Source organism: Streptomyces yaizuensis, from assembly GCF_034961445.1.
GTDB classification, from domain to species: domain Bacteria; phylum Actinomycetota; class Actinomycetes; order Streptomycetales; family Streptomycetaceae; genus Streptomyces; species Streptomyces yaizuensis.
On sequence record NZ_BSBI01000017.1, the window covers coordinates 1 to 115343 of the forward strand.

The 115343-nt window shown below is 72.4% G+C and carries 103 protein-coding genes, 5 tRNA genes and 4 pseudogenes (1 of these 112 running past the window's edge); 84 read left to right on the plus strand and 28 right to left on the minus strand.

Annotated elements, in window-relative coordinates:
* Positions 1-126: pseudogene (locus tag SYYSPA8_RS31790) on the plus strand (IS630 family transposase); the annotation flags it as partial.
* Between the two features lie 186 nt (positions 127-312).
* Positions 313-1098 (plus strand): annotated as a pseudogene (locus SYYSPA8_RS31795) (RNA-guided endonuclease InsQ/TnpB family protein); the annotation flags it as partial.
* A gap of 29 nt (positions 1099-1127) precedes the next feature.
* On the opposite strand, the gene SYYSPA8_RS31800 reads toward SYYSPA8_RS31795, so the two are convergent.
* The 3 genes from SYYSPA8_RS31800 to SYYSPA8_RS31810 form a co-directional block, all read right to left on the minus strand.
* A complete protein-coding gene (locus SYYSPA8_RS31800; protein ID WP_323450882.1) occupies positions 1128-1655 on the minus strand; it encodes a DUF6879 family protein in 528 nt (175 codons plus the stop codon).
* Between the two features lie 200 nt (positions 1656-1855).
* Positions 1856-2263 carry a VOC family protein gene (locus SYYSPA8_RS31805; RefSeq protein WP_323450883.1) on the minus strand — a complete coding sequence of 136 codons (408 nt, stop codon included), beginning with the start codon at positions 2261-2263 and terminating at the stop codon, positions 1856-1858.
* 10 nt (positions 2264-2273) lie between these two features.
* A complete protein-coding gene (locus SYYSPA8_RS31810; RefSeq protein ID WP_323450884.1) occupies positions 2274-2693 on the minus strand; it encodes a helix-turn-helix transcriptional regulator in 420 nt (139 codons plus the stop codon).
* A 78-nt stretch (positions 2694-2771) separates the two neighbouring features.
* Between SYYSPA8_RS31810 and SYYSPA8_RS31815 the strand changes: the two genes are divergently transcribed.
* Positions 2772-3302: a GNAT family N-acetyltransferase gene (locus SYYSPA8_RS31815; RefSeq protein ID WP_323450885.1), complete on the plus strand. Its 531-nt coding sequence runs from the start codon at positions 2772-2774 to the stop codon at positions 3300-3302.
* A 277-nt stretch (positions 3303-3579) separates the two neighbouring features.
* Complete coding sequence (locus SYYSPA8_RS31820) at positions 3580-3717, plus strand: hypothetical protein (protein WP_323450886.1); 138 nt, start codon at positions 3580-3582, stop codon at positions 3715-3717.
* Positions 3718-3730: 13 nt separating this feature from the next.
* Here the strand turns inward: SYYSPA8_RS31820 and SYYSPA8_RS31825 are convergent, their stop codons facing one another.
* From SYYSPA8_RS31825 to SYYSPA8_RS31840, 4 genes are all read right to left on the minus strand, one after another.
* A complete protein-coding gene (locus SYYSPA8_RS31825) occupies positions 3731-4627 on the minus strand; it encodes a hypothetical protein (RefSeq protein WP_323450887.1) in 897 nt (298 codons plus the stop codon).
* Positions 4628-4750: 123 nt separating this feature from the next.
* Entirely contained in the window at positions 4751-5821 is a 1071-nt protein-coding gene (locus tag SYYSPA8_RS31830; protein WP_323450888.1) for an alkene reductase, read from the minus strand.
* A 27-nt stretch (positions 5822-5848) separates the two neighbouring features.
* Complete coding sequence (locus SYYSPA8_RS31835; RefSeq protein WP_323450889.1) at positions 5849-6844, minus strand: LLM class flavin-dependent oxidoreductase; 996 nt, start codon at positions 6842-6844, stop codon at positions 5849-5851.
* A gap of 151 nt (positions 6845-6995) precedes the next feature.
* Positions 6996-7922, minus strand: coding sequence for a zinc-binding dehydrogenase (locus SYYSPA8_RS31840; RefSeq protein WP_323450890.1), 927 nt, complete (start codon positions 7920-7922; stop codon positions 6996-6998).
* A gap of 156 nt (positions 7923-8078) precedes the next feature.
* On the opposite strand from SYYSPA8_RS31840, the gene SYYSPA8_RS31845 reads away from it, so the two are divergent.
* On the plus strand, positions 8079-8774 hold the full coding sequence (locus SYYSPA8_RS31845; RefSeq protein WP_323450891.1) for a TetR family transcriptional regulator: 696 nt from the start codon (positions 8079-8081) through the stop codon (positions 8772-8774).
* 141 nt (positions 8775-8915) lie between these two features.
* On the opposite strand, the gene SYYSPA8_RS31850 is transcribed toward SYYSPA8_RS31845, so the two are convergent.
* Complete coding sequence (locus SYYSPA8_RS31850; protein WP_323450892.1) at positions 8916-9680, minus strand: hypothetical protein; 765 nt, start codon at positions 9678-9680, stop codon at positions 8916-8918.
* A 283-nt stretch (positions 9681-9963) separates the two neighbouring features.
* Here SYYSPA8_RS31850 and SYYSPA8_RS31855 point away from each other — a divergent pair, with 283 nt between their 5' ends.
* The 10 genes from SYYSPA8_RS31855 (at position 9964) to cimA (ending at position 21585) form a co-directional block, all read left to right on the plus strand.
* The gene (locus SYYSPA8_RS31855) at positions 9964-10566 is read left to right on the plus strand and encodes a TetR/AcrR family transcriptional regulator (protein WP_323450893.1); all 603 of its coding nucleotides are present in this window, start codon (positions 9964-9966) and stop codon (positions 10564-10566) included.
* A gap of 184 nt (positions 10567-10750) precedes the next feature.
* On the plus strand, positions 10751-11791 hold the full coding sequence (locus SYYSPA8_RS31860) for a 3-isopropylmalate dehydrogenase (RefSeq protein ID WP_323450894.1): 1041 nt from the start codon (positions 10751-10753) through the stop codon (positions 11789-11791).
* A gap of 243 nt (positions 11792-12034) precedes the next feature.
* Positions 12035-13123 (plus strand): branched-chain amino acid aminotransferase, encoded by a 1089-nt coding sequence (locus SYYSPA8_RS31865; protein WP_323450895.1) that lies wholly within the window; start codon positions 12035-12037, stop codon positions 13121-13123.
* Positions 13124-13323: 200 nt separating this feature from the next.
* Positions 13324-14031, plus strand: a complete 708-nt coding sequence (gene ureA, locus SYYSPA8_RS31870) for an urease subunit gamma (RefSeq protein ID WP_323450896.1) — start codon at positions 13324-13326, stop codon at positions 14029-14031.
* Positions 14028-14267, plus strand: a complete 240-nt coding sequence (locus SYYSPA8_RS31875; RefSeq protein WP_323450897.1) for a hypothetical protein — start codon at positions 14028-14030, stop codon at positions 14265-14267. The genes ureA and SYYSPA8_RS31875 overlap by 4 nt, the downstream gene beginning before the upstream one ends.
* Positions 14264-15955: an urease subunit alpha gene (locus SYYSPA8_RS31880; RefSeq protein WP_323450898.1), complete on the plus strand. Its 1692-nt coding sequence runs from the start codon at positions 14264-14266 to the stop codon at positions 15953-15955. The genes SYYSPA8_RS31875 and SYYSPA8_RS31880 overlap by 4 nt, the downstream gene beginning before the upstream one ends.
* A 20-nt stretch (positions 15956-15975) precedes the next feature.
* Positions 15976-16977, plus strand: coding sequence for an agmatine deiminase family protein (locus SYYSPA8_RS31885; RefSeq protein WP_323450899.1), 1002 nt, complete (start codon positions 15976-15978; stop codon positions 16975-16977).
* An 88-nt stretch (positions 16978-17065) separates the two neighbouring features.
* Positions 17066-17677, plus strand: coding sequence for a TetR/AcrR family transcriptional regulator (locus tag SYYSPA8_RS31890; RefSeq protein ID WP_323450900.1), 612 nt, complete (start codon positions 17066-17068; stop codon positions 17675-17677).
* A 102-nt stretch (positions 17678-17779) separates the two neighbouring features.
* On the plus strand, positions 17780-19105 hold the full coding sequence (locus SYYSPA8_RS31895; RefSeq protein WP_323450901.1) for an MFS transporter: 1326 nt from the start codon (positions 17780-17782) through the stop codon (positions 19103-19105).
* Between the two features lie 842 nt (positions 19106-19947).
* The gene (gene cimA, locus SYYSPA8_RS31900; protein ID WP_323450902.1) at positions 19948-21585 is read left to right on the plus strand and encodes a citramalate synthase; all 1638 of its coding nucleotides are present in this window, start codon (positions 19948-19950) and stop codon (positions 21583-21585) included.
* Between the two features lie 117 nt (positions 21586-21702).
* On the opposite strand, the gene SYYSPA8_RS31905 is transcribed toward cimA, so the two are convergent.
* The gene (locus SYYSPA8_RS31905; protein ID WP_323450903.1) at positions 21703-22317 is read right to left on the minus strand and encodes a YceI family protein; all 615 of its coding nucleotides are present in this window, start codon (positions 22315-22317) and stop codon (positions 21703-21705) included.
* A 199-nt stretch (positions 22318-22516) separates the two neighbouring features.
* Here SYYSPA8_RS31905 and SYYSPA8_RS31910 point away from each other — a divergent pair, with 199 nt between their 5' ends.
* From SYYSPA8_RS31910 to SYYSPA8_RS31920, 3 genes are all read left to right on the plus strand, one after another.
* Positions 22517-23677, plus strand: a complete 1161-nt coding sequence (locus SYYSPA8_RS31910; protein WP_323450904.1) for a threonine synthase — start codon at positions 22517-22519, stop codon at positions 23675-23677.
* Positions 23674-24402, plus strand: coding sequence for a helix-turn-helix transcriptional regulator (locus SYYSPA8_RS31915; RefSeq protein WP_323450905.1), 729 nt, complete (start codon positions 23674-23676; stop codon positions 24400-24402). Before SYYSPA8_RS31910 ends, SYYSPA8_RS31915 begins: the two co-directional genes overlap by 4 nt.
* A 110-nt stretch (positions 24403-24512) precedes the next feature.
* On the plus strand, positions 24513-25064 hold the full coding sequence (locus SYYSPA8_RS31920) for an EF-hand domain-containing protein (RefSeq protein WP_323450906.1): 552 nt from the start codon (positions 24513-24515) through the stop codon (positions 25062-25064).
* Here SYYSPA8_RS31920 and SYYSPA8_RS31925 read toward each other — a convergent pair.
* Both SYYSPA8_RS31925 and SYYSPA8_RS31930 read right to left on the minus strand, forming a co-directional pair.
* Positions 25010-25978 carry a terpene synthase family protein gene (locus tag SYYSPA8_RS31925; protein WP_323450907.1) on the minus strand — a complete coding sequence of 323 codons (969 nt, stop codon included), beginning with the start codon at positions 25976-25978 and terminating at the stop codon, positions 25010-25012. The genes SYYSPA8_RS31920 and SYYSPA8_RS31925 overlap by 55 nt on opposite strands.
* On the minus strand, positions 25975-27369 hold the full coding sequence (locus SYYSPA8_RS31930; protein ID WP_323450908.1) for a cytochrome P450: 1395 nt from the start codon (positions 27367-27369) through the stop codon (positions 25975-25977). Before SYYSPA8_RS31930 ends, SYYSPA8_RS31925 begins: the two co-directional genes overlap by 4 nt.
* 306 nt (positions 27370-27675) lie before the next feature.
* Between SYYSPA8_RS31930 and SYYSPA8_RS31935 the strand changes: the two genes are divergently transcribed.
* The 3 genes from SYYSPA8_RS31935 (at position 27676) to SYYSPA8_RS31945 (ending at position 32042) form a co-directional block, all read left to right on the plus strand.
* On the plus strand, positions 27676-30048 hold the full coding sequence (locus tag SYYSPA8_RS31935; protein ID WP_323450909.1) for a polysaccharide lyase 8 family protein: 2373 nt from the start codon (positions 27676-27678) through the stop codon (positions 30046-30048).
* Between the two features lie 178 nt (positions 30049-30226).
* Positions 30227-31810: an acyl-CoA carboxylase subunit beta gene (locus SYYSPA8_RS31940; RefSeq protein ID WP_323450910.1), complete on the plus strand. Its 1584-nt coding sequence runs from the start codon at positions 30227-30229 to the stop codon at positions 31808-31810.
* 25 nt (positions 31811-31835) lie between these two features.
* Positions 31836-32042: an acyl-CoA carboxylase subunit epsilon gene (locus tag SYYSPA8_RS31945; RefSeq protein ID WP_323450911.1), complete on the plus strand. Its 207-nt coding sequence runs from the start codon at positions 31836-31838 to the stop codon at positions 32040-32042.
* 164 nt (positions 32043-32206) lie between these two features.
* Here the strand turns inward: SYYSPA8_RS31945 and SYYSPA8_RS31950 are convergent, their stop codons facing one another.
* The 8 genes from SYYSPA8_RS31950 to SYYSPA8_RS31985 all read right to left on the minus strand — a co-directional run bounded on the left by SYYSPA8_RS31950 (position 32207) and on the right by SYYSPA8_RS31985 (position 43619).
* On the minus strand, positions 32207-32788 hold the full coding sequence (locus SYYSPA8_RS31950; protein ID WP_050791473.1) for a GTP-binding protein: 582 nt from the start codon (positions 32786-32788) through the stop codon (positions 32207-32209).
* The gene (locus SYYSPA8_RS31955) at positions 32769-33344 is read right to left on the minus strand and encodes a DUF742 domain-containing protein (RefSeq protein ID WP_323450912.1); all 576 of its coding nucleotides are present in this window, start codon (positions 33342-33344) and stop codon (positions 32769-32771) included. The genes SYYSPA8_RS31950 and SYYSPA8_RS31955 overlap by 20 nt, the downstream gene beginning before the upstream one ends.
* Before the next feature lie 96 nt (positions 33345-33440).
* A complete protein-coding gene (locus SYYSPA8_RS31960) occupies positions 33441-33854 on the minus strand; it encodes a roadblock/LC7 domain-containing protein (RefSeq protein WP_323450913.1) in 414 nt (137 codons plus the stop codon).
* Positions 33855-33864: 10 nt separating this feature from the next.
* Positions 33865-37338, minus strand: coding sequence for a nitrate- and nitrite sensing domain-containing protein (locus tag SYYSPA8_RS31965; RefSeq protein ID WP_323450914.1), 3474 nt, complete (start codon positions 37336-37338; stop codon positions 33865-33867).
* A 338-nt stretch (positions 37339-37676) separates the two neighbouring features.
* Entirely contained in the window at positions 37677-38258 is a 582-nt protein-coding gene (locus SYYSPA8_RS31970; protein ID WP_159686641.1) for a GTP-binding protein, read from the minus strand.
* Positions 38239-38640 carry a DUF742 domain-containing protein gene (locus SYYSPA8_RS31975; RefSeq protein WP_323450915.1) on the minus strand — a complete coding sequence of 134 codons (402 nt, stop codon included), beginning with the start codon at positions 38638-38640 and terminating at the stop codon, positions 38239-38241. Before SYYSPA8_RS31975 ends, SYYSPA8_RS31970 begins: the two co-directional genes overlap by 20 nt.
* 188 nt (positions 38641-38828) lie before the next feature.
* Complete coding sequence (locus SYYSPA8_RS31980; protein ID WP_323451034.1) at positions 38829-39242, minus strand: roadblock/LC7 domain-containing protein; 414 nt, start codon at positions 39240-39242, stop codon at positions 38829-38831.
* A 9-nt stretch (positions 39243-39251) separates the two neighbouring features.
* Complete coding sequence (locus SYYSPA8_RS31985) at positions 39252-43619, minus strand: nitrate- and nitrite sensing domain-containing protein (RefSeq protein WP_407706127.1); 4368 nt, start codon at positions 43617-43619, stop codon at positions 39252-39254.
* Between the two features lie 583 nt (positions 43620-44202).
* Between SYYSPA8_RS31985 and SYYSPA8_RS31990 the strand changes: the two genes are divergently transcribed.
* The 9 genes from SYYSPA8_RS31990 to SYYSPA8_RS32030 all read left to right on the plus strand — a co-directional run bounded on the left by SYYSPA8_RS31990 (position 44203) and on the right by SYYSPA8_RS32030 (position 48181).
* On the plus strand, positions 44203-44403 hold the full coding sequence (locus SYYSPA8_RS31990; protein WP_323451046.1) for a hypothetical protein: 201 nt from the start codon (positions 44203-44205) through the stop codon (positions 44401-44403).
* Between the two features lie 174 nt (positions 44404-44577).
* Complete coding sequence (locus SYYSPA8_RS31995; RefSeq protein WP_323450917.1) at positions 44578-45354, plus strand: fumarylacetoacetate hydrolase family protein; 777 nt, start codon at positions 44578-44580, stop codon at positions 45352-45354.
* Positions 45347-46822, plus strand: a complete 1476-nt coding sequence (gene gltX / locus SYYSPA8_RS32000; RefSeq protein ID WP_323450918.1) for a glutamate--tRNA ligase — start codon at positions 45347-45349, stop codon at positions 46820-46822. Before SYYSPA8_RS31995 ends, gltX begins: the two co-directional genes overlap by 8 nt.
* Positions 46823-46861: 39 nt before the next feature.
* Entirely contained in the window at positions 46862-47578 is a 717-nt protein-coding gene (locus SYYSPA8_RS32005) for an HAD family hydrolase (RefSeq protein ID WP_323450919.1), read from the plus strand.
* A gap of 88 nt (positions 47579-47666) precedes the next feature.
* Positions 47667-47738, plus strand: a tRNA-Gln gene (locus SYYSPA8_RS32010).
* Positions 47739-47759: 21 nt separating this feature from the next.
* A tRNA-Glu gene (locus SYYSPA8_RS32015) sits at positions 47760-47832 on the plus strand.
* An 87-nt stretch (positions 47833-47919) separates the two neighbouring features.
* Positions 47920-47992, plus strand: a tRNA-Glu gene (locus SYYSPA8_RS32020).
* Between the two features lie 17 nt (positions 47993-48009).
* A tRNA-Gln gene (locus SYYSPA8_RS32025) sits at positions 48010-48081 on the plus strand.
* A 24-nt stretch (positions 48082-48105) separates the two neighbouring features.
* Positions 48106-48181 (plus strand) — tRNA-Glu (locus tag SYYSPA8_RS32030).
* Between the two features lie 153 nt (positions 48182-48334).
* Here the strand turns inward: SYYSPA8_RS32030 and ndgR are convergent.
* The gene (ndgR, locus tag SYYSPA8_RS32035) at positions 48335-49051 is read right to left on the minus strand and encodes an IclR family transcriptional regulator NdgR (protein ID WP_073731617.1); all 717 of its coding nucleotides are present in this window, start codon (positions 49049-49051) and stop codon (positions 48335-48337) included.
* A gap of 143 nt (positions 49052-49194) precedes the next feature.
* Here ndgR and leuC point away from each other — a divergent pair, with 143 nt between their 5' ends.
* The 4 genes from leuC (at position 49195) to SYYSPA8_RS32055 (ending at position 52375) form a co-directional block, all read left to right on the plus strand.
* Positions 49195-50625: a 3-isopropylmalate dehydratase large subunit gene (leuC, locus tag SYYSPA8_RS32040; RefSeq protein ID WP_323450920.1), complete on the plus strand. Its 1431-nt coding sequence runs from the start codon at positions 49195-49197 to the stop codon at positions 50623-50625.
* A 6-nt stretch (positions 50626-50631) separates the two neighbouring features.
* Positions 50632-51225, plus strand: a complete 594-nt coding sequence (leuD, locus tag SYYSPA8_RS32045; protein WP_323450921.1) for a 3-isopropylmalate dehydratase small subunit — start codon at positions 50632-50634, stop codon at positions 51223-51225.
* A gap of 104 nt (positions 51226-51329) precedes the next feature.
* Positions 51330-51557, plus strand: a complete 228-nt coding sequence (locus tag SYYSPA8_RS32050; protein WP_323450922.1) for an SCO5555 family protein — start codon at positions 51330-51332, stop codon at positions 51555-51557.
* A 155-nt stretch (positions 51558-51712) separates the two neighbouring features.
* On the plus strand, positions 51713-52375 hold the full coding sequence (locus tag SYYSPA8_RS32055; RefSeq protein ID WP_323450923.1) for an HU family DNA-binding protein: 663 nt from the start codon (positions 51713-51715) through the stop codon (positions 52373-52375).
* A 331-nt stretch (positions 52376-52706) separates the two neighbouring features.
* On the opposite strand, the gene SYYSPA8_RS32060 is transcribed toward SYYSPA8_RS32055, so the two are convergent.
* Both SYYSPA8_RS32060 and cofC read right to left on the minus strand, forming a co-directional pair.
* Positions 52707-52910, minus strand: a complete 204-nt coding sequence (locus tag SYYSPA8_RS32060; RefSeq protein ID WP_323450924.1) for a hypothetical protein — start codon at positions 52908-52910, stop codon at positions 52707-52709.
* 62 nt (positions 52911-52972) lie between these two features.
* Positions 52973-53710, minus strand: coding sequence for a 2-phospho-L-lactate guanylyltransferase (gene cofC, locus SYYSPA8_RS32065; RefSeq protein ID WP_407706128.1), 738 nt, complete (start codon positions 53708-53710; stop codon positions 52973-52975).
* Between the two features lie 148 nt (positions 53711-53858).
* Here cofC and SYYSPA8_RS32070 point away from each other — a divergent pair, with 148 nt between their 5' ends.
* The 3 genes from SYYSPA8_RS32070 (at position 53859) to SYYSPA8_RS32080 (ending at position 56906) form a co-directional block, all read left to right on the plus strand.
* On the plus strand, positions 53859-54611 hold the full coding sequence (locus tag SYYSPA8_RS32070; protein WP_323450925.1) for a lysophospholipid acyltransferase family protein: 753 nt from the start codon (positions 53859-53861) through the stop codon (positions 54609-54611).
* The gene (locus SYYSPA8_RS32075; protein WP_323450926.1) at positions 54608-55618 is read left to right on the plus strand and encodes an NAD(P)H-dependent glycerol-3-phosphate dehydrogenase; all 1011 of its coding nucleotides are present in this window, start codon (positions 54608-54610) and stop codon (positions 55616-55618) included. The genes SYYSPA8_RS32070 and SYYSPA8_RS32075 overlap by 4 nt, the downstream gene beginning before the upstream one ends.
* 115 nt (positions 55619-55733) lie before the next feature.
* Positions 55734-56906, plus strand: coding sequence for a D-alanine--D-alanine ligase family protein (locus tag SYYSPA8_RS32080; protein ID WP_323450927.1), 1173 nt, complete (start codon positions 55734-55736; stop codon positions 56904-56906).
* 205 nt (positions 56907-57111) lie between these two features.
* Here the strand turns inward: SYYSPA8_RS32080 and SYYSPA8_RS32085 are convergent, their stop codons facing one another.
* Positions 57112-57345 carry an Lrp/AsnC family transcriptional regulator gene (locus SYYSPA8_RS32085; protein WP_323450928.1) on the minus strand — a complete coding sequence of 78 codons (234 nt, stop codon included), beginning with the start codon at positions 57343-57345 and terminating at the stop codon, positions 57112-57114.
* A 370-nt stretch (positions 57346-57715) separates the two neighbouring features.
* On the opposite strand from SYYSPA8_RS32085, the gene SYYSPA8_RS32090 reads away from it, so the two are divergent.
* Both SYYSPA8_RS32090 and thiD read left to right on the plus strand, forming a co-directional pair.
* Positions 57716-58684 carry a thiamine-phosphate kinase gene (locus tag SYYSPA8_RS32090; RefSeq protein WP_323450929.1) on the plus strand — a complete coding sequence of 323 codons (969 nt, stop codon included), beginning with the start codon at positions 57716-57718 and terminating at the stop codon, positions 58682-58684.
* On the plus strand, positions 58681-59478 hold the full coding sequence (thiD, locus tag SYYSPA8_RS32095; RefSeq protein WP_323450930.1) for a bifunctional hydroxymethylpyrimidine kinase/phosphomethylpyrimidine kinase: 798 nt from the start codon (positions 58681-58683) through the stop codon (positions 59476-59478). Before SYYSPA8_RS32090 ends, thiD begins: the two co-directional genes overlap by 4 nt.
* Before the next feature lie 151 nt (positions 59479-59629).
* Here the strand turns inward: thiD and rpmB are convergent, their stop codons facing one another.
* Positions 59630-59815: a 50S ribosomal protein L28 gene (gene rpmB, locus SYYSPA8_RS32100; RefSeq protein ID WP_003957616.1), complete on the minus strand. Its 186-nt coding sequence runs from the start codon at positions 59813-59815 to the stop codon at positions 59630-59632.
* Between the two features lie 266 nt (positions 59816-60081).
* On the opposite strand from rpmB, the gene SYYSPA8_RS32105 reads away from it, so the two are divergent.
* The 9 genes from SYYSPA8_RS32105 (at position 60082) to mutM (ending at position 69797) form a co-directional block, all read left to right on the plus strand.
* A complete protein-coding gene (locus SYYSPA8_RS32105; protein ID WP_323451036.1) occupies positions 60082-61689 on the plus strand; it encodes a DAK2 domain-containing protein in 1608 nt (535 codons plus the stop codon).
* A gap of 80 nt (positions 61690-61769) precedes the next feature.
* Positions 61770-64052 (plus strand): ATP-dependent DNA helicase RecG, encoded by a 2283-nt coding sequence (gene recG, locus SYYSPA8_RS32110; protein WP_323450931.1) that lies wholly within the window; start codon positions 61770-61772, stop codon positions 64050-64052.
* Positions 64053-64219: 167 nt separating this feature from the next.
* On the plus strand, positions 64220-64855 hold the full coding sequence (gene rsmD / locus SYYSPA8_RS32115; RefSeq protein ID WP_323450932.1) for a 16S rRNA (guanine(966)-N(2))-methyltransferase RsmD: 636 nt from the start codon (positions 64220-64222) through the stop codon (positions 64853-64855).
* Between the two features lie 26 nt (positions 64856-64881).
* Complete coding sequence (coaD, locus tag SYYSPA8_RS32120; RefSeq protein ID WP_323451037.1) at positions 64882-65364, plus strand: pantetheine-phosphate adenylyltransferase; 483 nt, start codon at positions 64882-64884, stop codon at positions 65362-65364.
* Between the two features lie 146 nt (positions 65365-65510).
* Positions 65511-66791: a cell division initiation protein gene (locus tag SYYSPA8_RS32125; RefSeq protein ID WP_323450933.1), complete on the plus strand. Its 1281-nt coding sequence runs from the start codon at positions 65511-65513 to the stop codon at positions 66789-66791.
* 225 nt (positions 66792-67016) lie between these two features.
* Positions 67017-67649 carry a YceD family protein gene (locus SYYSPA8_RS32130; protein ID WP_407706133.1) on the plus strand — a complete coding sequence of 211 codons (633 nt, stop codon included), beginning with the start codon at positions 67017-67019 and terminating at the stop codon, positions 67647-67649.
* A 2-nt stretch (positions 67650-67651) separates the two neighbouring features.
* Positions 67652-67825 carry a 50S ribosomal protein L32 gene (gene rpmF / locus SYYSPA8_RS32135; protein WP_043229344.1) on the plus strand — a complete coding sequence of 58 codons (174 nt, stop codon included), beginning with the start codon at positions 67652-67654 and terminating at the stop codon, positions 67823-67825.
* Between the two features lie 19 nt (positions 67826-67844).
* Complete coding sequence (gene rnc, locus SYYSPA8_RS32140; protein ID WP_323450935.1) at positions 67845-68786, plus strand: ribonuclease III; 942 nt, start codon at positions 67845-67847, stop codon at positions 68784-68786.
* 150 nt (positions 68787-68936) lie between these two features.
* Entirely contained in the window at positions 68937-69797 is an 861-nt protein-coding gene (mutM, locus tag SYYSPA8_RS32145) for a bifunctional DNA-formamidopyrimidine glycosylase/DNA-(apurinic or apyrimidinic site) lyase (protein ID WP_323450936.1), read from the plus strand.
* A gap of 100 nt (positions 69798-69897) precedes the next feature.
* Here mutM and SYYSPA8_RS32150 read toward each other — a convergent pair whose 3' ends face one another.
* A complete protein-coding gene (locus tag SYYSPA8_RS32150) occupies positions 69898-70803 on the minus strand; it encodes a CAP domain-containing protein (protein WP_323450937.1) in 906 nt (301 codons plus the stop codon).
* A 194-nt stretch (positions 70804-70997) separates the two neighbouring features.
* Between SYYSPA8_RS32150 and SYYSPA8_RS32155 the strand changes: the two genes are divergently transcribed.
* From SYYSPA8_RS32155 to SYYSPA8_RS32170, 4 genes are all read left to right on the plus strand, one after another.
* Positions 70998-71279 (plus strand): acylphosphatase, encoded by a 282-nt coding sequence (locus SYYSPA8_RS32155; protein ID WP_323450938.1) that lies wholly within the window; start codon positions 70998-71000, stop codon positions 71277-71279.
* Between the two features lie 393 nt (positions 71280-71672).
* Entirely contained in the window at positions 71673-71891 is a 219-nt protein-coding gene (locus tag SYYSPA8_RS32160; RefSeq protein ID WP_323450939.1) for a hypothetical protein, read from the plus strand.
* Positions 71892-72095: 204 nt separating this feature from the next.
* A complete protein-coding gene (gene smc, locus SYYSPA8_RS32165; protein ID WP_323450940.1) occupies positions 72096-75659 on the plus strand; it encodes a chromosome segregation protein SMC in 3564 nt (1187 codons plus the stop codon).
* A gap of 136 nt (positions 75660-75795) precedes the next feature.
* Positions 75796-77223, plus strand: a complete 1428-nt coding sequence (locus SYYSPA8_RS32170; protein WP_323450941.1) for a sugar porter family MFS transporter — start codon at positions 75796-75798, stop codon at positions 77221-77223.
* An 80-nt stretch (positions 77224-77303) separates the two neighbouring features.
* On the opposite strand, the gene SYYSPA8_RS32175 is transcribed toward SYYSPA8_RS32170, so the two are convergent.
* Positions 77304-78533: a GNAT family N-acetyltransferase gene (locus SYYSPA8_RS32175; RefSeq protein ID WP_323450942.1), complete on the minus strand. Its 1230-nt coding sequence runs from the start codon at positions 78531-78533 to the stop codon at positions 77304-77306.
* 209 nt (positions 78534-78742) lie between these two features.
* Here SYYSPA8_RS32175 and ftsY point away from each other — a divergent pair, with 209 nt between their 5' ends.
* Positions 78743-79966 carry a signal recognition particle-docking protein FtsY gene (ftsY, locus tag SYYSPA8_RS32180; RefSeq protein ID WP_323450943.1) on the plus strand — a complete coding sequence of 408 codons (1224 nt, stop codon included), beginning with the start codon at positions 78743-78745 and terminating at the stop codon, positions 79964-79966.
* Positions 79967-80056: 90 nt separating this feature from the next.
* Here the strand turns inward: ftsY and SYYSPA8_RS32185 are convergent, their stop codons facing one another.
* On the minus strand, positions 80057-80719 hold the full coding sequence (locus tag SYYSPA8_RS32185; protein ID WP_323450944.1) for a bifunctional DNA primase/polymerase: 663 nt from the start codon (positions 80717-80719) through the stop codon (positions 80057-80059).
* Between the two features lie 571 nt (positions 80720-81290).
* Between SYYSPA8_RS32185 and nsdA the strand changes: the two genes are divergently transcribed.
* From nsdA to SYYSPA8_RS32305, 24 genes and pseudogenes are all read left to right on the plus strand, one after another.
* On the plus strand, positions 81291-82853 hold the full coding sequence (gene nsdA, locus SYYSPA8_RS32190; protein WP_323450945.1) for a transcriptional repressor NsdA: 1563 nt from the start codon (positions 81291-81293) through the stop codon (positions 82851-82853).
* Positions 82854-83145: 292 nt separating this feature from the next.
* Positions 83146-84570, plus strand: a complete 1425-nt coding sequence (locus SYYSPA8_RS32195; RefSeq protein WP_323450946.1) for an ammonium transporter — start codon at positions 83146-83148, stop codon at positions 84568-84570.
* Positions 84567-84905: a P-II family nitrogen regulator gene (locus tag SYYSPA8_RS32200; protein ID WP_323450947.1), complete on the plus strand. Its 339-nt coding sequence runs from the start codon at positions 84567-84569 to the stop codon at positions 84903-84905. Before SYYSPA8_RS32195 ends, SYYSPA8_RS32200 begins: the two co-directional genes overlap by 4 nt.
* A 318-nt stretch (positions 84906-85223) precedes the next feature.
* On the plus strand, positions 85224-87665 hold the full coding sequence (locus tag SYYSPA8_RS32205; RefSeq protein ID WP_407706134.1) for a [protein-PII] uridylyltransferase: 2442 nt from the start codon (positions 85224-85226) through the stop codon (positions 87663-87665).
* 124 nt (positions 87666-87789) lie between these two features.
* The gene (gene ffh / locus SYYSPA8_RS32210; RefSeq protein WP_323450949.1) at positions 87790-89340 is read left to right on the plus strand and encodes a signal recognition particle protein; all 1551 of its coding nucleotides are present in this window, start codon (positions 87790-87792) and stop codon (positions 89338-89340) included.
* 99 nt (positions 89341-89439) lie between these two features.
* Entirely contained in the window at positions 89440-91503 is a 2064-nt protein-coding gene (gene ftsH, locus SYYSPA8_RS32215) for an ATP-dependent zinc metalloprotease FtsH (RefSeq protein ID WP_323450950.1), read from the plus strand.
* A gap of 101 nt (positions 91504-91604) precedes the next feature.
* A complete protein-coding gene (gene proS / locus SYYSPA8_RS32220) occupies positions 91605-93017 on the plus strand; it encodes a proline--tRNA ligase (protein ID WP_323450951.1) in 1413 nt (470 codons plus the stop codon).
* Positions 93018-93237: 220 nt separating this feature from the next.
* The gene (locus SYYSPA8_RS32225; RefSeq protein ID WP_323450952.1) at positions 93238-93831 is read left to right on the plus strand and encodes a hypothetical protein; all 594 of its coding nucleotides are present in this window, start codon (positions 93238-93240) and stop codon (positions 93829-93831) included.
* Between the two features lie 206 nt (positions 93832-94037).
* Positions 94038-94475 (plus strand): 30S ribosomal protein S16, encoded by a 438-nt coding sequence (gene rpsP / locus SYYSPA8_RS32230; RefSeq protein ID WP_323450953.1) that lies wholly within the window; start codon positions 94038-94040, stop codon positions 94473-94475.
* 2 nt (positions 94476-94477) lie between these two features.
* The gene (locus SYYSPA8_RS32235) at positions 94478-94717 is read left to right on the plus strand and encodes an RNA-binding protein (protein ID WP_005311361.1); all 240 of its coding nucleotides are present in this window, start codon (positions 94478-94480) and stop codon (positions 94715-94717) included.
* Positions 94718-94867: 150 nt separating this feature from the next.
* Entirely contained in the window at positions 94868-95464 is a 597-nt protein-coding gene (rimM, locus tag SYYSPA8_RS32240) for a ribosome maturation factor RimM (protein ID WP_323450954.1), read from the plus strand.
* Complete coding sequence (trmD, locus tag SYYSPA8_RS32245) at positions 95464-96285, plus strand: tRNA (guanosine(37)-N1)-methyltransferase TrmD (RefSeq protein ID WP_323450955.1); 822 nt, start codon at positions 95464-95466, stop codon at positions 96283-96285. Before rimM ends, trmD begins: the two co-directional genes overlap by 1 nt.
* 130 nt (positions 96286-96415) lie before the next feature.
* Positions 96416-96766, plus strand: coding sequence for a 50S ribosomal protein L19 (gene rplS, locus SYYSPA8_RS32250; protein ID WP_323450956.1), 351 nt, complete (start codon positions 96416-96418; stop codon positions 96764-96766).
* A 190-nt stretch (positions 96767-96956) separates the two neighbouring features.
* Positions 96957-97892, plus strand: coding sequence for a signal peptidase I (lepB, locus tag SYYSPA8_RS32255; protein ID WP_323450957.1), 936 nt, complete (start codon positions 96957-96959; stop codon positions 97890-97892).
* A pseudogene (gene lepB, locus SYYSPA8_RS32260) lies at positions 97885-99037 on the plus strand (signal peptidase I). Before lepB (SYYSPA8_RS32255) ends, lepB (SYYSPA8_RS32260) begins: the two are co-directional and overlap by 8 nt.
* Positions 98949-99878 carry a signal peptidase I gene (gene lepB / locus SYYSPA8_RS32265; protein WP_323451038.1) on the plus strand — a complete coding sequence of 310 codons (930 nt, stop codon included), beginning with the start codon at positions 98949-98951 and terminating at the stop codon, positions 99876-99878. Before lepB (SYYSPA8_RS32260) ends, lepB (SYYSPA8_RS32265) begins: the two are co-directional and overlap by 89 nt.
* A 78-nt stretch (positions 99879-99956) precedes the next feature.
* A complete protein-coding gene (gene lepB / locus SYYSPA8_RS32270; RefSeq protein WP_323450958.1) occupies positions 99957-100727 on the plus strand; it encodes a signal peptidase I in 771 nt (256 codons plus the stop codon).
* Between the two features lie 73 nt (positions 100728-100800).
* Positions 100801-101328 carry an NUDIX hydrolase gene (locus SYYSPA8_RS32275; RefSeq protein WP_323451039.1) on the plus strand — a complete coding sequence of 176 codons (528 nt, stop codon included), beginning with the start codon at positions 100801-100803 and terminating at the stop codon, positions 101326-101328.
* A 30-nt stretch (positions 101329-101358) separates the two neighbouring features.
* The gene (locus SYYSPA8_RS32280) at positions 101359-101667 is read left to right on the plus strand and encodes a DUF2469 domain-containing protein (protein ID WP_003962020.1); all 309 of its coding nucleotides are present in this window, start codon (positions 101359-101361) and stop codon (positions 101665-101667) included.
* A gap of 84 nt (positions 101668-101751) precedes the next feature.
* Entirely contained in the window at positions 101752-102111 is a 360-nt protein-coding gene (locus SYYSPA8_RS32285) for a YraN family protein (protein WP_323450959.1), read from the plus strand.
* A 2-nt stretch (positions 102112-102113) separates the two neighbouring features.
* Positions 102114-103724, plus strand: coding sequence for a YifB family Mg chelatase-like AAA ATPase (locus SYYSPA8_RS32290; protein ID WP_323450960.1), 1611 nt, complete (start codon positions 102114-102116; stop codon positions 103722-103724).
* A 148-nt stretch (positions 103725-103872) separates the two neighbouring features.
* The gene (gene dprA / locus SYYSPA8_RS32295) at positions 103873-105042 is read left to right on the plus strand and encodes a DNA-processing protein DprA (RefSeq protein WP_323450961.1); all 1170 of its coding nucleotides are present in this window, start codon (positions 103873-103875) and stop codon (positions 105040-105042) included.
* Positions 105043-105306: 264 nt separating this feature from the next.
* On the plus strand, positions 105307-106143 hold the full coding sequence (whiG, locus tag SYYSPA8_RS32300) for an RNA polymerase sigma factor WhiG (RefSeq protein WP_323450962.1): 837 nt from the start codon (positions 105307-105309) through the stop codon (positions 106141-106143).
* A gap of 71 nt (positions 106144-106214) precedes the next feature.
* Positions 106215-106772: a TetR/AcrR family transcriptional regulator gene (locus SYYSPA8_RS32305; RefSeq protein ID WP_323451040.1), complete on the plus strand. Its 558-nt coding sequence runs from the start codon at positions 106215-106217 to the stop codon at positions 106770-106772.
* Positions 106773-106778: 6 nt separating this feature from the next.
* On the opposite strand, the pseudogene SYYSPA8_RS32310 reads toward SYYSPA8_RS32305, so the two are convergent.
* Positions 106779-107558, minus strand: a pseudogene (locus tag SYYSPA8_RS32310) (hypothetical protein); the annotation flags it as partial.
* A 261-nt stretch (positions 107559-107819) separates the two neighbouring features.
* Between SYYSPA8_RS32310 and rpsB the strand changes: the two are divergent.
* The 7 genes from rpsB to SYYSPA8_RS32345 all read left to right on the plus strand — a co-directional run.
* Entirely contained in the window at positions 107820-108728 is a 909-nt protein-coding gene (gene rpsB, locus SYYSPA8_RS32315; protein WP_323450963.1) for a 30S ribosomal protein S2, read from the plus strand.
* A gap of 171 nt (positions 108729-108899) precedes the next feature.
* Complete coding sequence (gene tsf, locus SYYSPA8_RS32320; protein WP_323450964.1) at positions 108900-109745, plus strand: translation elongation factor Ts; 846 nt, start codon at positions 108900-108902, stop codon at positions 109743-109745.
* Between the two features lie 194 nt (positions 109746-109939).
* A complete protein-coding gene (pyrH, locus tag SYYSPA8_RS32325; RefSeq protein WP_323450965.1) occupies positions 109940-110734 on the plus strand; it encodes a UMP kinase in 795 nt (264 codons plus the stop codon).
* A 173-nt stretch (positions 110735-110907) separates the two neighbouring features.
* Entirely contained in the window at positions 110908-111465 is a 558-nt protein-coding gene (frr, locus tag SYYSPA8_RS32330; protein ID WP_323450966.1) for a ribosome recycling factor, read from the plus strand.
* Entirely contained in the window at positions 111465-112688 is a 1224-nt protein-coding gene (locus SYYSPA8_RS32335; protein ID WP_323450967.1) for a phosphatidate cytidylyltransferase, read from the plus strand. The genes frr and SYYSPA8_RS32335 overlap by 1 nt, the downstream gene beginning before the upstream one ends.
* 178 nt (positions 112689-112866) lie before the next feature.
* Complete coding sequence (gene rlmN / locus SYYSPA8_RS32340) at positions 112867-113973, plus strand: 23S rRNA (adenine(2503)-C(2))-methyltransferase RlmN (protein WP_323450968.1); 1107 nt, start codon at positions 112867-112869, stop codon at positions 113971-113973.
* Between the two features lie 359 nt (positions 113974-114332).
* Positions 114333-115343 carry the 5' portion of a thiamine ABC transporter substrate-binding protein gene (locus SYYSPA8_RS32345; protein WP_323451041.1) on the plus strand. It continues 90 nt past the right edge of the window, so the window shows 1011 of its 1101 coding nt (coding positions 1-1011); it begins with the start codon at positions 114333-114335; its stop codon lies beyond the right edge, outside the window.

The window sequence follows — 115343 nt, forward strand, 5'->3', positions numbered from 1 at the left end:
GACATCCGCACCTGGCTCACCGACTGGAACGAACACCCCAGACCGTTCATCTGGACCAAGACCGCCGACGAGATCCTCGACAAAGTCGCCCACTACTGCCGACGAATCTCCGACTCAGGTCACTAGGTCGTTTCTTACGGATCAGGCTGGGTGAGGGAGCGGGGTCTGGTGCCGTGCATCGCAAGGCGGAGGAATGAGTCCATGCGGTGGGGGTACCTCCCGGGCCGCCAGGCCCAGGGGGCCATCGGCGATTGACGACAACGCGGCGAGGTGCGGTGCCAGGGCACGCGAGCCCCAGCAAGATCCGTAAGAGACGGCCTAGCGGGCGGGATCGTGCTGACGGTGGTGTGGTCGCGTGAGCTGCCCAAGCCGCCGTCGTCGGTGCGCGTGTACCGCGACAGCCTCGGACACTGGTACTGCTCCTTCGTCGTGGCCACAGTGACCGAGGTCCTGCCGGAGACCGGCAGGAACATCGGCATCGACTGGGGCGTCAAGGAGACCGCCACCACCACCTCAGACGCCCACGACCTGCCGCATGCCCAGCACGGGAAGACGGCTGCCGCAAAGCTGGCGAAGTACCAGCGGATGATGGCCCGGCGCCGGACCCCGAAGAACCGGCCCGACACCGCTGGCTACCGCAAGGCCCGCAGGGCAGCCGCGAAGGTGTCCAAGAAGCTCGCCCGGTAGCGGCAGGACACCGGCCGCAAGTGGGCCAAGCGAGTCGTCCGGGACTTCGACCACCTCGCGGTGGAGGACTTCCGGCCGAAGTTCCTCGCGAAGACCACCATGGCCCGCAAGGCGGCGGACGCCGCGATCGGCGCGACCAAGACGGCCCTGATCGAGATGGGCCGCAAGCACGGCCGGACCGTGCACCTGGTCCACCCCGCGCACACCACCATGGACTGCGCACAGTGCGGAGCGAGAGCCAAGCACGCGCTCCCTCTCTCTGAGAGAACGTATACGTGCACCGCGTGCGGAGCGAGGTCCCCCAGGGACAAGAACTCCGCCCGCGTGATGCTTGTCCGGGCTGGTCTCAACCCGGCTAGTGCTGATCTTGTAAGCCCTGCCCGCTGCTGGCGGCCAGGCGAAGTGAGCTAGGAATCCCCTCCCTTCAGGGAGGGGAGGAGTCAATCGCCGTACTGTGCCCACCAATCGGCGAACGGCACAGCCCGTGCCATCGCCGTGTCCCGGTACTCCAGGAACCTGGACAACTGGTCCTCCGTCAGGAAGTCGGAGCCGATGTACTTGCCTGCGCCGTCGTAGTTCATGGCGCTGATGACGCTCTCGTCGAAGAGCCAGAAGTCCGGGGCGTCCGGGATCGGATTCTCCTGGTGCGTGGTGTCCAGGATGAAGAACTCCTCGCCGGCCGTCATGTTCCGGCGGTAGCCCCAGGACAGCTCGAACCGCAGGTACGGTGTGAGCGGGCGGGCCAGGACGTGGACCCGGTACATGCGCTTCCCCGACCGGGTCGCATTGCCGACCGTGGTCACCCAGTCGGCCGTCGCGAACCCTTCGGGCTGGGGCTTGCCCGCGAGGAAAGCCTGGTAGGCGTCGACGCCCCCGGACCGGCTGTAGTCGTCCAGCGTCTCCAGCCGGAAGGCTTCCCGCGCGAAGTCGTCGAACCAGTCGCCGACTGTCTTAGAAGAGGTTGTCACGAATGGCCTTTCGAATGAGTTCGACGGGGATTTCCACCAGGGCTTCGTGAGCGGGAAGCGTCAGCCCGTGGTCGGCCACCCGGAAACCGCTCAGAGGCCCGGACCGGCCCGGACCGCCGCGGCGTCGACGTGTCCTGGAACGCGAGCCGGCTACGTCCGTCGGCGGGCCCCGACCCCCGTGCGGGACCCGCCCGCCCGCCTCAGGACTGGACGAAGCGCAGCATGTTCCCCGCCGGGTCGCGGAAGGCGCAGTCACGGACGCCGTACGGCTGGTCCACCGGCTCCTGGAGGACGTCGCCGCCCGCCGCGCGGATGCGTTCGAAGGTCGCGTCGACGTCCTGGCTGGTGAAGATGACACCGCGCAGCAGGCCCTTCGCCAGCAGCTCGGACATCGCCTGCTTGTCGGCGGGGGAGGCGTTCGGGTCGGCCAGCGGCGGTTCGAGGACCACGCTCACATCGGGCTGCGAGGGGGCGCCGAGGGTCACCCAGCGCATGCCCTCCCAGCCGACGTCGTTGCGGACCTCCAGGCCCAGGACGTCGCGGTAGAAGGGGAGCGCCTTGTCGTGGTCGTCGACGGCGATGAAGCACTGCGAGAGCTTGATGTCCATGCGTTTCACGCTACGCACCGGGCGTGGCTTTCGCTTCTCCGATCCTGACCGGTCGCGTGTAGATCTTGGCGTAGCAGGCCGGGACGGCGGCGCCCTCGTCATGGCCGCGGGCGCGGTACGCGCTCGGGCTCTCGCCGACCAGTTCCGTGAAGCGCGAGCTGAACGACCCCAGGGACGTACAGCCGACCGCGAAGCAGACATCCGTCACCGACAGGTCGCCCCGCCGCAGCAGGGCCTTGGCGCGTTCGATCCGCCGGGTCATGAGGTAGTTGTACGGGGTCTCCCCGAAGGCGGCGCGGAAGCTGCGGGAGAAGTGGCCCGCCGACATGAGGGCGAAGCGGGCCAGGGCCGGGACGTCGAGGGGTTTCGCGTAGTCGCGATCCATGAGGTCACGGGCCTGCCGCAGCCGGACGAGGTCTTCCAGGGTCACCCTGCCACCATCGCACACAGTGGTGCGGGGACCGTGAATTCGGTGGGAACGGGGAACCGGTCCTGCCAGGCTCGGAACATGACCGACGCACTCCGTACCGTCCACACCTCCCAGCTCACCCCCGAAGGGCTCGACAGAATCCGGACCTTCCTGCGCGACTCCTTCGACGGAGACTTCAGCGACGACGACTTCGAACACGGCCTCGGCGGGATGCACGCCCTCGTCCGGGACGCCGAAGGGCGGATCGCCGGCCACGGCAGTGTCGTCATGCGCCGGGTGCGGGCCGGTGGGCGGTTCCACCGGGTCGGGTACGTGGAAGCCGTGGCCGTGTCGGCGGACCGGCGGCGGCAGGGGATCGGCGGCCTGGTCATGGGCGCGCTGGAGGAGATCATCGAGCGGGCGTACGACTTCGGCGCGCTCTCCGCGTCCGACGCCGGCGCCACGCTCTACCGGGCGCGCGGATGGCGGCTGTGGGAGGGGCGGATCGAGGGCATCGGGCCGGAGGGGATCGTCCACCTCCCGGACGAGGAGGACTCCACCTTCGTCTGGGGCGCGGCCCCGGCGGGCGGGGCCCTGGCCTTCGACTGGCGGGACGGCGACGTTCTCTGAGCGGCGTGCTCCGAGCGGCACGCCCTCGCCCGATCGGCGGATCCCGGGCATCCCTTCCCACCAGGTGGTTTCATGATCTGCGTCTCAGATAGTAGGAAGTCCGACTAGTTGGGGAGACAGCGGGACCCCGCTGGCCTAGCGTGGAAGGCAGCCGAACGTCTCGCTCGATCCAGCGAATGGCGGTGCGCGGCCGTGCCATGCGGGCCACCCCCGCGGCGCGGGCCCCCGCCCAGCCCGGCGCCTTTGACATCCCCCGTGATCTCCGAGGAGTCGATCCATGTCTGCCGAGAGCCTCCGCCGGGCCCGCCGCCACGCCGCCCGCCTGCACCGCACCGCCGAGTCCGACCGCAAGAACGCCGCCGCCGCGCTCCAGCGCGCGCTGGACCGCCGGGACAACGGCGGCTCGGCCGGCTGACCGGCCGCGCGGGTCAGGAGGGCGTCGCGCCGGTATCGATCAGCAGATGGGTACGGGCCGTCGAGAACAGCCGCTGCTGCGCGGCGAGGTTCCCGGGGGTGGCGTCGGTGTCGAAGAGCAGTTGGTAGACACGGCCCGCCCGGCCTGCCACGAAGACCTCGATCCGTTTGCGGGGTTCGCCTGGTTCCGCCCAGTGATAGTCCATCTCCGGCAGAACGGCCTCCCGGCCGTTCTGCCGGGTGGTGCGGTCGGCGGCCCGGAGGCCGGCCATCGCGGACTCGGCGGTGTCGCGGTACCAGGCCGGCTGCCCCGTGGCGGCCGCGCGGGCGGTCGGCCCATACGTCGTGTCGCGCTTGACGCTCATGGTGTGGACGCCGTCCGGGGAACGCCAGGTGCTCTGGATGTCGTTGTCCACCGTCCGCGTCCAGCTCTTGGGCAGGGCGAAGGCCGCTGTGAGCCCCGGAGCCGCCACCCGGTGCCAGCCCGGGGGCGCGGGCCGGGGCGACGCCGGTGGCCGGGCGGCCGCCCCGGTGGTCGGTGAACCGGGCCCGGGAGTCCCCGGCCGAGTCGGCGTGGACGAGGCCGGAGAGGTCTTTCCCGGCGGGACCGGCAGGACCGGCAGGACCGGCGGGACCGGCAGGACCGGCGGGGCCGGCGGGGCGGACCGAGACGCTGTCGGTGTGGGCGGGGCGGGGGCGGCCGGCCCCGCCGGGTCCAGCGAGGTCTCGGCCCCCTTGGCGATGGTCCGGTTGGCCGGTGAACCCCCGACCGACGGAATCCCGAAGACCGCCAGCAGCAGACCGAGGACGGCGGTGACCGCCGAGACCAGCGCCGCCACCTCCCCGATGCGCCGGCCCCGCGACGCCGCCCCGCCCGGAGAAGGAGCCGGTTCCGCGCCCGCACCGCTCATGTCTCTCCCCCCTGCCGCACCGCGCGTGCGGCCCCCGAGTCCATTGAACGGGAGGAGCCCCCCTCCCGGCGGGGATTCACGGCAGGAGGGCCCACGCTCCCCCGGCCCATGGCGGCCGGGGCGTCAGGGCGTCAGCGTCGGATAGTCCGTGTAGCCCCGCGCGCCCCCGCCGTAGAAGCCCGTCCGCCGCGCCTCGTTGAGGGGCGCGCCGATCCGGCAGCGGGCCACCAGGTCCGGGTTGGCCAGGAAGTCCCGGCCGAAGGAGACCAGGTCCGCGCCCCGGGCGAGGGCGTGTGCGGCGGCCTGGGGCTTGTCGCGGTCCGCCGGGAGCGGGGTGACCATCAGCGCCGTCGGCCACAGCTCCCGCAGCGCCGGGTCCAGTTCCGTACCCGTCTCGCCGTGGTGCAGATACGCGATCCCCAGCGGTGCGAGCGCACGGGCCAGGGCCGTGTACGTGCCGTACGGGTCGGCCTCCGTCAGATCGCCGAACGGGTTCGACGGCGAGATGCGCAACCCCACCCGGTGCGCGCCGACGGTGTCGGCGACGGCCCGGGTGATCGCGACGGTGAGCCGGATACGGCCCTCGGTGTCGCCGCCCCAGCGGTCGGTGCGGAGGTTGGCGTTCTCCGCGAGGAACTGGTGGAGCAGATAGCCGTTGGCGGCGTGGATCTCCACCCCGTCCAGGCCGGCGGCCACCGCCCGGCACGCGGAGCGGACGAAGTCGTCGACCAGCTCCCGGATCGCGCCGTCGGTGAGGGCCCGGGGGGTGACGGCCGGCACCCGGCCGCCCGGGGTGTGGACGAGGGTGTCGGCGGCCACCGCCGAGGGGGCCACCGGCAGCGACCCCCCGGGCAGGAAGTCCGGGTGGGCGAGCCGGCCCGCGTGCATGAGCTGGAGGAAGATCCGCCCGCCCGCCGCGTGCACCCCGTCCGCGACCCGCGCCCAGCCGTCCTGGTGCGCGTCGGTGAACAGGCCCGGAGCGTCGGGGCCGATGGCGCCGGACGCGACCGGATGGGTGCCCTCGGCCACGATCAGCCCCGCCGACGCGCGCTGGGCGTAGTAGTCGGCCATCAGCGCGCCGGGCGTGCCGTCGGCTTCCGCGCGGGCACGGCTCATCGGAGCCATGACCATGCGGTTGGGCAGGGTGAGGTCACCGAGCCGGGTGGGCTCGAAGAGGGCGGCGGGCGCGTGCACGGCGGGTCCTTTCGGGAGTGTGCCGGGTCAGAGGTTCCAGGCCTTGGCGAGCAGTTCGTACGAGCGCAGCCGGGCGTCAAAGTCCCACGCCTCGCTGAGGATCATCAGCTCGTCGGCGCCCGTGCGGTCCACGAGGCCTTCGAGGCCCCGGCGGACGGTGTCCGGCGTGCCGACGAAGGACTCGGCGAGCATCCCGTTCACCATCTGCGCCTCCTGCGGAGCCCACAGCGTGTCGATGTCGTCCACCGGCGGCAGGAACTCCATGCCGCCCCGGAAGTGCGTGAGGAACTTCTGCTGGAGCGAGCTGAAGATCCGTACGGCTTCGGTGTCCGTGCCGGCGACGACCGCGTTGGCCGCGACGATCGCGTACGGCTTCGCCAGCGTCGCCGACGGGCGGAACCCGGCCCGGTACAGCTCCAGGGCGGGGATGAGCTGGTCGGGCGAGAAGTGCGACGCGAAGACGAACGGCAGTCCCTCGCGGGCGGCGAGGGCCGCGCCGAAGGTGCTGGAGCCGAGGATGTAGACGGGTACGCCGGAGCCCTCGCCGGGGATCGCGCGGACCTTGCGCTGGGCGCTGCCCGGTGCGAGGTAGCCGCGCAACTCCGCGACCTGCTCGGGGAAGTCGGCGCCGCTGGCGTGCTCGCGGCGCAGGGCGCGCGTGGTCCACGGGTCGGTGCCGGGCGCGCGGCCGAGGCCGAGGTCGATCCGGTCCGGGTGGTACGCGGCCAGGGTGCCGAACTGCTCGGCGACCACGTACGGGGCGTGGTTGGGGAGCATGATGCCGCCCGCGCCGACCTTGATCCGCTCGGTGGCGGCGGCCACCTGCCCGATGATGATCGACGTCGCGGAGCTGGCCATCGCCGGGGTGTTGTGGTGCTCGGAGATCCAGAAGCGGCGGTAGCCGTACGCCTCGGTGGCGCGGGCCAGCGCGACGGTGTTCTCCAGCGCCTCGGCGGCGGGCCGGCCCGTGCGGATCGGGGAGAGGTCGAGGACGGCGAGCGGGACGTTGGAGTAGCTGGTCATGTCCGTTCTTTCGGTGGGGCGGGGCGCCAGGGGTGGGCCCCGGGGGAGGGGAAGGGGTCGGGGGGCCCGGTTCCGGTCCGTGGGATACGGGAGGAACCGGGCCGTCGCCGTCACGGCGGCGCGGACGGGTGAGTCGGCTCGGGGGGAGTCGTCAGGACAGGTCCAGAACGGCCTTTCCGGTGAGCCGGCTCTCGCGGACGGCGTCGAGCGTGCCGGCGGCGTCGGTCCAGTCGCCGCGCGACGCGATGTGCGTCCGCAGCCTCCCGGCGGCCACCTCGGCGGCGAGCCAGGTCAGATCCGTGTCGATACCGCCGCCGGTCATCTCGAAGAAGGTGACGATCGAGCGGTCCTGGCGCGTCGGGTCGGCGAGCAGGGCGCCCGGTGCGAAGGCCGTGGTGCCGCCGGAGGCCGCACCCGTCAGCACGAGCGTGCCGCCCTCGCCGAGCGCGTCGAAGTACGCGGCCAGGTCGGGGCCGCCGACCTGGTCGAGCACGCCGTCGACCCGGGCGGTGATCCCGCCGGGGCCGGTGACGACCTCGTGGGCGCCCAGCGCGCGCAGCTCGTCCGCCAGCTCCGGCTTCCGGGCGACCGCGATCACCCGCGCTCCGCCCCGGGCGGCGAGCTGGACGGCGAACCGGCCGACCGCGCCCGATGCCCCGTTGACCAGGACCCGCCGGCCCAGGATCGGGCCCAGCCTGCGCAGGGCGCGCAGCGCGGTCCCGCCGGAGACGGGCAGGGTGCTCATCTCGCCGAGGTCGGCGCCCTCGGGGACGGTGCCGATCAGCGCCGTGTCGACGGCCCGCAGCTCCGCCCAGCCCTCGCTGAGGCCGAGCGTGGTCACGGGGGTGCCGGCCGCCGGGCCCGAGCCGTCGGCTGCGGCCCGCTCGATCACACCGGCGGCGTCCCAGCCGATCACCGCGCCGTCGGGTGCGCCCGGAAGGATGTAGCGGAACTCGGCCGGGTTGGGCGAGATCGCCGTGACCCGGACGAGTGCCTGGTGGGGCGCGGGTACGGGGTCGGGAGCCGCGGCGAGACGCAGCTGCCCCGGGGCGGAGCGGTCGACGATCAGGGCACGCATGGGATTCCTCCGGTTGATCTCTGGAACGGGGCGGGACGGGCCGGGCCACGGAAGGAGACATCAAGAAAACGTCACTCAGTGGCACATGCCTATGGTAGGCAAACGCTGCTCGGTGGCTTGGGTATTCCAGGGGCGGTTCTGCCTACACTCGCCGGTATGACGACAGCGACCGCGACGACACCGGGACCGGAGGGGAAGGAACTGCCGCTGCGCGAGCGCAAGCGGCTGCGCACCCGGCGGGCCCTGGTCGAGGCGGCGCTCGTCCGGTACGCCCGGGACGGCTTCGAGCACACGACGCTCGACGACCTCACCGACGACGTGGAGATCTCCAAGCGGACCTTCTTCCGCTACTTCGCTTCCAAGGAGGACGTGGCGCTCGCGCCGGAGAAGGAGTTCTGGGCGGCCTTCCTGGACGTGCTCCGGGAGGCCGAGCTGTCGGGGCCGGTCCTCGGCGTCCTGCACCGGGCCCTGGTCACCGCCCTGGAGCGGATGGGGGAGGAGTGGGAGCGCCGGTTCGCGGAGAGCCGGCGGCTCGTGGAGCGGATCCCGGCGCTGGCGGCGCACAGCCTCCAGCACTGCGCCGAGACCTCCGGCGACATCCTGGAGCTGCTCTCCGTACGCCTGGGACCGCTCGCGGCGGACGACGGCGGACCGGACGGGCCCGGCATGGACGAACTCCGGCTGCGGATCGCGCTGGAGATCACCGTGGCTGCGTTCCGGTGCGCCCTGCACACCTGGTCGACGGGGCCGGCGGACGCGGGCCGCGCGGAGCTGATCGCCCTGACCGGCCGCGCGTTCGCCGCCGTACCCGGGAGCCTGGACCTCATGGCCCGGCCCGCCGGGCACGGCTGACGGACCGGTCCATGATCTGACGGACTGGTCCGCGAACGACCGGTCCGCCATCGACGCGGGCGCCCGGCCGGAACCGTGAGGGTGTTCCGGCCGGGCGCCCGTCATGCCGTTCCCGTTCCCCGGAGGGAGCCGGGACGGTGATCAGATCTGCGGCTTCGGGTGCGGCGGCGACACGTCGAAGGACGAGTGCGCCCCACCCAGCGCCCGGGACTCGGGCAGCCAGGACGAGATGATCAGGCTGGTCCGGTCCATGAGCTGCTCGGCGCCGAGCCGCCCGGGCAGGAAGCGGCCGAAGGCGGGCAGCGCCTCCAGGTCGGCCAGGCCCTGGGAGATCGCGGTGGCCGCGTCGGCGTCGCCGGACTTCTCGGCGACGGTGATGATGCCGATCTGCTTCTCCTCCGGCTGGAACATCAGCCAGACGCTCGACAGGCCCTGCTTCTCGGCCTCGTCACGGATCGCCGGGTACACCTCGGCCAGCAGCTGCTCGACGTTCTCGTTGGTGTACGAGTAGCGCTCGAACCGGTTGATGTGGTGCGCGGTGGCCATCGGCTTGAAGTCGTGCGCGCCGGTGACCTTCCAGTAGTGCTTGTCCACACCGGGGAAGCGCGACCAGAACTTCACGCCGGGCTCCGGGAAGAGCTCCTCGTTGGTGAAGTGGTTGTAGTCGAGGACGTTCTCCCAGGTGTCGAAGAGGTAGCGCCCGCCGATGTACTTGACGCCGGTGGCCGGGTCGAAGCGCAGCGGGGTGTACTTGTGGCGCATGCCGGGGCGGATGTCCATGTTGGGGCGCTCGCGCTCCAGCATGTCGACCAGGTCCTGGGTGGAGTAGCGGTCATCCAGGGGGAAGTCGGAGGTGAAGGCCGCCTCTGCCTTGATCGGGCCGGTCTCGTAGCCGCGGACGTCCATGACGTTTCCTCTCTCACTCTCACACTGCGTACTGCCGCTCCCCGGATCGGGTGATCCCGTGTCGGTACGGACCGTGCCCTGGCATGGGCACGGCGGGGAGGGCCGGTGGGCGCGGCCCCGGTGTCGGGGCCGCGTCCGGACCTGTGGTGCTCCGCCCTGAGGTGCTTCGCGCCACGCGGCCGGCCGGTCGGAACAGGGGTTGTTCCGCTAACCGGACCGCTCGGTCATGTTGAGAACCGTAGCACAACCTGACCGCGCGGTCCGCTTCGGTAGGATGGGAGGCATGACAAGAGCCGACGCCGTACGCAACAGACGCCTGCTGATGGACGCCGCGACCGCCGAGTTCGCCGAGAACGGCATGGACGTGTCGATCACGCGGATCGCCTCGCGGGCCGGGGTGGGCAAGGGGACCGTCTTCCGCCACTTCGACACCAAGGAACAACTGCTCGCCGAGATCTTCAGCGACCGCCTGGAAGAGCTGGTCGCCGCCGGGGAACGGCTCGCGGAGTCCGCCGACCCCGGGGCCGCGCTGCTGGAGTTCATGACCATCGGTACGGAGATCCAGGCGCGCGACCGCTCGTTCTGCCAGGCCGCCGCCGCGCTCTCGCGCTGCGAGGCCACCGTGCGGACCTCCCGGGAACGCCTCGCCGACGTGGCCGACGTCCTCGTGGAGCGGGCGCGGGCGGCGGGGGCGGTCCGCGACGACGTCACCGGACTGGATGTCGTACTGCTGCTCAGCGCCGCCTCCCAGGCCGTGCTGAGCCTGAGCGGCGAGACCCCCGGGCTCTGGCGGCGCTACCTCGCGATGGTCTTCGACGGTCTGCGGCCCGAGGCGGCCCGCCCGCTGCCGGTGCCCGCGCCCACCCGGGCCGAGTTCACGGGCTGAACGGGCTGAACCGGCTGAACGGGCTGAACCGGCTGAACCGGCTGAACCGCCGGGGCCGTGCAGGCCGAAGTGCTGGCGCCGTACCGCTGGTGGCCTGCGGCGGAAGGCCCGGGTCCGGACCGGAATCCGTCCACATGATGGACGACATCTGCTCATGGTCTGGGACGCGGAGTAGGGTGCCGCCATGTCTCGCAGCCTCGATATCGCAGTGATCCCCGGTGACGGAATCGGCCAGGAGGTCGTGGCCCAGGGCCTGAAGGTCCTCACGGCCGTCCTCCCGCCGGACGTGAAGCTGGAGACCACTCCGTACGACCTCGGCGCGCAGCGCTGGCACCGCACCGGCGAGACCCTGCCGGACGCGGAGCTGGAAGCGCTCAAGGGCCACGACGCCATCCTGCTCGGCGCCATCGGCGACCCGGGCGTGCCCTCCGGGGTGCTGGAGCGCGGGCTGCTGCTCAAGCTGCGGTTCGCCTTCGACCACTTCATCAACCTGCGGCCGTCGAAGCTGTTCCCGAACACCTCGACCCCGCTGGCCGGCACCCCCGAGATCGACTTCGTCGTCGTCCGCGAGGGCACCGAGGGCCCGTACACGGGCAACGGCGGTTCGCTGCGCACCGGCACGCCCGCCGAGGTCGCCACCGAGGTCAGCGTGAACACCGCGTACGGTGTCGAGCGCGTGGTCCGTGACGCCTTCGAGCGCGCCGCCGCCCGCCCCCGCAAGAAGCTGACGCTCGTCCACAAGAACAACGTCCTCGTCTACGCGGGACACCTCTGGAAGAACGTCTTCGACCGCGTGGCCCAGGAGTACCCCCAGGTCACCACCGACTATCTGCATGTCGACGCCGCGACGATCTTCTTCGTCACCCAGCCCGAGCGCTTCGACGTCATCGTCACCGACAACCTCTTCGGCGACATCCTGACCGACCTGGCCGCCGCCGTGACCGGCGGTATCGGCCTGGCGGCCTCCGGCAACATCAACCCGACGGGCGCCTTCCCGTCGATGTTCGAGCCGGTCCACGGCTCCGCGCCCGACATCGCGGGCACCGGCAAGGCCGACCCCACCGCCACGATCCTCTCCGTCGCCCTCCTCCTGCGCCACCTCGGCTTCGACGCCGAGGCCGCCCGGATCGAGGAGGCCGTCTCCGCCGACCTGGCGGGCCGCGACGGCACGTTCCGTACGACGGACGAGATCGGCGACGCGCTCGCGGTACGGGTAGCGAGCTGACCCGACGTCTCCTGAAACGAAGCCGCCGGGTCGCCAACGCGCCCGGCGGTTTCGTCCTGTACGGCCCCGGGTGCCACCATCCAACCGGGACCGCTTTCACCCCATCCACCCTGTTTCTTGCGCCGGGACATTCGAGCGATAATCGAACCGGGCCGTGGCATGCGGGAATGTCCGGACGTCCGAGATCCAGTAGCGGCGTGAGCGCGGTCCGTCACATCCACACGGTGAAGGACAAGAGCACTCATGACGACGCCCACGATCGAGTTGAAGCCCTCCGCGCACCCGCTCTCCGACGCCGAGCGCGCGGCGATCCTGGCCGACCCCGGCTTCGGCCGCCACTTCACCGACCACATGGTGACCATCAAGTGGACCGAGGGCCGCGGCTGGCACGAGGCCCAGCTCACCCCGTACGCCCCGCTCTCCATCGACCCCGCCAACATGACCCTGCACTACGCGCAGGAGATCTTCGAGGGGCTGAAGGCGTACCGCCGGCCCGACGGCTCGGTCGCCACCTTCCGCCCCGGCGCCAACGCCGAGCGCTTCCGCCGCTCCGCCCGCCGGCTCGCCATGCCCGAGCTGCCCGACGAGCTGTTCATCGCCGCCTGTGACGCGCTGGTGCGCCAGGACAACGCGTGGGTCCCGCCCCACGGCGGCGAGTCCTCGCTCTATCTGCGGCCGTTCATGATCGCGACCGAGGTCGGCCTCGGCGTCCGCCCGGCCAACGAGTACCTGTTCATCGTGATCGCCTCCCCGGCCGCCGCCTACTTCTCCGGCGGGGTCAAGCCGGTCTCCGTCTGGCTCTCCGAGAACTACGTCCGCGCCGTCCCCGGCGGCATGGGCTTCGCCAAGACCGGCGGCAACTACGCCGCCTCCCTGCTCGCCCAGGCCGAGGCCGCCGAGAAGGGCTGCGACCAGGTCGTCTGGCTGGACGCGCTGGAGCACCGCTGGGTCGAGGAGATGGGCGGGATGAACCTGTACTTCGTGTACGGGGACCGCATCGTCACACCGGAGCTGACCGGCTCCCTCCTCGCCGGCATCACCCGGGACTCGCTGCTCACGCTCGCCCGGGACCTCGGTTACACCTCCGAGGAGGGCCGGATCTCCACCGAGCAGTGGCGGCGCGACACCGAGAATGGCACCCTCACCGAGGTCTTCGCCTGCGGCACGGCGGCCGTCATCACCCCGGTCGGCTCCGTGAAGTCGGCGGGCGGCGACTGGACCCAGGGCGACGGGCAGCCGGGCGCGGTGACCCTGAAGCTGCGCGAGGCCCTGCTGAACATCCAGACCGGCGCCGCCGCCGACGCGCACGGCTGGATGCACGACCTGGGCTGATCCGCCCTCCCGGCCCGCGCCGGGCCTTCTCCCGCGTACGCCCCCGTCCTCCGCTGCTGACGGGGGCGTACGCATGTCCGCGACCAAGCGGCATCCCAGGTCCTGTCCCAGTATTGGAGCATTGCTCAAAAAATCTCCCCATACCTTTCACTCCTTCCTGCTCCAGGTTTAGAGTGCTGTTCAAAAGGAGGTGTGGCGAGGTGCGACTGACTCCCACCGAACGGGACCGGCTCCTGCTCTTCGGCGCCGCCGAGCTGGCCAGGGCCCGCCGGGCGCGCGGACTGCGGCTCAACGTCCCGGAGGCCACCGCGCTGATCGCGGACACCGTCTGCGAGGCCGCCCGCGACGGGCGGCGGCTCGCGGAGGCGGTGGCGGCGGCCCGCTCCGTCCTCGGCCCGGACGACGTGCTCCCCGGAGTCGCCGACATCGTCACCGAGGTCCATGTGGAGGCGGTCTTCGACGACGGCTCCCGGCTCGCCGTGGTCACCGACCCCATCGGCGGCGGCTCCCTCGGCGACGCGGCGCCCGGCGCGGTGCTGCCAGGCCCCGCCGACCCGCCCACCGCGCCCGCGCTCACCCTGACCGTACGGAACACCGCCGCCGTACCCGTCAGCGTCACCTCCCACTTCCACTTCTTCGAGGCCAACCCCCGGCTGGACTTCGACCGCCGCGCCGCGTACGGGATGCGGCTCCACGTCCCGGCGGGCTCCTCCGTCCGCTTCGACCCGGGCGCGGTGACCGACGTGGGGCTCGTCCCCCTCGGCGGCGACCGGATCGCCATCGGGTTCGCCGGGCTCGTCGACGGGGAACTGGACGCGCCCGGGGCCCGCGAGGAGGCCCTGCGGCGGGCCGCGGCCTGCGGCTATCTCGGCGCCGCCCCGGACGTGCCCCGGGCGGCGGACCGATGATCGGGATGATCGCCGTCGTCGCCGTCTCCACCCGGCCCCCGGCGGCCGACCGGGCGGCGGAGCCCCAGCCGCTGCCCGGCCTCTCCCTGCTGATGATCGCGACCGCCGTGGCCGCCCTGACCGCCGCCACCGGACTGCTCTCCCGCAGGGCCGGCACCCCCGCCCGGCACGGCGCACGCTGCGGGGACTCCCCCTCGCCGCGTACCGGCGCCGACACCCCCCGGAGGCCGTCATGACCGCGATCGACCCCCGCGACTACGCCGCCGTCCACGGCCCCCGGGCCGGCGACCGCGTCGTCCTCGGCGACACCGGCCTCGTCCTCCGCGTCGAGTCCGACTCCCAGCGGCCCGGCGACGAATTCCTCGCCGGCTTCGGCAAGACCGCCCGCGACGGACTCCACCTCAAGGCCGCCGCCGTCCGCGACACCTGCGACATCGTCATCAGCAACGTCCTGGTCATCGACGCCGTCCAGGGCATCCGCAAGGTCTCCATCGGCATCCGCGAGGGCCGGATCGCCGGCATCGGCCGCGCCGGGAACCCGGACACCCTCGACGGGGTCGACGTCGTCACCGGCACCGGGACCACCATCGTCTCCGGCGAGGGCCTGATCGCCACCGCCGGAGCCATCGACACCCATGTCCATCTGCTCTCGCCCCGGATCATGGAAGCCTCCCTCGCCTCCGGTGTCACCACCGTCATCGGCCAGGAGTTCGGCCCGGTCTGGGGCGTCGGCGTCAACTCCCCGTGGGCGCTGCGGCACGCCTTCTCCGCCTTCGACGCCTGGCCGGTGAACATCGGCTTCCTCGCCCGGGGCTCCTCCTCCGACCCCGCCCCCCTGATCGAGGCCCTCGCCGAGGGCGGCGCCTGCGGCTTCAAGGTCCACGAGGACATGGGCGCCCACACCCGCGCCCTCGACACCGCGCTCCGGGTCGCCGACGCGTACGACGTACAGGTCGCCCTGCACAGCGACGGACTGAACGAATGCCTGTCGGTCGAGGACACCCTCGCGGTCCTCGAAGGCCGCACCATCCACGCGTTCCACATCGAGGGCTGCGGCGGCGGCCACGTCCCCAACGTGCTGAAGATGGCGGGCGTCCCGAACGTCATCGGCTCGTCCACCAACCCCACCCTCCCCTTCGGCCGGGACGCGGTCGCCGAACACTACGGAATGATCGTCTCCGTCCACGATCTGAAGACCGACCTCCCCGGCGACGCCGCCATGGCCCGCGACCGCATCCGCGCCGGGACCATGGGCGCGGAGGACGTCCTGCACGACCTCGGCGCTATCGGCATCACCTCCTCCGACGCCCAGGGCATGGGCCGGGCCGGCGAGACCGTACGCCGCACCTTCGCCATGGCCGGGAAGATGAAGGCCGAACTGGGCCCCCTGCCCGGCGACGGCCCCCACGACGACAACGCCCGCGTCCTGCGCTACATCGCCAAACTCACCATCAACCCCGCCATCGCCCACGGCCTCGCCCACGAGGTCGGCTCCGTCGAGACCGGCAAACTCGCCGACATCGTGCTCTGGCGCCCCGAGTACTTCGGCGCCAAACCCCAGCTCGTCCTGAAGTCCGGCTTCCCCGCGTACGGCGTCACCGGCGACCCGGGCGCCGCCACCGACACCTGCGAACCACTGATCATCGGACCCCAGTTCGGCGCGTACGGGGCCACCGCCGCCGAGATCTCCGTCGCCTTCGTCGCCGGGGCCGCCACCGACCTCGGAAACGACCGCATGCCGACCCGCCGCCGCCGGGTCGCCGTCCGCGACACCCGGCACATCGGCCCCGCCGACCTGCGGCACAACTCCCGCACCGGCGATGTGGCCGTGGACCCCCGTACCGGACTGGTCACCCTCGACGGCGACCCCGTCCGCTCCGAACCCGCCGACACCGTCTCCCTCAACCGCCTCTACTTCCTCTAGGAGCCCGGACCGTGTTCCGCATGCCGCCCGAATGGGCCCCGCACGAGCGCACCTGGATGGCCTGGCCCGCGCCCAACACCACCTTCACCGCCGACGTCCTGCCCGCCGCCCGCCGCGCCTGGGCCGAGGTCGCCCGGACCGTCCGCCGCTTCGAACCGGTGACGATGCTCGTCCCGCCCGGCGGCGCCGACGAGGCCAGGACCCTCCTCGGACCCGGCATCGACCTCGTCGAACGGCCCCTCGACGACGCCTGGATGCGGGACATCGGCCCCACCTTCGTCACCGACGGCAGCCGGCTCGCCGCCGTCGACTGGGTCTTCAACGGCTGGGGCGCCCAGGACTGGGCCCGCTGGGAGCACGACGCGCACATCGCCCGGGAGATCGCCCACCTCGCCGGAGCCCCCGTCCACCCCTCCCGCCTCACCAACGAGGGCGGCGGCATCCACGTCGACGGCGAAGGCACCGTCCTGCTCACCGAGACCGTGCAACTCGGCCCCGAACGCAACCCCGGCTGGACCCGCGAAGAGGTCGAGACCGAGATCCACGCCCGCCTCGGCACCACCAAGGCCATCTGGCTCAAACGCGGACTGACCGCCGACTACGACGGCTACGGCACCCTCGGCCACATCGACATCGTCGCCGCCTTCGCCGGACCCGGAGTGATCGTCGCCCACACCCAGCCCGACCCCGACCACCCCGACCACGCCCTCTGCGCCGAGAACATCGCCTACCTCCGGCAGCAGACCGACGCCCGCGGCCGCCCCTTCGACGTGGTCGGGATCCCCGCCCCCACCGCCGTCCGCGACCCCGACGGAGCATGGGCCGACTACTCGTACATCAACCACTACGTCTGCAACGGGGGAGTGGTCCTCTGCGCCTTCGGCGACCCCCGCGACCAGGAGGCCGCCGCGACGCTCCGCCGGCTCTACCCCGGCCGCGAGGTCGTCCTCGTCGACGCCCGGCCCGTCTTCGCGGGCGGCGGCGGCATCCACTGCATCACCCAGCAGCAACCCCGGGTCTGACACCGCCTCCCCGCCCGGAGATCAGGTAGAAAAGACGGATGACCGATCAGACGGGCCCGGCCCGGTCCGGCGGCGCGGCGGAACGGCGATGACCCCGCCCGCCCGCCGCCGCAACGTGGCCCCGCCCCGCGAGTCCGTGCTCGCCGCCGCCATGGCCACCATCGCCGCGCGCGGACTCGACGCACTGACCATGGCCGGACTCGGCCGCGAGGTCGGCATGAGCAGCGGCCACCTCCTCTACTACTTCCGCACCAAGGACGAACTGCTGCTGCGCACCCTGGAATGGAGCGAGGGCCGGCTCGGAGCCGAACGCGCCGCCCTCCTCTCCCGGGCCGAACCCGCCGCCGCACGGCTCACCGCCTACGTCGGCCTCTACCTCCCCACCGGGCCCCGCGACCCCCACTGGTCGCTCTGGCTCGAAGTCTGGAACCGCTCCCAGAACGCCGGGAACGACGCCCGCGAACGCCAGGCCGCGATCGAGGCCGCCTGGCACCGGGACCTGGCCGCGCTGCTCGCCGAAGGCATCTCCCGGGGCGAGTTCCGGCCCGTCGACCCCGACCGGTACGCCACCCGGCTGCGCGCCCTCCTCGACGGCTTCAGCGTCCACGTCGCCGTCGGCCTGCCCGGCGCCGGACGCGAGCGGGCCCTCGCCCACATCACCGGCTTCCTCACCGAAACCCTCTCCCCGACACAGCCGTGACCTGCACCGACAAGGACAGGAACGCAACGCACGCAAGTACTCACGATCGTTGCCGCCCCACTCCTTGTCGGCCTTCCGACGGCTCCGGCACGGTGGTCCCCCATGGGACGAGAGCACTGGAAAAAGATCTGGGTCGGCTCCGCCGGGAACATGGTCGAGTGGTTCGACTGGTTCGTCTACGCCAGCTTCGCCACCTACTTCGCGGGCGCCTTCTTCCCCGAGGGCAACGAGACCGCCAAACTCATGAACACCGCCGGCATCTTCGCCGTCGGCTTCTTCATGCGCCCCGTCGGCGGCTGGCTCCTCGGCCGGGTCGCCGACCGCAAGGGCCGCAAGACCGCGCTGACCCTCACCGTCACCCTGATGTCCGCGTCCGCCCTGCTCATCGCCGTCGCCCCGACCTACTCCGTCGCCGGCTACGGCGGAGCGGCCGTCCTCCTCGTCGCCCGGCTGCTCCAGGGGCTCTCCGTCGGCGGCGAGTACGCCGCCAGCGCCACCTACCTCACCGAGGCGTCCGCACCCCGCAACCGGGGCCTCGCCTCCAGCTTCCAGTACGTCTCCATGACCGTCGGCCAGATCCTCGGCCTCGGCCTCCAGATCGTGCTCCAGCGCACCATGTCCGACGACGCCCTCCACAGCTGGGGCTGGCGGATCCCCTTCATCATCGGCGCCCTCGGCGCCGCCGTCGTCTTCTACCTCCGCCGCAACATGCTGGAGACGGACGTGTACGAGGAGTCCGGCGACGACACCCCGGCCGGCGAGAAGGGCACCATCCGCGCGCTGATGGCCCACAAACGCGAGGCGTTCCTCGTCATCGCCCTCACCATGGGCGGAACCGTCGCCTACTACACGTACACCACCTATCTGACGAAATACCTCTCCAACTCGGCCGGACTGCCCAAGGAGACCGCGACCCTCGTCTCCTTCTGCGCCCTGATCGTCTTCGCCTGCCTCCAGCCCCTCGCCGGAGCCCTCTCCGACCGCATCGGCCGCCGCCCCCTGCTGATCACCTTCGCCCTGGGGTCGACCTTCCTGACCGTCCCGATCATGACCCTGCTCCGGCACGCGGGCTCCTTCTGGCCCGCGTTCGGCCTCGCGCTGCTCGCCCTGGTGGTGATCACCGGCTACACCTCGATCAACGCCTGTGTGAAGGCGGAGCTGTTCCCGACGGGGGTACGGGCGCTGGGGGTGGCCCTTCCGTACGCCATCGCCAACGCGCTCTTCGGTGGTACGGCGGAGTATGTGGCGCTCTGGTTCAAGGACCGGGGGGTCGAGTCGGGCTTCTCCTGGTACGTCGCGGGGTGCGCGGCGGTCTCGCTGATCGTCTACCTCACGATGCGGGAGACGAGGGACATCGACCTCAACCGGGTCGGCCGCCCGACCCCGTCCCCCGCCGCCGGGAAGCGGTCTCCGTCCGCCACGGCCTGACCCGCGTGTCCGCCTGCGGCGGTACGGGTGGGGTGCGATCGTCCGGGGTCCCGGTGGCCCGGCCCGTGTCGGTACGGGGTCCCGCACCCTTCTTTCCCCCGCCCGGGGGTACGGTCCGCCTTCGCGTGGTCCGTGGGTGGGGGTGCAGGGTCGCCCCCGCAGGGGATCGGCGGACCCCGACCCGCACACAACCTCGTGAGTACGCTCGCCGACCCCGAGGAGGTGAGCCCGGAGGCCCCGCCAACCCGCACCACCACCCGAGGCCGGGCCGACCCGCACAAAAACCAGCCTCGCCGACGATCACCCGGCAAAATCCAGCCCCTTGGGGGTCCCCCCGGACGGAGTCTGGGGGAGATTGAGGCGCAGGGGTTCGGGGACTGGTCCCCGACGAGGGCCCGCACGCTGCGGGGCGTTTCGCCTGTGCGGCGGGGCAAGCTGCTGGTCCGTCCTCAATCGCCGGACGGGCTGGTTTTGCTCGGGTCATCGTCGGCGAGGCGGGTTTGTGCGGGTCAACGTTGACGGGGCGGGTTTTGTGCGGGCGGCCCCGACGCCCGGATGGTGAGACGGGCGTCCCGTTCGCGCACCGGGGTGTGCCAGAATGCCACCGTGCCCCCGTTCGCCCTGATTATCGGCAGCGAGCGCGCCGGTCCGCAGTGACCGTCCCGTACCACCCCGTACGGAACGGCCACCGTGCCCCAGACCCGCGCGCAGACCTCTCGCACCCGCGAGGGGTTTTTTCGTTTTCCCGGCCCGACCCCGGAGGGAGAACGGCGGCACGCGAAGATGGGGGCAGTGGATCCAGACATTCCGGGAGCCACTCACCCGACAGGAGCAACACAGTCATGACCAGTAAGCCCACGGTCCAGGGCCCGGCATCCGACGACGGCTTCCGTGCCGACGACAGCTTCCACGTCTTCGACACCACCCTCCGGGACGGCGCCCAGCGCGAGGGCATCAACCTCACCGTCGCGGACAAGCTGACCATCGCACGGCACCTCGACGACTTCGGTGTCTCCTTCATCGAGGGCGGCTGGCCGGGTGCCAACCCCCGGGACACGGAGTTCTTCGCCCGCGCCCAGCAGGAGATCGACTTCCGCCACGCCCAGCTGGTCGCCTTCGGCGCCACCCGCCGCCCGGGGGCGCGGGCCGCCGACGACCCCCAGGTCAAGGCGTTGCTGGCGGCAGGGGCCCCGGTGATCACGCTGGTGGCCAAGGCGCACGACCGCCATGTGGAGCTGGCGCTGCGGACCACGCTGGACGAGAACCTGGAGATGGTCCGCGACACCGTCGCCCACCTCCGGGCCGAGGGCCGCCGGGTCTTCGTCGACTGCGAGCACTTCTTCGACGGCTACCGCGCCAACCCCGCGTACGCGAAGGCCGTGGTCCGGGCCGCCGCCGAGGCGGGCGCCGATGTCGTGGTGCTCTGCGACACCAACGGCGGCATGCTCCCGGCGCAGATCCAGGCCGTCGTCGCCACCGTCCTCGCCGACACGGGTGCCCGTCTCGGCATCCACGCCCAGGACGACACGGGCTGTGCCGTGGCGAACACGCTGGCCGCCGTGGACGCGGGCGCCACGCATGTCCAGTGCACGGCCAACGGCTACGGCGAGCGCGTGGGCAACGCGAACCTCTTCCCGGTCGTGGCCGCGCTGGAGCTGAAGTACGACAAGCGGGTGCTGCCGCCGGGCGCGCTCGCCGAGATGACCCGGATCTCGCACGCCATCGCGGAGGTCGTCAATCTCACGCCCTCCACCCACCAGCCCTATGTGGGTGTTTCCGCGTTCGCCCACAAGGCCGGGCTGCACGCCTCCGCGATCAAGGTCGACCCCGATCTGTACCAGCACATCGACCCGGAGCAGGTCGGCAACACCATGCGGATGCTCGTCTCCGACATGGCGGGCCGCGCCTCCGTCGAGCTGAAGGGCAAGGAGCTGGGGATCGACCTCGGCGGCGACCGCGAGCTGGTCGGCCGGGTGGTCGAGCGGGTCAAGGAGCGGGAGCTGAAGGGGTACACCTACGAGGCCGCCGACGCCTCCTTCGAGCTGCTGCTGCGGGCCGAGGCGGACGGCCGCGCGCCCAGCTACTTCCGTACGGAGTCCTGGCGGGCGATCGTCGAGGACCGCCCCGACGGCAGCCACGCCAACGAGGCCACGGTGAAGCTGTGGGCGAAGGGCGAGCGGATCGTCGCCACGGCCGAGGGGAACGGCCCGGTCAACGCGCTGGACCGGGCGATGCGCGTGGGACTTGAACGGTTCTACCCGCAGCTCGCCAAGTTCGAGCTGGTCGACTACAAGGTCCGGATCCTGGAGGGCCGGCACGGCACCGAGTCCACCACCCGGGTCCTGATCACCACGGGTGACGGTACGGGCGAGTGGGCCACGGTCGGGGTCGCGGAGAACGTGATCGCCGCGTCCTGGCAGGCGCTGGAGGACGCGTACACCTACGGTCTGCTGCGCGCCGGGGTCGAGCCGGCGGAGTAACGCGGGCCGGAACGGAACGGCAGAGCGCCCGCCTCGCCGCGGGGGGACGGCAGGGCGGGCGCGCTCTGGGGTGCCGGATCGGGCCTCGGCCCGTCGCGGCAGGGCCGCACCGGTGGGTCAGACGGTCGCGGGCGACTTGATCGCGGAGATGTCGAAGACCAGCTTCACCTTGTCGCTGACCATGACGCCACCGGTCTCCAGCGCCGCGTTCCAGGTGAGGCCCCACTCGGAGCGCAGGATCTCCGCGCTGCCCTCGAAGCCGACGCGCTCGTTGCCGTAGACGTCGGTGGCCGCGCCGTTGAACTCCAGGTCGATCGCGAGCGGACGGGTGACGTCCTTGATCGTCAGATCGCCGGTGACGCGGTACTTGTCGCCGCCCAGCTGCTCGGCGGTGGTGGAGCGGAAGGCCATCGTCGGGAACTGGGCGGTGTCGAAGAAGTCACCGCTGCGCAGATGGGTGTCGCGGTCCGCGATGCCGGTGTCGATGGAGGCGATCTTCACATCGATGGCGGCGGAGGAGGCGGCCGGGTCGGCGCCGTTCAGCTTCAGGGTGCCCTCGTGCTCGGTGAAGGTGCCCCGGACGTTGGTGACCATGGCGTGCCGGACGGTGAAGCCGATGCTGCTGTGCGCCGGGTCGATGGCGTAGTCGCCGGTCAGCGCGGCGAGCGCCGGGTCGACGGGGGCCGGGGCGGTGGCGGTGGCGGTCGCGGACTTGCGGTTGAAGATGCCCATGTCTGCTCACTCCTGGGGATGCGGGTCGGGGTCGGCGGGGTGCCTCGGGGTTCTTGTTGAATGTTCAACGAGAACGACCGTAGCCCTATTCCGTCCAATATTCAACTTCTTCATGGCCGCGTCCATCCCCCGATCGGGTCATCGCCGGCCGTCGGTGCCGATCATTGACAAGAAGTCCAGAGTTGGAAATCTTGTCCATATGGATCCCCAGGCCCCCTGCTACCTCGACGAACGCACCGGGACCCGCTACCCGCTGAGCGATCCCCTCCGCTGGCGCGCCGGGAGCGGCGCCCCCCTCGCGGTCACCCCGCTGCCCGGGATCACCCGCGACGCCGTGGACACCGGCCGCCGCTCCCTCTGGCGCTACCGCGCCGCCCTCCCGGTCGACATCCCCGACCCCGTCTCGCTCGGCGAGGGCTGCACCCCCCTGGTCCCGGCCGACTGGAAGGGCCTGCCGGTCTCGTTCAAGCTGGAGTGGTTCAGCCCCACCGGCAGCTTCAAGGACCGCGGCACCAGCGTCCTGATCTCCCATCTCGCCGCCCACGGCGTCACCGAGGTGATCGAGGACAGCTCCGGCAACGGCGGCTCGTCCGTCGCCGCCTACTGCGCCGCCGCCGGGATCCGCGCCCGGATCCTCGTCCCCGCCGCCACCTCGCCCGCCAAGATCCGCCAGACCCGGGCGTACGGCGCCGAGGTCACGCTCGTCCCCGGCGACCGCGAGGCCACCGCCGCCGAGGCGCTGCGCCGGGCCGCCCGCACCCCCTACGCGGGCCACAACTGGCATCCGCTCTTCCTCCAGGGCGTCAAGACCCTCGCCTACGAGATCTGGGAGGACCTCGGCTTCACCGCCCCCGACAACGTCATCACCGTCGCGGGCGCCGGCAGCACCGTCCTCGGCTGCGACCTCGGCTTCACCGAACTGCTGGCCGCCGGAGCGATCGACCGGCTGCCCCGGCTGCTGGTCGCCCAGCCCGCGAACTGCGCCCCGCTGTACGCGAGTTTCCGCGCCGGGGCCGAGACCCCCGTCCCCTTCGACCACGCCCCCACGGTCGCCGAGGGCACCGCCATCGAGCGGCCCGTCCGGTTGCGCGAGGTGCTGCGCGCGATCCGCCGCTCCGGCGGCGACATGGCGGCCCTGCCGGAGTCCGCGATCGAGGACGCCGTGCGCGCGCTGGCCGCCCGGGGGCTGTACGCCGAGCCGACCAGCGCCACCGCGGCGGCCGCCATCGAGGTCTTCGCCGCGCGCGGGGCCATCCGGCCCGGGGAGCGCACCGTGGTCGTGCTCACCGGCTCCGGCCTCAAGGCCGCCGACGCCGTCGAGAGGATCCTGGGCGGCGGCGCCGGGGAGGGCCTCCGATGAGCACCCCGGACCGGATCACGGCGGATGTCGCGGACCGGACGGATGTCGCGGACCAGGCGGATTCCGGGGACCCGGCGGAGTCCGAGTCCGAGGACGCCGTCCTGATCCGCGAGGCCGAGAAGATCGCCACCGCGATCGGCCGGATGTTCCCCGGCCTGTGCGAGGTGGTGCTGCACGACCTGCGCGACCCCGAGCACGCCGTCCGCGTCATCGAGAACAACCTCTCCGGCCGCCGCGTGGGCGAACCCGCCACCGCACTCGGCCTCGCCCGGATCGCCGACCCCGACTTCCCCGGCGTGGTCCAGAACTACCCGGGCCGGCTCCCGGACGGCCGCCCGGTGAAAAGCACCTCCATCGGCATCAGGAACAGCCGGGGCGTCTACGTCGCCGCCCTCTGCCTCAACCTCGACACCGGGCCGCTGACCGCCCTCGCCGACACCGTCGCCCTGCTCGCCAGGACCGACGAGCCGGAACCGGGCCGGCTGCCCGCCGAGAGCCTGCGCCCCCTGCCCCGTACCACCGACGCCCTCCTCGACGCGGTACGGGCGTACGCGGCCCAGCGCGGCCGCACCCCCCGCGAACTCGGCCCCGCCGACCGCAGGGAGCTGGTCCGCGGCCTCGCCGACGACGGCGGTCTGGAGATCCGGAACGCCGCGCGGACCCTCGCGGAACAGCTGGGCGTCTCCCGCGCCACCGTCTACAACTATCTTCGCCGGGACGGGTGACGAACCGGCCCGGACACGGACGTCACCCGACCCCGGAACGACCGCCGCGCCACCCCAAACCACCCGAAGGCACGGTCTTCGCCCCCCGGCCCGCCGGGTACCCTCCGCGCATGAGTGAACGCACCGTCCTGGACGTCAAGTTGGACCGTTCCTTCGACCTCCTCGACACCGACGGCGACGGCCGCATCCGGGCGTCCGACCTGACCGTCCTGGCGAGCCGGCTGAGCGCCGCCTTCGCGGCCACCCGCCCCGAGACCGTCGCCCGGCTGGAGCGCGCCTTCACCGTGCTGTGGACCCGGGACGTCCGGCGGATGGGCACCGGCGGCGGCGACGCCGTCGACCGCGAGGAGTGGCGCCGGGGCGTCCGCCGGGCCGTGGCCGAGGACCGCGACGGCTTCCTGGGCCGGATGGGGGCCATGCTCCAGGAGTGGCTGGACCTCTGCGACGCCGACAGCGACGGCGGCATCGGCCGGACGAAGTTCCTGACGATGTACGGGCGGACCCTCGGCCTGGAGCCCGAACAGCTCCACGAGGCCTTCACCACCCTCGACATCGACGGCGACGGCCGGCTCAGCCGGGAGGACATCCGCGGCGCGGTCGCCGAGTACTACACCAGCGACGCCACCGACACCCCGGGGAACTGGCTGTTCGGCCCGTTGTAGCGGCCGGTCGTCCGGGTCCACGTCTCCACCGCCTCCACCAGGGTCCTGGTCGACTCCAGATACTCCCGGCACTGCGGGAACTCCGCGACCAGGGCCGTCCGCAGCACCTCGCACTCCTGCCGCAGCAGCCGCACCCGCTCCGCCACGATCTCGACGGCCCGCTCCCGGGTCACCCCGTGCTCCTCCTGGAGCACCAGGACCGTGTTGAAGACCGACTTCCGCCGCTCCTCCCGGGCCAGCGAGAACAGATCGTTGATGAGCGCGATCGCCTCGGCGGTGTACATCCGCAGCCGGTGCCACTGCCCGTGCACCCGCAGATCGCTCGGAGCCTCCGCGTCCCGCACCCGTTCCAGCAGATCGAGGAACGGGAAGACGGCACTGCCGTGCCGGCGCAGCATCAGCACCTCCACCACCGACGGCACACTGCCCCGGGAACGGTGGACCGTCTCCGCGACGAACGTGTAGAGACAGTCCCGCCAGTCCCGGGCGGAGCGCCGGTTCCACACCAGGCCACGGCCCTGGCTCTGGCGCAGACACAGATCGGTCCACGCCGCGGAGATCCCGTTCGCCCAGGGCGCGGGCGGCATCGCGAACCAGCGCCCCCCGCTGCCGTGACCGTTGACGATGTCCTCGAACCGCCGGAACAGCGTGCGCGCCACCCGCAGATCGCGCCCCGCCGGGCCGTCGAAGTGGTCGTCCAGGATCGTGTACCACCCCAGGATGTCCGTGAGCAGATCGAGTTCGGCCTCCGGCGCCCCCGGATAGGCCAGCTCGATCAGCGCGGGCAGCGCGTAACTCCGGTACAGCTCCGCGTCGGCGTCGGGCACCAGCCCGTACCGGGCCAGCCAGGCGCCGTGCCGCTCCTGACGGGTGGTGGGGGCCGGGCCGCCGGCCCTGCGGTACGGCTCGTTCACGCCATGCCCCCCGTGGCCCGGGGGCCAGACGCCCGGCGCGGCACGACCGCCATGGCCACCCCGTCCGGCTGGACCGTCGTCCACACCCGCTCCCGGGGCCGCGGCCCCGGCACGGGCAGCGGCCGCCACACCCGCAGCACCGTCGCGGCCACCACCGCCAGCTCCATCCAGGCGAAGGACTCCCCGATGCAGCGGTGCTTGCCCGCCCCGAACGGGAGGAAGCCGTCCCGGCCGCCGGCCTGCGGGTCCGCCGCCCAGCGGTCCGGGTCGAAGACGAGGGGCCGCTCGTACCGCCCCGGATCGCGGTGCAGCGCCGTCAGGCTGTACAGCAGCTCGGTACCGGCCGGGACCGTGTACGGGCCGATCCGCACCTCGGTGCTCGCCGTCCGCATCAGAAAGGCGTTCGGCGTGTGCAGCCGCAGCGTCTCCCGGATCACCCGGTGCAACTCCGGAAGCGCCCCCAGATGCCGCACCGTCAGCGGCTCCGCCGGACCCCCGACGACCCGGTCCAGCTCGCACGCCACCCGCTCATGGACCGCCGGATGGTCCATCAGCTCCTGGAAGAGCCAGGTCAGCGTCGTGGACACGGTCTCCGTACCGGCACCGAGAGCGGTGATCGCCTCGGACCGCACCGCCGACTCGTCCAACCGCCGCCCCGTGTCCGGGTCCCGCGCGGTCCGCAGCAGCCACAGCAGCGAACCCGGACCACCGGGACCGCCCACCGCCTGGTCCACCACCTGGTTCAGCACCCGCACCGCCGCGTCGAAACGGCGGTTCACCGCCAGCGGCAACCGGCCCACCGCGGGATGCGGACAGAGCGACCGGACGATCTGCCCCCGCACCAGATCCGGCAGAGCCCGCTCGAAAGCGGCGCTGCGGTCCTCACGGAGCCGGGTGTCGAAGAACGCCCGCGTCACCACCTCCAGCGCCAGCCGGGTCATCTGCCGCCCCACGTCCAGCGTCCGGCCGGTGCGCCAGCGGGCGATCCGCTCCCGGGTGACCTGCTCCACCGTACGGACACAGCGCTCCACCCCCGGGGCGGCGAACGCGGACTGGAGCGCCCGCCTGCGGTCCCGGTGGGCCCGCCCCTCGGACATCAGCAGCCCGTCGCCGAAAGCCCGCCGCAGCGTCACCTGGACCGCGCCGCGCGGACAGTCGTGCGCGAGCCCCACCAGCAGGGTGTGCACCAGCTCGGGCCGCGTCACCACCCACACCGCCCGGGGCCCCAGGGATATCCGCACCACCCCGCCCACCCGGGCGAGCGAACCGAGGAAACCCAGCGGATCGCGCACCAGCGCGGGAGCATGACCGAGCAATGGCAGCCGGCCGGGCGCCACCGGTACGGGAAGGGCGGGCACGGGCGGATCGGGGGCGGTGGGCGCAGCGGTCATGTCTCCCTCGCTGTGTTGAAACTCGCTGTGTTGAAAGGGGGGGCAGCCAGGGGCAGCCAGGTCTCTCGCTGTCGGTTCATCACCCCGGGCCGCCCGGCCTTCACTCTGATGGCGGCCGTCATATGCCCGCAAATCACCATCACTCAATGGGGTGACTCTGAGGGAACCCCGCATGGCCGGGCTCTTTCGGGGGCTCTTAAGGAACCGCCCCCGGCGTGGTAGACCGGGAGGACCGGTCCGTAGCCCGGTCCGTAGCCCGGGTCCGTGCCGCACCCGCGTGAACCGTCCGGCGCATCGGAGGAACCCGTGTCCCAGCCGTCCGCCTGGTCCCGCCGCACGTTCCTCGCCACCGCGTCGGCGGCGGTCACCGCCGCCACCACGACCGCCGCCAGGGCCCTGCCCCCCGCCCGGGAGCAGGACCGGCGGCAGGACCGGCGGCAGGACCGGCGACCCGCCCCGGGCGACGACCCGTACGAAGCCCTGCGCCGCCGCTGGCTGGAGATCGCCCTCGGCACCGGCTACGACCCCGCCGCCGAGCCCTACGCCTCCCGGATCGCCCTGACCGTCCGCCAGGCGGCCGACCATCTGCGCACCATGGCACCGGCCCCCGCCTCCCTCTGGCCCGGCCACCCCTACGACCCGCCCGCCGGCATCACCCGCAGCTACCGCCGGCTGTGGACCATGGCCCAGGCCTGGACCCACACCGGCGACGAGGCGCTCCTCGCCGGCACCGTCCGGGGGCTCGACCATCTGGCCGCCACCGTCTACCACCCCGGCACCACCCGCTACGGCAACTGGTGGGAGTGGCAGATCGGCAGCCCCCGGCCGCTCCTCGACACCGTCGCCGCCCTCGGTGACCGGCTCACCCCCGGCCGGCGCGAAGCCGCCTGCGCCGCCGTCGACCACTTCCTCCCCGACGCGCTGCTCCACGACTACTCCGGCACCTCCACCGGCGCCAACCGCGTCGACCTGTGCCGCTCGGTGGCCCTGCGGGGCGTCCTGGGCCGCCGGCCCGAGAAGATCGCCCTCGCCCGGGACGCGCTGTCGCCCGTCTTCCCGTACGTGACCCGGGGCGACGGCCTCTACGCCGACGGATCCTTCGTCCAGCACACCTGGGTCGCCTACTCCGGCACCTACGGACAGGTCCTCCTCGACGGGCTCGCGCGGCTCTTCGCCCTGCTCGCGGGCTCGCCCTGGGAGGTCACCGACCCCCGGCGGCACATCGTCCTCGACAGCGTCGAGCACGCCTTCGCGCCCCTGATCCACAACGGGCTCATGGTGGACACCGTCAGCGGCCGGGCCGTCAGCCGGGGCCGGCTCGCCGGCGAGGACCGGACCGTCCGCTCCGACCACTTCCACGGCCATGCCATGATCGCCGCGATCGCGCTGCTCGCCGAGGGCGCGAGCCCCGCCGAGCGGGCCCGCTGGCAGGCCCGGATCCGGGGCTGGATCGAGCGGGACACCACCGAGCCGGTGCTGACCGCCCCCCAGTTCGGCGTCGCCGACCTCGCCCGGCTGCACGCCGTCGCCGCCGCCCCGGGCCCCGCCGCCCCCGAGCCGGTGGGCCACCGGCTCTTCGCCTCGATGGACCGGGCCGTCCACCGCCGCCCCGGCTGGGCCGCCGCCCTCGCGATGGCCTCCGAGCGGATCGCGCACTACGAATGCGGCAACGGCGAGCACCCGCGCGGCTGGCACACCGGCTCCGGGATGCTGCTGTGGTGGCCCGCCGCCGCCCAGGGCGGCCAGTACACCGACTGGTTCTGGCCCACGGTCGACCCCTACCGGCTGCCCGGCACCACCGTCTCCACCCGGCACCTGCCCGACCGCGCGGGCGGCGAGTGGGGCGAGCCCCGGCCCCCGGTGCGCTGGGTGGGCGGGGTGAGCGACGGGGAGTACGCGGCCGTCGGCCAGGACCTCGCCGGGCTCGGCTCCACCCTCACCGCCCGCACGTCCTGGTTCTTCGCCGACGACGCGGTGATCTGTATGGGCGCGGGGATCCGCTGCGCCGACGGCGTCCCGGTCGAGACCGTCGTCGACAACCGCAACCTGGGCGCGGACGGGACCGCGGCGCTGACCCGCGGCCGGGACTGGGCCCACCTGGACGGCCACGGCGGCTGGGTCGTCCCCGGCCGTCAGCGGCTGCGCACCCTGCGTGAGGACCGCGCCGGGGCGTGGCGCGACATCAACACCGGCGGCCATCCCGAGCGGGCCGTCCGCCGCTACCAGACGCTCTGGCTGGACCACGGCACCGATCCGCGGGACGCCGGATACCTCTATCTCCTGATGCCGGGCGCGAGCCGCCGGCAGGTCGCCGCCCGGGCCCGGGACACCCGCTGGCTGACGGTCCACACCCGCACGGCGGCCTGCCACGCCGTGTCGGTACGCTCGCTCGGGCTGCTCGCCGCGAACTTCTGGGCGCCGGGCACGGCGGGCCCGCTGACCGTGAGCGCGCCCGCCAGTGTCCTCGTCCGCCGCCTCCCCGGCCGCCGGGCGCTCCTGCGGGTGAGCGACCCGCCGCGCTCCGGCACCCCGCTGGAGCTGGTCTGGCACCATCCGGTGCGCCGGGTCACCGCCCGTGACCCGCAGATCGGGGTGGTCTCCGCCGGGCGGGTGCTGCGGCTTCGGCTGAACGGGGCAACGGCGGGTGCCGGCTACGGGTGCGAGGTGGCCACCGGCTGAGCGGGACCCCGGCCGCCGTACGGGGGTGATTGTGGGGTTTCCATAAACACCACCCCTCCTGGGCTGGTGGGTGGGCCGGACAAGCCCACCGTTCTGTCAGAGCCCGACAGCAGATCGGTCAGGAGACTGTCCGGTGTCAACGGGACGCATTTCTTGCCCCGATCCGTAGGGTCGATGCATGACCGTTGTGGACGAGACCCCCAGCGAGCCGACGGACGCGCGCGGCCGTGTGGCTGAGCTCCGGGATTTGCGCGAGCGGGCGGTACGCGGCCCGAGCGACCGCGCGACCGAGGCGCAGCACGCCAAGGGGAAGCTGACCGCGCGCGAGCGGATCGACCTGCTGCTGGACGCGGGCTCGTTCCGCGAGGTGGAGCAGTTGCGGCGGCACCGGGCCACGGGTTTCGGCCTGGAGGCCAAGAAGCCGTACACCGATGGTGTGATCACCGGCTGGGGCACGGTGGAGGGCCGGACGGTCTTCGTCTACGCCCATGACTTCCGGATCTTCGGCGGCGCGCTGGGCGAGGCCCACGCCACGAAGATCCACAAGATCATGGACATGGCCATCGCGGCCGGTGCCCCGCTGGTGTCGCTGAACGACGGGGCCGGGGCCCGGATCCAGGAGGGCGTCTCCGCGCTCGCCGGGTATGGCGGGATCTTCCAGCGGAACACCCGGGCCTCCGGGGTGATCCCGCAGATCTCCGTGATGCTCGGCCCGTGCGCGGGCGGCGCCGCCTACAGCCCCGCCCTCACCGACTTCGTCTTCATGGTCCGTGAGACGTCCCAGATGTTCATCACCGGGCCGGACGTGGTCAAGGCCGTCACCGGCGAGGAGATCACCCAGAACGGCCTCGGCGGCGCGGACGTGCACGCCGAGACCTCCGGTGTGGCCCACTTCGCCTACGACGACGAGGAGACCTGCATCGCGGAGGTGCGCTACCTCCTGTCGATGCTGCCGCAGAACAACCGGGAGAACCCGCCGACGGTCGCCACCGACGACCCGGCGGACCGCCGCTCGGACGTCCTGCTCGACCTGGTCCCCGCCGACGGGAACCGCCCCTACGACATGCACCAGGTCATCGAGGAGCTGGTGGACGAGGGCGACTACCTGGAGGTCCACGAGCGCTGGGCGCGGAACATCATCTGCGCGCTGGCCCGGCTGGACGGCAGGGTCGTCGGCATCGTGGCCAACCAGCCGCAGACCCTCGCGGGCGTCCTGGACATCGAGGCATCGGAAAAGGGTGCGCGCTTTGTCCAGATGTGCGACGCTTTCAATATTCCGATCATCACCCTTCTGGATGTGCCCGGCTTCCTTCCGGGCGTCGACCAGGAGCACGGTGGGATCATCCGGCACGGCGCGAAGCTGCTCTACGCGTACTGCAACGCGACCGTGCCGCGGATCTCGCTGATCCTGCGCAAGGCGTACGGCGGTGCCTACATCGTCATGGACTCGCAGTCCATCGGCGCCGACCTCACCTACGCCTGGCCGACCAACGAGATCGCCGTGATGGGCGCCGAGGGTGCCGCCAACGTCATCTTCCGCCGGCAGATCGCCGAGGCGGAGGACCCCGAGGCCATGCGGACCCGCATGGTCAAGGAGTACAAGTCCGAGCTGATGCATCCGTACTACGCGGCGGAGCGGGGTCTGGTCGACGACGTCATCGACCCGTCGGAGACCCGCGAGGTGCTGATCGCGGCGCTCGCGATGCTCCGCACCAAGCACGCCGACCTTCCGTCCCGGAAGCACGGCAACCCCCCGCAGTAGCCCTGTGGAGAACGGAGCCCGATCGATGAGCACACCCACCACCGACGCCTCGCTGCTGCGGGTGGAGAAGGGCGACTGCGAGCCCGAGGAGCTGGCGGCGATCACCGCCGTGCTGCTGGCGCGGGCCGCCGCCACCCCCGACGAGCAGGCACCGCTCGGCCCGTCCGCCGCCGGCTGGCGCCGGCTGGAGCGCCAGCGCGGCTTCCAGCCCTCGCACAGCTGGCAGGGCTGATCCCCGCCCGTCCCCACGCAGTACCGAAGGGCCCGTACCACCCGTTCAGGGAAGCTACGGGCCCTTCGGCATGTCCGCCGCCCGGTCGCCCGTCCGTGGGCGGAACGCACCGGACCCCGCGCCTGGCACAGGCGCGGGGTCCGCGGTGAACGCAGGGTGCCGCTTTACCGCAGTCGTGCCATGAGGGCGTGTTCGACGAGGGTGATGAGGGCGCTTTTGGCGTCGGCGCGGTGGCGTGCGTCGGTGGTGATGATGGGGGTGTCGGGGCCGATCTGGAGGGCTTCGCGGACTTCTTCGGGGTTGTAGGGCTGGTGTCCGTCGAAGCCGTTGAGGGCGATGACGAAGGGGAGGCCGCTGTTTTCGAAGTAGTCGACTGCGGGGAAGCAGTCGGCGAGGCGTCGGGTGTCGACGAGGACGACGGCTCCGATGGCTCCTCGGACGAGGTCGTCCCACATGAACCAGAAGCGGTCCTGTCCGGGGGTGCCGAAGAGGTAGAGGATGAGGTCCTGGTCGAGGGTGATGCGGCCGAAGTCCATGGCCACGGTGGTGGTGGTCTTGTCCCCGGTGTGGGTGAGGTCGTCGATTCCGGCGGAGGCCGATGTCATGACGGCCTCGGTACGCAGCGGGTTGATCTCCGAGACGGCGCCGACGAACGTGGTCTTGCCCACGCCGAATCCGCCCGCCACCACGATCTTCGCGCTGGTGGTTGAGCGGGCTGCACCGCCGCTAGAGCTTGCGAAGTCCACTGAGCACCCTTTCGAGCAGTGTCACATCTGGCTGACCACCGGCGGCCTCGTCGCCGCCGGGCTGGTGGATGGCGACGAGGCCGGCCTCCGCCAGGTCGGCGACGAGGATCCGGGCGACGCCGAGGGGAATATGGAGGAGTGCCGAGATCTCCGCGACCGATTTGATCTCGATGCACAGTCGGCAGATCCGCTGGTGCTCGGGCAGCTGCCCGTGCAGGCTCATCGGATCGGCCGTGGTACTGACCAGTGCCTCGATGGCGAGCTGGTAGCGCGGCCGGGTCCGGCCACCGGTCATGGCGTACGGACGGACCAGCGGGTTGTGCGCGTTCTGCACGGGCGGCGGTTCCGGTGCCGCCCGCTGCGGTCGCTGGTCGTACCTCTGCCGGTCGTACGGGCGTTGCTCGTACGACGGATACTGCGGTTGTTGCTGGTACGGGGGCTGCTGCCCGCCGTTCCCGTCCGGGGCCGGGGGGAATCCGTAGCGGTGGCGGGACCGCTCCTCGGGCGTCCGGTGAGCACCGCCGTCGTAAGGGCGTCCGCCTGGGGGTGTTGCCACGTTTCCTCCTCCGAGTGCGAGTAGCCGGTTCCCGTCCCTGTGGAGCCGCGCCACCGCACCCTATGGTGCGGTGGCGCGAAACGCACTGTCTGCCGGTTAGTTGAGAAGACTCCCCTGAAGTTCCGCGCGGAGGTCGGGAGTCAGGACATTTCCGGCCCGGTCCACCAGCAGCGCCATCTCGTAGCCGATGAGGCCGATGTCGGCCTCCGGGTGGGCGAGCACGGCCAGCGAGGAGCCGTCCGAGATGGACATCAGGAAGAGGAAGCCGCGTTCCATCTCCACGACCGTCTGATTGACGGCCCCGCCCTCGAAGATGCGGGAGGCTCCCGCCGTCAGCGAGGTCAGTCCGGAGGCGACGGCCGCCAGCTGGTCGGCGCGGTCCCTGGGAAATCCTTCGGACATCGCCAGCAGGAGTCCGTCGGCGGAGACCACCACCGTGTGGGACACCCCGGGGGTGTTGTCCACGAAGTTGGTGATCAACCAGTTCAGATTCTGCGCTGCCTGGCTCATCGGGCTCACACTAACGCTCCTGGTTGTAGGTGCTACCCGGGCCGAAGCCCGGTCCGTTCGTGTCCGCTCCCGCGCTGCGTCCCCGCTGGACGCCGCGGCGGAGGTTGCTCAGCCTGCCCCGCACGTCCTCCGGAGCGCGGGAGACCTGGGGGCCCCGCTGCGCGGTCTGCTCCGCGGCGCCCTCGATGAGGTTGGCCTTGGGCACCCGTCGCGGAAGCCCGGACGAGGTGACCCCGCCCGCCTTCGGCTCACGGAGCTTCTCCGCCCGCTGCCAGCGTTCGTCGTTGGCCGAACGCCCGACCTCGGCCCCGGCGGAGCTGTGCGCGCCGCCCAGGGCCACGGACCGGTCACCCGGCGGTGTCCGCGGGGCTTCCTCCGCGGGCTGCCGCCACTGCTCCCCGGGCTGCTGCTGCGGCGCGGACTGCGGCTTCCCGGAGCCACGGCGCGGCAGACCCGCCTCGGTCAGCTCATGACCGCTGCCCGAGGGCTGACCCGGACGGTCGAAGCCTACGCGCTCGGAACCGTTCCCGGGACCGCCCAGAGGGGGCGTCGCCGCCTCCGGTTCTGGCTGGAAATTCGTCTCAAACGCGGTGGGGTAGGAGGTCTGCTCAGTCCAGTCACCCTGGTGGGGCTGGTGGACATAGGGAGTCCCATACGGCGCCTGGGTGGCTGCGGAGCCCTGGAACGGGTCCTCCGGATAGCCTCCGGCACCGGGCTGCACCAGCGCGTTCGGCCCCCCCTGGTGAGCGCCGTGAGCGCCGTGGGCGCCCTGGGCGTCGCCGGGGACCGGCGCGGGGTACTCGCCGGACGGGGTGTGCTCCCCGTACCCGGTCCCCGGATATCCGGGGGTCTCCTGGTGCCCGGGCCACGGCTGCCCGCCGTCCTGGGCCGGGAAGTCCTGGGCCGGGAAGTCCTGGGCCTGGAAGTCCTGGGCCTGGACCGGGAAGTCCTGCCCCGGGAAACCCTGCGCGGGGAAGTCCTGGGCGGGGAAGGGCGGCTGGGGGGCGGTCTGCTCCGGGAAAGCCGGCGACTGTCCGCCGAACGGAGCCGTCCGCTCCGGCCGGCCGTACTCCACTTGGCCCAGTCCCTGCTGGTCCGGGGCCGTGCGCCGCCCCGGAGCAGGCAGCCCCGGCGCGCCCGCCGTGCCCCCGCCGGGCGCCGGGCGCGCGGCCCCCTGGGCCTGTGCCTCCAGTGCCGCACGGCGCTCGCCGCGCTTCAGCGAGCGGTTGACGGCGTTCAGTCCGGCGGCAGGACCCTGCGGGGTCTCGTAGCGGGAGTCGTCGAAGCCCAGCTCCGCCGCCGTCCGCACCGGGGTGCCCGCGTACGACTGCTGCTCCGGGATGATCTGCGAGACCGTGAAGTCGCCCTCGGGCTGCGGCTCGCCGCCACCGCCCCGGCTGATCGCCTCCGGGATCATCACCAGCGAGGTGGTGCCGGCCTGCTCGCCCGAGGGCCGCAGCTGGACCCGGATCCCGTGCCGGTCGGCCAGCCGCCCGACCACGAAGAGCCCCATGCGCTGGGAGACGGCGGCGTCCACCACCGGCGGGTTCGCCAGCTTGTGGTTGATGTCGGCGAAGTCCTCGGCGGTGAGCCCGATCCCCTTGTCGTGGATCTCGACCATCACCCGCCCGTCGGGCAGCCTCGTCGCCGTCACCCGGACCTTGGTCTGCGGCGAGGAGAAGGTGGTGGCGTTCTCCAGCAGCTCCGCGAGCAGGTGCACGAGGTCGGTCACGGCCTGGCCGTGGATCTCCGTCTCGGGGACCCCGCTCAGCTCGATCCGCTCGTACGACTCCACCTCGGAGGAGGCCGCGCGCAGGACGTCCACCAGCGGTACGGGCTGGTTCCAGCGGCTGCCGGGCTCCTCGCCCGCGAGGATGAGCAGGTTCTCGCCGTTGCGGCGCATCCGGGTGGCCAGATGGTCGAGCCGGAAGAGCGACGCCAGCTGGTCCGGGTCGGCCTCGCTGTTCTCCAGCTCGCTGATCAGGGTCAGCGACCCCTCGATCAGCGACTGGTTGCGGCGGGAGAGATTGGTGAAGATCGCGTTGACGTTGCCCCGCAGCATGGCCTGCTCGGCGGCGAGCCGGACGGCCTCCCGGTGGACCTGGTCGAAGGCGCGGGCGACCTCGCCGATCTCGTCCCGGCTGTCGATCGGGATCGGCTGCACCCGGGTGTCCACCCGGCCCGGGTCGGTCCGGGAGAGCTGGTCGACCAGCATCGGCAGCCGCTGCTCGGCGATGCCGAAGGCGGCCGTCCGCAGCCGCTGCATCGACCGGCTCATCTGCCGGGCCACCGCACCGGCCAGGACGAACGCCGTCAGCAGGGCGATCACGGTGATCGCACCGATGACGAAGGCGTCGCGGCGGGCGTCGCCGGCGATGTCGCCGGCCTCCCGCACCGCGCGGTCCACCAGCTCCTTCTCGACCTCGCGGTACCCCTCGAACTGGGCGGTCGAGGCCGCCATCCAGGTCTCGGGGGTGATGTCCCGCTTCTTCAGCTCCGCGGGGTCAGCCCCGGTGCCGATCCGGCGGGCCATGCCGGTGAAGACGGACTCGTCCTCCTTCGGCGGGGTCAGCCCGGACTGCTCCAGCTTCTTCTCGCTGTCGGCCGACCGCTGGGCCATGACCGACCGGAGCTTGTCCACATCGGCCCGGGTGCCGCCGGAGACGAACTCCGCGACCGCGATCTGCTCCAGATAGTTGTAGGAATTGAAGGCGATGGTCTGCTTCTGGAAGACGTCCGGCTTGTCACTCGGACGCACCAACAGGTGCATACCAATGGAGCGCTGAAGCGATTCGGCGGCCTTCGCGAGCTGAATGGCGTAGACCATGCGCCCGTAACTCGTCACATTCCCGGTGCCGAGCCCCAACTCGTTGGCGAACTCCATGAGGGAGTGCTGCACCTGGACATAGCCCTCCTCGGTGGAGACCGGGTCCAGGCTGGTGGTGTACGCGGCCTCGCGGAGCTTCTTCAGCCCCGGCTCCTCCTCCCGGAAGAGCGTGAGCCGGCGCTCCAGACCCTGGCCCGGGGGCATGTCCTTGACGGCCTTGTCGAAAGCGGCCTTGGCCGTGTCCGTCGCGGAATACGCCTGGACGACCGCGTCGGCGCGGCGGTCCTCGGGGGTGGTCGCCGTCAGCAGCGGCTGCGCGGTGAGGTCGCGCTCGTTCAGGAGCGCGGCACCGTACTCGGCGGCGGCCCGCACCACGCGGGCGGTCCGCTCGGCGTCCTGCGCCTCGCTCCAGGTGTCGATGGCCGACTTGACCTGGAAACCGCCCATGACCAGCCCGACCAGGACCGGGATGAGCAGGATCGCGTTCAGCCGGGTGGGCACCCGCCAGTTGCGCGGGGAGAGCCGGCCGCCACCGGAGGGGACGGGAGCCGGCGCAGGAGCGGCCGCGGGCACGTCGGCGGGGACCGCCGCGCGCTGGGGCGGGGTGAAGTTGCCCCGCGCCTGCTGCTCCGCGGAGCTCTTCTTGCTTCGCCTCACTCGACCAAAACCTCTCGGCGCCGGCACCGTAGCTGTGCCGTTGTCATGTTTCAGAGCCGTACCACTCAGAAGTCCGTCGAATTTCAGCATGTGGAGCGGGTGGGTTCCAAACAGTTGGAATCAGCCATTCCGAGCGATCGCATCGACAGATAAAACGGGCATAAAGAGCGAGACGCTTCAAATGCCCAGGGAAATGTGAGCGCAGCGGTACCGCCCGGATGCATCGGGTGTCCGGTCCGGGGCAATTCTCTGTCGAAACGTTATGAACATGGGGGCGGACCGTGTCAAAGGACACAGCCCGCCCCTTCGCGACTACGACAACTTCCGTATGCGTATGTCTACTTGAGTCGTGCCATGAGGGCGTGTTCGACGAGGGTGATGAGGGCGCTTTTGGCGTCGGCGCGGTGGCGTGCGTCGGTGGTGATGATGGGGGTGTCGGGGCCGATCTGGAGGGCTTCGCGGACTTCTTCGGGGTTGTAGGGCTGGTGTCCGTCGAAGCCGTTGAGGGCGATGACGAAGGGGAGGCCGCTGTTTTCGAAGTAGTCGACCGCGGGGAAGCAGTCGGCGAGGCGTCGGGTGTCGACGAGGACGACGGCTCCGATGGCTCCTCGGACGAGGTCGTCCCACATGAACCAGAAGCGGTCCTGTCCGGGGGTGCCGAAGAGGTAGAGGATGAGGTCCTGGTCGAGGGTGATGCGGCCGAAGTCCATGGCCACGGTGGTGGTGGTCTTGTCCCCGGTGTGGGTGAGGTCGTCGATTCCGGCGGAGGCCGATGTCATGACGGCCTCGGTACGCAGCGGGTTGATCTCCGAGACGGCGCCGACGAACGTGGTCTTGCCCACGCCGAATCCGCCCGCCACCACGATCTTCGCGCTGGTGGTCGACCGGGCCGCGCCGCCGCTAGAGCTTGCGAAGTCCACTGAGCACCCTTTCGAGCAGTGTCACGTCCGGCGTGCCGCCGGAGTCTCCGTTGCCCGGCTGGTGGATCGCCACCATGCCCGCCTCCGCCAGGTCGGCGACGAGGATCCGGGCCACGCCGAGCGGCATGGACAGCAGGGCCGACACCTCGGCCACCGACTTGACCTCACGGCACAGATGGCAGATCCGCTGGTGCTCCGGGAGCAGCCCGGCGAGCAGCGCGGGATCGGCCGTCGTGCTGACCAGTGCCTCGATGGCGAGCTGGTAGCGCGGCCGGGTCCGGCCACCGGTCATGGCGTACGGACGTACCAGCGGCTGGTCACCCTCGAAACCGTAGTCGGCTTGGGAGCCGTACGGATCGTGAGAGGCGGTTGGCGGGGTCATGAGTCCTCCGGGCGGGACAGCAGTGGTCGGCGTGCCGTCGGAGCGGGCCGGTGGGGATCCGGTTGGGCGACCTGACGGTGACGGCGCGTTCGCGCGCTATCTGGATTGATGGGTGGCAGGGGATTCGGCGGTCGTCGTCAGCGGTGCCGTCGGTGCGGCCGGCCGTACCGGGGGAGTGGGGGAAGTCATCAGTGCAGCAGGCTTCCCTGGAGTTCCGCGCGGAGGTCCGGGGTGAGGACCCCGCCCGCGCGGTCGACCAGCAGCGCCATCTCGTAGCCGACCAGGCCGATGTCGCACTCGGGGTGGGCGAGCACGGCCAGCGAGGAGCCGTCGGAGATGGACATCAGGAAGAGGAAACCGCGTTCCATCTCCACCACGGTCTGGCTCACCGGGCCGCCCTCGAAGATGCGGGAGGCTCCCGCCGTCAGCGAGGTCAGTCCGGACGCGACGGCCGCCAGCTGGTCGGCGCGGTCGCGGGGGAACCCCTCGGACATCGCCAGCAGGAGTCCGTCGGCGGAGACCACCACGGTGTGGGACACCCCTGGGGTGTTGTCCACGAAACTGGTGATCAACCAGTTCAGATTCTGCGCCGCCTGGCTCATCGGGCTCAACTAACGCTCCTGCGGGTGTGTGGGGCCGAGGTTGAAGCTGCCGGTCGTCGAGCTGTTCTGCTGACGGCCCTGCTGAATGCCACGGCGGAGATTGGTGAGCCGACCGCGTACATCGTCGGGCGCTCGCGAGACCTGCGGACCGCTCTGAGCGCTCTGTTCCTGTGCCGTGCCCGCGACCAGGTTGGCGCGCGGGACCCGGCGGGGGAGACCTGAGGTGGTGACGCCGCCGGCGGCCGGCTTGCGGATCCGCTCCGCCTGCCGCACCAGCTCGTCGTTGGGGGAGGAGCGCCAGCCGGCGCCGTCGGTGCCCTCCGGGAGATCCGCGGTGGTCTCGCCGGGGGTGCGCCGGGGCAGGCCCTCGGGCTCCTGCGGGGGGGACTGCTCGGCCGGGCCCGCGTGGGTGCCCGGACCGTCCTGCGGACCGGGGAGCGCGTCCCGCTGATCGAGGTGGCCGTCCTGACCGGGGTGACCCTCCTGAACGGGACGGTCGTCCTGGCCGGGGTGGCCCTCGGCCTCCGCCCGGCTCCGCTCCTGGGTACGGAACCAGTCCGTCTCCAGCGTGTCGTACAGCGGGGTGCGGCCGTCGCCCGGGTTCTGCGCGGGCGGCAGCGCCTCGGGCTGCGGCTGGGCGGGCAGCGCCGGCGGACGGTAGCCCTCCGGGGCGTTCTCGCGGCCCTCGTAGCCACGCGGGGCGGGCGCGGGGCCCGGCGCGGGCGGCTGCGGGGCGCCGAGGTCGGTCCTCGGGAACTGGCCGGTGGCCGCCGGGTCGCCGTAGCCGGGACGGTCGTACGGGCGCTCGTACTGCCCGGACGTCTGGTCCTGGTAGCCGGGCTGCTGGTACGCGCCGGGGCCCTGGTCCTGGTGGCCGGGGCGCGGCAGCTGTCCGGAGCCCTGGTCCTGGAAGGCGGGGCGGGGCAGCTGTCCGGAGGACGGGTCCTGGAACTCCCCATGGGCCGTCCGGCCCGAGGACGGGTCCTGGTGGCCCGGGCGCTCGTACTGGCCGGACGTCTGGTCCTGGTAGCCGGGACGCTCGTACTGGCCGGAGTTCTGGTCCTGGTAGCCGGGCTGCTGGTACTGGCCGGACGTCTGGTCCTGGTGGCCGGGGCGCGGTATCTGCCCGGACGAGGGGTCCTGGAAGTCGGGACGCGTGAACTGTCCGGTCGCCGCCGGGTCCTGGCCCGGGGCGGAGGGCCGCGGGGTGTCCAGGTCGATGCGGGGCATCGGCGAGGTCGCCGCCGGGTCCTGCTCCGGGGCGCCGTGGGGCGCCCCCGGACGCGTACCGCCGAAGGCCTGGTCCCGGCCCGGGTCGGCGGCCGGGCGGTTCTGGGGCGCGAAGCCGCCGCCCTGGGCACCACCCGGCGCACCGCCGGGGTTGCCGCCCGGCGGGCCGAAGACGTCGTTGCGGACGAACGGACCGCCCGGACCGCCCTGCTGGGGTCCCTGGGGAGCCTGGGGCCCCTGCGGTCCCTGGGGGAAGCCGTTGCCGGAGTCGCCGGGCGCCGTCCGCCGGCGGCCCGGGGCGTCGTTCTCCTCGTGGCCGCGCGGCAGGTCGGTGCCGGGGCCGCCCTGGGGAATGGCCCGGTCGCTGCCCCAGCCCGGGGTCTGCGGCCGCTGCGGACCGGCGGCGCCGGGCAGCTCGGGGCGCGGACCGCCGGCCGTGGGCAGCTGCCGGCCGCGGTCGCCCGCGTTCGGGCCGCCGGGGCCCGCCGGGGCGCTGCCCCGGCCGGGGCCGCCGCTCTGCGGAGGACGGTTGCCGAAGGCGCCCGCCAGTCCGCCGCCCTGACGGGCCGGTCCGGGGCCGCCGTCGCGGCTCGGCAGCGCGCCGCGCTGGCCGGGGCCGCCGCTGCCCGCGCCGACCTGGCCGCGCTGCGGCGGGGCACCGGCCCCGAGCAGCCCGCCCTGCACGGCGCCGGCACCGGGGCCGCCGGGGCGGTTCCCCCCGGGGACACCCTGGGGCATACCGCCGGGCACACCCGAGCCGGGGGCGCCGGGCGCCTTCTTGCCGCCGTTGGCGACGTCGACCGGCAGCATGACGAGCGCGGTCGTACCGCCCGAGTCGGAGGGCCGCAGCTGGATGCGGATGCCGTGGCGCAGCGACAGCCGGCCGACCACGAACAGGCCCATGCGGCGGGAGACGGAGACGTCCACGGTGGGCGGCGATGCCAGCCGCTCGTTGATCGCGGCGAGGTCCTCGGGGGAGAGGCCGATGCCGGTGTCGTGGATCTCGACCAGGACCCGCCCGTCGGGCAGGGCGTGGCCGGTGACGCGGACCTTGGTCTGCGGGGAGGAGAACGAGGTGGCGTTCTCCAGCAGCTCGGCGAGGAGGTGCACGAGGTCGTTGACGACGCGGCCGGCGACCTCGGTGGCGGGCACGGCGGCCAGTTCGATCCGCTCGTACTGCTCCACCTCGGAGGCGGCGGCGCGCAGGACGTCGACCAGCGGGACCGGGCGGGTCCAGCGGCGGCCGGGCTCCTCGCCCGCGAGGACGAGGAGGTTCTCGCCGTTACGGCGCATACGGGTCGCGAGGTGGTCCAGCTTGAACAGGGACGACAGCTGGTCCGGGTCGGCCTCGCGGGACTCCAGTTCGGAGATCAGCGACAGCTGCCGCTGGATGAGGCCCTGCGAGCGCCGCGAGAGGTTGGTGAACATCGCGTTGACGTTGCCCCGCAGCAGCGCCTGCTCGGCGGCGAGGCGGACCGCCTCGCGGTGCACGTCGTCGAAGGCCGCGGCCACCTTGCCGATCTCGTCGCGGGAGTGGACGCCGACGGACTCGACGGAGGTGTCCACGTCCTGCGGGTCGGACTCGGAGAGCTGCTTGACCAGCTCGGGCAGGCGGTCCTGGGCGACGCGGGTCGCGGTGTCCTGGAGCCGGCGCAGCGAGCGGATCATGGAGCGGGCCACGACGAACGCGCCGACCAGGGAGACACCGAGGACGACGAGGATCAGGGCACCGTTGATGATGGCGTCCCGCTGCGACTCCTCGCGCAGCTGGCGGGCCTTGGACTCCATCTCGCCCAGCAGCGTCTGCTCGATCTGCTTCATCGAGGTGATGCGGACGCCGTAGTCGTCGGTCCAGTCGAGGTACGAGCGGTCCTGCCGGTCGGCCAGGCCGTCGGCGCGGCTCAGGACCCGCTGGGCGTAGTCCTCGGACTCGCCGATGATCGGGTTGCCCTTGTCGAGCTGGTCCGTGAGGTCCTGGGAGTCGCCGCCGGAGGAGTCGTAGATCTGCTCGAACTGCTCCAGCTCGTCGTCGCCGTTCTTGAGCGCGGCCTCGCCGTACTCGCGGTCGGTGTCGGTGAGGCCGGGGCCCTCGGAGCCGGCGCCGCCGGGCAGTGCGGCGGCGATGATCGCGCGCTGCATGGACGCGTACTCCTTGGCGGAGGAGAACGCCGCCAGCGCCCGGGTGCGCTTGATCATCTCCGGGTTACTGGTGGCCTGCGCCATGTCCTGGGAGAGGCCGAGCAGCGACTCGATGAGCCGGTGGTAGCTCTCCACCGTCAGGGACTTGGGCAGTCCGGCGGCGTACGCGGTCTTGCGCAGGGTGTTCAGCTCGGCCAGCTGGGTGGCGATCTGGTTCGCGTTGGCGCGAATGCTGACCAGTGCGTCGTTGTCATCCGTGTTCGGGATGTCGCGCGTGGTCTCCAGGAAGCTCTTGCGGGCCCGGTCGGTCGCCTCGCGCGGCTCGACGATCTTGAAGTCCGTCTTGTTGACCTTGTTGGCGAGCGGACCGGCCGTGAGGTCGCGCTCCTCCTGGAGGGCGACCGCGAGCTTGGTCGCCTCCTGGGTCATGTCGGTGAGCAGCTGCATGTGGTCCAGCTGCTCCATGCGCTCCATGGACTCGTTGATCCGGAGCCCGCCCAGGGTGGTCGCCGCGACCACGGGGAGGGTCAGCAGCGAGACGAGCCTGGTGCTGATGCGCCAGTTGCGCAGGGCGAGCCGGGAGCCGGTGTCCGTGGGGCCCTTGCCCTTGGGGGCGGTACGGGGGGTGTCGCCCGCGGGGACGGGGGTGCCGCCGCCGGGGCCACCGGGCCCGCCGGGGCCACCGGGCCCGCCGGGTCCGCCCGGTCCTCCGGGGCCTTGTGCGCCGCCTCCCGGGCCGCCGGGTCCACCCGGTGCTCCGGGTCCTCCGGGCACCGTGACACCGGCGCGGGCAGCTGCGGAGCGGGGGCCTCCGGGCAGCGGCGCGGGGCCGGAGCGGCCGGTGCGCTCACCGTTGTCGCCGGGCACCCGCGGTCCCTGGTTCTGGGTGTGCTGGGGCGAGGAGCCGCGGTCGGTCCCGCCGCGCGGCTCCTGTTCCGCTACAGCTTCCCCTCGGCCCTGACGGGCGGGGGGAGACCCGTTGCCATCCCTCTTGAAACGTCCCTGCACTAGCGTCGCAACCTCTTGACCAGGCGTCCCCCCGCGTCGCGGTGGAACTGTTGTCGGCGTGGGTGAGGCGCGGCAAGCGCCCCGGTGGTGGTCGTGAGTGACCGGCGCCCTTCCCCCCTTTCCCGCCGCCGTCCGGCGCTGCGTTGCGCCCTTCCTGCGCGCCGGCCTGAGAACCGCGGCGGTGCGTGGAATTCCAGCACAGTGCCGGATCTCCAACAAGGGCCGCGTGCCGGGTCGCGACAGCTGTGACGTACCGTGAGTGACGAGTCACCGGTCGTAGAAAGAGTTCAGGGAGGAAAGGGACATTTCCTTGCGATTTCGTGAGGCGTGAAGGGTGCCCCAGTCGCCATGATCGGGAGCGGAATGGCTGCTTGGGGCAGCAATGTCCGATTCTGAACCCCTACCGTCCGCTGGGAAATGACCGAATTGTCGGGCAACTCGTGAGCAAACTCACAGCAATCCCGCCGTCTCTCCCCACTTTCGCGGGGAATCCGATGTTTAGCCTGGCGCTTTACACGCACGGCATTCTGTCGACCGCCGCTCCCCGAGCGGCCCCACACTCGCGAGGGTCGGAAACCAGCCGATGAAGACGCCCACGAAGACGCCCATCAGGACGACGATGACGCTCCGCAACATAGCGAACCCGCGCCGCACCACCCTCGCGCACCTGGGCGAGGGCGAGGTCTTCGCGGTGCCCGAGCGGCCCGAGCACGCGACCGAGCTGCCCACGCAGACCGCCAACCCGCGCCGCACCATCCTCATGGTCGCCCCCGCCCAGGGCTGACCCGCCCCGGGCCCGTGCGGCGGACCGGGCCCGTCGCCTCATGCGCACCGCCCCAGGGCCTCGTGCGCACCGTCCGCCGCCGGGCGGCCCGCATGAGGCGACGGCCCCGCCGCGTTAGCCTGGAGCGTCAGACTCCAGCAGCGTCAAGCAGTAGTAGAGGGGCATCCGCATCCCGTGCGCATCGCCAGGTTCTCCATCGACGGCAATGTCGCCTTCGGCGCGGTCGAGGGCGAGGGCCCGGACGGGCTCGTCCTCGACATCATCAAGGGCATTCCGTTCGCGGACTTCGAACTCTCCGGCACCAAGGTCCCGCTGAGCAAGGTCAGGCTGCTGCCGCCCGTGCTCCCCAACAAGGTCGTGGCCTTCGGCCGGAACTACGCGGACCACGCGGCCGAGCTGGGCCACGAGGCCCCCGAGCGGCCGTTCGCCTTCTTCAAGCCCGCCACCTCGGTCATCGGCTCCGGTGACGCCATCGTGTACCCCTCCTTCTCGAAGGAGCTGCACCACGAGGCCGAGCTGGCCGTCGTCATCGGCCGGATGTGCCGCGAGGTCCCGCGCGAGCGCGTCAAGGACGTCATCCTCGGCTACACCTGCGCCAACGACGTCACCGCCCGCGACGTCCAGCGGCAGGAGAAGCAGTGGGCCCGGGCCAAGGGCTTCGACACCTCCTGCCCGCTCGGCCCCTGGGTGGAGACGGACCTCGATCCGTCCGACCTCGCCATCCAGTGCACCGTCAACGGCGAACAGCGCCAGCTGGGCCGCACCAGCGAGATGACGCACTCCATCGAGGAGCTGATCGTCAACATCTCCGAGGCGATGACGCTGCTCCCGGGCGATGTGATCCTCACGGGCACCCCCGCCGGAGTCGGCCCCCTCTCCGTCGGCGACGAGGTCGCCGTCACCATTCAAGGCATCGGCACTCTCACCAACAAGGTGATCAAGCGTGGCTAACGCGAATGTCCGCGTACGTTTCTGTCCCTCGCCGACCGGCAACCCCCATGTGGGTCTGGTCCGCACCGCCCTCTTCAACTGGGCCTTCGCCCGCCACCACGGCGGCACCATGGTCTTCCGCATCGAGGACACCGACGCGGCCCGCGACTCCGAGGAGTCCTACGGCCAGCTGCTCGACTCGATGCGCTGGCTCGGCCTGGACTGGGACGAGGGCCCCGAGGTCGGCGGTCCGCACGCGCCCTACCGCCAGTCGCAGCGGACGGAGATCTACCGGGACGTCGCCCAGCGGCTGCTGGACGCCGGCCACGCCTACCACTGCTACTGCTCCACCGAGGAGCTGGACGCCCGCCGCGAGGCCGCCCGCGCGGCCGGCCGGCCCTCCGGCTACGACGGGCACTGCCGCGACCTGACCGACGAGCAGATCGCCGCCTACGTCGCCGAGGGCCGCCCGTCGATCGTCCGCTTCCGGATGCCCGACGAGCCGATCACCTTCACCGACCTGGTCCGCGGCGAGCTGACCTTCACCCCGGAGAACGTGCCGGACTACGGCATCGTCCGGGCCAACGGCGCCCCGCTGTACACGCTGGTCAACCCGGTCGACGACGCGCTGATGGAGATCACCCACGTCCTGCGCGGCGAGGACCTGCTCTCCTCCACCCCGCGCCAGGTCGCCCTCTACCGGGCGCTGATCGAGCTGGGCGTGGCCAAGGAGATCCCCGCCTTCGGGCACCTCCCCTACGTCATGGGCGAGGGCAACAAGAAGCTCTCCAAGCGCGACCCCGAGGCCTCCCTCAACCTCTACCGGGAGCGCGGCTTCCTCCCCGAGGGCCTGCTGAACTACCTCTCCCTCCTCGGCTGGTCCTTCTCCGCCGACCAGGACGTGTTCTCGGTCGCCGAGCTGGTCGAGAAGTTCGACATCGCGGACGTCAACGCCAACCCGGCCCGCTTCGACCTGAAGAAGGCCGAGGCGATCAACGCCGACCACATCCGCCGGCTCGGCGTGGAGGCGTTTACCGACGCCTGCGCGCCGTGGCTGCGGGCCCCGTACGCGAACTGGGCCCCCGAGCGGTTCGACACCGCCGCCTGGGAGGCCATCGCCCCCCACGCGCAGACGCGGCTCACCGTCCTCTCCGACATCACCGCCAACGTGGACTTCCTCTTCCTGGACGAGCCGGTCCTGGACGAGGCCTCCTGGGCCAAGGCGATGAAGCCGGGCGCCGACGCGCTGCTGGTCACGGCCCGCGAGAAGCTGGCCGCCGCCGACTGGAGCGGCGCCGACCCCCTCAAGGAGGCCGTCCTGGCGGCGGGCGAGGCCCACGGCCTCAAGCTGGGCAAGGCCCAGGCGCCGGTCCGGGTCGCGGTCACCGGCCGCACCGTGGGGCTGCCCCTCTTCGAGTCCCTGGAGATCCTGGGCCGCGAGAAGACCCTCGCCCGGATCGACGCGGCGCTGGCGAAGCTCGCCGGCTGACGGGGACGGCCGCCGCCACCCCCGGCTACCGTACGGATCATGACGATCCGAGCGGTTCTCTGGGACATCGACGACACGATCTTCGACTACGGCGGCGCCGACCACGCGGGCATGGAACAGCACCTGCTCGCCGAGGGCCTGGCCGACGGATTCACCTCCGACGGCCAGGCCCTTCGCCGTTGGAAGGAGCTGACGGCGATCCACTGGGCCCGGTTCTCGGCCGGCGAGACCGACTGGCCGGGCCAGCGCCGGGACCGGGTGCGGGGGTTCATCGGACACGCCCTGAGCGACGCGGAGGCCGACGACTGGTTCGGCCGCTATCTCGTCCACTACGAGGCGGCCTGGGCCCTCTTCCCGGACGTCCTCCCGGCCCTGGACGCCCTCGGCGGCTACCGCCACGCCCTGCTCTCCAACTCGTCGCTCACGGTCCAGCGCCCGAAGCTCGCCGCGCTCGGTGTGGCCGACCGCTTCGAGGCCGTCGTCTGCGCCGTCGAGCTGGGCATATCCAAGCCCGAGGCCGAGGCGTTCCGCAGCGCCTGCCGCACCCTGGGACTGCCGCCCGAGCAGGTCGCGTACGTCGGCGACGAGCCCGACATCGACGCCCGGGGCGCCACGGACGCGGGGCTCATGGGCATCTGGCTGGACCGCGCGGACACCGGCGGACGCCCCGGTCTGACCCGGGTCACCGACCTCGCCCAGCTGCCCGCGCTGCTCCGGGGGGATACCCGTTTTGGAGCGCCGTCCACCTTCGGGTAATGTTCTTTCTGCGCCGCCCGGGAAGGCCGAAAAGCCCGACCGGAAAGCGCAACACAGAGCAAGACCCCCACCGGGGGTTGCGTTTTGGTGGCCTATGGTGTAATTGGCAGCACGAGTGATTCTGGTTCACTTAGTCTTGGTTCGAGTCCAGGTAGGCCAGCTCGCAGAGCTTATCTGCAAAGCCCCCGTTGTGTAGCGGCCTAGCACGCTGCCCTCTCAAGGCAGTAGCGCCGGTTCGAATCCGGTCGGGGGTACAGATCCATCCTGCTGGATCACCAGGGTCGCTCCCGGTGATCGCGCGGTGACAATGGTCCGGCTCGCGCCGGGCCGGGATCGCTAGGGCCCCCGTTGTGTAGCGGCCTAGCACGCCGCCCTCTCAAGGCGGTAGCGCCGGTTCGAATCCGGTCGGGGGTACTGGTTCTAAACCACCATGGCCTATGGTGTAATTGGCAGCACGAGTGATTCTGGTTCACTTAGTCTTGGTTCGAGTCCAGGTAGGCCAGCAGATCCTCGGATCTCACAGACTTGCCCCCGTTGTGTAGCGGCCTAGCACGCCGCCCTCTCAAGGCGGTAGCGCCGGTTCGAATCCGGTCGGGGGTACCAGCGAGGAAGCCCCTCCGTGATCATCACGGAGGGGCTTTTCCCGTTCCCGGTCTCCGGTCGCGCCGGCCGTGGGGGAGTGGTCGGTGATCACCGGGTGATCCGGTTCCGTACCTCCGTCCAGGGAGACGGTACGGAACCGGGCCGCCCGGCGGGTCAGCCGCTGCGGCGCAGGGCCTCGGAGAGCCGGCCGGCGGCGTCGATGATCGCCTGGGCGTGCATCCGGCCGGGGTGCCGCGTCAGCCGCTCGATCGGCCCGGAGACCGACACGGCGGCCACCACGCGGTTGGACGGGCCGCGCACGGGCGCGGAGACCGAGGCCACGCCCGGCTCGCGCTCGCCGATGGATTGCGCCCAGCCCCGGCGCCGTACACCCGACAGGGCCGTCGCCGTGAAGCGGGCCCCCTGGAGCCCCCGGTGCAGCCGCTCCGGCTCCTCCCAGGCCATCAGGATCTGCGCGGAGGATCCGGCCTTCATCGTCAGCGTGGAGCCCACGGGGACCGTGTCCCGCAGACCGGACAGCCGCTCGGCCGCCGCCACACAGATCCGCATGTCGCCCTGGCGGCGGTAGAGCTGGGCGCTCTCGCCCGTCACATCGCGCAGATGGGTGAGGACCGGGCCGGCCGTGGCCAGTAGGCGGTCCTCGCCGGCCGCCGCCGCCAGCTCGGCCAGCCGGGGCCCGAGGATGAAGCGGCCCTGCATGTCCCGCGCCACCATCCGGTGGTGTTCCAGTGCCACGGCCAGACGGTGGGCCGTGGGCCGTGCCAGCCCGGTCGCCGCGACCAGCCCGGCCAGGGTGGCCGGACCGGACTCCAGTGCGCTGAGAACCAGAGCCGCCTTGTCGAGTACGCCGACGCCGCTAGAGTTGTCCATGCAACGATACTTGCGTCTCACACTGTGAAACGCAAGTTCAAATATTCCGAGAAGCCGCCAATCTGGAGTGGCGACGCCGATTGCACCAGGGCGCGCACAGGTCTCGACATGTGCCGGCAGTGCGGCCGGCCGGAGGGAAAGCGATGGGTAGGACACTCGCGGAGAAGGTCTGGGACGACCATGTCGTCCGGCGCGCGGAGGGCGAGCCCGATCTCCTCTACATCGATCTGCACCTGCTGCACGAGGTGACCAGCCCCCAGGCGTTCGACGGGCTGCGGATGAGCGGGCGGACCGTGCGGCGGCTCGATCTGACCATCGCGACCGAGGACCACAACACCCCGACGCTCGACATCGACAAGCCGATCGCCGACCCGGTCTCCCGGGCGCAGTTGGAGACGCTGCGGCGCAACTGCGCGGAGTTCGGGGTGCGGCTGCACCCGCTGGGCGATGTGGAGCAGGGCGTCGTGCACGTGGTGGGCCCGCAGCTGGGTCTGACCCAGCCCGGCACCACCGTGGTCTGCGGCGACTCCCACACCTCCACCCACGGCGCCTTCGGCGCGCTGGCCTTCGGCATCGGCACCTCCCAGGTGGAGCACGTGCTGGCCACCCAGACGCTGCCCATGGCCCGCCCGAAGACCATGGCGATCACCATCGACGGCGAGCTGCCCGGCGGGGTCACCGCCAAGGACCTGATCCTGGCGATCATCGCGAAGATCGGCACCGGCGGCGGCCAGGGCTATGTCCTGGAGTACCGGGGCGAGGCCATCGAGAAGCTCTCGATGGAGGCCCGGATGACCATCTGCAACATGTCCATCGAGGCCGGCGCCCGCGCGGGCATGATCGCCCCCGACGAGACCACCTTCGCCTACCTCAAGGACCGCGCGCACGCCCCCCAGGGCGCCGACTGGGACGCCGCCGTGGCCTACTGGCGGACCCTGCGCACCGACGACGACGCCGTCTTTGACGCCGAGGTCGTCATCGACGCCGCCGGGCTGGCCCCCTTCGTCACCTGGGGCACCAACCCGGGCCAGGGCGCGCCGCTGTCGTCGGCCGTCCCCGATCCCGCTTCGTACGAGGACGCTTCGGAGCGCTTCGCCGCCGAAAAGGCCCTGGAGTACATGGGGTTGACCGCCGGCCAGCCGCTGCGGGACATCAAGGTCGACACCGTCTTCGTAGGCTCCTGCACCAACGGCCGCATCGAGGACCTGCGCTCCGCCGCCGCCGTGCTGGAGGGCCGCAAAGTCGCCGACGGCGTACGGATGCTGGTCGTCCCCGGGTCCGTCCGGGTGGCGCTCCAGGCCGTCGAGGAGGGCCTGGACAAGGTCTTCACCACCTCCGGCGCCGAATGGCGGCACGCGGGCTGTTCGATGTGTCTGGGCATGAACCCCGACCAACTGGCTCCCGGCGAGCGCTCCGCGTCCACCTCCAACCGCAACTTCGAGGGCCGTCAGGGCAAGGGCGGGCGTACCCACCTGGTCTCGCCCCAGGTCGCCGCCGCCACCGCCGTCCTCGGACATCTGGCGTCCCCGGCCGATCTGTCCGACGCCGCCGACCGTACGCCCGCTGGAGTCTGATCAGCCATGGAAGCATTCACCGCACACACCGGCCGGGCCGTCCCGCTGCGCCGCAGCAATGTCGACACCGACCAGATCATCCCCGCCCACTGGCTGAAGAAGGTCACCCGCGACGGCTTCGAGGACGGACTCTTCGAGGCCTGGCGCAAGGACGCGGACTTCGTCCTCAACCGGCCCGAGCGGCAGGGGGCCACGGTCCTGGTCGCCGGCCCCGACTTCGGCACCGGCTCCTCCCGTGAGCACGCCGTCTGGGCGCTCCAGAACTACGGCTTCAAGACCGTGATCTCGTCCCGGTTCGCCGACATCTTCCGCGGCAACTCCCTCAAGAACGGTCTGCTGACCGTGGTTCTGCCGCAGGAGACCGTGGACCGGCTCTGGGCGCTGACGGAGGCCGACCCCACCGCCGAGATCACCGTCGACCTGGAGGCCCGCGAGGTCCGGGCCGAGGGCGTCACCGCCTCCTTCGAGCTCGACGAGAACGCCCGCTGGCGCCTCCTCAACGGGCTGGACGACATCAGCCTCACTCTCCAGCACGAAGCGGACATCGCGACCTACGAAGGGGCCCGCCCGGCCTTCAAGCCGCGCACACTTCAGCTCTGATCAGCGGCTTTTCCCGACTGCGCCCTCCACCGCCCGGTGGGGGGCGCAGTCGTTCGTTGGGACCCCGTCGGGCGACAACTCGCCCCAGATGGCACAATCGGTGCATGGAAGACGACAGTCAACTCAAGCTCTATGCGACTGTCGCCACCCGATTGAAGGAAGCGCACCGAGCGGTGCGCGCACTGCAAGTCCCGGAGGGCGTAAGGAAGGCGCTCATACGGAAGCTGCTGGTCATCACGGCCGCGGCGAAGCACGATCTCCCGGATGCCGCACGGCGTCTGGACCGCTTGATGAAGGACCTCTCCGAAGGTCGATTCCCTGAAGGCGACTGACACCCGAACTCCCGCGAAGACGACTTCCGTCACCGGACTTCGTTGCGGCACTAGGGTGATTAGACCGTTTCGTGTTTGATTTGCGGTATATATCTGCCTAACGTGCGAAAAAGCCTGGACGGTTTCGTTCGGGCAATGTCTCCGAAGGGGAAGACGTGAACAAGGCGCAGCTAGTAGAAGCGATTGCCGACAAGCTCGGCGGCCGTCAGCAGGCGGCCGACGCCGTGGACTCGGTGCTGGACGCGATCGTCCGCGCTGTGGTCGCCGGCGACCGGGTCTCGGTCACCGGTTTCGGCTCGTTCGAGAAGGTCGAGCGTCCCGCCCGCTACGCCCGCAACCCGCAGACGGGTGAGCGGGTCCGGGTGAAGAAGACCTCCGTGCCCCGCTTCCGTGCGGGTCAGGGCTTCAAGGACCTGGTCAGCGGCTCGAAGAAGCTCCCGCGCGGCGGCGAGGTGTCGGTGAAGAAGGCGCCCAAGGGCAGCCTCACCGGCGGCGCTTCGGCGACCGTGAAGAAGGCCGCCGCGAAGAAGGCCACGGCCAAGAAGGCGGCCACCGCGAAGAAGGCGGCACCGGCCAAGAAGGCCACCGCCGCCAAGAAGACGGTCGCGAAGAAGACCGTGGCGAAGAAGGCGGCACCGGCGAAGAAGGCCACCACCGCGAAGAAGGCGGCACCGGCCAAGAAGGCCACCACCGCCAAGAAGACGGTCGCCAAGAAGACCGCTCCGGCGAAGAAGACCGTGGCGAAGAAGGCGCCGGCCAAGAAGACGACCGCGCGCAAGACCGCCGCCAAGAAGACCGCGACCGCCAGGAAGCGGTAGTCGGCGGTACTCACCGGGCCACTCACGCGCCGGGCCGGGCTCCTCTCGGGGAGCCCGGCCCGCGGTGTGTGACGCCGTACTACCTCACTGACCTGGGGGAACGCTGTCCGGGACGTAGAACGCGGAACGCGGGACGGCGTGGGACGGCGCGGGAGGCGGCCGAGGAGGCCCCGGGGCGGCCGACGGGCTCCCCGGGCCACCGGAAGGCCCCCGCGCGGCCCAGGAGGTCTCTTCGGCGACCTTGGAAGGTTCGGAGAGTTCAGCCGGGTCCGGGGGCTTCACGAGGCCCGGGAGGCCCCGGGGAGGCCTCGAAAGGGACGCGGCAGGCCGTTCAGAAGGTCTGGAGCGTCACCAGCGTGATCCGGCGGCCCTCGCCCTCACCCGTCAGCTCGATCCGGACCCGCTGGCCCGGACGGAGCAGCCGCAGCCCGCCGGCGTCAAACGCGGCCGTGTCGAACACCACCGGGGTGCCGTCGTCGAGCAGCACGCTTCCGCTGCGGGTCTCGGGGTCGTAGGTGTACGAGGTCGCCTGCATGCCCGCCAGCTTAGGGCCTGTCCCGCGGATCCCGCCGGTCCCGCCGTCCCCGGCGCCGGGCCTCAGCGGACTGGCGTCCCCGGGCCCGGGCGCTCCCCGTGCGCCTGCCCCGGCACCCGCGCGCCCAGGGCCGCCGTGCACGGGCCCGCCCCCAGGGCCAGGGCCGCCCGCAGATCGCCCCCGGTGTCCACGTCCTGCCGTACCGAATCCACTCCGTCGAGCAGGATTTCCACCGCGCCCGACGCCGAATGACGCTTCCGGGACGGGCCGCCGAATCCCGGGCGCAATTCCACGCCCGAAGCGGCGGAGAGCAAAGTCGTTCCCGTTCCGGCGGCATCCGCGAGAAAAGCCCGGGGGAATCCGGACGCGTACTCCAGCACCCGGGCCAATTCCCGGGGCCGAAGAGCCGGCAGATCCGCGTTGAGCGCGGCCACCGCCGCGTCGGGCCGGGCCCGCCGTACCGTGCGGACGCCGTGCGCGAGGGCCGCGTTGAGTCCTGCGGCGGGGGTGTCCGGCACGATGCGCGCGCCGAGCGCGGTCAGCGCCCCGCCGGCCGTCCCGTCGTCCGTGACGACCACCACATCCCGGACGGCCGTGCAGGCCAGCGCCGCCGCCACGGTGTCCAGGGCGAAGGCCAGAGCGAGCCGCGGCCGCAGCGCCTCCCCGGCGGCGGGCGCCAGCCGGGTCTTCGCCAGTACGAGGGGCTTCAGCGGGATCACCAGCGACCACAGGGCCGCCGGAGCGGCCTTGGAGCAGGTCGTGGCGTCGGCCGGGGCCGGTGACTGTCCGTCCATGCGCATCGGGCCCCATTGTGGCCCGACGCCGGACCGGACGGCGGGCCGGTGCCGGGGGCGGAGCGTACGGTGTGCTCGACAGACCAGGTGCCTGGGGCGACACTTGACCCCCGGCCACCGGGCGAAGGCCCGGTCCAGAGGGAAGGGTGCCCGAGTGTTCCGCCAGAAAATCGGCTTCTGGTACCGCCTGGCGGCGGTCATCGCCAAACCGCCGCTGCTGGTTCTGTTCAAACGGGACTGGCGGGGAATGGAACACATTCCGGCCGAAGGCGGATTCATCACCGCGGTCAACCACAACTCATATCTCGACCCGCTTTCCTATGCGCACTACCAGTACAACACCGGACGGGTGCCGCGTCTCCTGGCGAAGGCCGCGCTCTTCTCGACCCCGTTCGTCGGGATGATGCTCCGCAGGACCGGGCAGATCCCCGTCTACCGCGAGTCCACCGACGCCATGGACGCCTTCCGGGCCGCCGTCGACGCCATCGAACGCGGCGACTGCGTGGCCTTCTACCCGGAGGGCACCATCACCCGCGACCCGGACATGTGGCCCATGGCGGGCAAGACGGGCGCCGCCCGGATCGCGCTGACCACCAAGTGCCCCGTCATCCCGGTCGCCCAGTGGGGCGCCAACCTCGCGATGCCCCCGTACGCCCGCGAGAAGCGGCTGCGGCTCTTCCCCCGCAAGACCCTGATCGTGCAGGCCGGGCCACCGGTCGACCTCAGCCGGTTCTACGATCGGGAGCCGACCCCGGACGTTCTCCGCGAGGCGACCGAGGCCATCATGGCCGGGATCACCGCGCAGCTGGAGGACGTACGCGGTGAGAAGGCACCATCCGAGCCGTTCGACCACCGGATGGCACGGTCAGAACAGCGGCGCAAGGCCGCAGGGGAAGGAACGCTGTGACACAGCCCGCCAAGGCGGCCGTCTTCGGGACGGGCTCATGGGGAACGGCCTTCGGCATGGTGCTCGCCGACGCGGGCTGCGAGGTGACCCTCTGGGGCCGCCGCGCCGAACTCGCCGAAGCCGTCAACACCACCCGTACCAACCCCGACTATCTCCCGGGGATCGAGCTGCCCGACCGGCTGCGGGCCACCACCGACCCCGCCGAGGCCCTGGACGGCGCCGACTTCACCGTCCTCGCCGTCCCCTCGCAGACCCTGCGCGACAACCTCGCCGCCTGGACGCCGCTGCTGCCCGCGGACACCGTCCTCGTCTCGCTGATGAAGGGCGTCGAACTCGGCACCGCCAAGCGGATGAGCGAGGTCGTCCAGGAGGTCGCCCAGGTGCCCGCCGAGCGGGTCGCCGTCGTCACCGGGCCCAACCTCGCCCGCGAGATCGCCCAGCGCCGGCCCGCCGCCGCCGTCGTCGCCTGCCGCGACGAGTCCGCGGCCCGGCGGCTCCAGGCCCACTGCCACACCCCGTACTTCCGCCCGTACACCAACACGGACGTCGTCGGCTGCGAACTCGGCGGCGCCGTCAAGAACGTCATCGGGCTCGCCGTCGGCATCGCCGACGGCATGGGCCTCGGCGACAACGCCAAGGGCTCGCTCATCACCCGCGGACTGGCCGAGACCACCCGGCTCGGACTCGCCATGGGCGCCGACCCGCTGACCTTCTCCGGCCTCGCGGGCCTGGGCGACCTGGTGGCGACCTGTTCCTCGCCGCTCTCCCGCAACCACACCTTCGGCACCAACCTCGGCAAGGGCATGACCCTCCAGGAGACCATCGCGGTCACCAAGCAGACCGCCGAGGGCGTCAAGTCCTGTGAGTCGGTGCTCGATCTGGCCCGCCGGCACGGCGTCGACATGCCCATCACGGAGACCGTCGTCGACATCGTCCACGACGGCAAGCCGCCCGTCGTCGCGCTCAAGGAACTGATGTCGCGCAGCGCCAAGCCCGAGCGCCGCTGACCGGCGGGACGGGCCGTTCGGCACGGCCGGCCCGGCGGCGCACCCGCCCGGGACACCCGTGTGGCCTGTGCCAACCCTGCTCCGTATGGCAGGTGCACGGTAGTCTCATGGCGATATGAGCACCGAGAATCTCCCCGAGGTCCCCGAGCAGCCGGGGGCCGAGCAGCCGAACCGCAAGCCGCGCGTGGCCGTCGTCTTCGGCGGCCGCAGCTCCGAACACGGCATCTCCGTGGTCACGGCGGGCGCCGTCCTGCGGGCCATCGACCGGTCCGTGTACGACGTCCTGCCCATCGGCATCACGACCGACGGACGCTGGGCGCTGACCGCCGACGAGCCCGACCGGATGGCGATCACCGACCGGCGGACGCCCAGTGTCGAGGAGCTGTCCGACGGGACCGAGGGCGATGTCGTCCTCCCGGTCCACCCCGGCAACCGTGAGATCGTCTACGCCGAGCCCGGCTCCGTGCCGAAGGCCCTCGGCGAGGTCGACGTCGTCTTCCCGGTGCTCCACGGACCCTACGGCGAGGACGGCACCCTCCAGGGGCTGCTGGAGCTGGCGGGCGTTCCCTACGTCGGCTCCGGTGTGCTCTCCTCGGCCGTCGGCCAGGACAAGGAGTACATGAAGCGGATCTTCACCTCCTTCGGGCTGCCGGTCGGCCCGTACGAGGTGATCCGCCCGCGCGACTGGGACCGCGACCCCGAGGCCGCCCGCAAGCGGATCCTCGACTTCGCGGACGAGCACGGCTGGCCGCTCTTCGTGAAGCCCTCCCGCGCCGGCTCCTCCATCGGGATCACCAAGGTGGAGGACGCCGCCGGTCTCGACGCGGCGATCGAGGAGGCCCAGCGGCACGACCCGAAGATCATCGTCGAGGCGCTGATCCGGGGCCGTGAGATCGAGTGCGGCGTCCTGGAGTTCCCCGTCGGCCCGCTGGCCAGCGTGCCGGCGGAGATCCCGCCGGTGCAGGCGCACGACTTCTACGACTTCGAGGCCAAGTACATCGACTCGGCGGCCGGGATCGTGCCCGCGCCGCTGACCGACGAGCAGACCGCCGAGGTGCGGCGGCTGGCGGTCGCCGCCTTCGAGGCCGCGTCCTGCGAGGGCCTGGTGCGCGCCGACTTCTTCCTCACCGAGGACGGCACCTTCGTCATCAACGAGATCAACACCATGCCCGGCTTCACCCCGATCTCCATGTACCCGCGGATGTGGGAGGCGAGCGGTGTCGACTACCAGGATCTGGTCGGCCAGCTGATCGAGACGGCGCTCGCCCGGACGACGGGGCTGCGCTAGACGAAGGGGTCGGTCCGGTCCGTACGACGGAGGCGGGCCGGCCCCACCGCCCCGCCCGGTGTCCCCGTTCCGGGGCCGGGTGGCGCCACGGCGCAGTACGATCACGGCGTTCCCCCGGCCGGCCGCCGCCCCGCGCCACGGCGCCGGTCACGTCCCGGTGCCGGTCGCGGCCCGGCCGGCGCGGACGGGGGGTCGCGGACGGGGGTTACAGATGCACGACCGGGCAGGTCAGCGTCCTGGTGATCCCCTCCACCTGCTGGACCTTGGCGACCACCAGACGCCCCAGGGCGTCGACGGTCTCCGCCTGCGCCCGGACGATCACGTCATAGGGACCGGTCACGTCCTCGGCCAGGACCACTCCCGGGATCTTTCCGATGACCTCGGCCACGGTCGACGCCTTGCCCACCTCGGTCTGAATCAGGATGTACGCCTGTACCACGGAACCTCCAGGGGGACCCGAGGGCGATGTCCCCTACCGTCGGCGGGGAGACCCTGGGGGAGAGAAAGGGACGCCACGGTATCGCGTCGTCCCGCGCCACGGGGAGACCCGCGCTCCCGGCGGGCCACGCGGTGCTCCGCGCGGACGGCGCGAACCGGCGGGCGGCACACCGTGTGCCCCGACGGTACCGGGGACGCGCGCGCTCCGCGAGTGCGTGCGAGGCTGTCGGCGCGGCCGGGAGCGGGCGTTCCACCACAGGTTCCGGCGACGGACGACGGGCCGGTGCCCACGGGCCCGGCAGGGCCCGGCATCACAAGGTTTGAGGGTCTCCGCCGGTCGGCCGGCGGGGCGACGGAGAGGTGAGACTTCGGTGAAGGGCACTGTGGGCGAGCTGGGGGAGTTCGGGCTCATCAAGGAGCTGACCTCCCGGCTCACCGCCACCCCGGCGGTCCGGATCGGACCCGGTGACGACGCCGCGGTCGTGGCCGCCCCCGACCGCAGGGTCGTGGCCAGTACGGACATCCTCCTGGAAGGCCGGCACTTCCGGCGGGACTGGTCCACGGCGTACGACGTGGGGCGCAAGGCCGCCGCCCAGAATCTGGCCGACATCGCCGCCATGGGCGCCGTCCCCACCTCGCTCCTGCTCGGCCTGGTCGTCCCGGCCGAACTGCCCGTCACCTGGGCCACGGAGCTGATGGACGGCATCCGGGACGAGTGCCAGGTCGCGGGCGCCGCCGTGGTCGGCGGGGACGTCGTCCGCGGCGAGCTGATCACGCTGGCCATCACGGCCCTCGGAGACCTGCGCAACCACGAGCCGGTCACCCGGGGCGGCGCGCGCCCCGGCGACGTCGTCGCCTACACCGGCTGGCTGGGCTGGTCCGCTGCCGGGCACGCGGTGCTCTCCCGGGGCTTCCGCTCCCCGCGCGCCTTCGTGGAGGCCCACCGCAGACCGGAGCCCCCGTACCACGCGGGACCCGCGGCGGCCGGGCTCGGCGCCACCGCCATGTGCGACGTCAGCGACGGGCTCATCGCCGACCTCGGCCACATCGCCGAGGCCAGCAAGGTCCGGATCGATCTGCGCTCCGACTCCATCGACATCCCCGGCCAGATGCACGACATCGGCCAGGCCGTCGGCGTCGACCCGCTCCAGTGGGTCCTCACCGGGGGAGAGGACCACGCCATCGTCGCCACCTTCCCCCGCGACACCAAACTCCCCGCCCGCTGGAAGGTCATCGGAGAGGTGCTGAACCCCTCCGCGCTGCCCCAGGTCACCGTCGACGGAGCGCCCTGGCACACCACCGGCGGGTGGGACCACTTCGGATCCCCGGAGGGATCGTGAGACTTCCCCTCGTCCTGACCATCGCCGGCTCGGACTCCGGCGGCGGCGCCGGCGTCCAGGCCGACCTGAAGACCATGCTGGCGCTCGGCACCCACGGCATGAGCGTGATCGCGGCCGTGACCGCCCAGAACTCGCGGGGCGTCCAGGGCTACTGGGAGCTGCCGCCGGAGGCGGTCCGCGCCCAGTACCGCAGCGTCGTGGACGACATCGGCGTCCAGGCGGTGAAGACCGGGATGCTGGCCTCCGCCGAGCTGGTGGAGACCGTCGCCGATCTCCTCGCCGACCTGGACGCCCCGGTCGTCGTGGACCCGGTCGGCGTCTCCAAGCACGGCGACTCGCTGCTCGCGGACTCCGCCGTCGCATCGGTACGGAAACGGCTGCTGCCGGTCGCCACCCTGGCCACCCCCAACCTGGACGAAGTGACGCAGCTCACCGGCGTCGAGGTCGGGGACGAGAGCGGAATGCGCCGGGCCGCCGACGCGCTGCTCGCGCTCGGGCCCCGCTGGGTGCTGGTCAAGGGCGGCCATCTGCCCGGTGACGCCGTCGATCTGCTCACCGACGGTGACGAGGAGCACTGGCTGCGGGCACCCCGGCTCGACAACCGGCACACCCACGGCACCGGCTGCACCCTGGCATCGGCGATCGCCGCCGGGCTTGCCAAGGGACTGACCGTGCCGGAGGCGGTCCGGGCGGCGAAGGAGTACATCACCGGGGCGATCGCCGCCGGGTTCGCCCTCGGGTCCGGGATCGGCCCGGTCGACCACGGCTGGCGCTTCCGGGAACCGCTCTCCTGACCCGTACCTCCTGTGCAGGGGCCCCCGCCGGTCGCGGGGGCCCCATGGGAGGGCGTACGACCCGCGTCCGGGCATGGCAAAAGCCGGTTCACCAGGATGGTGAACCGGCTTTCAAGGCAACCGCAGGGCTGCGCTACGACGTGAGTCCGTATTAGCGCGAGACCTTGCCGGCCTTGATGCACGAGGTGCAGACGTTGAGCCGCTTCGGCGTCCGACCGACCACTGCACGCACGCGCTGGATGTTCGGGTTCCAGCGACGGGACGTACGGCGGTGCGAGTGCGAAATGTTGTTGCCGAAGCCCGGCCCCTTGCCGCAGACGTCGCAGTTGGCAGCCACGGGTCACTCCAAAGACTTCAGATGCACTTACAGTGAAATCCGGCGTGCCGGAGATCAGTGAGCTGAAATCGGTGGCCTGCCGGGGGAGACGCCCGAAATTCATCGGGCAACCGGAGCAGCATACAACGGCTGCATCCGCGTTACGAAACTACCACGGTCGGGGCCCGCCCCACTCCGGCCCGGCCCGCGGCCGCCACCCGGACGGGGTCTACCCTGCGGTGCGACCCGCCGCCCACACCCGCCGGCCGTTCAAGGAGGACCACCAGGTGCCGCAGAATCTCGACGCAGCAGCGGTACGGGCCTGGTGCGCGGGGGCGCTCGAAGCGCTCGGCAGGGAGCGGGCGGACATCGACGCGATCAATGTCTACCCGGTCGCGGACGGTGACACCGGCACCAATCTCTATCTGACCGTCGAGTCCGCCGCCCAGGCCGTGGAGGCGGTCTTCGCCGCCCACGAGACCCGGGCGGACCTGCCGGAGCCCGCCGACACGGTCCGCGCCATGGCCCACGGCGCCCTGATCGGGGCGCGCGGGAACTCCGGCACCATCCTCGCCCAGCTGCTGCGGGGCGTCGCGGAGCGGACCGGAGCCGGGGAGCCGCTGCCCGCCGCGCTGCGCCGGGCCGCCGTCCTCGCCCGGGAGGCCGTCGCCCACCCCGTCGAGGGCACCATCCTCACCGTGGCCGCCGCGGCGGCCGACGCGGCCGAGGCCGTCGCGGAGCCCCGGGACACCGCAGCGGTCGCCCGTGCCGCGTACGAGGGGGCCGGGGCCGCGCTGGACGCCACCCCCGGGCAGCTCGCCGTCCTCGGCCGCTCCGGCGTCGTGGACGCGGGCGGACGGGGACTGCTCGTGGTCCTGGGGGCGCTGGTGGCCGCCGTGACCGAGGAGGCACCGCCCGTCCCCGCCCCGCTGCGGCACGGGCCCCTCCCGGTCCCGGAGCAGTGCGCGGCGGACGGCCCCGCCTTCGAGGTGATCTACCTCCTGGAGGCCGGTGACGCCGCCGTCGCCCGGCTGCGGGCCCGGCTCGACGTCCTCGGCGACTCCCTGGTCGTGGTCGGCGGCGACGGCCTGTGGAACGTGCACGTCCATGTCGACGACGCGGGCGCCGCCGTCGAGGCGGGCGTCGAGGCGGGCCGCCCCCACCGGATCCGGATCACCCACTTCGCCTCCGCCCCGGCGGCGGCGCCCGCCCCGGCACCCGCCCCCGACCAGCGGGCCGTCGTCGTGGTCGTCCCCGGCGAAGGCCTCGCGGAGCTGTGCGCCGGCGCGGGCGCCACCACCGTTCTCGCCCGGCCCGGGGAGCCGCCGGCCAGCGGGGAACTGGTCGACGCGATCCGCCGGGCCCACGCCCGGGAGGTCGTGCTCCTGCCGAACGCGGCGGAACTGCGGCACACCGCGGCCGCCGCCGCCGACCAGGCGCGCGCCGAGGGGGTGCGGGTCGCGCTGATCCCCACCCGGGCCGCCGTCCAGGGCATCGCCGCCCTCGCCGTCCACGAACCGGACCGCCGCTTCGACGAGGACGTGGTGGCGATGACCGCCGCCGCCGGGGCCACCCGGTACGCCGAGCTGACCGTCGCCGAGCGGCAGTCCTGGACGTCCGCGGGCGTCTGCCAGGCCGGCGACGTGCTCGGGCTGATAGACGGCGACGTCGCCGTGATCGGCACCGACGTCACCACCACCGCCACCGCCGTCCTCGATCGGATGCTCGCGGCGGGCGGCGAACTCGTCACCCTCGTCCTCGGCGACGGCGCCCCGGCGGACGTCCCCGTCCTCGCCCGGCTCGAACGCCATGTCCGCGACACGCACCTCGCGGTCGACACCGTGGCCTACCACGCGGGCCGGGGCTCCCCGCTGCTGCTCATCGGCGTGGAATAGCCGCCCGCGCGGGTTCCCCGAACGCCCGCCGGGCCGGACTTGTCCACAGGTGGCGGCGGATGTCAGTGCCGTGGTGTGCAATGGATCGCGTGCCCGAGCGCGATGAGACCCCCAGCGAACCCCGGACCCGAGCCCCGAAGGAGCCCCGGCCCGAGCCCTTGAGCGAGCCCCTGGCCAGGACGCTCGGCCCCGCCACCGCCAAGGTGCTCGGCGAGCAGCTCGGGCTGCTCACGGTCGGAGACCTGCTCCACCACTACCCCCGGCGGTACGAGGAGCGCGGCCGCCTCACCCGCCTGACCGACCTGCCGCTGGACGAGGACGTCACCGTCGTGGCGCAGGTCGCCGACGCCCGGGTGCACACGTTCAACGGGGGCCGGGGCCGCCGTCTGGAGGTCACCATCACCGACGGCAGCGGCCAGCTCCAGCTCGTCTTCTTCGGCCGGGGCGTGCACAAGCCGCACCAGGACCTGCTGCCCGGCACCCGCGCGATGTTCGCGGGGAAGGTCTCCGTCTTCAACCGCAGACTCCAGCTCGCCCACCCCTCGTACGCGAAGCTGGGCGGCGACGACGACGCGCTCGACGTGGCCTCCTGGGCGGGCGCGCTGATCCCCATCTACCCCGCCTGCAAGGGCATGGAGTCCTGGAAGATCGCCAAGGCGGTGGACGCGGTGCTGCCGCGCCGCACCGAGGTCACCGACCCGCTCCCGCCGGAGCTGCGCGAGGGCCGGGGCTTCGTCCCGCTGCCCGACGCGCTGTTCCAGGTGCACCGCCCGCGCACCCGGGCGGATGTCGAGGAGGCCCGGCAGCGGCTCAAGTGGGACGAGGCGTTCGTGCTCCAGGTGGCGCTGGCCCGGCGCCGCCTCGCCGAGGCCCAGCTGCCCGCCGTGGCCCGGCGCCCCGCGCCCGGCGGGATCCTGGACGCCTTCGACGCAAGGCTGCCGTTCACCCTCACCGAGGGCCAGCACAAGGTCACCGCGGAGATCTTCGGCGATCTCGCCACCGAGCACCCGATGCACCGGCTGCTCCAGGGCGAGGTCGGCTCCGGCAAGACCCTGGTCGCGCTGCGGGCGATGCTCGCCGTGGTCGGCTCCGGCGGGCAGGCGGCGCTCCTCGCGCCCACCGAGGTCCTGGCCCAGCAGCACCACCGCTCCGTCGTGGAGATGATGGGCGACCTCGCCGACGGCGGGCGCCTCGGCGCCCCCGACGGGGCCACCCGGGTGGTGCTCCTCACCGGCTCGATGGGGGCCGCCGCCCGGCGCGCGGCCCTGCTCGACCTGGTCACCGGCGAGGCGGGCATCGTCATCGGCACCCACGCCCTGATCGAGGACAAGGTCCAGTTCCACGATCTGGGCCTGGTCGTGGTGGACGAGCAGCACCGCTTCGGCGTGGAACAGCGGGACGCGCTGCGCTCCAAGGGGAAGCAGCCGCCGCATCTGCTGGTGATGACCGCCACGCCCATCCCGCGGACGGTCGCGATGACCGTCTTCGGCGATCTGGAGACCTCGGTCCTGGACCAGCTCCCGGCGGGCCGCTCGCCGATCGCCAGCCATGTCGTCCCGGCCCGGGACAAGCCGCACTTCCTGGCGCGCGCCTGGGAGCGGGTCCGGGAGGAGGTGGCCAAGGGGCACCAGGCGTACGTGGTCTGCCCCCGCATCGGCGACGAGGAGGACGCCCCGGGCGGCGCGAAGGGCGGGAAAGGCGGGAAGAAGGACGAGGAAGGCGCTCCGGAGGGGCCCGAGCCGGACAAGCGCCCGCCGCTCGCCGTCCTGGAGGTGGCCGCCGAGCTGTCCCGGGGGGCGCTGGCCGGGCTGCGCGTCGAGGTGCTGCACGGCCGGATGCCCCCCGACGACAAGGACGCGGTGATGCGCCGCTTCTCCGCCGGCGAGGTGGATGTGCTGGTCGCCACCACCGTCATCGAGGTCGGGGTGAACGTGCCCAACGCCACCGCGATGGTGATCATGGATGCCGACCGCTTCGGCGTCTCCCAGCTCCACCAGCTGCGCGGCCGGGTGGGCCGGGGTTCCGCCCCCGGGCTCTGCCTGCTGGTCACCGAGGCGGCCGAGGCGAGTCCCGCGCGCGCCCGGCTCGGGGCGGTCGCGGCCACGCTCGACGGCTTCGAGCTGTCCCGGATCGACCTGGAGCAGCGCCGGGAGGGCGATGTCCTGGGCCAGGCCCAGTCCGGTGCGCGCTCCTCGCTGCGGGTGCTCGCCGTCATCGAGGACGAGGAGGTCATCGCCGCCGCCCGGGAGGAGGCCGTCCGGATCGTCCGCGCCGACCCGGAGCTGGAGCGGGCCCCGGGGCTGCGGCTCGCGCTGGACGCCTTGCTGGACAAGGAGCGCGAGCAGTATCTCGACAAGGGGTGACAAGGGGTGACCGGGCCCGCCCCCGGGGCCGGGCCGGGGCTGACAGGCCGTACCCCGGTGGCGGCTGAGAGACTGGGGGACCCAGACACCGGCGGTGACCGGGGGATCCGCCGGCCCGGCGGACCGCCCGGCGGCCGCCGCCCGCGAGACGAGGACCGAGACCCACGATGACCCGTGTGATCGCCGGCATGGCCGGTGGACGCCGCCTGGCCGTCCCGCCCGGCACCGGCACCCGCCCCACGTCGGACCGGGCGCGCGAGGGCCTCTTCTCCAGCTGGGAGGCGCTGCTCGGCGGGTTGGAGGGGCTGCGGGTCGCCGATCTGTACGCGGGCTCCGGCGCGGTGGGCCTGGAGGCGCTCTCCCGGGGCGCGTCCCACGCCCTGCTGGTCGAGGCCGACGCCCGCGCCGCCCGGGTGGTCCGGGAGAACGTCCGCACGCTCGCCCTGCCCGGTGCCGAGGTCCGCACCGGCCGGGCCGAACAGGTCGTGGCGGCAGGGGCCCCGGACCGGCCGTACGACGTGGTCTTCCTGGACCCGCCGTACGCCGTCACCGACGACGATCTGCGCGAGATCCTGATCACACTCCGCTCCGGGGGCTGGATCATGGAGGGCGCGATGGCGACCGTGGAGCGCAGCACACGGGGCGGCCCCTTCCACTGGCCGGCCGGTTTTGATCCGCTGCGGTCCCGTCGTTACGGCGAGGGAACGCTTTGGTACGGTCGCGCAGCCGCTGCCGGCGAGTCTGCCGGCGCATCCGTAAGCCAAGCCGGTGAAGAGGCTCCGACGTGCGAGGACACCCCATGACCGGACCGGAGAGCGAGGGACTTCCAGTGCGCCGCGCAGTCTGTCCGGGGTCGTTCGACCCCATCACCAACGGACACCTCGACATCATCGCCCGCGCCGCCAAGCTGTACGACGAGGTCTACGTCGCGGTGATGATCAACCAGTCCAAGAAGGGGCTGTTCACCACCGACGAGCGGATGGACCTCATCCGCGAGGTGACCTCCCCGTACGGGAACGTCGTCGTGGAGTCCCACCACGGGCTCCTGGTCGACTTCTGCCGCACGCGCGACATCCCCGCCATCGTCAAGGGGCTGCGCGCGGTCAGCGACTTCGACTACGAACTCCAGATGGCGCAGATGAACAACGGCCTCTCGGGCGTCGAGACCCTGTTCGTCCCGACCAATCCGACCTACAGCTTCCTCTCGTCCAGCCTGGTCAAGGAGGTCGCGGCCTGGGGCGGGGACGTCTCGCACCTGCTGCCCCCCATCGTCCACCGGGCCCTCGTGGAGCGGCTGCGCGGCGACGTCTGAGCGCGGGTGCGCCCACCACCCGCCCGATGGTCCGTCAGGCGGTGTCGGGCGGGGCCCCGCTCGCCGTACAGTCTTCCCGTCCGCCCCCGCGGCGGGCGCGGCGAAGGGCCGGTCAGGCACAGACAGTCGGAGAGTGGCGGACCACCGTGGACGTGCAGAAGAAGCTCGATGAGATCGTCCGGTCGATCGGCAGCGCCCGTTCGATGCCGATGTCGGCGTCCTGCGTGGTCAACCGCGCCGAGCTGCTGGCCCTGCTCGACGAGGTGCGGGCGGCGCTGCCCGGCTCGCTGGCGCAGGCCCGGGAGGTGATCGGCGACCGGGAGCAGCTGGTCGAGGAGGCCCACCGGGAGGCGCGCCGGATCATCGAGAGCGCCCATGCCGAGCGCGGCTCGATGGTCTCCAGCACCCAGGTCGCCCGTCAGTCGCAGGACGAGGCCGACCGGATCCTGGCCGAGGCCCGCCGGGAGGCCGAGGAGGTCCGGGCCGAGGCCGACGAGTACGTCGACTCCAAGCTGGCCAATTTCGAGGTCGTCCTCACCAAGACCATCGGTGCCGTGGACCGGGGCCGCGAGAAGCTGCTCGGCCGGGACCCTGGGGCCGACCGGGACGGCCCGGCGGATCCGGACGCCCCCGAGTACAGCCCCGACCCGCAGATCCGGGTCCAGGACGCCGACGCCTACGTGGACGCCAAGCTGCGGGCCTTCGAGGCGGTCCTCGGCAAGACCCTGGAGGCCGTCGGCCGGGGCCGGAGCAAGCTCCTCGGGCACGCGGAGGACGGGCTCGGGGAGCACATGGCCGCCCAGGACGCGGCGGGCGCCGCCCGGCGGCACACCAGTGACGCGGAGTATCTGGCCGGTCTCGCGGAGCTGGCCGACCCGGAGCCGGGGCGGCCCCGGCCGGAGCGCGAGCAGCCCGCCGCCGTGCCCGCGCCGCCCGCGTACGCGCCCGCCTACGGTGCGCCGCAGCCCCCGGCGTACGACCCGGACCCGGCTCCGCGGCAGGAGCCCGCGTATCTCCAGGGCGCAACGGCCGCGCAGGCCGGCGACGGCACTCAGGGCACGCACGGCACTCAGGGCACGCACGGCGGGTACGACGGCTACGGGGAGCCGTCCTGGCCCGGGTACCAGGAGCAGGGGTACCCGCAGGACCCGTACGCCGGATATCCGCAGCAGGGCTCCTACGCGGAGCACGGGCAGCACGGGCAGCACGGCGCGGCCCACGGGCAGTACGGGCAGCAGGACCAGCGGGACTACTCCCAGGCGTACGCGGCGCAGGGCGGCTATCCGTACGAGGCGCCGGGCGACGAGCGGCCGCAGGCCGTCCCGCAGCAGTCGCGCCAGCAGGGCGCGGCGCTCGACGAGACCAGCTTCTTCGACACCGGCATGATCGACCTGGAGCAGCTGCGCCGCTACGAGCAGGGGCGCTGAGCCCGGGAGCGGCACGGCGGGCCGGACCGGCCCGGCCTCCGTACGGGCCCGTGACCGGGGGTCGGATCGATCCCGGATTGGGCCCACGGCGGCCCGTCCAGTATCCTGGCTCTTCGGTCGCGCATCGTTCGCGATTCCGGCTGCCCTCCCCCCGTCGGTCCACCGCCGGGAGCGGAGAACGCGGCCCCCGACTCCGTCATCACGATCCCGAAAGCAGGAAGAACCCTGAACGCCCGTCTCGACCACCGCAACCCCCTCGTGTTCGACACGCACGAGCTGGGCCGGCGGCCCGGCGCGCTCCAGCGGCTCTCCCGGTCGGTGTCCGCACCGGCCGATCTCGGTGTCGAAGGAGTCATCGGGGTGCCGGAGGGCAAGCCCGTGGAGCTGGGGCTCCGCCTTGAGTCGGTCATGGAAGGGGTGCTTGTCACAGGCACCGCCCGTGCGTCGGCCGAGGGTGATTGCGTAAGGTGTCTGGAGCCGATGCGCCTTGAGGTCGCAGCGGAATTCCAGGAGATGTTCACGTACCCCGACGCCGACGACCGGGGCCGCACCGCGGAGCCCGGCGACGACGCCGAGGGCGAGGACATCCTCCTTCTCAAGGACGGCCTGTTCGACCTTGAGCCCGTGCTGCGGGACGCGGTGGTGCTCGCACTGCCGATGCAGCCGGTGTGCCGGGAGGATTGTGCCGGTCTGTGCGCCGAGTGCGGTATCAGGCTGGACGACGACCCGGACCATCGTCATGACGCCGTCGACATCCGTTGGGCGGCACTGCAAGGACTCTCCGTTTCCAGCAGGGACGGCGAGAAGGACAACATGGGCGGCGCCGAAGCGGGCGTCGACGAGAAGCAGGAGAAGTAGCCGTGGCTGTTCCGAAGCGGAAGATGTCGCGCAGCAACACGCGCCACCGCCGGTCGCAGTGGAAGGCTGCGGTCCCCACCCTGGTTTCGTGCGAGCGTTGCCAGGAGCCCAAGCTGCAGCACATCGCGTGCCCTAGCTGTGGCACCTACAACAAGCGCCAGGTCCTCGCGGTCTGAGCGGCTGGTGAGAGGCCCGATGTCTGAGCTGTCCAATGCCAAGAAGCAGGAAGACGCCGACAAGACAGTCAACGCAGCCTCGTCCCACACGCTTCTGGAAGGGCGGCTCGGCTATCAGCTGGAGTCCGCCCTTCTGGTGCGTGCGCTGACCCACCGTTCCTACGCGTACGAGAACGGCGGACTGCCGACCAACGAGCGGCTGGAGTTCCTCGGGGACTCCGTGCTCGGTCTGGTGGTCACCGACACCCTCTACCGCACCCACCCCGACCTTCCCGAAGGCCAGCTGGCCAAACTGCGCGCCGCGGTGGTCAACTCGCGCGCGCTGGCGGAGGTCGGCCGTGGGCTGGAACTGGGCTCCTTCATCCGGCTCGGCCGGGGCGAGGAGGGCACGGGCGGACGGGACAAGGCGTCCATCCTGGCCGACACCCTGGAAGCGGTGATCGGCGCGGTCTATCTCGACCAGGGACTCGACGCGGCGTCGGAGCTGGTGCACCGGCTCTTCGACCCGCTGATCGAGAAGTCCTCGAACCTCGGTGCCGGGCTCGACTGGAAGACCAGTCTCCAGGAACTCACCGCGGCCGAGGGCCTGGGTGTGCCGGAGTATCTGGTCACCGAGACCGGTCCGGACCACGAGAAGACCTTCACTGCTGCCGCCCGCGTCGGTGGTGTCTCGTACGGCACCGGCACCGGCCGCAGCAAGAAGGAGGCGGAGCAGCAGGCCGCCGAATCCGCCTGGCGGGAGATCCAGGCCGCGGCGGAACGCCGCGCCCAGGAGGCCCGGCAGGCAGGGGAGGCCGCGGAGGCGGCCACGGCGGCAGCGGCCACGACGGCACTGACCGCCGTGGACGGCACCGCCGCCACCCCCGGCGCCGGCGAGTCGGCCGGCGTCCAGGCGGATGTCGCCGCGGCGGATTCCGCCGCCGCGGACGAGCCGCCGGAGACGGACCGGGCCTCGGCCTGAACCGCTCCACAGCGCTGTGCGCCGGGCCCCCCGCCCACCGGGAAATCCTCCCGGGGCGGGGGGCCCGGGCTTTTCCCGCCCGACGACCGGCAGCCCGCCGGGGAGCGGTACGCTGCGGACATCGCCCCGACCGTTCCCCAAGGAGCCCCCGTGCCCGAGCTGCCCGAGGTCGAGGTCGTCCGCCGCGGACTCCAGCGCTGGGTCAGCGGGCGGACGATCGCCGAGGTCACGGTGCTGCACCCGCGCGCGGTGCGCCGCCACACCGCCGGCGCCGGCGACTTCGCGGCCCGGCTCAAGGGGCACAGCGTCGGCATCGCCCGGCGGCGGGGCAAATATCTCTGGCTGCCGCTGGCCGACACCGACTCCTCGATCCTCGGCCACCTGGGCATGAGCGGTCAGCTGCTGGTGCAGCCCGAGGACGCCGGCGACGAGCGCCACCTCAGGATCCGGATCAGCTTCGACGACTCCCTCGGCACCGAGCTGCGCTTCGTCGACCAGCGGACCTTCGGCGGGCTCTCGCTGCACGACAACACCCCGGACGGGCTGCCGGACGTCATCGCGCACATCGCCCGCGACCCCCTCGACCCGGCGTTCTGCGATCACGACTTCGCCACGGCGCTGCGGCAGAAGCGCACCACCGTCAAGCGGGCGCTGCTGGACCAGACGCTGATCAGCGGGGTCGGCAACATCTACGCGGACGAGGCGCTGTGGCGGGCGCGGCTGCACTACGAGCGTCCGACGGCGGGCCTGACCCGGGCGCGTTCGGCGGAGCTGCTGGGGCACATCCGCGATGTGATGCACGCGGCCCTGGCGGCCGGCGGCACCAGCTTCGACAGCCTCTATGTGAATGTGAACGGCGAATCCGGGTATTTCGACCGGTCGCTGGACGCCTACGGGCGGGAGGACGAGCCCTGCCGGCGCTGCGGGACCCCGATCCGGCGGCGGCCGTGGATGAACCGGTCGAGCTACTTCTGTCCGCGCTGTCAGCGGCCGCCGCGCCCCTCACCGTGACGGTCCGGCCAGCACGGCGGCATTTTCTGTCATGGGCCTGACGGGTCGGGCCGAGGGGTCCGCCCCGCCGCCCCGCCCGGCCCGGGGCCGCCGTCCGCCGTCAGAAGCCGAAGTTCTGGGTCCACCACGGACCGCCGGGGCCCAGGTGCACGCCCACGCCCAGCGTCCGGTAGTCGCAGTTGAGAATGTTGGCCCGGTGCCCCTCGCTGTTCATCCAGGAGTTCATCACCGCGGCGGCGTCCGCCTGGCCCCGGGCTATGTTCTCGCCGCCGAGGTTCTTCACCCCGGCCTGCTCCGCGCGGTCCCAGGGGGTGTCCCCGTCCGGGTCGGTGTGCGAGAAGAAGCCGCGGGCCGCCATGTCGGTGCTGAAGTCGCCGGCCAGCTTCGCCAGGGAGGCGTCGAACCGGACCGGGGCGCAGCCCACCTTGGCGCGCTCCTCGTTCACCAGGGCGAGCACGGCACTTTCGGCGGTCTTGGCGTTCTTGGCCGGCGACGGGGGTGCGGAGGCGGGCCGGGGCGCCGACGACGAGGGGCGGGCCGACGGCTTCGTGGTCGGGGAGGAACGTTCCTTCGCCGACTCGGGCGCCGTGGACACGGTCCGCTCCGGGGTACTACTCGCGGTCTTCCGCTCGGGCGCGGCCGCGGTCCGTTCGGGGGAGGTGCTCCGCTCCGGCGCCGACGTCTTCCCCTCGGGGGCGGTCTTCACCGGGGCCTTCGGGGCGGGTGAGGTCGACGGGGCGTGGGCGGGCCGGTCCGGGCCCGCCGTGCCGCCGTCGCCGCGGGTGGGCTCGTCGCCCTGCTCGCCCTGGGTCTGGAGGGTGGCGGCGCCGTCGTTGAGGATCGGGCCGCTGGGCGTGCGCTCGCCGCTCGTGGTGAAGGTGGTGCCACCCGGCAGCAGACCGGAGGCGGCGGCGACGGCGCCCACCGCCAGGGCCGCGGAAGCGCCGAGCAGTCCCGTGCGTACGGGTCTGCCCGTACGAGGGGTGGAGCGTCGATGCCGTCCCATCTGCTTGTGCCTCCTGGTACTCGGCGGCGGAACAGCGCCCGTACAGGTGCCGAGCACCGGCCTCCACCGATGGTGTGGGGGTGAACGTCACCCGGACGGGCGAGGTTCATTGCGACGGGACTGTACGCCATGAGGGGTGCGGCGGACGGGCCCGCGGTGCATTTCCCGGGCCGGCCGGCGGTTACCGTGCACCTATGAACGATGCTGCACGGCTCACCGCCTGGGTGCGCGGTCGAGTACAGGGAGTGGGCTTTCGCTGGTTCACCAGGGCAAACGCTCTGGAGATCGGCGGCCTCACCGGATTCGCCTCCAACCTCGACGACGGCCGTGTGCAGGTTGTGGCGGAAGGGTCACGTGAGAATTGCCACCGTCTGCTGGAGTGGCTGCGCACCGGCGACACACCCGGTCGGGTGGACGGGGTGACTGAGATATGGGACACCCCGCGCGGTGGGTACGACGGCTTCGAGATCCGCTGACCGCTCCAGCGGGAATCCTCCGGAACGCCACCTTCCGCAGCCCTGCCGAAGGCACGTGCCTCCGGTAGAAACAGCAGGTGGTTGCCAAGGCGGGCGGAGCATGCCAGGCTGCGGACGTAACGAGGATCACCGCGCCCGAGGGCCCCGGGAGAGAGGCCGCCCCCATGATCACGGGGGCCGTGCCCGCCCGGGTTCGCCCCTTCATACGGGCTGTGATCGTGTTGACCGTCAAACTTTTTGGTGAGACTCTGGAAGCCCCGCGCACCTTAACTGTTTGACAGTAAGAACCGCAGCGTCAGAAGCAGTACCCCAGCACTGTCGAGCACCGCGGGTGCGAATCCCTCACGACCCACACCGCATCGGTCGGTCACTCAGTGTGGAGGACCATCCATCATGGCAAAGGCGCTTCTCGGTTACGTCGGCGGTTCCGACCCGCGACTCCTCGCCGAGATGCGACGGTTGCAGCAGCGCGTCCAGGACCTGGAATCCGAGCTGGTACGGATCCAGTCCGAGAATGACGCGCTGAATGCCGCCATCGCACAGCACCCCGGAGAGTCGCTGCTCGACGGCATCGACATCGACGTATCCCAGGCGGAGCCCGCGCTCACCTGAGCGTGGCGGGCCGCCGGAGATTCATCGCGCAAGATATGCAAGGGACGCCCCCGGCGTCCCTTCTTTCTTTCCCCCTCGACTCGCCCCGCCCCGACTACTCCGCCCCCGCGCCGCCGCTTCCCGCGTGCCCCTGCCGGGGTTTACGTCTTCTGTGCCCTGCGCCTTCGCCGGTGAAACCGCCCCCGGCGGGTAGAGTCCGGCTGCGTGCACCTCAAGGCCATGACCCTGCGCGGTTTCAAATCCTTCGCGTCCGCCACCACCCTCCGCTTCGAGCCGGGCATCACCTGTGTCGTGGGCCCCAATGGCTCCGGCAAGTCCAATGTGGTCGACGCGCTCTCCTGGGTCATGGGGGAACAGGGCGCGAAGTCGCTGCGCGGCGGCAAGATGGAGGACGTCATCTTCGCCGGGACCACCGGCCGGCCCCCGCTGGGCCGGGCCGAGGTCTCCCTCACCATCGACAACTCCGACGGCGCCCTGCCCATTGAGTACGCCGAGGTCACCATTACGCGGATCATGTTCCGCAACGGCGGCAGCGAATACCAGATCAACGGCGACACCTGCCGTCTCCTCGATATCCAAGAACTCCTCTCCGATTCCGGTATCGGCCGCGAAATGCATGTCATCGTCGGTCAGGGACAGCTCGACTCGGTTCTGCACGCCGACCCCACCGGACGGCGTGCCTTTATCGAGGAGGCCGCCGGCGTCCTCAAGCACCGCAAGCGCAAGGAGAAGGCGCTGCGGAAACTCGACGCGATGAAGGCGAATCTCGCCCGCGTCCAGGACCTCACCGACGAACTCCGCCGCCAGCTCAAACCCCTCGGCCGGCAGGCCGCCGTCGCCCGCCGGGCCGCCGTCATCCAGGCCGATCTGCGCGACGCCCGGCTGCGGCTCCTCGCCGACGACCTCGTCCGGCTCCAGGAGGCCCTGCGCGCCGAGATCGCCGACGAGGCCGCGCTCAAGGCCCGCAAGGAGAGCACCGAGAGCCGGCTGAAGGCCGCGCTCGCCCGGGAAGCCGAACTGGAGGACGAGGTGCGCCACCTCACGCCCCGGCTCCAGCGCGCCCAGCAGACCTGGTTCCAGCTGTCCCGCCTCGCCGAACGGGTGCGCGGCACCATCTCCCTCGCCGACGCCCGGGTGCGCAGCGCCACCGACCGCCCCGTCGAGGAGCGGCGCGGCCGGGACCCCGAGGACCTGGAGCGCGAGGCGGCCCGCGTTCGCGAACAGGAAGCGGAGCTGGCCGCCGCTCTGGAGGCGGCCGAACGCGCCCTGGAGGACACCGTCGAACACCGGGCCGAGCTGGAGGCCGCGCTCGCCGTCGAGGACCGCCGCCTGAAGGAGGCCGCCCGCGCCATCGCCGACCGCCGCGAGGGCCTGGCCCGCCTCGCCGGACAGGTCACCGCGGCCCGGGGCCGGGCCGCGTCCGCCCAAGCCGAGATCGACCGCCTCACCACCGCCCACGAGGAGGCCCGCGAACGGGCCGCCACCGCCCAGGAGGAGTACGAAGGGCTGCGCACCGAGGTCGACGGCCTGAGCGCCGGCGACGAACGGCTCGCCACCGCCCACGAACAGGCCCGCGGCGAACTCGCCGCCGCCGAGGCCGCCCTGACCGCCGCCCGGGAGGCCCTGGCCGGGGCCGAACGCGAACGCGCCGCCGTCGCCGCCCGCCGGGACACTCTCGCACTCGGCCTGCGCCGCAAGGACGGCACCGGCGCGCTCCTCGCCGCGAAGGAGACCCTCGGCGGACTCCTCGGCCCCGCCTCCGAACTCCTCACCGTCGCCCCCGGCCAGGAGATTCCCGTGGCCGCCGCCCTCGGCGCCGCCGCCGACGCCGTCGCCGTCACCACCCCCGCCACCGCCGCCGAAGCCCTGCGCCTGCTGCGCAAGTCCGACGCGGGCCGCGCCTCGATACTCCTCACCACGGCCCCCGAACCCGAACCCGGCACCGAAGCCGCCACCCCCGGCCACCTCGGAGTCGACGCCGTCACCCTCGTACGCGGCCCCGGCGAACTGATGCCCGCCGTCCGGCTGCTGCTGCGCGGCTATGTCGTCGTGGCGGATCTGGACGGCGCCCAGGAACTGCTCCGGGCCCGGCCCCACAGCACCGCCGTCACCGCCGACGGGGACGTCCTCGGCGCGCACTTCGCCCACGGCGGCTCCGCCGGCGCCCCCAGCCTGCTGGAGGTCCGGGCCGCCGTGGACGAGGCCGGCACCCGGCTTGAGGAGCTGACCGCCCGCTGCGCCGCCCTCACCGACGAACGCGCCACTGGCTCCGCGCGCCGGGCTCGGGCGGCCGCGCTCGTCGAGGAGCTGGGCGAGCGCCGGCGCCGGGCCGACCGCGAGAAGTCCGAGGTCTCCGGCCGGCTGGGCCGGCTCTCCGGCCAGGCCAGGGCCGCCGCCGGGGAGGCCGAGCGCACCGCCGCCGCCGTCGCCCGCGCCGAAGAGGCCCTGGAGCGGGCCCGGCAGGAGGCGGAGGTGCTCGCCGAACGGCTCGCCGTGGCGGAGGAGGCCCCCGTCCACGAGGAACCCGACACCCAGGTCCGGGACCGGCTCGCGGCCGACGGCGCTAACGCCCGCCAGACCGAGATGGAGGCGCGGCTCCAGCTGCGCACCCACGAGGAGCGGGTGAAGGGCCTCGCCGGCCGCGCCGACTCCCTGGACCGGGCCGCCGCCGCCGAACGCGACGCCCGCGCCCGCGCCGAACAGCGCCGCGCCCGGCTGCGCCACGAGGCCGCCGTCGCCACCGCCGTGGCCGCGGGCTCGCGGCAGCTGCTCGCGTACACCGAGGCGTCCCTGCTCCGCGCCGACGCCGGGCGCGCCGCCGCCGAGGCCGCGAAGGCGGGCCGGGAGAGCGAGCTGACCGCCGCCCGCGCCGAGGGCCGCGAGGTGAAGTCCGAACTCGACAAGCTCACCGACTCCGTCCACCGGGGCGAGGTGCTGGGCGCGGAGAAGCGGCTGCGGATCGAGCAGCTGGAGGGCCGGGCGCTGGAGGAGCTGGGCGTCGAACCGGCCGGGCTGGTCGCCGAGTACGGGCCCGACCAGCCCGTACCGCCGTCGCCGCCCGCCGAGGGGGAGGAGCTGCCCGACGATCCCGAGCATCCCCGCAACCGTCCGGCGCGTTTCGTCCGCACCGAACAGGAAAGGCGCCTGAAGGCGGCCGAACGGGCGTACCAGCAGCTCGGCAAGGTCAATCCGCTCGCGCTGGAGGAGTTCGCCGCCCTGGAGGAGCGCCACCGCTTCCTCTCGGAACAGCTGGAGGACCTGAAGAAGACGCGCGCCGATCTGCTCCAGGTGGTGAAGGAGGTGGACGAACGGGTCGAGCAGGTCTTCACCGAGGCGTACCGCGACACCGCCCGCGAGTTCGAGGGGGTGTTCTCGCGGCTCTTCCCCGGCGGCGACGGCCGGCTGGTCCTGACCGATCCCGACAACATGCTCACCACCGGCGTGGACGTGGAGGCGCGGCCCCCCGGCAAGAAGGTCAAGCGGCTCTCCCTGCTCTCCGGCGGCGAGCGCTCCCTGACCGCCGTGGCCCTGCTGGTGTCGATCTTCAAGGCCCGGCCCAGCCCGTTCTATGTGATGGACGAGGTCGAGGCCGCGCTCGACGACACCAATCTCCAGCGGCTGATCCGGATCATGCAGGAGCTCCAGGAGTCCTCCCAGCTGATCGTGATCACCCACCAGAAGCGGACCATGGAGGTCGCCGACGCCCTCTACGGCGTCTCGATGCAGGGCGACGGGGTCTCCAAGGTGATCAGCCAGCGGCTGCGCTGACCGGGTGACGGCGGCGGGCTGTCAGGCCGACGGCCCAGCACCGGTGGTGGGGCGCGCGCCGCCGTGCGCCACTGGAAGCGTCCGTACCCTCCGGCGGCGCCGTCCGCGGGTACGGGCAACGGCACCGGGAGTCGATGTGACCAACAGCCCAGCACCGCCGGGCCCGCCCCCCTCGGGGGCCCGCGAGGCCCACCCCGAGCATCTCGGCCATGTCATCTTCATCACCGCGTCGGCCGCGATGGGCGGCTTCCTCTTCGGCTACGACAGCTCCGTCATCAACGGCGCCGTCGAGGCCATCCGCGACCGGTACGCCATCGGCTCCACGGAACTGGCCCAGGTCATCGCGATCGCCCTGATCGGCTGTGCCTTCGGCGCGGCGACGGCGGGCCGGATCGCGGACCGGATCGGCCGGATCGCCTGCATGCGGATCGCCTCGCTGCTGTTCACCATCAGCGCGGTGGGCTCCGCCCTGCCGTTCGCCCTGTGGGATCTGGCGATGTGGCGCGTCGTCGGCGGCTTCGCGATCGGGATGGCCTCGGTCATCGGCCCCGCCTACATCGCCGAGGTCTCCCCGCCCGCCTACCGGGGCCGGCTCGCCTCCTTCCAGCAGGCGGCCATCGTCATCGGCATCGCCGTCTCCCAGCTGGTGAACTTCGGCATCCTGCAACTCGCCGACGGCGAACAGCGCGGCACGATCGGCGGCCTGGAGGCCTGGCAGTGGATGCTCGGCGTGATGGTGGTCCCCGCCCTGCTGTACGGGCTGCTGTCCTTCGCCATCCCCGAGTCGCCCCGCTATCTGATCTCGGCGGGCAAGCCCGCGCGGGCCAAGCGGGTCCTCGCCGAGGTCGAGGGCGAACACGTCGACCTCGACGCCCGGGTCGCCGAGATCGAGCACGCGATGCGCCGGGAGCACAAGTCGACCTTCAAGGACCTGCTCGGCGGCCGCTTCGGCTTTCTGCCGATCGTCTGGATCGGCATCGGGCTCTCGGTCTTCCAGCAGCTCGTCGGCATCAACGTGGTCTTCTACTACTCGTCCACGCTCTGGCAGTCCGTCGGCATCGACCCCACCAGCTCCTTCTTCTACTCCTTCACCTCGTCCATCGTGAACATCATCGGTACGGTCATCGCGATGGTGCTGGTGGACCGGATCGGGCGGAAGCCGCTGGCCCTCATCGGCTCGACGGGCATGGCGATCGCGCTGGCGCTGGAGGCATGGGCCTTCTCCAGCCCGCTCGTGGACGGGAAGCTGCCCGGCACCCAGGGGACGGTGGCGCTGATCGCCGCCCATGTCTTCGTCCTCTTCTTCGCCCTCTCCTGGGGCGTGGTGGTCTGGGTCTTCCTCGGCGAGATGTTCCCCAACCGGATCCGCGCCGCTGCCCTCGGGGTCGCCGCGTCGGCGCAGTGGATCGCCAACTGGCTCATCACCGCCAGCTTCCCGACCCTCTCCGACTGGAACCTGTCGGCGACGTACGTCATCTACGCCTCGTTCGCGGTGCTCTCCATCCCGTTCGTGCTCCTCTTCGTGAAGGAGACCAAGGGCAAGGCGCTGGAGGAGATGGGCTGAACGCGCCACCGGGCCGGGCGCGCCGCCGGGCTGAACGCGCCCCCGGGCCGGGGCCCTTTCGGGTCCCGGCCCGGGGCCGGTCAGAACTCGTCGACGGTGTGCGGCAGCAGCTTCGTGCGGGCGGCCCGCTCCAGGCGCGCGGCGGCGCCCGGGGTGTGCTCCGCGACCAGCCCGGCCCGCACCAGCTCGGCCGCGCCGATGTCCCCCAGATACCCGGCCGTCAGCTCCCGGACCCCGATCGTCAGATCCGGGGCGTCCCCGGTCCGCTCCACCCGGGCGCTCCCGTCCGCCCCGGCCGTCAGCCGGTACCGTCCGGCGTTGGCGGGCAGCTCCACGTCGGTCACCTCCAGCACCAGATCCACCGGCTCCGCCCAGGTACGGCCCGTCAGCGCGGCCGGCACATCGACGAGTCGCAGCCAGAGCGCCGGGAACTCCTGCGTGATCCGCACCTGGTCCCGGTCGCCCGCGAACCGCAGCAGCGGATCGTCCAGCGGCCGCCCCCACGCCCGTACCTTGTCGGCCAGGTCGATCGAGGTCAGATAGCGCCAGAGCGCCGCCGCCACCGCCGGGGAGGCGGCCTCCAGCTCGTCGACGTGGACGACCCCCCGGCCCTCGTCGTCACCCAGGGTCCGGTAACAGGCGTACCCCACCGGCTCCGCGCCCGGATCGCCGACCGTCACCACCCGCACCGGCGTGAGGTCGTCGTTGCCGCCGTCCTCCTCCGGGAGCACATGGGTGCGCCACCAGAAGCCGTCCCGGGCGACCCGGCCCCCGCGCTCCCGCCGTCCCGCCGCGTGCAGGGCGCCGATCACCGCGGGCGCGTCCGCCGGCGCGACCAGCCGCAGCGGCCGCTCGTCCGGCTCGGTCCGCAGGACGAGCGGATGGTCCGTGTCGATCTCCACGGTGTACGAACGGGTCGCCGGCTCGAAGCCGAACCGGCCGTAGATCCCCGTCTCCGACACCCACAGCGCCGCGAGCGGCTGCCCGCCCGCCGCACAGCGCCGCCACAGCTCGGCCATCATCCCGCTGAGCACCCCCCGGCGGCGGTGGGTCGGCGCCACGGAGACAAAGGTCACCCCGGCGCACGGCAGCTCCCCGCCGGGCACCGACAGGGCGAGCGGGTGGGCGGCGAGCAGCCCGACGAGTTCGTCCCCCTCGTAGGCGCCGATGCGGTCGCAGTGCTGAAGGATCTCCCGGTGCAGCGCCCGGACGTCGTCCTCCGGTTCCTTCGCGAGAAAGACGAGATAGTGCAGGTCCAGGGCGCGGTCGAGGTGTGTTTCCGGAATGCTTCGGTATTCCACGGCGGTCATGGCCCCGGACGCTAACGCGCCCGCGCTCAGGAGTCACCGGATTTTTGAGCCTGTACGGAACCGGCGCCGACGCCCTGTGCGGGGGTAGGGATCGGGGAGCGGCGCCCGCCGCCGGTACGCAGCGGAGCGCCCCCGGCACGGACCGTGCGGACCCCCGCCGGGGTGGGGCCGCCCGGCTCCGGCCCGGTGTGCCCGATACTGGGGCTGTTATGGACTTTCTCATCCTTGCTGTAGTCATCGCCCTGGTCGCCGTCGGCGCGATCAGCGGGCTCGTGATCAGCAGCCGCAAGAAGAAGCAGCTGCCGCCCGCGGCCCCGCCGTCCGCGCCGACCATCACCGCTCCGCCCGCCGAGCCGCATGTCGGCGACGAGGCGGAGACACCGCGGGAAGAACCTCGCCGCACCATCGAAGAGGTCGGTCTGCCCCCGGCGGACGAGGCCACCGACACCCCCGTCGCCATCGAGGACCCGGTCGTCGCCGCGCCCGAGGCGCCTCAGATCGAGACCCCCGAGCCCACCGCCGGCCGGCTGGTCCGGCTGCGCGCCCGGCTCGCCCGTTCCCAGAACTCCCTCGGCAAGGGCCTGCTGACCCTGCTCTCCCGGGAGCACCTGGACGAGGACACCTGGGAGGAGATCGAGGAGACCCTCCTCGTCGCCGACGTCGGCGTCGCCCCGACCCAGGAGCTGGTGGAGCGGCTGCGCGAGCGGGTGAGGGTGCTCGGCACCCGTACCCCCGACGAACTGCGCGCCCTGCTCCGCGAGGAGCTGCTGCACCTGATCGGCACCGACCAGGACCGCGCCGTGCGCACCGAGAGCGACCTGGACACCCCGGGCGTGGTGATGGTCGTCGGCGTCAACGGCACCGGCAAGACCACCACCACCGGCAAGCTGGCCCGGGTGCTCGTCGCGGACGGCCGCTCGGTCGTCCTCGGCGCCGCCGACACCTTCCGTGCCGCGGCCGCCGACCAGCTCCAGACCTGGGGCGAGCGCGTCGGCGCCCGTACCGTGCGCGGCCCCGAGGGCGGCGACCCGGCGTCGATCGCGTTCGACGCGGTCAAGGAGGGCATCGCCGAGGGCGCCGACGTGGTGCTCATCGACACGGCGGGCCGGCTGCACACCAAGACCGGCCTCATGGACGAGCTGGGCAAGGTCAAGCGGGTCGTGGAGAAGCACGGCCCGCTGGACGAGATCCTGCTCGTCCTGGACGCCACCACCGGCCAGAACGGCCTGGTCCAGGCCCGTGTCTTCGCGGAGGTCGTGGACATCACCGGCATCGTGCTGACCAAGCTGGACGGCACCGCCAAGGGCGGCATCGTGATCGCGGTCCAGCGCGAGCTGGGCGTCCCGGTGAAGCTGGTCGGCCTGGGCGAGGGCCCGGACGACCTGGCTCCCTTCGAGCCGGAGGCGTTCGTCGACGCGCTGATCGGCGACTGACCCCCGCGGTCATGGGCCGTTCGGCCCGCGAGTGCCCGGCGCGCGATGGCGTGGCCGGGCACTCGTCTTTCCGGGGGGTCGGTACGGGCCCTACGCGGCCGAGCGGTGGCAGATGTACGCCAGCGTCCCCAGCAGCAGCCGGGCCTGGGGCGGCGCGGTCGCCGTGTCCAGCGAGGGCGGCCGCAGCCACACCACCGGACCGCGGCCGCCGTGGTCGGACGGCGGCGCGGTGATGTGGTCGCCGGGACCGAGCGCGTGCAGATCCAGATCGGCGTCGTCCCAGCCCATCCGGTAGAGCAGCGCGGGCAGTCCCGCCGCGGCGCCCGGCGCCACGAAGAACTGGCACCGGCCGTCGGGGGTCGCCGTCACCGGACCCAGCGGCAGCCCCATCCGCTCCAGCCGCACCAGCGCCCGCCGCCCGGCCGGGGCGGCCACCTCCAGGATGTCGAAGGCCCGGCCCACGGGCAGCAGCAGGGTCGCGCCCGGCACCCGCTCCCAGGCCCGGACCACCTCCACCAGGGTCGCGCCCGCCTCCACCGGCTCCGCGCCCGCCAGCGGATGGGCGCCGGGCGCGGGGCACTCCGGGACGCCGCAGGAGCAGCCGCCGGGCACCGCCCGCGCGCCCGGCGTCACCGCCCAGCCCCACAGACCCGTGTACTCCGCCACCACGGTGCACTCCGCCGTACGGCCACGGCGTCGTGAGCCGGCCCGGATGTCCCTGATGCTCCGGCTGCTGCCGATCGTGAAGCCCATGCCCCCTCCAACGGGTCGTCCTCGCCGGTGGTTACGACCCGAAGTCTCCTCGTGACACAGCGTCGCAACCGGTGGAGTGCGGGCGGCGCCTAGGAGCGCGGGGGAGAGCGCGGGTACCGGAACGCGCCCGCCGACGCACCTTTGCGCCGTCCCCTGATCGTCGTGTGTCAAGTGAATCGCGCCCGGGGACGGGGCAGTTCATTCAATGGGGTGGCGAATGGTGGCGTTTCCAGGACGGTGGTCGCGGGACGGGTGATCGTAGGATTACTTTTGGTGTACGAGCCCGGTGCGCTGTCGCGCGCGGGGCAGGGCGGAGTCGTCGTGGGTCGTCGTGGGTCGTCGCCGTCTCCGCCCGTACCGCCCGCTCCCACCGGACCTCCGGACGGCCACCCCGCCGGAGTCCTCCACCCCGGGACCCCCGCACCACCGGGAGCGTTCCCCACGGACGGTGTCCGACCTCAGGCCGCGGCCCTCACCGCCGGCCGGGGTCCGCGGCCGCCCGCGACCCACGGCATCGCGATCAGGGTACGAGCGTCAGGGCAATGTGCGGCTTATGGATGGGGGCGTTCCCATGGACGACGACAGGGACGGCGGCAGGGACGTCGGCAGGGATGCCGGCAAGGAGGCCGACGGGCCGGCCGGCCGGGACGGCGGCGGTGCCGACCCGCAGACCGGCAAGCGTCCCAACGACCGGCTCGGTTCCTGGTTCCTGCGCAGCGGCTGGTCCAAGGGCGAGCTGGCGCGGCAGGTCAACCGCCGGGCCCGGCGCCTGGGCGCGCACCACATCAGCACCGACACCTCCCGGGTGCGGCGCTGGCTCGACGGCGAGCAGCCGCGCGAGCCGATCCCCCGCATCCTCTCCGAGCTGTTCTCGGAGCGGTTCGGCACGGTCGTCGCCATCGAGGACCTGGGGCTGCGCACCGCCCATCAGTCCCCGTCGGTGTCCGGGGTCGACCTGCCGTGGGCCGGGCCCCAGACGGTCGATCTGCTCAACGAGTTCTCCCGCAGCGATCTGATGCTCGCCCGGCGCGGCTTCCTCGGCGCCTCGCTGGCGCTGGCGGCCGGACCCTCCCTGGTCGAGCCGATGCAGCGGTGGCTGGTGCCCGGCCCGGCCGGTGAGCCGCTGCCCGGTCCGGCCGCCTCGGTGTCGTCGGTGTCCTCGGCGGGGCGGCCCGTCCGGCTCTCCGGGCCCGAGCTGGAGCAGCTGGAGTCCGCCACGGTCATGTTCCGCACCTGGGACGCCCAGTGCGGCGGCGGGCTGCGCCGCAAGGCGGTCGTGGGCCAGCTCCACGAGGTCACGGACCTGCTCCAGGAGTCCCACCCCGAGAAGACCCGCCAACGGCTCTTCGTCTGCGCCGCCGAACTGGCCCAGCTGGCCGGCTGGATGAGCTACGACGTCGGTCTCCAGCCCACCGCCCAGAAGTACTTCGTGCTGGCGCTGCACGCCGCCAAGGAGGCCGGGGACAAGCCGCTGGGCTCCTTCGTCCTCTCCGCGATGAGCCGCCAGATGATCCATCTCGGCCGGCCCGACGACGCCCTGGAACTGATCCACCTGGCGCAGTACGGCAGCCGCGACTGCGCCACCCCCCGCACCCAGGCCATGCTGTATGCGATGGAGGCCCGCGCCTACGCCAACATGGGCCAGCCCAGCAAGTGCAAGCGGGCGGTCCGGATGGCCGAGGACACCTTCGCCGACATCGGGGTCGACGGCCCGGCGCCCGAGCCCGACTGGATCGGCTTCTTCTCCGAGGCCGAGCTGAACGCGGAGAACGCCCACTCGTACCGCGATCTCGCCTATGTCTCCGGCCGCAGCCCCACCTACGCCTCCCTCGCCGAACCGGTCATGGAGCGGGCCGTGCGCCTCTTCGAGCAGGACGAGGTGCACCAGCGCTCGTACGCCCTCAATCTGATCGGCATGGCCACCGTCCATCTGCTCCAGCGGGAGCCCGAGCAGGCGACGGAGCTGGCCTCGCAGGCGCTGACCGTGGCCAAGCGGGTGCGGTCCGAGCGGGTCAACACCCGGCTGCGCAAGACCCTGGACACGGCCGCCCGGGACTTCGGGGACGTGGCCGAGGTCGTCCACTTCACCGACCTGCTCACCGCGCAGCTCCCGGAGGCCGCCGAAGCCGTCTGAGCCCCGAACCCCGCTCATGAGGCGGTACGTGCAGAGGACCCGCCGTCCTCGCGCGTACCGCCTCGTCGCGTTGCCGCCCCTCTCCTCGCACCCGGTTCCGGTGTGTTCATGGCGGCGTAACACAGCGGACGTCTTCGTCATCGCCGTGAAACACCGGGGAGCACTGGCCGAAACGCCGCTCGGACAGCCTCATGGCGCATAACCGGCCCGCCCCGCCCGAACCGCTCAGGCACCCGCCCGAATCGCTCAGGCTCCACCCGCACGCGGCCGCACCCACGACGAGGAGTCGCCCATGCTCCCAGCCCTTTCGACGCTGGCCGCACCGGCCCCGGCCCTGTCCACGGCCAATACCGGCTTCGTGCTCATCTGCTCCGCGCTGGTGATGCTGATGACCCCGGCCCTCGCCTTCTTCTACGGCGGGATGGTCCGGGTCAAGTCCACCCTCAACATGCTGATGATGAGCTTCATCAGCATCGGCATCGTCACCGTCCTGTGGGTGCTGTACGGGTTCAGCATCGCCTTCGGCACCGACTTCGGCTCCGTCGTCGGCTGGTCGGGTGAGTACGTGGGCCTCAGCGGCATCGGACTGACCGAACTGTGGGACGGCTACACCATCCCCGTCTATGTCTTTGCCGTCTTCCAGCTGATGTTCGCCGTCATCACCCCCGCCCTGATCAGCGGCGCCCTCGCGGACCGGGTCAAGTTCACCGCCTGGGCGCTCTTCGTCGCGCTCTGGGCCACCGTGGTCTACTTCCCGGTCGCCCACTGGGTCTGGGGCGCCGGCGGCTGGCTCTTCGAGATGGGCGTGATCGACTTCGCGGGCGGCACGGCCGTCCACGTCAACGCGGGTGCCGCCGCTCTCGGCGTCATCTGGGTCATCGGCCGCCGCATCGGCTTCGGCAAGGACCCGATGCGCCCGCACAGCCTGCCCCTGGTGATGCTCGGCGCCGGGCTGCTCTGGTTCGGCTGGTTCGGCTTCAACGCCGGCTCCTGGCTCGGCAACGACGACGGCGTCGGCGCGGTGATGTTCGTCAACACGCAGGTCGCCACCGCCGCCGCGATGCTCGCCTGGCTGGCCTACGAGAAGATCCGCCACGGCGCCTTCACCACCCTCGGGGCCGCGTCCGGCGCCGTCGCCGGACTCGTCGCCATCACCCCGGCGGGCGGCTCCTGCTCCCCGCTCGGCGCCCTCGCCATCGGCGCGATCGCCGGTGTCCTGTGCGCCATGGCCGTGGGCCTCAAGTACCGCTTCGGCTACGACGACTCCCTCGACGTCGTCGGCGTCCACCTCGTCGGCGGCGTGGCGGGCTCCCTGCTGGTGGGGTTCTTCGCCACCGGAGGCGTACAGTCCGAGGCCCGGGGCCTGTTCTACGGCGGCGGCCTCGAACAGCTCGGGAAGCAGGCGATCGGCGTCTTCTCGGTGCTGGCGTACTCCCTGGTGGTCTCGGCCCTGCTCGCCCTCGTCCTGGACCGGACGATGGGGATGCGGGTGGACGAGGAGGTGGAGATCTCCGGCATCGACCAGGACGAACACGCGGAGACGGCGTACGACTTCAGCGGCGCGGGCGGCGGCGCCGGATCCCGCCGGGCCGTGCCCGCCCCGGACGGCCTCCCGGCGACGCCCGGCGGCCCGGCCAGTGCCGGTCGGCCCGCCCCCGACAGCACCGGCACCGACAACGCGACCGGGACCGCCCCGCACCCGAAGGTGGACGCATGAAGCTCATCACCGCGGTCGTCAAGCCGCACCGCCTGGACGAGATCAAGGAAGCCCTCCAGTCCTTCGGGGTCCAGGGGCTGACCGTCACCGAGGCCAGCGGCTACGGCCGGCAGCGCGGCCACACCGAGGTCTACCGGGGCGCCGAGTACCAGGTCGACCTGGTGCCCAAGGTCCGGATCGAGGTCCTGGCCGAGGACGACGACGCCGAACAGCTGATCGAGGTCATCGTCAAGGCCGCCCGTACCGGGAAGATCGGCGACGGCAAGGTCTGGAGCGTGCCGGTCGACACCGCCGTACGGGTACGCACCGGCGAGCGCGGCCCGGACGCGCTCTGACGTACATCCGGTTCCGACGCAGGGCGGGCGCCGGACCCGGAGGACCACGGAAGACAGCGGAAGACAGCGGAAGACAGCGGAAGAGGGGCCGGTCGGGTGTCGGGTCGCAAGCGGGTCACCGAAGCGGGCGCGCACACGCCGCCGGGGACATCCCCCGAGGCGGGGCCACCGCCACCGCCGCCGCAGGGGCCTTCGCCGACGGGGCCCCTGCCCGGTGCCGGCCTTCCGCCGGACGCGGGGAACGGCTCCGCGCCGCCCCCCGCGCCCGGACCCGGGGCCGGCACCCCCGCCTGCCCCAGCGGCTACGCCGAGGCCCGGCTGCTCCTGCTCCAGGAGAAGGAGCGGTCCGGGCCGCCCCGCCGCTTGGCCCTCGCCTCCCTCACCGACCGCTGGCTCGCCGCCCTCTTCGCCACCGCCTGCCGGGCCACCCGGGTGCACGGCGCCGCCCTCGTCGCCGTCGGCGGCTACGGCCGCGGTGAACTCTCCCCCCGCAGCGACCTCGATCTCCTCCTGCTCCACGACGGATCCGCCGACCCCCGGGCCGTCGCCACCCTCGCCGACCGCATCTGGTACCCCGTCTGGGACCTCGGCCTCTCCCTCGACCACTCCGTGCGCACCCCCGCCGAGGCCCGCAGGACCGCGGGCGGCGACCTCCGCGCCCACCTCGGGCTGCTCGACGCCCGCCCGGTCGCCGGGGACCCCGCCCAGGTCGCCGGCTTGCGGACGGCCGTCCTCGCCGACTGGCGCGAGGCGGCCCCCCGCCGGCTGCCCGAACTCCACGACCTCTGCCGTGAACGCGCCGAACGCCAGGGCGAACTGCGCTTCCTGCTGGAACCCGACCTCAAGGAGGCACGCGGCGGGCTCCGCGACGCCACCGCCCTGCGGGCCGTCGCCGCCTCCTGGCTCGCGGACGCCCCCCGCGAAGGACTCGACGACGCCCGGCGCACCCTCCTCGACACCCGCGACGCCCTCCATCTGACCACCGGACGCGCCACCGACCGGCTCGCCCTCCAGGAACAGGACCAGGTCGCCGCCGAACTCGGCCTCCTCGACGGGGACGCCCTCCTGCGCCAGGTGTACGAGGCCGCGCGGACCGTCTCGTACGCCACCGACGTCACCTGGCGCGAGGTCCACCGGGTGCTGCGGGCCCGCTCGGCCGGCAGCCGGGTGCGGGCGGTCCTCGGCGGACGGCGGACCGAACCCCGGCGCACCCCCCTCGCGGACGGGGTGGTCGAACAGGACGGCGAGGCCGTCCTCGCCCGTACCGCCCGGCCGGAGCGGGACCCCGTGCTCGCGCTGCGGGCCGCCGCCGCTGCCGCCCAGGCCGGGCTGCCGCTCTCCCGCCACGCCGTGCGCCGGCTCGCCCGGGCCGCCCCGCCGCTGCCGGTGCCCTGGCCCGCCGAGGCCCGGCAGGAGTTCGTGATACTGCTCGGCGCCGGCCGGCCCACCGTCGCCGTCTGGGAGGCCCTGGAGGCCGGCGGGCTGATCGACCGGCTGCTCCCGGACTGGGAGCGGGTGCGCTGCCGGCCCCAGCGCAACGCCGTCCACACCTGGACCGTCGACCGGCACCTCGTGGAGACGGCGGTCCGCGCCGCCGCGCTCGCCCGCCGGGTCGACCGGCCCGATCTGCTGCTGGTGGCCGCTCTGCTGCACGACATCGGCAAGGGCTGGCCCGGCGACCACTGCGTCACCGGGGAGACCATCGCCCGGGACATGGCCGTCCGGCTCGGCTTCGACACCGGTGACGCGGCCGTGCTCGCCACCCTCGTACGCCACCATCTGCTGCTCGCCGAGACCGCCACCCGGCGCGATCTGGACGACCCCCAGACCGTGCGGGCGGTCGCCGACGCCGTCGGCTCGCCCCGGGCGCTGGAGCTGCTGCACGCCCTCACCGAGGCGGACGCGCTGGCCACCGGGCCGGCCGCCTGGTCGGCGTGGCGCGCGGGGCTCGTCGCCGACCTGGTGCGGCGGGCGGGCGCGGTCCTCGCCGGGGCCGCCCCGGCGGCGGTGGTCCGGCCGGACGGGGACGCGGGCGGGGAGCGGGCGAGGCTGGCGGCCGAGGCGCTGCGGACCGGCGGACCGGTCCTCGCCCTGTACACCGGGGCCAGTGGTGTCACCGGCGCCACCGACACCCCGGTGGGTCCGGACGGCGCGGGGGCGCCGCCCGAGCCCGTCGGGGCCGAGTTGCTGATCGCGGTGGCGGAGCGGCCCGGGGTGCTGCCCGCCGCCGCCGGGGTGCTCGCCCTGCACCGGCTCACCGTCCGCGCCGCCGAGCTGTCCGTGGTGGTCCCCGGGGAGGCCGGCACCCCGCCGGGGGACGGCCCGCGCCCCGGCCCGGTCATCGTGCTGCGCTGGCGGGTGGCCGCCGCGTACGGCTCGCTGCCCCAGGCGGCCCGGCTCCGCGCCGATCTGGTGCGCGCGCTCGACGGCTCCCTCGACATCCCCGCCCGGCTCGCGGAGCGGGAGGCGGCCCGGCCCCGGCGGCGCGGGACCGAGCCCTCGCCGCCCCGGGTCACGGTCGATCCGGCCGCCTCCCGGCACGCGACCGTGGTCGAGGTCCGCGCCCAGGACGCCCCCGGTCTGCTGCACCGCATCGGCCGGGCCCTGGAGAGCGCGGGCGTGCGGGTGCGCAGCGCGCATGTGTCGACCCTGGGGGCGCACGCCGTGGACGCCTTCTACGTCACCGGGCCCGGCGGCCGGCCGCTGCCGAAGGCCGCCGCCGCGGAGCTGGCCCGGGCGCTGGAACAGGCCCTGGGCTGATCTCCCGCCCGCTCCCGCACCCCCCTTTCACGGTGCTTGCCGCAAGGGGACGGCGGACCGGGCGGACGGCCGGATACCCTGGAGGACGATTACCTGCCCCCGACCCCGAGGACCGACGAGCGCCGTGTTCGATACTCTCTCCGACCGCTTGGCGAATACCTTCAAGACCCTGCGTGGCAAAGGAAGGCTCTCCGAGGCGGACATCGATGCCACGGCACGCGAGATCCGGATCGCGCTGCTGGAGGCGGACGTCGCGCTTCCGGTTGTCCGCGCGTTCATCAGCAAGGTCAAGGAGCGGGCCCGGGGCGCCGAGGTCTCCAAGGCGCTGAACCCCGCCCAGCAGGTCATCAAGATCGTCAACGAGGAGCTGGTGGCGATCCTCGGCGGCGAGACCCGCCGACTGCGCTTCGCCAAGCAGCCCCCGACCGTGATCATGCTCGCCGGTCTCCAGGGCGCCGGTAAGACCACCCTCGCCGGAAAGCTGGGCCGCTGGCTCAAGGCCCAGGGCCACTCCCCGCTGCTGGTCGCCTGCGACCTCCAGCGTCCCAACGCCGTCAACCAGCTCTCCGTGGTCGCCGAGCGCGCCGGGGTCGCGGTCTACGCCCCCCAGCCCGGCAACGGCGTCGGCGACCCGGTCCAGGTGGCCAAGGACTCCATCGAGTACGCCCGGACCAAGGTCCACGACGTCGTCGTCGTGGACACCGCCGGCCGTCTCGGCATCGACGCCGAGCTGATGCAGCAGGCCGCCGACATCCGCGACGCGGTCTCGCCCGACGAGATCCTCTTCGTGGTCGACGCCATGATCGGCCAGGACGCGGTCAACACCGCCGAGGCCTTCCGCGACGGCGTCGGCTTCGACGGCGTGGTCCTGTCCAAGCTGGACGGCGACGCGCGCGGCGGTGCCGCGCTCTCCATCGCGCACGTCACCGGCCGCCAGATCATGTTCGCGTCCAACGGCGAGAAGCTGGACGACTTCGACGCCTTCCACCCGGACCGCATGGCGTCGCGGATCCTGGGCATGGGCGACGTCCTGAGCCTGATCGAGAAGGCCGAGCAGACCTTCACCCAGGAAGAGGCCGCCAAAATGGCCTCCAAGCTGGCGAGCAGCCAGGGCAAGGAGTTCACGCTCGACGACTTCCTGGCCCAGATGGAGCAGGTCCGCAAGATGGGCTCCATCTCCAAGCTGCTCGGCATGCTGCCCGGCATGGCGCAGATGAAGGAGCAGATCAACAGCATCGACGAGCGCGACGTGGACCGTACCGCCGCGATCATCAAGTCGATGACCCCGGCGGAGCGCCAGGAGCCGACGATCATCAACGGCTCGCGCCGGGCCCGTATCGCCAAGGGCTCCGGTGTCGAGGTCAGCGCGGTCAAGAGCCTGGTGGAGCGGTTCTTCGAGGCCCGCAAGATGATGTCCCGGATGGCGCAGGGCGGCGGAATGCCCGGCATGCCGGGGATCCCGGGCATGGGCGGCGGCCCCGGCCGGCAGAAGAAGCAGCAGAAGCAGGCCAAGGGCAAGCGCCGCAGCGGCAACCCGATCAAGCGGAAGGCCGACGAGGAGGCCGCCGCCGCCAAGCGCGAGCAGGCGGGCCAGGGCGGTGCCTTCGGTCTGCCGGGTGGCGGAGCCGGCAAGGACTTCGAGCTGCCGGACGAGTTCAAGAAGTTCATGGGCTGAGCCGAGGAGGCTCCCGGGCCACCTCGGATGTCGTACGACGGTGCCGGCACCCGCGCGCGAGCGGGTGCCGACACCGTCTTTCTGTCTTAACGTCCCGGTATGAGCAACGCCGCGCCGGCGCCCGGGACCCCGCAGGGCGGCCGGCCCTCGCGAGCAGCGGGCCGCCCGAGCCGGGCCAGGACCCCCGGCCGCTGGGGCGCGGGGTCCGCCACGGGCCGCGGCCCGGGCAACGGGGGCAACGGGACCAACGGGAGCGTGGACAACCGCACCGACGAGCGCCCCTGGCGCTCCGAGGGCGCACCGCCCCCGACGCCGCCCAAGCGCCGGATGCCCGGCGGCTGGGGCGGTCTCGTCCTCGCCGCGCTCGCCGTCTACCTGATCACCAATCTGGTGCTGTCGTACCTCGGCGAGCGCAACGAGCCCTCCGTCTCGTACACCGAGTTCAGCCGGCAGGTCGGCGCGGGCAATGTCGCGAAGATCTACTCCAAGGGCGACACGATCCAGGGCGAGCTGAAGAAGAAGGCCCCGGTACCCGGCAAGAAGGGCGACTACACCAAGTTCACCACCCAGCGCCCCGCCTTCGCGGACGACAATCTGTGGAGCCAGCTGACCGCGAAGAACGTCACCGTCACCGCCGAACCCGTCGTCCAGCAGCGCAGCTTTCTCGTCAATCTGCTGATCGCGCTCGCGCCGATGGTGCTGCTGGTCGCCTTGTGGGTGTTCATCGCCCGCCGGATGGGCGCGGGCCTGGGCGGCGGGGCCTTCAGCCGCAAGCCGCCGCCCAAACCCGTCGAGGTGACCGAGGGCGGGCGGACCACCTTCGCCGACGTCGCCGGGATCGACGAGGTGGAAGGCGAACTCGACGACGTCGTGGACTTCCTGAAGCATCCCGACGCGTACCGGAAGATGGGCGCCCGGATGCCCGGCGGGGTGCTCCTCGCGGGACCGCCCGGCACCGGCAAGACCCTGCTCGCCCGCGCGGTCGCCGGAGAGGCGGGGGTCCCGTTCTTCTCCGCCTCCGCGTCCGAGTTCATCGAGATGATCGTCGGCGTCGGCGCGGGCCGGGTGCGGGAGCTGTTCGCGGAGGCCCGCAAGGTCGCTCCCGCCATCGTCTTCATCGACGAGATCGACACCATCGGCCGGGCCCGCGGCGGCTCCGGCGGCCTCGGCGGTCACGACGAGCGCGAGCAGACCCTCAACCAGATCCTCACCGAGATGGACGGCTTCACCGGCTCCGAAGGGGTCGTCGTGCTCGCCGCCACCAACCGCGCCGACGTCCTCGACCCGGCGCTGACCCGGCCCGGCCGCTTCGACCGGATCGTCCATGTCTCACCCCCCGACCGGTCCGGCCGGGAGGCCATCCTGCGGATCCACAGCCGCGAGATCCCCCTCGCGCCCGGTGTGGACCTGGCCCGGATCGCCCAGGCCACCCCCGGGATGACCGGCGCCGACCTGGCCAACCTGACCAACGAGGCCGCCCTCCTCGCCGTCAAGCGCAAGCAGTCGGCCGTCACCCAGGCCGATCTCTCCGGCGCGCTGGAGAAGGTCCAGCTCGGTGCCGAACGCCCGCTGGTACTGGACGAGGAGGAGCGCCGCCGCACCGCGTACCACGAGAGCGGCCACGCCCTGCTGGGCATGGTCCAGCCGGGCGCCGACCCGGTCCGCAAGGTGACGATCGTCCCGCGCGGCCGGGCCCTCGGCGTCACCCTCTCCACCCCGGACGCGGACAAGTACGCCTACACCGAGGAGTACCTGCGCGGCCGGATCATCGGCGCGCTGGGCGGGATGGCCGCCGAGTCCGTCGTCTTCGGTGTGGTCACCACCGGCTCCGAGAGCGACCTCGAACAGGTGACACGCCTGGCCCGGGGGATGACGGGCCGCTGGGGGATGAGCGAGCGCGTCGGCCGGCTCACCGCCATCCCCTCCGACGCCCAGGTCCCGTACGGGCTCTCGGCCGCCCCCGCCACGCTCGACGCCGTGGACCACGAGATGCGGCGGATCGTGGACGAGTGCTACGAGAGCGCCTGCGAGCTGCTGCGGGCCAACCGCAACCGGCTGGACTCGCTGGCCGCCGCCCTCCTCGAACACGAGACCCTGGAGGAGGACGCCGCCTACCGCGCGGCCGGGATCCCCCGGCTGTCCAAGGGCGACACCGCCACCTAGGTTCTGCCTCGCGGCCGCGCTCTCCCGTACCACCGGAGCCCGGGGGCGTACGGGCCGAAATCCCGCGCCCCCGGGCCCGGGCGGCGCCTACGATGCGCGCCATGCCCAAGACACCCGTACTCACCCCCCGTGCCCAGGACTTCCCCCGCTGGTACCAGGACCTGATCAACAAGGCCGAGCTGGCGGACAACGGGCCGGTGCGCGGAACCATGATCATCCGCCCCTACGCCTACGGCCTCTGGGAGCGGATGCAGAGCGAGATGGACGCCCGGATCAAGGCCGTGGGCGCCGAGAACGCCTACTTCCCCCTCTTCATCCCGCAGTCCTATCTGACCCGGGAGGCCGACCACGTCGAGGGCTTCGCCCCCGAGCTGGCGGTGGTCACCCACGGCGGCGGCAAGGAGCTGGACGAGCCCGTCGTGGTCCGCCCCACCTCCGAGACGATCGTCAACGCCTCCTTCTCCAAATGGGTGCAGAGCTACCGCGACCTGCCCCTGCTCATCAACCAGTGGGCCAACGTGGTCCGCTGGGAGCTGCGCCCCCGGGTCTTCCTGCGCACCACCGAATTCCTCTGGCAGGAGGGCCACACCGCGCACGCCACCCGCGAGGACGCCCGCGACTTCGCCGCCCGTGTCCACCGCGAGGTGTACGCGGACTTCATGACCGGCGTCCTCGGCATCGATGTGCTCCTCGGGCGCAAGACCCCCCGCGAGCGGTTCGCCGGAGCGATCAACACCCTCACCCTGGAAGGGATGATGGGCGACGGCAAGGCCCTCCAGCTGGGCACCAGCCATGAACTGGGCACCAACTTCGCCCAGGCGTTCGACACCCGCTATCTCGCGGCGGACGGCCGGCAGGAGTACGTCTGGCAGACCTCCTGGGGCACCACCACCCGGATGATCGGCGGACTGATCATGGTCCACGGCGACGACGACGGACTGCGGGTGCCGCCCCGGCTCGCGGCCGTCCAGGCCGTGGTGGTGGCGATCAAGGGCGACGAGGCCGTGGCCGAGGTGCGCCGGATCGCCGACCGGCTGCGCGCCGCCGGGGTACGGGTCCGGGTCGACGACCGCACCGACACCCCCTTCGGCCGCCGCGCCGTCGACTGGGAGCTGAAGGGCGTACCCGTACGGATCGAGGTCGGCCCGCGCGACCTGGCGGCGGGTACCGCCGTACTGGCCCGCCGGATCCCCGGCGGGAAGGAGTCCGTCCGGATCGACGACCTGCCCGCGCTGCTCCCCGGGATCCTGGAGGAGGACCAGGCGACCCTGCTGCGGCAGTCGCGCGAGCACCGTGAGTCACGTACCGCCGATGTGACGACCGTCGCCGACGCGATCGAGGCGGCCACGTCCGGCGGCTGGGCCCGGATCCCGTGGTCGGTACTCGGCCAGGAAGGGGAGGCGACCCTGGCGGAACAAGCCGTTTCTGTGCGCTGTCTGCTCGCCGAGGACGGCTCCGTCCCCACCGAGGACGACGCGCCCGGTAATGTCGCCGTCGTCGCGCGGGCCTACTGAGCCCCCATCCGGCACACCCGCCCCGCCCCCGCAGAGCGCCGCAGCCGCGCGCCCGCGCACGGGGCCGCCATGCCGGGCTTGATGGGAGCTGCGCGCCTTCTCCACAGATCCGCGTACCCGCCCTCCTCGGTACGCGGATCAGGCCAACTGACGGGTACGTGCAAAATATTTGGGATGGCCCGGAATGGAACCCGGTGAAGGTCCGGCTCGTTATCACGACGTGAGCACGACACCACCTGTTCTCGCCGCAGAGCTGGCACAGGCGTGGGCCGACATTCAGCGGCACCACTCCGAGCTGCCGGACCTGGCCGCGCCCGAGTCCCTGATCGGAGAGTCGTCGTCCGCCTGTGGCGCCGAGCTCTCCTTCGAGCGACTGCTCCACGAGGCAGTCCATGGCATCGCCGCCGCGCGAGGTGTCCGCGACACCTCGCGCGCCGGCCGCTACCACAACCGCAGATTCCTGGCGATCGCCGAGGAAATGGGCCTCGATCACGCGGAGGAGCCGCATCCCAGCAGCGGCTTCTCCCTGGTCGCGCTCAGCCCCGAGGCCAAGCGCCGGTACCGACCCACGATCGACCGGCTCCAGCGCGCCCTGCGGGCGCACACGGTCGCCACGGCCTCCGACACCAAGCGCTCCTTCCGAGGGCCGGCCGCCCGGCACGGTTCCTCGGGCGGCGGTGTGCGGGTCAAGGCCGTCTGCGACTGCGGTCGCAATGTGCGGGTCGTGCCCTCGGTCCTCGCCCAGGCGCCCATCGTCTGCGGCGGCTGCGGCAAGCCCTTCCGTATCCCCGAGCCGGTCGCCGCTGCGAGCTGACCCCCGGCCCGGCCGCCTGACGGGGGCGGCGCAGGTCCGGGGGAGAGCACGTCACCGGCGTGTGGCACAATGGCTAGCTGTACTCGACGGCCGCACAGGACCCCTCTCTCCTCCGGCTGGCGCGTCCATCGGGCACCCCGAGTACCGCAACCCCACGTGGCATTTCGTTGTGCCCAACCACGTCAAGACCAGGAGACACCACTTCCGTGGCAGTCAAGATCAAGCTGAAGCGTCTGGGCAAGATCCGTTCGCCTCACTACCGCATCGTCGTCGCCGACTCCCGTACCCGCCGTGACGGCCGGGCCATCGAGGAGATCGGCCTGTACCACCCGGTGCAGAACCCCTCGCGCATCGAGGTCGACTCGGAGCGCGCGCAGTACTGGCTCTCCGTCGGCGCCCAGCCGACCGAGCCCGTTCTCGCGATCCTGAAGCTCACCGGCGACTGGCAGAAGCACAAGGGCCTGCCGGCCCCGGCGCCGCTGCTCGTGGCCGAGCCGAAGGTCAGCAAGCGCGCCGCGTTCGACGAGTTCGCCAAGGCCCTGGAGGGTGGCGAGCCCAAGGGCGAGGCCATCACCCCGAAGGCGAAGAAGGCCGACAAGAAGGCGGACGACGCGGCTGACGCCGCCGAGTCGACCGAGGCCTGAGCATGCTCGAAGAGGCGCTGGAGCACCTCGTGAAGGGCATCGTCGACAACCCCGACGACGTGCAGGTCGCCTCGCGCAACCTGCGCCGTGGGCGGGTGCTGGAGGTCCGGGTCCATCCCGACGACCTCGGCAAGGTGATCGGCCGCAATGGCCGCACCGCACGTGCCCTGCGTACGGTCGTGGGCGCCATCGGCGGCCGCGGCATCCGTGTCGACCTCGTCGATGTGGACCAGGTCCGCTGAAACAGTTGCACACCGGCTCGGGCCGGGGAGGGCCATCCGGCCGTCCCCGGCCCGTAGTCGTACCGCCCCCGTACCCCTTCGGCAACCGGGTGCGGCCCGGCACAGTCGCCGTGATGACACAGTCGCCGTGATGACAGAAGAGAGAGCACCGTGCAGTTGGTAGTCGGCCGGATCGGCCGGGCCCATGGGGTCAAGGGCGAGGTCAGTGTGGAGGTCCGCACGGACGAGCCGGAGCGGCGACTCGGCCCCGGCGCCGTGCTGCACACCGACCCCGCCGCCAGGGGGCCGCTGACGATCGAGACCGGCCGGGTGCACAGCGGCCGGCTGCTGCTGCGGTTCGTCGGCGTACGGGACCGCAACGGCGCGGAGGCGCTGCGCGAGACCCTGCTCATCGCCGACGTGGACCCCGAGGAGCTGCCCGGGGGCGCCGACGAGTACTACGACCACCAGCTCATGGACCTGGACGTCGTCACCGTGGACGGGACCGAGGTCGGGCGGATCATCGAGATCAGCCATCTGGCCTCGCAGGACCTGTTCATCGTGGAGCGGCCGGACGGCACCGAGGTGATGATCCCGTTCGTGGAGGCGATCGTCACCTCCATCGACCTGACGGAGCAGCGCGCCGTGATCGACCCGCCGCCGGGGCTGATCGACGACCGGGCCGAGATCGCCTCCGCGCGGGACGCCGCCGCGGACGGGGCCGGGGAAGCGGCCGCCGAGCGGTCCGGCGAGCGGGACGACGCCTGATGCGGCTCGACGTCCTCACGATCTTCCCCGAGTACCTGGAGCCGCTGAACGTCTCCCTCGTCGGCAAGGCCCGCGCCCGGGGCGTCCTCGACGTCCGGGTGAGCGATCTGCGCGACTGGACGTACGACCGGCACAACACCGTCGACGACACCCCCTACGGCGGCGGCCCCGGCATGGTCATGAAGACCGAGCCCTGGGGTGACGCGCTCGACGCGGTCCTCGCCGACGGGTACGAGGCGGGCGCGCACGGCCCGGCGCTGGTGGTGCCCACCCCCAGCGGCCGCCCCTTCACCCAGGAACTCGCCGTCGAGCTGTCGGCGCGGCCCTGGCTGGTCTTCACCCCGGCCCGGTACGAGGGCATCGACCGCCGGGTCATGGACGAGTACGCCACCCGGATGCCGGTGTACGAGGTCTCCATCGGCGACTACGTCCTGGCGGGCGGCGAGGCCGCGGTGCTGGTGATCACCGAGGCCGTGGCCCGGCTGCTGCCGGGGGTGCTGGGCAACGCCGAGTCCCACCGGGACGACTCCTTCGCCCCGGGCGCCATGGCCAATCTGCTCGAAGGGCCCGTCTACACCAAGCCGCCCGTGTGGCGCGGGCGCGGCATCCCGCCGGTGCTCACCAGCGGTCACCACGGGAAGATCGCCCGCTGGCGGCGGGACGAGGCGTTCCGCCGTACGGCGGAGAACCGGCCGGATCTGATCGAGCGCTGCGACCCCTCGGCCTTCGACAAGAAGGACCGGGAGACCCTGTCGATCCTGGGCTGGGCCCCCGAGCCCGGGGGCCGATTTTGGCGCAGGCCCGGTGCCGTGGAAGAATAGGCCGCTGCCGTACGTCCGGCGTGCGCCCCTGCCACAGGGGGACACGACGCCCGCTCCGATGTACCGGCCCCAGAACTTCACCCCCTCTCCCGCTGATGACCTGTGGCATCGGTGAAGAAAGCAGACGAACATGACGCACGTGCTCGACGCCGTCAACTCCGCCTCGCTGCGGACCGACGTCCCGGCCTTCCGTCCCGGTGACACCGTGAACGTCCACGTTCGCGTCATCGAGGGCAACCGCTCCCGTATCCAGCAGTTCAAGGGTGTCGTCATCCGCCGCCAGGGTGCGGGCGTCAGCGAGACCTTCACGGTCCGCAAGGTGTCCTTCTCCGTCGGTGTCGAGCGGACCTTCCCGGTGCACAGCCCGATCTTCGAGAAGATCGAGCTCGTCACCCGTGGTGACGTCCGCCGCGCCAAGCTGTACTACCTCCGTGAGCTGCGCGGCAAGGCCGCGAAGATCAAGGAGAAGCGCGACAACTGAGGTTGTCCGGGCGCCTCGCGCGCCGATGTCACGAGCCGTCGCTCTCCGAGCGGCGGCTCGTCGCTTTACCCCCTTCTCACTCCTTCGGGTGAAGGTGTCCGCAGCTGTGCGATCCCTGTCCGGGTGGCGGCGGGTACGGGCGTTCCGGCGGTCCGGGCGTCCGGTCGGGGCCGCTAGGCTTCGCCCTCGTATGGACACCACAGCGATGAACACCGAGCGCGCATCCCACTCCGGTCCCGGCGGCGAGGACGCCCCGGAGGGCCCCGGCGGCCCTGTCGGTCCGGTGGGCTCCGCCGGTGCGGACGGGTCCGGCGTCCGGGGCGGTGCACCGGCCGCGGAGCCCGGTGGCGAGCCCGGTGCCGAGCCCGGTCGCGAGCGCCATGTCGGGCGTCGCTCGTGGTGGCGCGGCGGCCGCCCGGCCTCCTGGCGCGGGCTGCTGCTCCAGGCCGTGGTCGTCACCCTCGGTGTCCTGCTCTTCAGCCGTTTCGTGGTGCAGCCCTTCCAGATCCCCAGCGGATCCATGGAGCCCACGCTGCGGACCGGCGACCGCGTCCTGGTCAACAAGCTGGCGTACGGGGACGACTCCCCGCCCCGGCGCGGCGACCTGATCGTCTTCGACGGCGAGGAGTCGTTCGTCCACAGCGGGACGGCCGAGGAGAACCCGGTGAGCGGGGCCGCCAAGGGCGTGCTGGCCGCCGTCGGACTCATGGACTCCGGGGAGAGCGACTTCGTCAAGCGGGTGGTGGGCGTCGGCGGCGACCGGGTGGTCTGCTGCGACCGGAGCGGCCGGATGAGTGTGAACGGGGTCGCGCTGGACGAGCGCTCGTACCTCCGGCCCGGTGACGCCCCCTCCGAGGTGCCCTTCGACATCGTGGTCCCCCCGGGCCGGCTGTGGGTGATGGGCGACCACCGCTCCGACTCCCGCGACTCCCGCGACCTCCTCGGCTCGCCCGGCGGCGGCATGGTCCCGGTGGAGCGCGTCGTGGGACGGGTGGACTGGATCGGCTGGCCGGTGGGCCGGTGGTCCTCGGTGGAACGGGGCGACGTCTTCGCCCGGGTCCCGGACGCCCCGGCCGCAGGGCACGCCGGGGCCGCGGGCCCGGAGCCCGGGGGAGCGCATGGGTAGCCGGCGCCGGGCCCGGTGCGTTCCCGGCCACCGGGTCACGGGCCGGCGGGCCACCGGCCACCGGGCCCCCGGTCGCCGGGGAGCCGGCCACCGGGCGGACACCCGGCTCCCCACCGGGAGCAGACCCGTGGACGGGAGCCGTCCGCTGCCCGGCCGGGCCGAGCGGCGCCGGCTCGCCCGCCGGGTCGAACGCCGCCGCCGGCGCACCGCCCTGCGGGAGATCCCGCTGATGGTCGGGGTGGCCCTGGCGATCGCCCTGCTGCTCAAGACGTTTCTGGTGCAGGCGTTCGTCATTCCGTCCGGTTCGATGGAGGAGACCATCCGGGTCCAGGACCGGGTCCTGGTCGACAAGCTGACGCCGTGGTTCGGCGGCCGGCCGGAGCGCGGGGACGTGGTGGTCTTCAAGGACCCCGGCGGCTGGCTCCAGGCGGAGAACGCCTCCACCACAGGTGGCGACCCGGTCGTCGTCAAACAGGTGAAGCAGGCGCTCACCTTCATCGGACTGCTGCCCTCCGCCGGTGAGCGGGATCTGATCAAACGGGTGATCGCCGTCGGCGGTGACACGGTGACCTGCTGCGGGGAGGACGGCCGGGTCAGTGTCAACGGCGTCCCCCTGGACGAGCCCTATCTGAAGCCGGGGAACGCCCCCTCGACCGTCGGCTTCGAGGTCACGGTCCCCGCGGGCCGCCTCTTCGTCATGGGCGACCACCGGTCGAACTCCGCCGACTCCCGTTTCCATCTCGCCGAGGACGACCAGGGGACCGTGCCGGAGCAGCAGGTCGTCGGCCGGGCCGTGGTGATCGCCTGGCCCCTGGGGCACTGGCGGCGGCTGGAGGAGCCGCGGACGTACGCCTCCGTACCGGACGGAGCCACCGCCGGCGGCGGCGCGGGCTCGACCGCGGCGCCGGGGTCGTCGCATAGTGTGTCCTCCCAGGACCGCGACGGAATGGTCCTGCTCCCGAGCCTTGCGGAACTCCCGCTCGTTATGGGAGTAGTGGGCCTGCTTCTTCTTCGGGGCAGGCGGTTCGCACGGAGTGAGGAGTGGATGTGGGGGACGTGGCGGTCGGCGCACGGTCCGGACACGATCAGCCGGAGGACAGGCCGGGGGAGCCCGCCGAGTCCCCTGCGGCCGTGACGGGCGATGATCCGTCCGGGATCCCCCCGGCGGGTGAGGATTCCGTTGACGACACCTCCGACGGAGGTGAGCGGCGCAAGGGGCAGCGGTCCTTCTGGAAGGAACTGCCGCTGCTGATCGGTATCGCGCTGGTCCTGGCGCTGCTGATCAAGACATTTCTGGTGCAGGCGTTCTCGATCCCCTCGGATTCGATGCAGAACACGCTCCAGCGCGGGGACCGGGTCCTGGTCGACAAGCTGACGCCGTGGTTCGGCTCCGAGCCCGAGCGCGGCGAGGTCGTGGTCTTCCACGACCCGGGCGGCTGGCTGGAGGGTGAGCCCACCCCCGACCCCAACGCCCTGCAAAAGTTCCTCAGCTTCATCGGACTGATGCCGTCCGCCGAGGAGAAGGACCTGATCAAGCGGGTGATCGCGGTGGAGGGTGACACCGTGGAGTGCCGCAAGGGCGGCCCGGTCAAGGTCAATGGGAAGACGCTCGACGAGAGCGACTACGTCTTCCCGGGCAACAGCGCGTGCGACGACCAGCCGTTCGGCCCGTTCACGGTGCCGAAGGACCGGCTCTGGGTCATGGGCGACCACCGGCAGAACTCGCGTGACTCCCGCTACCACATGGAGGACACCAACGGCGGGTTCGTCCCGGTCGACAAGGTCGTGGGCCGTGCCGTGGTCGTGGCCTGGCCGGTCGACCGCTGGTCGACGCTCTCCGTACCGAACACCTTCGATCAGCCGGGGCTGAACGCGGCGGCGTCCGTCGCCGTCTCCTCCGCCCCGCTGGCCATGGGAGCCCTGGGCGCGTTGCCCATCGTCCTGTGGCGGCGGAAGCGGCTGACCGTGGGCGATACCGCCCGGTAGGGTTCCGTCCCGGATCGGGCTCGCCGGGCCCTTCGCACACAGGCCCGGCGCCACGTCGGTGAGGGGTGGGAGCGCGGGATGGGATCGGACGGGACGAAGGGCGGCCACGGCCGTCTCGGCAGGGTGCTGTCGGGGCTGGCCGTGGCCGTCGGCTGTCTGCTGTTCCTCGGGGGTTTCGGCTGGGGCGCGCTGGTCTACCAGCCGTACACCGTACCGACGGACTCGATGGCGCCGACGGTGCGGCCCGGCGACCGGGTGCTGGCGGAGCGGATCGACGGCGACGCGGCCCGGCGCGGGGACATCGTGGTCTTCGAGGACCCGGGATGGGGCGGCGGGCCGATGCTCAAACGGGTGGTCGGGATCGGCGGCGACACCGTGGCCTGCTGCGGGGAGGACGGCCGGCTCACCGTCGGCGGCCGTGCCGTCGACGAGCCCTATCTCTCCGCCTCCGCCGCAGGGGGGTCGCCGGACGCCTTCACGGCGAAGGTCCCCGAGGGGCATCTCTTCCTGCTCGGCGACGAGCGGCTGGGGTCGCTGGACTCCCGGGCGCACCTGGCGGACGTGGGCAGGGGCTCGGTGCCGCGCTCGACGGTCAAGGGGCGGCTGGACGCGTTCGCGTGGCCGCTGAGGGGCGGAATGATCGAGCGGCCCGAGGGGTTCGCCGCCCTGCCCGGGGGTGTCTCACAGCCGGGGCCGATCCGGCTGATCACCCTGTCGATCGCGGCCGGGGCGGTGCTGATCGTGGCGGGTGCGGCGCATGGGCCCCTCACGCGCAGGCTGTCCGGGGGCGAGCGGGGGACGCGGGGGACGCGGGGCGGAAGGGCGGTCAGCGGTGTCGGGAGGCGGTGATCCGGGCGCGTCGGGGCCGGCGGCGTCCGAGGGGTGTCAGGGGAGGTCAGGAGGGCCGGAGCGGCCTCCGAGTCTGCCTCCGGGGCTGCCGGCGGGGGAGCTGAGGGCGGTCGCCCGGGTGGTGCTGCTCGATCGGCGCGACCGCATTCTGCTGATGCACGGCTTCGACCCAAAGGACCCCTCGGACGACTGGTGGTTCACCCCGGGCGGCGGAGTGGAGGGCACCGAGACCCGGGCCGAGGCCGCCCTGCGGGAGCTGGCGGAGGAGACCGGGATCACCGCAGTGGAGCTGGGTCCTGTGGTGTGGCGGCGGATCTGCTCCTTCCCCTTCGACGGCCGCCGCTGGAACCAGGACGAGTGGTACTTCCTGGCCCGTACGGACCGTACCGACGCGGCCCTCGGCGACCTCACCGAGCTGGAGCGGCGCAGTGTCCGCGGGCTGAGGTGGTGGACTTCCGCCGAACTGTCGTCCGCGCGTGAGACGGTGTACCCGACCAAACTCGCCGGGCTGCTGCGCACACTGCTCGACGAGGGCCCTCCGACCATGCCTGTCGTCCTGGCTCCCGAGATCGTTCAGGGGCAGGGAGACCGGCGCACCTGAGGGGGGACGCACGGCTGAAGGGGACATGCCATGAGCGCCGAGGACCTCGAAAAGTACGAGACCGAGATGGAGCTGAAGCTCTACCGGGAGTACCGCGACGTCGTCGGGCTGTTCAAATACGTGATCGAGACCGAGCGCCGCTTCTATCTCACCAATGACTACGAGATGCAGGTCCACTCCGTACAGGGTGAGGTCTTCTTCGAGGTGACGATGGCGGACGCCTGGGTCTGGGACATGTATCGGCCGGCCAGGTTCGTCAAGCAGGTCCGCGTGCTCACCTTCAAGGATGTGAACATCGAGGAGCTGAGCAAGAGCGATCTCGAACTTCCGGGTGGCTGAGTTGTCCACAACCGGGACGTTCTCCACAGAGATCCACCCGGGCGGGGGGTGACCCGTCATCGTCGGTACCGGAGGTGGTACCGAATGAACGCGACGGGGGCACTGGGGCGGTACGGCGAGGATCTGGCGGCGCGGCTGCTGATCCGCGCCGGAATGACGGTCCTGGCGAGGAACTGGCGGTACGGCCGCGCGGGGGAGATCGACATCGTCGCCCGGGACGGCGACACACTCGTCGTCTGCGAGGTCAAGACCCGCAGAACCGTCCGGTTCGAGGATCCGATGGCGGCCCTCACCCCCGCCAAGGCGGCGCGGCTGCGCCATCTCGCGGAGTGCTGGCTGGAGCGGCACGGCCCGCCCGTGGGCGGGGTGCGGATCGATCTCGTGGGAGTGGTCCTGCCCCGGCGGGGCACGCCCCGGATCGACCACGTCCGGGGGGTGGCCTGACGATGTTCGCGCGTACGTGTTCGGTGGCGCTGGTGGGCGTCGAGGGCGTGGTGGTCGAGGTCCAGGCCGACCTGGAGCGGGGCGTGGCCGCGTTCACCCTGGTCGGCCTCCCGGACAAGAGCCTCGTGGAGAGCCGGGACAGGGTGCGGGCGGCCCTGGTGAACTCGGGCGTCGAGTGGCCGCAGAAGAAGCTGACCGTGGGGCTCAGCCCGGCGTCGGTGCCCAAGGGCGGAAGTGGTTTCGATCTCGCCGTCGCCAGCGCGGTGCTGGGCGCCGCCGAGCGGGTCGACCCGGCCGTCATCGCCGATCTGGTCCTCATCGGGGAGCTGGGGCTCGACGGCCGGGTGCGGCCGGTGCGCGGGGTGCTGCCCGCCGTGCTCGCGGCGGCCGAGGCCGGATACCGGCAGGTGGTCGTCCCCGAGCAGACCGCGGCGGAGGCGGCGCTGGTGCCCGGGGTCTCGGTCCTCGGGGTGCGCAGCCTGCGGCAGCTGATCGCCGTCCTCACCGACGAGCCGGTCCCGGACGAGCCACCGCTGCCGGAGGGGAGCCCCGACCCCATGCTCGCCGGGCTGACCGTCCCCGGCGCCGGTGTCGGCACGGGCCTGGCCCTGGCCCCGGCGGCCGCACCCGGGGGACCGGACCTCGCCGATGTGGCGGGCCAGCACACCGCCCGCACGGCGCTGGAGGTCGCGGCGGCAGGGGCGCACCACCTCTTGCTCCACGGCCCACCGGGAGCAGGCAAGACCATGCTGGCGGAGCGGCTGCCGGGGGTGCTGCCGGCGCTCACCCGGCGGGAGTCCCTGGAGGTCACGGCGGTCCACTCGGTGGCGGGGATCCTGCCACCGGGCCAGCCGCTGGTCGGGACCCCGCCCTACTGCGCCCCGCACCACTCGGCCACCATGCCGTCCCTCGTCGGCGGGGGGAACGGGCTGCCCAGGCCCGGAGCGGTCTCCCTCGCCCATCGAGGTGTGCTTTTTCTGGACGAAGGCCCCGAATTCACCTCCAAGGCGCTGGACGCCCTGCGGCAGCCCCTGGAGTCGGGGTATGTCGTGGTGGCCCGCAGCGGGGGAGTGGTCCGGCTTCCGGCCCGCTTTCTGCTCGTCCTCGCGGCGAATCCGTGTCCGTGCGGTCGGCACGGACTGCCGGGCGGCGGGTGCGAATGCCCGCCGGCGGTGGTCCGCCGGTATCAGGCCCGGCTCTCCGGGCCGCTGCTGGACCGGGTGGATCTGCGGGTCCGGGTCGAGCCCGTGCACCGGGCGGATCTCCTGGGGTGCGGCGGGGGCGAGCCCTCGGCCCTGGTCGCCTCCCGGGTCCGCGCGGCCCGCGAGCGCGCCGCCGACCGGCTGCGGGACACCCCCTGGGCCGTCAACAGCGAGGTGCCGGGCCACGAGCTGCGGACCCGCTGGCCCCTGGCGCCGGGTGCGCTCGCCGCCGCCGAACGGGACCTGGAGCGGGGCCTGCTCACCGCCCGCGGCCTCGACCGCGTCCTCCGCGTCGCCTGGACCATCGCGGACCTCGCGGCCCACGAGCGCCCGAACGCCCAGGACGTGGCCCTCGCCCTCGAACTCCGTACGGGAGTCCCCCGGGGAGCAGCGGCACCGTCCGAGAGGTGACCTGCGCCCCGCCGGTGGGGGTGGGCGGCCACCCCGGCGGACGGGTGCCCGACCCGGGCCGGGTTCCGTCCCTCCGGTCCGGGGCCGGCCCGGGAGAAGAAACCGGAGAAGCGGGACCGGAGAAGTGAGAGCGGAAGGGGAGAGCGCCATGGGCGGGAGCACGGACGCGGGGGCCGGGGTGGACGAGGGGGAGCGGATGGCGCGGATGGCGCTGACCCGGGTCGTGGAGCCGGGTGACGAGCGCGGTGGGCAATGGCTGCGCGAGATGGGCGCGCGGGAGCTGCTGGCGCGGCTGACCGCGCCGGAAGCCGAGCAGCGGTTGCCGGGCGCCGGGGCGCGGCGGCTCGCACGGTGGCGCGCCCGCGCGGCCACGGCCGACCCGCGACGCGATCTCGCCGCCGTCACCGCCGTGGGAGGCCGGTTCATCTGTCCGGGCGACGCCGAGTGGCCCACCCAGCTGGACGCCCTCGGTGACGCGGCCCCCATCGGCCTCTGGGTCCGGGGCCGGCCCGGGCTGCGGGCCTGGGCCCTGCGCTCGGTCGCGGTCGTCGGCGCCCGCGCCTGCACGCCCTACGGCGCCCACATGGCCGGGGTGCTCGGCTCCGGGCTCGCGGAGCGGGGGTGGATCGTGATCTCGGGAGGCGCCTACGGCGTCGACGGTTCCGCGCACCGGGGCGCGCTCGCGGCGGGCGGGGCCACCGTCGCGGTACTCGCCTGCGGGGTGGACGTGGCCTACCCCCGCGGCCACACGGAGTTACTGGCCCGCATCGGCGAACAGGGTCTGATCGTCGCGGAATTGCCCCCGGGCGAGCACCCCACCGCGCCCCGGTTCGTCCTCCGCAACCGGGTGATCGCCGCCCTCACCCGGGGCACCGTCGTGGTGGAGGCCGCCCACCGCAGCGGCGCCCTGGTCACCGCGCGCTGCGCCCAGCGGCTGTCCCGCCCGGTCATGGGCGTACCGGGCCCGGCCACCAGCGCGCTCTCGGCCGGGGTCCACGAACTCCTGCGCGAGGGCGCGGTCCTGGTCACCGACGCCGCGGAAGTCGCCGAACTCGTCGGGGAGATGGGGGACCTCGCCCCGCGTCGCCGGGGCCCGGTGCTCCCCCGGGACCTCCTCGATCCGCTCGGCCGACGGCTCCTGGACACCCTGCCCGCCCGTGGGCCGGTCCCCGTCGCACGACTCGCCCGGGCCACGGGGGCGACCACGGACGACACGCTCGGCAAGCTGTACGAGCTGCACGCGCTGGGGTTCGTCGAACGGTGCGGCGACAACTGGCAGTTGACACTTCAAGCGATTTATCGCGGCCGTTCCCGGTGAGTCAGCCACCCGTCTGGGGCATCCGGGTGAAAAGGTGGCTTCTGCACCCTTCGTACGGCGGGTGAGCGGACCCGGGCGACCCCCGGCGGGCCCGCCCGCCCCGGTGCGCGGGAGAGGGCCGCGGTGATATCCCCGTACCGGGGTGTTCGCCGGACCTTCGCCCACAGCGACCGCTTCGTCACGCTACGCTCACCCTCCCATGGCCCAGACGTCTGTCCGCTCCCTCCCCGACCTCCCTCACGGTAGAACGGCTCAAGGCAACGCATGCCCCAGCACACCTCCGGGTCTGATCGCGCGGCAGCGCCCCCCGCTGCCCCTGGCGCCGTGCGTCCCCCCGCTCCCACCTCGCTCGAAGAGCTGTGGCGCGCGTACAAGGCCAACGGGGACGAGCGGCTGCGCGAGCAGCTGATCCTGCACTACTCGCCGCTGGTGAAGTACGTGGCGGGACGGGTGAGCGTCGGGCTGCCGCCCAATGTGGAGCAGGCTGACTTCGTCTCCTCCGGGGTCTTCGGCCTGATCGACGCCATCGAGAAGTTCGACATCGAGCGGTCGATCAAGTTCGAGACGTACGCGATCACCCGGATCCGTGGCGCGATGATCGACGAACTGCGGGCGCTGGACTGGATCCCGCGCTCGGTCCGGCAGAAGGCGAGGGCCGTGGAGCGCGCCTACGCCACCCTGGAGGCCCAGCTCCGGCGGACGCCGTCGGAGGGCGAGGTGGCCGCCGAGATGGGCATCGCGGTGGAGGAACTGCACGCGGTCTTCAGTCAGTTGTCCCTCGCCAACGTCGTCGCCCTGGAGGAGCTGCTGCACGTCGGCGGCGAAGGCGGCGACCGGCTCAGCCTGATGGACACTTTGGAGGACACCGCCGCCGACGACCCGGTGGAGGTCGCCGAGGGCCGCGAGCTGCGCCGGCTGCTGGCCCGTGCCATCAACACCCTCCCGGACCGCGAGAAGACCGTCGTCACCCTCTATTACTACGAGGGCCTGACCCTCGCCGAGATCGGCAATGTCCTCGGTGTCACCGAGAGCAGGGTCAGTCAGATCCACACCAAGTCGGTGCTCCAGCTGCGTGCCAAACTCGCCGACGTCGGACGATGACCTGCGAACCATGGCCGGGCCCGGGTGGGCATCCGTAAAGTGGGAACGTGCCCAGGATTCGAGCGGCCTCCGTGGCCGAGCACCGGACCATGCAGCGCGACGCCCTGCTCGACGCCGCGCGTTCCCTCCTGTCCGAGGGCGGCACGGAGGCGCTGACCTTCCCCGCCCTCGCCGAGCGCACCGGCCTGGCCCGGTCCTCGGTGTACGAGTACTTCCGGTCACGGGCGGCCGTGGTCGAGGAGCTGTGTGCCGTCGACTTCCCCGTCTGGGCCGCCGAGGTCCAGTCGGCGATGGAGCGGGCGGACACCGCCGACGCCACGGTCGAGGCGTATGTGCGGCGGCAGCTGGAGCTGGTGGGGGACCGCCGGCACCGCGCGGTCGTCGCCATATCCGCGAGCGAGCTGGACGCCGGGGCCCGGGAGAAGATCCGGGCCGCCCACGGCGGGCTCATCGCCATGATCGTCGAGGCCCTGGCCGAGCTGGGACACGAGCAGCCCCGGCTGGCCGCCATGCTCCTCCAGGGCGTGGTGGACGCCGCCGTCCGGCGGATCGAGCTGGGCGCCGCCGAGGATCCCGGGGTCATCGCCGACGCGGCCGTCTCCATGGCGCTCCGGGGCGTCCTGGCCTGAGGCCGGCGGGCCCGGGGCCGGCTCCTTCGGCACCGTGGCGGTGCCGGAGAGCGGGAGCAGCCGGGAGGGGCCGCGCCGCCGCAGCTCCGGCGGGAGCAGCGACAGCGGGTCGAGATACTCCCGGCCGCGCAGCAGCCCCCAGTGCAGACAGCCCGTGGCGCAGTGCGATGGGCCGGGGGCGACCCGGGCCACCGGCTCCCCGGCGGCCACCCGTACCCCGACCGGGTGCAACGGGACGACCGGCTCGTACGTGATCCGCAGCGGTGGATCGGCCCCCGCTCCAGCGGCCCCCGCCCCGCCGATGCCGGGCGCTTCGGGTCCACCGGCCGGACCGTCTGTTCCCCCGCCCCCTCCCCCTCCCCCGCCCCTACCCCCACCCCCGCCCCCGCCCCGTCCCCCGTGTTCGGCCGCGGGGCCGGTGAGGGTCACCGTCAGCACGCCGCGGCCCCCCACCGGGCCCGCGAAGGCGATCCGGCCGGCCGCGGCCGCCCGGACCTGCGTCCCCGGTGGCGCGGCGAGATCGACCCCGCGGTGCCCCGGCCCGTACGGCGACGAGGGCGGCTCCCAGCCGCGCACCACCCGCGGTCCCGGTGGACCCACCGGCCAGCTCCGCCCGTGATCCCCGGCTCCCGCCCCCGGCGGCGCCCCGGCGACGGCCCCGGTGGGCCATGCGACCCCGTCCACCGCCCCGTACCCCTGGCCGACGAGGGCGGCGGACACGAGCAGGGCGGTCAGTAACGCGAGCAGGGCGGGCGTGAGCGGCCCCCTGCCGGATGTTCGTTCCATGGCACCGACCGTGCACCACCCGAGCGCCCGCGGGCGGATCATGGCCGCGTTCTGTGGACAAGCGGTCGCTTGTGGACATCGCCGTCACCCGCAGCCGTGACGGTCCCGTACACTTCTTCTGGCGGCCCGGGTCACCCGGGTCGACTTCGCACGCCCCGCCACCGTTCGCCCTTTCGGGCGTGGTGGCCGCGCTCCTCGGTCCTCTGTGGCACGGCGCGTCGGGGCGTCAGGACACAACCGAGAATCCAAGGAGATACGGCCATGGCCGTCGTCACGATGCGGGAGCTGCTGGAGAGCGGCGTCCACTTCGGTCACCAGACCCGTCGCTGGAACCCGAAGATGAAGCGCTTCATCTTCACCGAGCGCAACGGCATCTACATCATCGACCTGCTCCAGTCGCTGTCGTACATCGACCGCGCCTACGAGTTCGTCAAGGAGACCGTCGCCCACGGCGGCTCCATCATGTTCGTCGGTACGAAGAAGCAGGCGCAGGAGGCCATCGCCGAGCAGGCGGCCCGCGTCGGCATGCCGTACGTGAACCAGCGCTGGCTCGGCGGCATGCTGACCAACTTCTCCACGGTCTACAAGCGCCTCCAGCGCCTCAAGGAGCTTGAGCAGATCGACTTCGAGGACGTGGCCGCCTCCGGCCTCACCAAGAAGGAGCTGCTGGTCCTCTCCCGCGAGAAGGCCAAGCTGGAGAAGACCCTCGGCGGCATCCGCGAGATGCAGAAGGTCCCCAGCGCCGTCTGGATCGTCGACACCAAGAAGGAGCACATCGCCGTCGGTGAGGCGCGCAAGCTCCACATCCCGGTCGTCGCGATCCTCGACACCAACTGCGACCCCGACGAGGTCGACTACAAGATCCCGGGCAACGACGACGCGATCCGCTCCGTCACCCTGCTCACCCGCGTGATCGCCGACGCCGTCGCCGAGGGCCTCATCGCCCGTTCCGGCGTCGCCACCGGTGACTCCAAGCCGGGCGACAAGGCCGCCGGCGAGCCCCTCGCCGAGTGGGAGCGCGACCTGCTCGAGGGCGACAAGAAGGCCGACGAGAAGCCGGCCGAGGCTGCCGCCGAGGCTCCGGCCGAGGCCCCCGCCGCTGAGGCGCCCGTCGCCGAGGCCCCCGCCGCCGAGGCCGAGACGCCCGCCGCGGACGCCGAGCAGGCCTGACCGCCCGCACAGCTTCGGTAGGTGTACGACGGGGGACGGTGACACGCGCACCGGCCCCCGCCGTACACCCGTGGATCTGCGCCAGACTGTCCCGGGACGGCTGAGTCGACCGGCGACCCGACCGGCGACAGATCTTCGACTTTCGACTTTTTCGAGAAGAGACTCAAGGACATGGCGAACTACACCGCCGCTGACGTCAAGAAGCTCCGCGAGCTGACCGGCGCCGGCATGATGGACTGCAAGAAGGCGCTGGAAGAGGCCGAGGGCAACGTCGAGAAGGCCGTCGAGCTGCTGCGCGTCAAGGGCCAGAAGGGCGTCGCCAAGCGCGAGGGCCGTTCCGCCACGAACGGCGCCGTCGTGGCGCTGATCTCCGAGGACAAGACCTCCGGTGTCCTGGTGGAGCTGAAGTGCGAGACGGACTTCGTCGCCAAGGGTGAGAAGTTCCTCGCCGTGGCGAACACGCTGGCCGCGCACGTCGCCGCCACCAAGCCGGCCGACCTGGCCGCGCTGCTCGCCTCCGAGATCGAGGCCGGCAAGACCGTCCAGGCGTACGTCGACGAGGCCAACGCCAACCTCGGCGAGAAGATCGTCCTCGACCGCTTCGCGCAGTTCACCGGCGGCTACGTCGGCGTCTACCTGCACCGCACCATGCCCGACCTGCCCCCGCAGGTCGGCGTGCTGGTCGAGCTGGACAAGGGTGGCGACGACGCCGCCGTCGTCGCCAAGGACGTCGCCCAGCACATCGCCGCCTTCGCCCCGGCCTACCTCACCCGTGAGGACGTCCCGGCCGAGGTCGTCGAGAACGAGCGCCGTGTCGCCGAGGCCACCTCGCGCGAGGAGGGCAAGCCCGAGGCCGCCCTGCCGAAGATCGTCGAGGGTCGTGTCAACGGCTTCTTCAAGGAGGTCACCCTCCTTGACCAGGCGTTCGCGAAGGACAACAAGAAGAGCGTCAAGAAGGTTCTTGACGAGGCCGGTGTCGAGCTGAAGCGTTTCGCGCGCATCCGCGTCGGCGCCTGAGCGAGTACGGCGAGTACGCGATCGAGCCGGGAGCCCGCTAGGGTTTCTCACGCTGTCATCGGCCGCGGGTGCCCAGCGGCACCGCGACACCGAGGCGCCGGACGACCGCAGATCTGACGAGGAGGCCATTGCCGACAGGGACACCAGCACCCGAACGGCAATGGCCTTCTTCGTATGTGCACGAGGAGATCTCCATGAACAAGGGCGCGGACGCCAACAAGGCAGCCGGCGACAACAGCGACCACGACGGGAAGCATGACGTGAAGAAGGCCGGGCGCTTCATGCTGAAGCTCTCGGGTGAGGCGTTCTCCGGCGGCGGCGGACTCGGCGTCGACCCCGACATCGTCCACGCCATCGCCCGCGAGATCGCCGCGGTCGTGCGGGACGGTGCCGAGATCGCCGTCGTCATCGGCGGCGGGAACTTCTTCCGCGGCGCCGAACTCCAGGTACGCGGCATGGACCGGGCCCGCTCCGACTACATGGGCATGCTCGGCACCGTGATGAACTGCCTCGCCCTCCAGGACTTCCTGGAGAAGGAGGGCATCGACTCCCGGGTCCAGACCGCGATCACCATGGCCCAGGTGGCGGAGCCCTACATTCCGCTGCGTGCCGTGCGGCATCTGGAGAAGGGCCGCGTCGTGATCTTCGGCGCGGGCATGGGCATGCCCTACTTCTCCACCGACACCACCGCGGCCCAGCGCGCCCTGGAGATCGAGGCCGAGGCCCTGCTGATGGGCAAGAACGGCGTCGACGGGGTCTACGACTCCGACCCCAAGGCCAACCCGGACGCCGTCAAGTTCGACGCGCTGGAGTACGGCGAGGTACTGGCCCGGAACCTGAAGGTCGCCGACGCCACCGCCATCACCCTCTGCCGCGACAACGCCCTGCCGATCCTGGTCTTCGAGCTTCTCGCCGAGGGCAATATCGCGCGGGCCGTCAAGGGTGAGAAGATCGGCACCCTGGTGAGCGACGAGGGCACCCGGGCCTGACACCGGGAAGTCCCCGGCGGCCGCCCGGTGCGGCCGTGCGGGGATGGACAAAGTCCTGCCGGTCGGACACCGTGCAGGGAAGACGCGACAGAGTTTCGCCCGGCCCGTGGCATTCCCCCGCGGCCGTCGGCCCGGGGGAACTTCAGCCTACTCAAGACACGCAGGAGCAAGTGGTGATCGAAGAGACCCTCCTCGAAGCCGAGGAGAAGATGGAGAAGGCCGTCGTGGTCGCCAAGGAGGACTTCGCCGCGATCCGCACCGGCCGTGCGCACCCGGCGATGTTCAACAAGATCGTCGCCGACTACTACGGCGCGCTGACGCCGATCAACCAGCTGGCCTCCTTCTCGGTGCCGGAGCCGCGGATGGCCGTGGTGACCCCGTTCGACAAGAGCGCCCTGCGCAACATCGAGCAGGCGATCCGCGACTCGGACCTCGGGGTCAACCCGAGCAACGACGGCAACATCATCCGGGTGACGTTCCCCGAGCTGACCGAGGAGCGCCGCCGCGACTACATCAAGGTCGCCAAGGGCAAGGCCGAGGACTCCAAGATCTCGATCCGCTCCGTGCGCCGCAAGGCCAAGGAAGCCATCGACAAGCTGGTCAAGGACGGCGAGGTCGGCGAGGACGAGGGCCGCCGCGCCGAGAAGGAGCTCGACGACACCACCGCGAAGTACGTCGCGCAGGTGGACGAGCTGCTGAAGCACAAGGAAGCCGAGCTGCTCGAAGTCTGATGAACGACTCTTCCTGGGGGGCCCTGCCGAGGGCCGACTATGTCGGGGGCCGGCGACCGTCCGACCTGGGACCTGCCTCGGCGGGTCCCGCGTACGACGAGCATGACGCACAGCAGACTCGGCCCATGCCCATCGTGCCGGACTTTCCCGACGCAGGTAGAGACGCCGACGATCGCGGCCCCGGCCGCCACGGCGGCGGTGACCAGCGCGAGAGGGGGACCGCCTCGCCCGGCGGCCCCCTTTTCCGCGACGAGCGACCGCCCGGTGGCGCCGGTCCGGGGCACGGCCCCGGAAACGGGCCCGGCGGGGCCGGTGGCGGCCCCGGCGGTCCCGGTTCCGTGCCGCCGCACCCGTCCGCGGGCGCGCCCGGACCCGCCGCCCGCACCGGCCGGGCCGCGCGCGAGAAGAAGAAGGCGGGCCGTGACCTGCGCGCGGCGATAGGAGTCGGCGTCGGGCTCGGCGCCGTCATCGGCGCCTCGCTCTTCGTCGTCAAGGACGTCTTCGTCGGCGTCGTCGTGGTCGCCGTGGTCGTCGGGCTCTGGGAGCTGACCAGCCGGCTCCAGGAGCGCAAGCAGATCAAGGCCCCGCTGGTACCGCTCGCCGTGGGCGGCGCCGCGATGGTCGTGGCCGGGTACGTACGCGGCGCGGAGGGCGCCTGGGTCGCCATGGCCCTGACCGCCCTCGCCGTCCTCGTATGGCGGATGACGGACCCCCCCGAGGGGTATCTGAAGGACGTCACCGCCGGGGTCTTCGCCGCCTTCTACGTCCCGTTCCTCGCGACCTTCGTGGCGCTGATGCTCACGGCGGACGACGGGGCGTGGCGGGTCCTGGTCTTCCTGGCGCTCACCGTGATCAGCGACACCGGGGCGTACGCCGTGGGCTGGCGCTTCGGCAGGCGGCCGCTCGCCCCCCGGATCAGCCCCGGCAAGACCCGCGAGGGACTGCTGGGCGCGGTGGCCTTCGCGATGGTCGCGGGCGCGCTCTTCATGGAGTTCCTGATCGACGGCGGCAGCTGGTGGCAGGGGCTGCTGCTGGGCCTCGCGGTCGCGGTCAGCGCCACCCTGGGCGACCTGGGTGAATCCATGATCAAGCGGGATCTCGGCATCAAGGACATGGGGGCGCTGCTCCCCGGTCACGGCGGGATCATGGACCGGCTGGACTCGCTGCTGCCGACGGCGCCGGTGGTCTGGCTGCTGCTGGTGATCTTCGTCGGCTCCGGCTGAACCGGCTCGGGCTGAACCGGCTCGGGCCGGCTCGCCTCCGGTCGGGCCGGTTCGACTTCGGTCGGATCGGTTCGACTTCGGTCGGATCACTTCGCTGACCTGGCATTTTCTGGGTGAAGGGCTCGTTGTCCACAGGGTGGCGAGCCCTTTGTCGTATCTCTGCGACACTGGTAGGACCATGCCCAAGCCCGGAGAACTGACCTTTGTCGCGCCGCGGGGAGCCAAGAAGCCCCCGCGGCACCTTGCCGACCTCACCCCCGCCGAGCGCAAGGAAGCCGTGGCCGCGATCGGCGAGAAGCCGTTCCGCGCCAAGCAGCTGTCGCAGCACTACTTCGCCCGGTACGCCCACGACCCGGCGGAGTGGACCGACATCCCGGCCGCCGCGCGGGAGCGGCTCGCCACGGAGCTGCTGCCGGACCTGATGTCCGTCGTCCGCCATATCTCCTGCGACGACGACACCACCCGCAAGACGCTGTGGCGCCTGCACGACGGCACCCTGGTCGAGTCGGTGCTGATGCGCTATCCGGACCGGGTGACGATGTGCATCTCGTCCCAGGCGGGCTGCGGGATGAACTGCCCGTTCTGCGCCACCGGACAGGCCGGGCTCGACCGCAATCTGTCCACCGCCGAGATCGTCCACCAGATCGTCGACGGCATGCGCGCCCTGCGCGACGGAGAGGTCCCCGGCGGCCCCGCCCGCCTGTCGAACATCGTCTTCATGGGCATGGGCGAGCCCCTGGCCAACTACAACCGGGTCGTCGGCGCCATCCGCCGGCTCACCGACCCGGAGCCCGACGGCCTCGGCCTGTCGCAGCGCGGGATCACCGTCTCCACCGTCGGCCTGGTGCCCGCGATGCTCCGCTTCGCCGACGAGGGCTTCAAGTGCCGGCTCGCGGTCTCGCTGCACGCCCCCGACGACGAGCTGCGCGACACCCTCGTCCCGGTCAACACGCGCTGGAAGGTGCGGGAGGTCCTGGACGCGGCCTGGGAGTACGCGGAGAAGTCCGGCCGCCGGGTCTCCATCGAGTACGCCCTGATCAGGGACATCAACGACCAGGCCTGGCGGGGCGACCTGCTCGGCCGGCTGCTCAAGGGCAAGCGGGTCCATGTCAATCTGATCCCGCTGAACCCCACTCCGGGCTCGAAGTGGACGGCGTCCCGGCCCGAGGACGAGAAGGCGTTCGTCGAGGCCATCGCCGCCCACGGAGTGCCCGTGACCGTGCGGGACACCCGGGGGCAGGAGATCGACGGGGCCTGCGGCCAGCTCGCCGCCGCCGAGCGCTGACCAGCCCGGACCCCGCGCCGACCTGCGGCGACCGCCGGGTGGCCGGCTCCCGGGGCACCCGCCGCCCGGTGCGGGCGACCTTGTACCCTGGGGCCGGACATCCAGCGGGATGTCCAGCTGCTGACATTTTCATAGACATGCGTAAGACATCCGACAGGGGAGCGCCACAGCGCTGAGAGTGCGGCGACACACGGCCGCAGACCCTCTGAACCTCGCCCGGGTCATTCCGGGTAGGAAGTTCGGTCTCACTCAAGCTGTTGCGCCCTGCCCTGGTCCTCCGACGCCGGAGGAGCAGGGCAGGGCCGCGTCTCTTTCTGGCCGCACCCGCACCAGGAGGAATCACCGTGAACACCAAGAAGATGGCGGCCACCGCGCTGGCGGCGGCCCTGGGCGTCAGCACGCTCGCGGCCTGCGGCGGAGGCTCGTCGTCCGGTGACTCCGGCGGCTCGGACGGCTCGGGCGGCTCCGGCGGTACGAAGTCGAAGACCGTCACCCTCGTCACCCACGAGTCGTTCGCCGTCTCCGAGAAGGTGCTCAAGGACTTCACGCGGAGCAGCGGCTACACCGTGAAGATCCTCAAGAGCGGTGACGCGGGCGAGGCCCTGAACAAGGAGATCCTGACCAAGGGCTCCCCCCAGGGCGACGTCTTCTTCGGCGTCGACAACACCCTCCTCTCGCGCGCCCTCGACAACGGGCTCTTCACCCCGTACGAGGCCAAGGGCCTGGACGCGGTGTCCGACGAGGTCCAGCTCGACGCCGGCGAGCACCGCGTCACCCCCGTCGACACCGGCGACATCTGCGTCAACTACGACAAGAAGTACTTCGCCGACCGGAAGCTGGCGCCGCCGCGCACCTTCGACGACCTGGTCGAGCCCGCCTACAAGGACCTGCTGGTCGTGGAGAACGCGGCCACCTCCTCACCGGGCCTCGGCTTCCTCCTCGGCACCGTCGCCCGCTACGGCGACGACGGCTGGCAGGACTACTGGAAGGACCTCAAGGCGAACGGCGTCAAGGTCGTCGACGGCTGGTCCGAGGCGTACAACGAGGAGTTCTCCGGCTCGGCGGGCGGGCAGAAGGCCAACGGCGAGCGGCCGCTCGTCGTCAGCTACGCCTCCAGCCCGCCCGTCGAGGTCCTGTACGCCGACCCGAAGCCGGCCCAGGCGCCCACCGGCGTCGCCACCGGCACCTGCTTCCGGCAGATCGAGTTCGCCGGACTGCTCACGGGCGCGAAGAACGAGGAGGGCGGCAAGGCCCTGCTGGACTTCCTGGTCTCGAAGGCCTTCCAGGAGGACATGCCGCTGAAGATGTTCGTCAACCCGGTGCTGGAGGGCGCGGCGCTGCCCGGCGTGTTCACGCAGTTCGGTGCCGAG

Coding starts and splice junctions, on each gene's coding strand:
- SYYSPA8_RS31805 (WP_323450883.1), bottom strand. CDS start 2,263: ATGGACATCAAGCTCTCGCAGTGCTTCATCGCCGTCGACGACCACGAC.
- SYYSPA8_RS31815 (WP_323450885.1), top strand. CDS start 2,772: ATGACCGACGCACTCCGTACCGTCCACACCTCCCAGCTCACCCCCGAA.
- SYYSPA8_RS31820 (WP_323450886.1), top strand. CDS start 3,580: ATGTCTGCCGAGAGCCTCCGCCGGGCCCGCCGCCACGCCGCCCGCCTG.
- SYYSPA8_RS31825 (WP_323450887.1), bottom strand. CDS start 4,627: ATGAGCGGTGCGGGCGCGGAACCGGCTCCTTCTCCGGGCGGGGCGGCG.
- SYYSPA8_RS31835 (WP_323450889.1), bottom strand. CDS start 6,844: ATGACCAGCTACTCCAACGTCCCGCTCGCCGTCCTCGACCTCTCCCCG.
- SYYSPA8_RS31840 (WP_323450890.1), bottom strand. CDS start 7,922: ATGCGTGCCCTGATCGTCGACCGCTCCGCCCCGGGGCAGCTGCGTCTC.
- SYYSPA8_RS31845 (WP_323450891.1), top strand. CDS start 8,079: ATGACGACAGCGACCGCGACGACACCGGGACCGGAGGGGAAGGAACTG.
- SYYSPA8_RS31850 (WP_323450892.1), bottom strand. CDS start 9,680: ATGGACGTCCGCGGCTACGAGACCGGCCCGATCAAGGCAGAGGCGGCC.
- SYYSPA8_RS31855 (WP_323450893.1), top strand. CDS start 9,964: ATGACAAGAGCCGACGCCGTACGCAACAGACGCCTGCTGATGGACGCC.
- SYYSPA8_RS31860 (WP_323450894.1), top strand. CDS start 10,751: ATGTCTCGCAGCCTCGATATCGCAGTGATCCCCGGTGACGGAATCGGC.
- SYYSPA8_RS31865 (WP_323450895.1), top strand. CDS start 12,035: ATGACGACGCCCACGATCGAGTTGAAGCCCTCCGCGCACCCGCTCTCC.
- SYYSPA8_RS31875 (WP_323450897.1), top strand. CDS start 14,028: ATGATCGGGATGATCGCCGTCGTCGCCGTCTCCACCCGGCCCCCGGCG.
- SYYSPA8_RS31880 (WP_323450898.1), top strand. CDS start 14,264: ATGACCGCGATCGACCCCCGCGACTACGCCGCCGTCCACGGCCCCCGG.
- SYYSPA8_RS31885 (WP_323450899.1), top strand. CDS start 15,976: ATGCCGCCCGAATGGGCCCCGCACGAGCGCACCTGGATGGCCTGGCCC.
- SYYSPA8_RS31890 (WP_323450900.1), top strand. CDS start 17,066: ATGACCCCGCCCGCCCGCCGCCGCAACGTGGCCCCGCCCCGCGAGTCC.
- SYYSPA8_RS31895 (WP_323450901.1), top strand. CDS start 17,780: ATGGGACGAGAGCACTGGAAAAAGATCTGGGTCGGCTCCGCCGGGAAC.
- cimA (WP_323450902.1), top strand. CDS start 19,948: ATGACCAGTAAGCCCACGGTCCAGGGCCCGGCATCCGACGACGGCTTC.
- SYYSPA8_RS31905 (WP_323450903.1), bottom strand. CDS start 22,317: ATGGGCATCTTCAACCGCAAGTCCGCGACCGCCACCGCCACCGCCCCG.
- SYYSPA8_RS31910 (WP_323450904.1), top strand. CDS start 22,517: ATGGATCCCCAGGCCCCCTGCTACCTCGACGAACGCACCGGGACCCGC.
- SYYSPA8_RS31915 (WP_323450905.1), top strand. CDS start 23,674: ATGAGCACCCCGGACCGGATCACGGCGGATGTCGCGGACCGGACGGAT.
- SYYSPA8_RS31920 (WP_323450906.1), top strand. CDS start 24,513: ATGAGTGAACGCACCGTCCTGGACGTCAAGTTGGACCGTTCCTTCGAC.
- SYYSPA8_RS31930 (WP_323450908.1), bottom strand. CDS start 27,369: ATGACCGCTGCGCCCACCGCCCCCGATCCGCCCGTGCCCGCCCTTCCC.
- SYYSPA8_RS31940 (WP_323450910.1), top strand. CDS start 30,227: ATGACCGTTGTGGACGAGACCCCCAGCGAGCCGACGGACGCGCGCGGC.
- SYYSPA8_RS31945 (WP_323450911.1), top strand. CDS start 31,836: ATGAGCACACCCACCACCGACGCCTCGCTGCTGCGGGTGGAGAAGGGC.
- SYYSPA8_RS31960 (WP_323450913.1), bottom strand. CDS start 33,854: ATGAGCCAGGCAGCGCAGAATCTGAACTGGTTGATCACCAACTTCGTG.
- SYYSPA8_RS31975 (WP_323450915.1), bottom strand. CDS start 38,640: ATGACCCCGCCAACCGCCTCTCACGATCCGTACGGCTCCCAAGCCGAC.
- SYYSPA8_RS31980 (WP_323451034.1), bottom strand. CDS start 39,242: ATGAGCCAGGCGGCGCAGAATCTGAACTGGTTGATCACCAGTTTCGTG.
- SYYSPA8_RS31990 (WP_323451046.1), top strand. CDS start 44,203: ATGAAGACGCCCACGAAGACGCCCATCAGGACGACGATGACGCTCCGC.
- SYYSPA8_RS32005 (WP_323450919.1), top strand. CDS start 46,862: ATGACGATCCGAGCGGTTCTCTGGGACATCGACGACACGATCTTCGAC.
- ndgR (WP_073731617.1), bottom strand. CDS start 49,051: ATGGACAACTCTAGCGGCGTCGGCGTACTCGACAAGGCGGCTCTGGTT.
- leuC (WP_323450920.1), top strand. CDS start 49,195: ATGGGTAGGACACTCGCGGAGAAGGTCTGGGACGACCATGTCGTCCGG.
- leuD (WP_323450921.1), top strand. CDS start 50,632: ATGGAAGCATTCACCGCACACACCGGCCGGGCCGTCCCGCTGCGCCGC.
- SYYSPA8_RS32050 (WP_323450922.1), top strand. CDS start 51,330: ATGGAAGACGACAGTCAACTCAAGCTCTATGCGACTGTCGCCACCCGA.
- SYYSPA8_RS32060 (WP_323450924.1), bottom strand. CDS start 52,910: ATGCAGGCGACCTCGTACACCTACGACCCCGAGACCCGCAGCGGAAGC.
- cofC (WP_407706128.1), bottom strand. CDS start 53,710: ATGCGCATGGACGGACAGTCACCGGCCCCGGCCGACGCCACGACCTGC.
- SYYSPA8_RS32080 (WP_323450927.1), top strand. CDS start 55,734: ATGAGCACCGAGAATCTCCCCGAGGTCCCCGAGCAGCCGGGGGCCGAG.
- recG (WP_323450931.1), top strand. CDS start 61,770: ATGGATCGCGTGCCCGAGCGCGATGAGACCCCCAGCGAACCCCGGACC.
- rsmD (WP_323450932.1), top strand. CDS start 64,220: ATGACCCGTGTGATCGCCGGCATGGCCGGTGGACGCCGCCTGGCCGTC.
- rnc (WP_323450935.1), top strand. CDS start 67,845: ATGTCTGAGCTGTCCAATGCCAAGAAGCAGGAAGACGCCGACAAGACA.
- SYYSPA8_RS32150 (WP_323450937.1), bottom strand. CDS start 70,803: ATGGGACGGCATCGACGCTCCACCCCTCGTACGGGCAGACCCGTACGC.
- SYYSPA8_RS32155 (WP_323450938.1), top strand. CDS start 70,998: ATGAACGATGCTGCACGGCTCACCGCCTGGGTGCGCGGTCGAGTACAG.
- SYYSPA8_RS32160 (WP_323450939.1), top strand. CDS start 71,673: ATGGCAAAGGCGCTTCTCGGTTACGTCGGCGGTTCCGACCCGCGACTC.
- SYYSPA8_RS32175 (WP_323450942.1), bottom strand. CDS start 78,533: ATGACCGCCGTGGAATACCGAAGCATTCCGGAAACACACCTCGACCGC.
- ftsY (WP_323450943.1), top strand. CDS start 78,743: ATGGACTTTCTCATCCTTGCTGTAGTCATCGCCCTGGTCGCCGTCGGC.
- SYYSPA8_RS32185 (WP_323450944.1), bottom strand. CDS start 80,719: ATGGGCTTCACGATCGGCAGCAGCCGGAGCATCAGGGACATCCGGGCC.
- nsdA (WP_323450945.1), top strand. CDS start 81,291: ATGGACGACGACAGGGACGGCGGCAGGGACGTCGGCAGGGATGCCGGC.
- SYYSPA8_RS32195 (WP_323450946.1), top strand. CDS start 83,146: ATGCTCCCAGCCCTTTCGACGCTGGCCGCACCGGCCCCGGCCCTGTCC.
- SYYSPA8_RS32200 (WP_323450947.1), top strand. CDS start 84,567: ATGAAGCTCATCACCGCGGTCGTCAAGCCGCACCGCCTGGACGAGATC.
- ftsH (WP_323450950.1), top strand. CDS start 89,440: ATGAGCAACGCCGCGCCGGCGCCCGGGACCCCGCAGGGCGGCCGGCCC.
- proS (WP_323450951.1), top strand. CDS start 91,605: ATGCCCAAGACACCCGTACTCACCCCCCGTGCCCAGGACTTCCCCCGC.
- SYYSPA8_RS32235 (WP_005311361.1), top strand. CDS start 94,478: ATGCTCGAAGAGGCGCTGGAGCACCTCGTGAAGGGCATCGTCGACAAC.
- trmD (WP_323450955.1), top strand. CDS start 95,464: ATGCGGCTCGACGTCCTCACGATCTTCCCCGAGTACCTGGAGCCGCTG.
- rplS (WP_323450956.1), top strand. CDS start 96,416: ATGACGCACGTGCTCGACGCCGTCAACTCCGCCTCGCTGCGGACCGAC.
- lepB (WP_323450957.1), top strand. CDS start 96,957: ATGGACACCACAGCGATGAACACCGAGCGCGCATCCCACTCCGGTCCC.
- lepB (WP_323450958.1), top strand. CDS start 99,957: ATGGGATCGGACGGGACGAAGGGCGGCCACGGCCGTCTCGGCAGGGTG.
- SYYSPA8_RS32280 (WP_003962020.1), top strand. CDS start 101,359: ATGAGCGCCGAGGACCTCGAAAAGTACGAGACCGAGATGGAGCTGAAG.
- SYYSPA8_RS32285 (WP_323450959.1), top strand. CDS start 101,752: ATGAACGCGACGGGGGCACTGGGGCGGTACGGCGAGGATCTGGCGGCG.
- SYYSPA8_RS32290 (WP_323450960.1), top strand. CDS start 102,114: ATGTTCGCGCGTACGTGTTCGGTGGCGCTGGTGGGCGTCGAGGGCGTG.
- dprA (WP_323450961.1), top strand. CDS start 103,873: ATGGGCGGGAGCACGGACGCGGGGGCCGGGGTGGACGAGGGGGAGCGG.
- whiG (WP_323450962.1), top strand. CDS start 105,307: ATGCCCCAGCACACCTCCGGGTCTGATCGCGCGGCAGCGCCCCCCGCT.
- rpsB (WP_323450963.1), top strand. CDS start 107,820: ATGGCCGTCGTCACGATGCGGGAGCTGCTGGAGAGCGGCGTCCACTTC.
- tsf (WP_323450964.1), top strand. CDS start 108,900: ATGGCGAACTACACCGCCGCTGACGTCAAGAAGCTCCGCGAGCTGACC.
- pyrH (WP_323450965.1), top strand. CDS start 109,940: ATGAACAAGGGCGCGGACGCCAACAAGGCAGCCGGCGACAACAGCGAC.
- SYYSPA8_RS32335 (WP_323450967.1), top strand. CDS start 111,465: ATGAACGACTCTTCCTGGGGGGCCCTGCCGAGGGCCGACTATGTCGGG.
- rlmN (WP_323450968.1), top strand. CDS start 112,867: ATGCCCAAGCCCGGAGAACTGACCTTTGTCGCGCCGCGGGGAGCCAAG.